Below are 113,492 nucleotides of genomic sequence, written 5' to 3' on the forward strand. Positions count from 1 at the left end.
GCCGCTTTAGCTGCTTCTATTTTTCACTATAAAGAAACGTCTGTACAAAACGTGAAAGAATACTTGAAAGAGAGAGGAGTTGTCGTGCGATGAACGTAGAAAACATTCAATTTGATGACCAAGGACTCGTACCCGCTATTGTTCAAGATGCACGATCAAAGGCGGTTCTGACCCTCGCGTATATGAATGAAGAATCCTTGAAGCAAACATTAGATAGTGGTGAAACGGTCTTTTATAGTCGATCGAGACAAGAACTGTGGCACAAGGGGGAAACGTCAGGTAATACCCAGAAGGTGAAGGACATACGTTATGATTGCGATCAAGATGCCCTTCTTGTTCAAGTCATTCCAGAGGGACCCGCTTGTCACAAAGGGGACTATAGCTGTTTCTCAGATTCACTGATGCGATCAGATGAGGGGCCGAAAGACAATCGATATGCCATTTTGGATCAACTCCAGAATGTCTTAGCTGAGCGGAAATCGACGCTTCCGGAAGATTCTTACACTTCTCAACTATTCCAAGAAGGCGTCGATCGAATAGCGAAGAAGATCGGTGAAGAAGCGGGCGAAGTCATTATCGCTGCGAAGAATGATGATCCAGAGGAAATGGCGCTAGAATCTGCGGACTTACTGTTCCATTTGCTTTTATTGCTGACAGATCGCCAAGTTCCATTAGACGATGTTCTTGCTGTTTTAGAAAAGCGTCATTCGTAAAGAAAGACAAAAGATGAGCGAGTAAGAAGGTGTAATCTCTTACTCGCTTTTCTAATGCGCTTTTATCTTCATTCGAACTTTTCTTTCAGGCACTTAGACTTCTATCAACATTTCCATGATGTGGCGATGTAAAATCTTAAAGGTTGAGTTTTGGCGAAATTCGTCCTATTTTAGAATTGAAATATATGTTATACTCCTTTATTAGTGAGATTTGTAACGGAAATAGGGGGACAGTCATGACAACTTCATTAGACAGCCCAATCAAAGAATCGAACATCATACCTTTCGTGCCTACTGGTCACTTTTATTTCACGCATGGAATCCAGGCGTTCAAGAAGCGCAGGTTTCAGGCTGCTGTCAAGTGGTTGAAAAAAGCAGTGGAGTCCGATCCAGAGGAGCCTTTGTACGCTTGCCAACTATCTGTCATTTATACAGAGCTGGGCTCTTATCATGCTGCGAACCAAGTGCTGACGGACGTACTTGCGAAGTTTGGCAAAGAGTATGTGGATTGTTATTATTTGATGGCCAATAATTATGCGCACTTAGGTTTATTGAATGATGCAAAAAAATATGCCGAGACGTATTTAGATCAACCTGGAGATGGTGAATTTAAAGAAGCGGCTGAACAGCTTCTTGCCATGCTGGAATCGCTTGATGAGGATGATGGAGACGATGATGAATGGGCGTTTGATGATGAAGATGACTTGCTCATTTATCAAGAGACCGCTTTTTATCACCTTGAACAAGAAGAATGGGAAGAAGCGCTATCGATTTTAGATGAAATGACGGAGCTCTTCCCGGAGTTCACGTTGGCGAGACATAAATATGCTTATGCTCTGTTCATGAATGGCAAGCAAGATGAAGCGATTGAGATTGAACAGAAATGGTTAGAAAAAGAGCCGACGAACATTCATTGCCATGTAAATTTGGCGACGTTTCTGCTAGAACAAGGCCGTTCGGAAGATGCGAAACCTCATTTCGAGCGTTTACGCAATGTATTTCCAATGCACGAACAGCAAAAGCTATTTGTAGCAGAGACGCTTGCCCGTGCTGGGTATTATTCTGAAGCCGTTGAACGTTTCCGTATGCTGAAGGGGAAACAAGTCGTTCAGCGAAGGGTTTACTATAAGTGGTATAGCATTGCGGCTTACCATACAGGTAACCCATCAAAAGCTCTTCACTTATGGGAGAAGGGCTGCCAAAGCTTTCCGAAGCTCAGTTCTGAAGGTGGGCCTTGGATTCATAGATAGATCCCTGTGGGGTATGCTGTTGTTATAAGCACATTAATGGACGATGTACGTATGATTTACTATGATATTTACAAGAAAACAGTTAGTTTAGTGGACACACAAGGAGTGATAATCAATGACGGAAGATCGTATCTATGACGTAATCATTGCAGGTGCCGGTCCAGCAGGTATGACTGCCGCTGTGTACACATCTCGTGCGAACCTCGATACGCTTATGCTTGAACGTGGAGTTCCAGGCGGTCAAATGGCGAACACTGAAGATGTTGAAAACTACCCAGGGTATGAAAGTATTCTAGGACCAGACCTTTCTAATAAAATGTTTGAACATGCGAAGAAATTCGGAGCTGAATACGCGTATGGTGATATTAAAGAAGTCATCGACGGAAAAGAATATAAAACAGTCAAAGCAGGCAATAAAGAATATAAAGCCCGCGCTGTGATCGTAACGACAGGCGCACAATATAAAGAGCTTGGCGTACCTGGTGAAAAAGAACTCGGTGGACGTGGAGTATCTTATTGTGCAGTATGTGACGGTGCATTCTTCCGTGATAAAGAGCTTGTCGTTGTAGGTGGCGGTGACTCTGCAGTTGAAGAAGGAGTGTACTTGACTCGTTTTGCCAGCAAAGTCACAATCGTACACCGTCGTGATGAACTACGTGCTCAGAAGATTCTACAAGATCGTGCCTTCGATAATGATAAAATCGACTTTATTTGGGACACGGTTGTAAAAACCATCAACGATAAAGACGGCAAAGTCGGAAGTGTTACGCTTCATAACAAGAAAACAGACGAAGAGTATGATTTCGAAACCAACGGTGCGTTCATTTATATCGGTATGATTCCATTGAGTACTCCGTTCGTAAGCTTGGGTATCACAAACGAGCAAGGTTATATCGAAACGGATGAGAACATGGAAACGAAAGTACCGGGCGTATTCGCAGCCGGAGACATTCGTGAAAAAGAATTACGCCAAATCGTTACGGCGACAGGCGATGGTAGTATTGCGGCCCAATCTGCCCAGCACTATATTGAGAATCTTCTAGAAGAACTAAAAGCGGTTCAAAAGTAACTCTTTTTTAACGCTGTTGTAACACGTGTGCAACATTGGTGCGTTATAATGTGAGTGAATGAATTGACCCCCTTTTAATAGATAGATCTCTATTGAGCACAGGTGCCATTACCTGTGCTTTTTTTTGTGAACTTTTCCATGCTATCCAAAGGGGGATGACGTGTGGATTTCGATCATATTATTGTGGCTGTTTACGTATTCATTGTATAATGGGGTGAGGTGCCCTCTAGACAAAAAATGAGGTGACAGTTAGTGCAACGCGTAGCAAATTGTATATTAAAAATGGATGATAAAGTCCTACTATTAAAAAAACCGAGACGTGGTTGGTATGTCGCTCCAGGTGGAAAAATGGAGGCAGGCGAAAACGTCAAAGACTCTGTAGTGCGTGAGTTCGAAGAGGAAACGGGTTTGGCTATTGAGAATCCCGAACTTAGAGGCTCGTTCACGTTCATTATGAGAGAAGATGAAAAGACCGTCCAGGAATGGATGATGTTCACGTTTTACACGACCAGTTGCTCTGGCGACTTATTAGATGAAAGTGAAGAAGGCGAACTGGAATGGGTACCTGTCCAGGAAGTTCTGGATAAGCCGATGGCTGAAGGAGATCGGTTTATATTCGATCATCTATTGAATACTGACGGGCAATTGTATGGAACATTCGTGTACACCACGGACTTCAAGTTAATCGATCAAGATTTGAATCCATCTAATTAACCTTATGAATGGGGAGCGATCAAAGATGTCTGAAACGAACCATAATACACAGCTAGTCATCATTACAGGGATGTCAGGAGCTGGGAAAACGGTTGCCGTACAAAGCTTTGAAGATCTTGGCTTTTTTTGCGTGGACAACCTCCCACCAGCTTTATTACCGAAATTCTTGGAGTTGATGAGAGACTCTCGAAATAATATCGAAAACGTCGCACTAGTGATGGACTTGCGTGGTAGAGAATTTTTTGATTCTCTTTTTGACTCTCTTGATCGACTTGGGAAAGAGGATTGGATTCAAGAGCATATTCTGTTCTTAGATGCAGAGGATCAATCGTTGGTTTCCCGATATAAAGAAACCCGCCGCTCCCACCCACTTGCGAAAGATGGGTTGCCCCTTGAGGGAATCCGGAAAGAGCGGAAAATGCTCGATGAATTACGTGGACGCGCGCAAACGATCATCAATACGACCACATTGAAGCCGAAAGATCTGCGCGAGAAAATTATCGAGCGGTATCGGGAACAAAAACAACAAGTGTTTTCGATTCAAGTCGTCTCGTTCGGCTTCAAATATGGTGTCCCAATTGATGCAGATTTAATGTTCGATGTACGATTTTTACCGAATCCGCACTATGTAGAACATATGCGTCCGCTGACAGGATTGAATACGGAAGTTTCTTCTTATGTGTTCAAATGGTCCGATACTCAAAAATTCTTAGAAAAACTGAAGGACCTGCTTACGTTCATGCTTCCGCAATATAAGAGAGAAGGAAAGAGTCAGCTTGTTTTAGCGATTGGGTGTACAGGGGGGCAGCATCGTTCTGTTGCCATTTCCGAGTACTTGTCGGATCACTTTTCAGGGGACTTTTTCACTCATGTAACACATAGAGATATTGATAAAAGAAAGGGTTTGTAATGGATGGGCAATTCCACAGAACCACGTGTCGTCGTCATTGGTGGCGGGACGGGGATGCCGGTATTATTACGCGGCTTAAAAGACTTACCGATCCATTTGTCTGCCATCGTCACAGTTGCTGATGACGGTGGGAGTTCAGGGCGGTTACGAACAGAATTAGCCATTCCTGCTCCAGGGGACATACGGAATGTCGTAGCGGCTCTTTCTGATGCGGAGCCTATGTTGTTGGATTTATTTCAGCACCGCTTCGCAGAAGGCAATGGATTGTCCGGTCATTCGATGGGCAACTTATTACTAGCTGCGATGGCCTCCATGACGGGTGATTTTTACAGAGGAATCAAAGAGATTTCACGTGTGCTCAATGTGCGAGGTGAGATCTATCCGATTGCGAACCACTCGATGAATTTACACGCTGAGATGGAAGATGGAACCGTCGTTACGGGTGAATCCCAAATTCCGAAACAAAATAAAAAAATCAAGCGTGTCTATGTAAGCCCGACCCCTGTGCAGCCCCTGCCGGAAGCGGTTCATGCTATCAAGTCAGCTGATTTGATCATCATATCGCCAGGTAGTCTCTACACGAGTATCCTGCCAAATATCATCATTCCAGAAATTGGCGAAGCGCTTCGGGAAACCAAAGCGGACGTCACGTATATTTGTAATGTCATGACGCAGGAAGGGGAAACATCCGAATATACAGCCGCTGATCATTTACAAGCATTATTTGATCATATTGGGAATGATGTCATACAGTCAGTTGTCGTCCATAACCAACCCATTGAACAAAAGTATAAAAAGGCGTATGCTAGAGAGAATGCAGAGCCGGTGATCTATGACATTGACCGAATAAAGTCGATGGGAATCAAAGTAATAGAAGAAGATATTATTGACCATAGCCAACCTATGCTTCGTCATGATACTAGCAAGCTTGCCCAACTTTTGCATTCCATGCTTTAAGGGGAAGTTTGTGCTAAGAGGGGGTGTACATCTATGTCTTTTGCATCAGAAATCAAAAAAGAATTAACGAACGTAGAAGCGGATACTTGTTGCATGGAGTCAGAATTAGCAGCATTAATCCGTATGAATGGAACGTTCTCCCTGTCTAACCGAGAATATATGTTGGATGTTCAAACCGAAAACGCAGCGATAGCTAGAAGAATCTATATGCTCACAAAGAAGTTGTATCCCTATCCGGTGGAGCTTCTTGTGAGAAAAAAGATGCGTTTGAAAAAGAACAATGTTTATATTGTTCGTATGACGGAACAGGCGAAACTCGTTCTTGAGGATTTAGAGATATTGAAAGGGCCGTTATCCATCAACCCGAATATCCCTGGAAAGTATATGAAAGACACCTGCTGTAAGCGAGCTTATTTGCGTGGAGCTTTCCTAGCTGGGGGATCGGTGAACAACCCGGAAACATCTTCTTACCACCTCGAGATTTATTCTTCCGATGAGGAACACAACGAGGCGTTGTGTAAGCTTATGAACCAGTTCGGACTACATGCCCGTACCCTGGATCGTAAAAAAGGGTATATCACCTATTTGAAAGAAGCGGACAAAATCACCGAGCTGATCAGTAATATCGGTGCCCACCAAGCTTTATTCAAATTCGAGGATGTGCGAATTGTCCGGGATATGCGTAATTCGGTCAATCGACTGGTTAATTGCGAAACGGCGAACTTGAATAAGACAATTGGTGCCGCCTTCAGACAAGTGGAAAACATCAAGTTCATCTCACGCACTGTCGGTCTAGAAGCATTGCCCGATAAATTGAGAGAAATTGCTTCTTTGCGACTTCAGCATCAGGATGTTTCGTTGAAGGAACTAGGAGAGTACGTTTCCGGTGCGACAATCAGTAAGTCCGGCATCAATCATCGATTGAGAAAGATTGATGAATTTGCTGAAAAGGTACGAAAAGGAGAAGTCACAGAAAACACACGAAATTAATGTTTTCTACAGAATATTCATGCTATAATGAATACAATTCCAACGCTTTCTTAGTCGAAAGCGTTTTTTCTTAAAAACTTTGAATGCGCTTTCGAAACGTGAATGATGAAACAGAAAGGAGAATGATCGGTGATTGAACGCTCGATTACAGTAGAACTAGAGACGGGATTACAAGCAAGACCTGCAGCCCAGTTCGTCCAGCAAGCCAACCGTTTCACGTCTGATATTTTTATAGAGAAAGACGAAAAACGCGTCAATGCGAAAAGTATCATGGGATTGATGAGTTTGGCAATCGGTACAGGGGAAGATATCAAATTGATTGCTGACGGAACGGACGAAGAAGAGGCGCTGAAGGAACTGACAGATTACGTGCAGGAATAAACGTATGAAAATACTTGTGAATTAATGAACGTATTCATAAAAAGGAATCGTTCCCATACATGAAACGTATTGATATACAAAAAGCCCCTGCTGTTAAGACAGCCGGGGCTTTCGGTGTGTTTGAGAAGCTACTACCGGTTCTAACAAATTAGACGGACCGGTGGCGTGGAAACGACTCCCTTTCCGCAGGAGGCGGTGAGCTTCCTCGACCGCCTCCTGCGGGATCTCACCCAAGCCTCAGGATCCTGCAGGAGTGTCGCCGTTTCCACGCCACCTCACAATAAAAAGACTGAACCTCTAGAGATTCAACGACAGTGAGGATCTCTACGTATGACTGCACCATGCTGCTTGGCGAGGTTCTGTCCAACTATTTATCCCACGGTATTCTTATACGATCTAACAGAAACTTTCCACTAACTTGTTCAACGACCTGAAAAGGCCCCGCTGCATGACAGCGGGGCCTTTCTTAGGTTTCAATATTATTTGTCTGTGTTTTTCTCCATTACTTTGTCGATCATGCCGTATTCTACAGCTTCGTGAGCAGACATGAAGTTGTCACGATCCGTATCGCGCTCAATCACTTCTAGTGGCTGACCTGTGCGTTCTGACAAGATTTTGTTCAGTTTCTCACGCATTTTAATGATACGCTTCGCGTGGATTTCGATATCCGTCGCTTGACCTTGTGTACCACCTAATGGTTGGTGGATCATCACTTCACTGTTTGGAAGTGCATAACGCTTGCCTGGTTCACCAGCGTTCAGAAGGAAGGCTCCCATTGAAGCAGCCATACCTGTGCAGATCGTGGAAACGTCAGGCTTGATGAATTGCATTGTATCAAAGATGGCCATACCTGCTGTGATGGATCCACCTGGTGAGTTAATATACAAAGAGATGTCTTTTTCCGGATCATCAGCAGCTAGGAAAAGCAGTTGAGAAACAACAGAGTTTGCAATGTTGTCATCAATCGGGCTACCTAACATGATGATACGGTCTTTAAGTAGGCGGGAGTAAATATCGTAGGCACGCTCTCCGCGGTTTGTTTGTTCAATTACTGTAGGAACTAAGTTCATAGTGTTTCCTCCTTATCATCAATAGATTATGATGGAATATATTTATCATACAATTAAGGTCAGATAAGGTCAAACAAAAACGATCGACCTTTTCTTTCATTTTCCTTCTACCATCATTCCCTTTATCTTCTTTGATAAACGTGGGGGAGGAAGATAATTTTATTGATGACGGATCAAGGTCATAAGTTTTGAAGAATAGCCGAAAAAGGTGCATCTTTCGGACAATCAATGAACTCGTGTACCTGGAGGATCCGGAAGTCTTTCGGTTTACGGCACCTATAGATTATGGGGTAACCATTCCATTTAAAAGTCACGGAAAGCCGCTACGAATTATGGTTGATTTTTTGTTCATTTATTCGTATAATGTTTATTGCATGTCGATTTGCGCCCGTAGCTCAGTCGGATAGAGCGGTAGATTCCGGTTCTACGTCAGTCGGGGGTTCGAATCCTCTCGGGCGCGCTAATAAAAAGGAAAGGCATCCTCTTCGAAAAGGGGATGCCTTTCCTTTTACATTCTATTCGTTATATTGGTATAATTAAATAGGAAGAGACATACAAATGAATTTGTGAATGAACAAGTTCATGGAGTGCTTCCCTATACTTATTCATTACCAACTCAATGATTATATTGAAAGCGTTTATTAAAGGATATAATTATGGTATAATGTAGTAAGATATAAGATGTCACGTACTTTTCGCTTCTATCTATAGAAAAGGGGTATTTATGACAAACCTAATCCGTTACAAAATGTTGTCGACCGAGCAAATTTCTGAAGACAGACGGATTCATGTGTTCGATATGCAAGAACAGCAGAAGCTTTCTTTCAATTATGAATCATTGAAGCGAACACCGAAAAGTTATGCTGGCGAAGAATTATCTGATTTCCTAGGGAAGAGAAAACTGAAAATCGATAACGGCGTTTACGATAATAAGGGGCATGCTTCCTAAGGCATGCTCTTTTTTTGACGCTTATGTACATGATGAATAGAGATGCAATCATAGAAGGATACTAAAGTCGGGAGGGGACGGAATGAATCATATTGTGCTGTACATAAAGAGAGAATGTCCACTTTGTGATGAGGTGAAGAGTTTACTAGATCTATTCGAGGATACCTATGCTTTGGAGATTGAAGAGATTGATATTGAACAAGATGATGAGTTACTGGAACGGTTTATGTTGGAAGTCCCAGTTGTGGAAATCAATGGGGAGACCATGGATTATCGCTCAGTTGATTATCTATCTCTTGAAAAACGCTTACATTAAAAAACAGATGGATTTCACTTGCACCCGTACACCCCCACTGTTAATATAATAGCTGAAAAGGATATTTTTTTGCTCCAAGCGGGACAGAATATGACTGGCTGGGACATAAACATCCCACACGGTTCAAATTCATTTGAAGGAGCTTTTCTCATGCGAGCTTTCATTGACCTACAAAAGAAATTATTCCCTGATGTGTTGGACGTTATGCAGCGAAGGTATCAACTGTTGTATCATATTCAACTGATGCAACCAGTCGGGCGTCGCGCATTAGCCGAAAACGTTGAACTAGCTGAACGTACGGTTCGAAGTGAAGTTGATTTTCTCAACAACCAAGGAGCCGTCGAAGTCACTTCAAGAGGAATGCATTTAACCTATGAAGGGCAAAACATACTAGAACAATTAGCTGAGTTCATCAAGGAAGTCACGGGGATAAAGGTTTTAGAACAACAATTAAAGGATACATTAAAGTTAGACTGTGTCGTTGTTGTTCCAGGGGACAGCGATGAACTCAATTGGGTCAAGCATGAGATGGGACGAGCATGTGTCCAGTATTTGAAAGATCGAATGACACCGAATCAGGCGATTGCCATTACAGGTGGTACAACCATGGCTGCCGTCGCTCAAATGATGAGTCCGTTTAAGGATGCTGAACAATGCCTTTTTGTACCTGCAAGAGGTGGGCTAGGAGAGAGGGTCGAAAATCAAGCGAACACGATTTGTGCTGAAATGGCCAAAAGAGCTCGTGGTGACTATCGACTATTGTATGTCCCTGATCCACTCAGTGAAGAATCCTACCAAACGATCATTGAAGAGCCTTCCATTAAAGAAGTGCTCGATATTATCCGAAGTGCAGAAATAGTCATTCATGGCGTCGGTGACGCGATGACAATGGCGGAACGTCGGAAGACATCCACAGAACAATTGGATATCATTCAAGATCGTAAAGCCGTCGGAGAAGCTTTCGGGTATTATTTTAATACCGACGGGAAAGTCGTCCACAAGGTTAGAACCGTAGGCCTTCAACTGGAGGATTTGAAACACGCGAAACATGTCATTGCCGTAGCTGGCGGAAAGTCGAAGGCAGAAGCGATTGCCTCGTATTTTCAGCCTGGACAAAGCAATGTGCTGATCACCGATGAAGGTGCAGCGGAGGAGTTACTAAAGGGTTCGTCCCTTTAAATAAATTAAGCAATTCACTCAAGGAGGAATTTTAGCATGACAGTAAGAATTGGAATTAACGGTTTCGGACGTATTGGACGTAATGTTTTCCGTGCTGCTCTAACAAATGATGAAGTAGAAGTGGTAGCGGTTAACGACCTTACAGATGCAAATATGCTTGCACACCTACTACAATATGACTCTGTTCACGGTACACTTCCTGAAGAAGTAACGACAAACGGAGACAACTTGATCGTAGGCGGAAAAGAAATCAAAGTACTTTCTGAAAAAGATCCAGCTCAACTAGGTTGGGGAGATCTTGGCGTAGAGATCGTTGTTGAATCTACAGGTCGTTTCACTCAGCGTGACGATGCTCAGAAACACTTGGATGCAGGCGCGAAAAAAGTCGTAATCTCTGCTCCAGCTAAGCAAGAAGATCTTACAGTCGTTATGGGTGTTAACGAAGACCAGTACGACAAAGATTCTCACCACGTTATTTCTAACGCTTCTTGTACGACAAACTGTCTTGCACCATACGCGAAAATTCTTGATGAGAAATTCGGTCTTAAGCGCGGTATGATGACAACAGTTCACTCTTACACAAACGACCAGCAAATCCTTGACCTGCCACACAAAGACTACCGTCGTGCGCGTGCTGCAGCTCAAAACATCATCCCTACAACAACAGGTGCTGCTCAAGCCGTTGCGAAAGTACTTCCACAGCTTGATGGTAAGCTTTCTGGTATGGCGATGCGTGTACCAACAGCGAACGTTTCCATCGTAGACTTCGTTGCTGAACTTGATAAAGACGTATCTGCAGAAGAAGTGAACGAAGCTCTTCGTGCTGAAGCTGAAGGCAACCTTAAAGGAATCCTAGGTTACAGTGACGAGCCACTTGTATCAACAGACTACAATGGCAACACGAACTCTTCTGTAATCGATGGCATCTCTACACTTGCTCTTGAAGGCAACATGGTTAAAGTTGTTTCTTGGTATGACAACGAAACTGGTTACTCTAACCGTTGTGTAGACCTAGCTGTTTACCTTAAAAACCAAGGATTGTAATAAAATCCGCACGATAGAAAACTATAAGCACTAAAGGTAAAGGAGGGGGTCTCATGTCCTCCTCCTTTATCCATGTTTTTAGGGTCCTGCGTTTCTAATCGTTTCTTATGTGGAAACGTACATAGGGGGCGGGGATAACCCTGACCACAATTAAGGAGGTTGCAATTCATGAATAAGAAAACCATTCGTGATGTAGAGGTACAAGGACAGGCGGTATTTTGTCGTGTTGACTTCAACGTTCCTATGAGCGGAGAAGAAGTAACAGATGATACACGAATCAGAGCCGCTCTACCGACAATTCAACATTTGACAGGTAATGGAGCGAAAGTCATTCTAGCGAGTCACTTAGGTCGTCCTAAAGGTGAAGTCGTAGAAGAATTACGTTTAGATCCTGTAGCTAACCGCTTGAGTGACCTTCTTGGACAGACCGTTACCAAAACAGATGATGTTCATGGTGCTGAAGTCGACCAGGCTATTTCTGAAATGGAAAATGGTGACGTACTATTGATTGAAAACGTACGCTTCCACCCAGGCGAAGAGAAGAATGATGCGGATCTAGCAAAAGCATTTGCTAATATGGCAGATCTTTATGTGAATGATGCATTCGGTGCAGCTCACCGTGCGCATGCGTCAACAGCTGGTGTAGCGGAACACATTCCGGCAGTTGCTGGTTTCCTAATGGAGAAAGAAATCAACGTGCTAAGCCAAGCGCTTTCTGATCCTGAACGTCCTTTCACAGCCATTATCGGCGGTGCGAAAGTCAAAGATAAAATCGGTGTCATTGATAACTTGATTGATAAAGTGGATCACTTGATCATCGGTGGTGGACTTGCTTATACATTCGTTAAAGCACAAGGCCACGAAATCGGTAAATCTTTATTAGAGGAAGATAAGATCGATTTGGCGAAAGAGTATATGAAAAAAGCAGAAGAAAAAGGCGTGAACTTCCACATGCCGGAAGATGTCATCGTTGCGGATGATTTCTCTGATTCTGCCAACACGAAAGAAGTGGCGATCGATAGCATCCCGTCCGATTGGGAAGCACTAGATATCGGTCCGAAAACGAGAGAGAAATACGCTGAAATCATCAAGGATTCCAAGTTGATCATTTGGAATGGTCCGATGGGCGTATTCGAACTAGAAACGTTCGCAAACGGTACAAAAGCCGTCGCAAACGCTCTAGCAGGCACCGAAGGTTATAGCGTGATCGGTGGCGGGGATTCTGCAGCAGCTGTCGAGAAATTCGGCTATGCAGGAGACATGGATCATGTATCAACAGGTGGAGGCGCATCGCTCGAGTTCATGGAAGGTAAAGAACTTCCAGGTGTAGCCCTACTGAACGACAAATAATTTAGGAGAGGTGATTTGAACATGCGTAAACAAGTGATTGCAGGTAACTGGAAAATGAATAAAAACCACCGTGAAGCGGAGGATTTCATTCAAACAGCTAAAAACGAAGTGCCATCTTCTGATCAAGTTGAATCGGTCATTTGTGCACCGTTTCCTTTTCTTCAGAAGCTTGTAGAAGAAACAGAAGGAACAAGCCTGAAGATTGGTGCTCAAAACATGCACTTTGAAGAAAGTGGGGCATTCACTGGGGAAGTAAGCCCGGTCATGCTTAAAGAGCTTGGTGTCGAGTATGTTGTTCTTGGCCACTCCGAGCGTCGTGAGATCTTCAAGGAAACAGATGAAGAAGTGAACAAGAAAGTCCATGCTGCCTTCAACCATGGCTTGACTCCAATCGTATGTGTAGGTGAATCACTAGAACAACGTGAAGCCAACCAAACGATGGACCATGTTGAAGCACAAGTGAAAAAAGCGCTTGAAGGCCTGACAGATGAGCAGAGTCAACAAGTAATCATCGCTTATGAGCCAATTTGGGCAATCGGAACGGGCCGTACGGCAACTTCTGAACAAGCAAACGAAGTATGTACGCACATCCGTAAAGTCGTAAGCGATTTTGTGAGCGCAGGCGTAGCAGAAGCGGTTCGTATTCAATACGGAGGCTCTGTAAAACCAGCAAACGTAGACGAGTTGCTTTCTCAATCAGATATTGACGGAGCACTTGTAGGTGGAGCAAGCTTAGAAGCTGATTCTTTCCTAAAATTAGTGGAGGCAGGTAAGCATGAGTAACCAAAACTTAGCTGCACTCATCATTCTCGATGGATTCGCACTTCGTGATGAGGAAAAAGGAAATGCTGTCAAACAGGCGAATACGCCGAACTTTGATCGTTACTGGAACCAGTTCCCACACGCTCAACTTGAAGCATGTGGAGAAGCTGTAGGATTGCCAGAGGGTCAAATGGGTAACTCGGAAGTCGGTCACTTGAATATCGGGGCCGGACGCGTCGTGTATCAAAGTCTGACACGCATCAACTTGTCGATTCGTGAAGGTGATTTTTTCGAAAATGAAACGTTAGTGAAAGCTGTGAATCAAGCCAAGGAGAAAGATAAGGCATTGCATATCTTCGGCTTATTATCTGACGGTGGAATTCACAGTCATATTGAACACATGTTTGCGACGTTACAACTAGCGAAGGATGCAGGGCTTGAGAAAGTGTATATCCATGCTTTCCTTGATGGCCGTGACGTTGGTCAACAGTCAGCCAAAACGTATATCGAGCAGACACAAGATAAAATTAAAGAACTTGGTGTCGGACAAATCGCCACGATTGCCGGTCGTTTCTATGCCATGGACCGTGATAATCGCTGGGAACGTGTCAAAAAAGCTTATGATGCCATCGCTTACGGTGAAGGTGTCAAATACGAGGACCCGATCAAAGCGGTCGATGACTCGTATGCGGAAGAAGTGTATGACGAGTTCGTAGAGCCTGTCGTTCTGACAGATTCAGAAGGACAGCCTGTAGGACCGATGGAAGATGAAGAATCTATCATCTTCTTCAACTTCCGACCTGACCGTGCGATTCAAATATCCAAGACGTTTGCGAACGATGATTTTGACGGGTTCGACCGTGGAGAAAACGCGCCGAAAAACCTTCATTTCGTCGGTATGACGCAGTATAGTGATGCCGTCAATTCGAAGATCGCTTTCCCACCGAACAACTTGAAGAATACCATTGGTGAAGTGCTTGCTAATCATGGCAAGAAACAATTGCGTATCGCGGAGACAGAAAAATATCCACACGTCACGTTCTTCATGAGTGGTGGACGAGAGAATGAATTTGATGGGGAAGAGCGCATCCTGATCGATTCACCGAAAGTGTCTACCTATGATCAAAAACCTGAAATGAGTGCCTATGAAGTAACAGATGCTCTTTTAGGCGAACTTGACGCGGATAAACACAATGCCATCATTCTAAACTTCGCCAATCCGGATATGGTTGGGCACTCAGGCATGCTAGAGCCAACAATCAAAGCGATTGAAGCGGTGGATGAATGTCTAGGCAAAATTGTAGATAAGATTCATGAAAAAGGTGGACATGCCATCATTACAGCCGATCACGGGAATTCCGATGAAGTGACGACTTTAGACGGAGATGCCATGACGGCTCATACTACGAACCCTGTTCCAGTCATCGTGACACAAGAAGGAGCAGAATTACGTGATGGTGGGATCCTTGGAGATCTATCACCGACACTACTTGACTTATTGAACATTGACCTACCTGAAGAAATGACAGGAACATCATTAATTAAAAAATAAGGGAGAGATTTACATGCCATACATTACTGACGTATATGCACGCGAAGTACTAGACTCACGTGGTAACCCAACAGTAGAAGTTGAAGTTTATACGGAATCTGGAGCTTTCGGAACAGCCCTTGTACCAAGTGGTGCATCAACAGGTGAATACGAAGCTGTAGAACTACGTGACGGAGATAAGGAACGTTACCTTGGAAAAGGTGTTCTCAATGCTGTTGAAAACGTAAATGAGAAAATTGCTCCAAACCTTCTTGGAATGGACGTAACTCAACAAGTGATCATCGACCAAATGATGAGAGAACTTGATGGTACAGAAAACAAAGGGAACCTAGGTGCTAACGCAATTCTTGGTGTTTCTATGGCGGTTGCTCACGCAGCAGCAGACGTTGTAGGACTTCCACTTTACAAGTACCTTGGTGGATTCACTGCCACTACTCTTCCAACACCAATGATGAACATCGTTAACGGTGGAGAGCACGCGGATAACAACGTAGACATTCAAGAATTCATGATCATGCCTGTTGGTGCGCCAACATTCAAAGAAGCACTTCGCACAGGTGCTGAAATCTTCCACGCACTTAAGAAAGTACTTGGTAACAAAGGGTACAATACTGGTGTAGGTGACGAAGGTGGATTCGCTCCAGACCTTGGTTCAAACGAAGAAGCTCTTTCTACAATCATCGAAGCGATCGAAGCAGCTGGTTACAAGCCAGGAGAAGAAGTACAGCTTGCGATGGACGTTGCCTCTTCTGAAATTTACGAAGACGGTAAGTACAACCTGAAAGGTGAAGGTGTAGTTCGTACATCTGCTGAGATGGTTGACTGGTACGAAGAGCTTGTAAACAAGTATCCGATCGTATCCATTGAAGACGGTCTTGACGAGAACGACTGGGAAGGTACGAAACTTCTTACTGACCGTATCGGCGACCGCGTACAGCTTGTTGGTGACGACCTATTCGTTACGAACACTGAGAAGCTTGGCCGCGCTATCGAAGAGGGCGTAGGTAACTCTATCCTTATCAAAGTAAACCAAATCGGTACGCTTACAGAAACATTCGAAGCGATCGAAATGGCGAAGCGCGCTGGTTACACTGCTGTTATCTCTCACCGTTCTGGTGAAACAGAAGACGCGACAATCGCAGACATCGCTGTTGCGACAAACGCTGGTCAAATCAAGACGGGTGCACCATCACGTACAGACCGTGTAGCGAAATACAACCAACTTCTTCGTATTGAAGATCAGTTGCTTGGAACAGCTACGTATGCTGGCGGAAAAGCATTCTATAACTTGAACAAATAATTTTGAATTTGAGCCTCTCTGATTATTCAGAGAGGCTTTTTTCTATGGTATGATGAGGTGTAGACCCGAAATAGATATAGGAGAGGTCATAAACCGATGAAACTATTGATACGTATGATTTTGCTAGTCGGCGTCGCCTATGCGCTCATTACCGGCTACAATTTATGGACATATGGTAACAACCTTGATATACCTAAAGCCGATGCAGCGATTGTTCTAGGAGCTGCACAATGGAATGGACAACCCAGTCCTGTTTTTGAAGGGCGATTAAAGCAGGGGATCGAATTATACAATGATGATAAAGTGGACTACCTTGTATTCACGGGTGGAACAAGTGAAAATGCCGTTTCATCGGAAGCGGAAGTAGGAATGAACTACGCCATGGCCAATGGTGTTCCGAGAGAGGATATACTCGTTGAAAACCAGTCTTTGGTGACGAGAGACAATGTCATCAATGCTAAACAGGTAGCAACGGATGAAGGGATCGACAGCTATTTGCTTGTCAGTGATCAATACCATTTGAAGCGGGCCGTAGAATTAGCAAAAAGCCAAGGCATGGATGTCACAGGTGTGCCAACCAAGTACTCCGCCTATGAAACGATGGAAACAAAGCTGCCATTCTTTCTGCGTGAATGGGTGTACTTGATGGGACAAGAAGTGACGGGTGTTTTCTCTGATTGAGGTGAAGAAAAATGGATGTACAAGAAGCAATCTTAGGACGTCGATCCATTCATGAGTTTAAAAAGGGACAGGTCCCAAGTAGCGATCTGAAGCAAATCTTCGAACGTGCTTCCTGGGCGCCTACTCATCGAATGAAACAACCCTGGATGATGAAGGTCTATCAAGGTGGAGCAATCGATTCCTATGCCTCTCATGTATTGAATAGCTACGACAGACAAGGCTTCTTCTCCGGTTATGATGCCGATAGAGGAGGTAAAATGAGAGAAGGGATCAAGAAGTTTCTCATCAATATCCCTCACCATGTTCTCGTCTATATGGAACGAGATGTAGATCAGATGAAATATGAGGAGGACTATGCGGCGGTATGTGCTTTCATTCAAAACGCTCAGCTGCTCGCCTGGGAGCAAGGGATCGGTATGTTATGGACGACGAGTCCGTATCTTCATGATGCTCAGTTTGCTGTGGATGTTGGGCTGAATGAACGTGATTACAAGTTGGTTTCAGTGCTTCAAGTCGGATACCCAAGCCGCATCCCTAAGCCGAAGCAGAGGGCACAGATTGAGGAGAGCATCACCTTTTATGAATAGCCGCAGTAAGGCGCTCAGGTATTTCTGAAATGGAGGCTAGGGGGAGAGAAAGTAACTCGCCTTAAGGTCAACATGTCATGAGCTTCGCTGCATTCTGGTGCATATGATGAGAATGCTAATCTTATGTAGAGGGTTCGTTCTTATTCATGTCGAAAGGGGTGGTTTTGAAACAGCGAGACTCCCACGGGAGAAGGACTCAGGCAAGACCCCACAGGGAGTGTTAACGACAGAGGAGGCTTGCCGGTTCCCCCGTAGGAAAGCGAGTTGTTTCAAAACCACCCCTATTCTCTATACAATAACGAACCCAGAATTCAATCTTTGCAATTTCTGTAAATAAAAAAATCTGACGCATTAGTTTGCGTCAGATTTTTTATCTTCATCAAATTCATATTTATAATGGTCGGCATCATCTGGTAAAGGATCGACCTTATGCTTATAATCGTATCCTTTCGATACAGCGGCTCCGAACATCGCAGCAATACCAAGAACTATTCCGACACAAACGATCATAATCACGGTGAAAGTCATGAAAACACTTCGCTTTCTGTGAACGTATTTCGCCTCACACGATTTATTGTGCCACAAATGCTCTAGGATTACTACTTAAGATTGTGTTTTTTCTTTTACAAATGCAACGACTTCTTCAGCAGTACCCATGGAAAGAATCTCTTCTTTGTAAGAAGCCATTTCCTTCTTAGAAAGGTCACGAATCTGTGTGCGCGCTGGAAGGATGGATGTTGCACTCATGCTGAATTCATCGAGTCCTAGTCCTAGAAGGATTGGGATCGCAATCTCATCCCCAGCCATTTCTCCGCACATACCGGCCCACTTGCCTTCAGCGTGTGCTGCTTCAATGACGTTATTGACCAAGTTCAAGATGGCAGGATTGTATGGTTGATACAAGTATGAAACGCGCTCGTTCATACGGTCTGCAGCCATCGTGTATTGGATCAGGTCATTTGTTCCGATACTGAAGAAATCGACTTCTTTAGCGAATTGGCGAGCAATCACAGCCGTTGCTGGAATCTCTACCATCATTCCGACTTCAATGTCATCGGATACGTCTTGTCCTTCGTTGTTCAGTTTTTCACGCTCTTCCTCAAGAATCGCTTTTGCTTGACGGAATTCATCAAGTGTAGCAATCATCGGGAACATGATTTTCAAGTTTCCGTGAACGCTCGCACGAAGTAGGGCGCGTAGCTGGACACGGAAAATATCGTCACGCTCAAGGCATAGACGAATCGCGCGATACCCAAGGAATGGGTTCATTTCATCAGGCAGCTCAAGGTAATCAAGTTCCTTATCGCCACCGATGTCTAATGTACGGACAACAACAGGCTTGTCACCCATTTGCTTTAGAACAGAGGAGTAAGCGTCATATTGCTCTTCTTCTGTTGGAAGTTGGCTTTTACCCATGTACAAGAACTCTGTACGGTAAAGGCCGACACCTTCGCCGCCATTGTTCAGTACACCTTCAACGTCTTCAGGTGTACCGATGTTGGCTACTAGCTCCACGTGTTCACCTTCAGAAGTAACGGTAGGCTCATCTTTCAACTTCGCCCATTCTTTCTTCTGCTCTTCGAATTCATCTTGCTTTTTCTTGTATTCTGCTACTTGTTCATCCGTAGGGTTTACAATGACATCGCCATTGATTCCGTCAACGATAATCATGGAATCCTTCTCAGCCTGAGAGGTAATGTTTTTTGTACCGACTACAGCAGGGATTTCAAGAGATCTTGCCATAATAGCTGAGTGAGACGTTCGTCCACCGATATCCGTTGTGAAACCTTTGACATATTGCTTGTTCAATTGAGCCGTATCAGAAGGCGTAAGGTCATCAGCTACAATGACAACTTCCTCATTGATCAAAGCAGGGTCAGGGAAGGTCACGTTGAGTAGGTGTGCCATAACACGCTTCGTTACGTCTTGAATGTCGGCAGCACGCTCACGCATATATTCATTGTCCATGTTTTTGAACATGTCGATGAACATATTAGCTGTTTCATCTAATGCAGCTTCCGCATTGACGTTGTCTGACTTGATTTTATCTTCAATCGGCTGAATAAGTTCAGGGTCGCTCAGGACAAGTAAATGAGCGGAGAAAATCTCTGCGTGCTCATCACCGAGTTGTTTTTTAGTGTGTTCTTTGATTGTTTCAAGCTCTGATTTAGACGTATCTAGAGCTTCGTGCAGGCGCTTGACTTCTTCTTCTGGTTGTTGGATGTCTTGTTTGCTGTAAGAAAGGTCTGGAGCTTCCAGCGGATACACTTTCGCAATCGCGATTCCGCTAGAAGCTGCAATGCCTTGAAGATGTGTCATTATATTATTCCCCCAGGCCTTCATTCTTCATAGTTGTTGTTAGGTGTTCGATGGCTTCGTCTTCGTCGCCACCTTCTGCTGTGATTTTTACTTCTGCGCCTGCAGGAATTCCAAGGCTCATTATGCCCATGATGGACTTCAGGTTGACCGCCTTTTCTTTATAGTGGAGATTGATATCAGACTCGTACTTACCTGCGTTCTGGACAAGTACAGTTGCTGGGCGTGCATGTACGCCATCTGCTGATGTGATTTTGAATGTTTGTTCTTTCATTGTATATTCCTCCTTAAAAAAAGTACTTAGTTTGTGAGTTACCCTAACTTTATTATTTTAAGCCTTTCTAAGGTCTTTTTTCAAGAATCCTACAACAATTGCACTAAGAATTGTTCCGACTAGAATGGCTACGATATATAAAACGATTTGCATAAAGCCACCTTCAATGAGTGGAATGATGATGGCACCGCCATGTGGGGCTGGTAAACTGATGCCGAATAGCATGACGAGCATCCCTGTTAATGCACTTCCGGCAACCATAGACGGGATGACACGGATCGGGTCTGCTGCGGCGAATGGAATCGCGCCTTCTGTGATAAAGAACGTTCCAAGAGGAAGGGCTGCTTTTCCTGTTTCTCTTTCTTGAGGTGTGAATTTATTTTTGAAAATCATTGTTGCGACGCCCATCGCAAGTGGTGGGACCATTCCGCCAGCCATAGCAGCTGCAATAAATGTATAGTTCCCTGCATCAAGCGCTGCGATACCAAAGGTGTAGGCCGCTTTGTTGACAGGACCTCCCATATCGACCGCCATCATACCTCCGACGATGATCCCGAGAAGCGCCAAGTTGGAACCGCTCATGTTATCCAAGAAATTGAATAGACCTGTGTAAACACTGGTTAATGCTGGGTTGATCAAGAGCATGATCATTCCCGTTCCGAAAATAGCTAGGACTGGATAGAATAGAACCGTTTTTAAACCGTCCAATACGGCAGGTAAACCTTCCAACCATTTCTTAATGAGCAATGTCAAGTAACCGGCTAAGAAACCTGCGATCAGTCCTCCTAAGAAACCAGAACCATTGCCGGCACCTTCAGCGGACGTTTGCGTAACAGCAATTAAACCACCGACCATACCAGGGGCGAAACCAGGGCGATCCGCAATACTAGATGCAATGAAACCAGCGAGTACCGGTACTAGTAGGAAGAAGGCATTGCCGCCACCGATGATGCTGAGCATTTCAGCAAAGCGATTATAATCGGCATTATCCGGGTTCGCAGAGTTGATGCCCCAGAAGAACGAAATCGCAATGAGGATCCCGCCACCTACGACGAATGGAAGCATGTTGGATACACCGTTCATTAAATGCTTATAGAACCCTGTGCGCTGTCCTTTCTCTTCAGAGGAACTGGATTGTTTTCCACTTCCTTGATAAGTCGGTGCGTCTTTATTAACGGCTTTTTTGATTAACTCTTCTGGTTCATGGATCGCTTTAGCTACAGGTACTTCAATGACAGGCTTACCATTGAATGGAGCCATGTCCACATTGACATCAGCAGCTACGATAATCGCATCCGCTTCAGCGATGTCTTCTGCGGTCAATTGATTTTTCACTCCGCTTGATCCATTAGTTTGGACTTTAATCGGAACGTTCATTTCTTTAGCCGTCGCTTTCAACTTGTCCGCTGCCATGTACGTGTGAGCGATACCAGTCGGACAAGCGGTAACAGCTAGAATTTTGCCAGCTGAGGATGTTTCTGTTTCTTCTTCGTCTTCTTCTTCCGCTTCTTTGGCATTGATCGCTTCGATGACATCGGCTTCCGTTTTGGCCGCTTCTAATTGCTCGCGGAATTTTGTATCCATCAAATAGGAAGAAAGGCGAGAGAGTGTTTCCAAGTGTGTGTTATTCGCGCCTTCTGACGCAGCAATCATGAAAAATAAGTTCGTCGGCTGACCGTCTAACGATTCGTAATCCAATCCGTCTTGCGAGCGACCGAAAGCAATGGCAGGGTCCTTAACGGCACTGGTCTTCGCATGTGGAATCGCGATTCCTTCACCAATCCCTGTTGTACTCTGATCTTCACGTGCTTGGATGGCTTGTTTATATTCGTCACGATTTTCTAGTTTGCCAGCCTGATCCAACTGACCGACCAGCTCATCAATTGCTTCAGACTTTGATGAAGCTTTCATGTTCAGTACGATGGTGTCTTTTGTTAACAAGTCAGTAATTTTCATAGGTTTATCCTCCTTTTACTGAAGAAACGTGGATGGATGGTACTAGTTCCTCGACGTCTTCTTTGTTACATAAATCAGTTTGGAAGGCAGTGGCACTTCCTGCAGCGACGGCATAACGAAACGCTTCTTCAATGGATTCAGATTGTTGAACCTTTGCTGTAAAGGCAGCTACAACAGAATCTCCTGCACCAACGGAATTCTTAACTTCTCCTTTAGGTACGTTCGCGAACAACTGTTGTTTTTCTCCTACATAGACAGCACCTTCGCCACCCATGGATACGATGACATGTTTAACACCTTGATGCACAAGTTTGTGCGCATAAGTGGCGGCTTGCTCTTTCGTTTCAATCGTCGTATTGAAAAGTTCTCCTAATTCATGGTGGTTCGGTTTAAGGAGAAAAAGGGGAGAACCGACGATTTGGTTCAATGCTTTTCCTGAGGTGTCTGCTATGAGCTTCACTTCTCGTTCTTCACATAGGTTTGCGATGGTGACATAGAAATCTTCAGGTAGAGTAGAAGGGACGCTTCCGGCAATCACTAATAGATCTTCTTTTGTCATATGCTCAACCTGTTCTAACAAGCGATCTTGTTGCTCTTGTGTGATCGATGGACCCGGTCCGTTGATTTCTGTTTCGTCCGCGCTCTTCAGCTTTACATTCACTCGTGTGTTGCCTTCAATTTCAATGAACTGATGTGAAATGTTGTTTTCTTCTAAAGCACTTTTTATGAAGTCACCTGTAAAGCCGCCAATATAGCCAAGGGCTGTCGTTTGGGTGCCTAATGCGCCCATCACTCTCGAGACGTTGATTCCCTTACCCCCTGGATAGTAATAGGTTTCAGAGGAACGGTTCAGTGTACCCGCTTGAAATTGATCGACGTTCATGACGTAGTCGATCGAAGGGTTTAGTGTGCAAGTATAAATCATGGTGTCACAACCTTTATCGTCGTTTTATCTCGATAGGAATCGAGCGGTAAGCCTTGATGATTCGTGATGATGTCTGCTTCTTGCAGTTCGGCGAACGTGGAGAACGTCACTTCCTCGAACTTTGAGGCATCAGCTAGTACGTACCGGTTTTTAGATTGAAGGAGTGTTTCTCGCTTGATTGCTGCTTCTTCTGGGTCAGGTGTTGTAAACCCATCGTTCAAGCTAATGCCATTGGCTCCAATAAAACAAATGTCAAAGCGGTATTGCTTCAAGGTTTGCAAAGCACCGGTTCCTACGACTGCTCGCGTACGGTGTTTGACCAGCCCTCCTAGAACGTAGGTTTTAATTTGATGTTCACTTAATGCATCTAAATGGTTCAGGCCATTAGTGACCACCGTGATGTCCTTCCCCTTTAGATGCTGAATCATCGCATAAGTCGTAGACCCTGCGTCGATGAAAATGCAATCGCCGTCCTTTACAAGAGAGGCTGCATGCAGTGCGATCGCTTCTTTCTCAGGTGTGTAAATCGTCGACTTCTCACTCATGCTAGGCTCATCGCTCGCAGAGGTCTGGATGGATGCTCCACCATGAACGCGTCGAAGTTCTCCGGCTTGTTCTAATTGATCGAGGTCCCTTCGAATGGTGGATTCAGAGGAGCCGGTCTGTTCGACTAATTCTTTTATTTTGACTGTATGACGTTTTTTGACGGTTTCTAAGATTAGCTGTTGTCTTTCTGGAGTAAGCATTTTACAGCCTCCTTGATCACTTTCTGTGTATATCATACAAGAAAGCCTTTTCATTTTCAATCATAAATAATCAAAAATAATCAAAATCTATCAAAAGCAATCATGAATGCGTTTAGTGGGGAGGAAGTTGAAACCATTAAAAGGAGCACCCTGGCAAAGCTATCCAATTCGGACATCCACCTGAGCTATTCGGACAAGAAGTGCGGTATATCGGACATGTTCTCGTCAAATACGGACAAGCGACGTACTATTTCGGACATTTACGTCAGATTCGGACAAGAGAGCCAGGTAATCGGACATTTGCCCATTGAATTCGGACAAATTCCCAAAACAAAAACCACAGTTCATTCAACTGTGGTTTAAGAAGATAAGCGTTGGGGATTCGTCCATTCTATGTAAGATTCCCCTGTTAATAAATGAAACGTTTCGATTCGATCAGGTAACGCATGGAACATGTGGTAAGAACATTGGATAGCGGACTTACGATAAAGCTTCATTTCCTCAGGGTCTCTTTCAATGACAAACTTTTTAAAGGTCCTCTCTTGCTGATGTTCCTCAATGATGACATGATTCAGCGTCAACTTTTCTTCTCTCTCAAACGTCTCCCAGTATTTGCAGAACCAAGACAGGTCTGGTTTATGATCGATGGTTTGTTGAAGAAGATGGTCTATGATTTGGGCTAACTGAAGGTAATAGCATCCAAAGTCAGGGAAATTGGAATGATTCAGTTGTTTTTGCTTTCGTTCAATCAATTGTAATATTCGAATGGTAGACCGATTCTCAGCAGGCCATTGGTACACGAGTTCAATAACATCATCTACGAATAACTGGAGTTCTTCCTTCCAAGTCACCTTCATAGAATCACCTCCGTAATTATAATGTACGTATATATTAATTGAAAATGATTATCAATGTCAATCGAATTGAGAATATTGTTGATGAAGGCTATGTTTTGTGCTACATTTAAACTAGTCATTTGTACGTCTTTAGGAGGTGTGGCACATCATGGAAACACTCGCAATTACGTTATTAACGATTGATACAATTGCTTTGATTGCTCTTGTCTTGCTACAGTCAGGGAAAAGCGCTGGTTTATCTGGAGCGATTTCTGGTGGAGCGGAGCAAATGTTTGGGAAACAAAAAGCACGAGGCATCGATGCGGTTTTGCATAAAGCAACGATTGTAACAGGTGTATTATTCTTCGTGTTGGCTTTCTTATCCGCTTATATTTTAGGCTAAGATCAAATATAGGTTGAACAAACCGCGCTTATTCAAGCGCGGTTTTTCTATATCTGAGTCCTTTACCATTTATATGAAAAAAAACGATGTGTTTGGCCACCTTAAAATAGTGGGATAAAATAGAAACCGCTCTTAATAAGAATGAAATTTATAAATAAGGAAATAGATGAAGTAAGGAGAATGACAATGAAAATTAAACAACCCCAACCATTTACGTTTGAAGCAGGCGAACGTGCGGTATTATTATTACATGGATTTACAGGACATTCCGCTGATGTGCGGATGATTGGAAGATATTTGCAAAAGAACGGATACACCACACATGCACCAATTTATAGAGGGCATGGCCAGGAATTGGAGGCGCTGATTGATGCTCGTCCTGACGAGTGGTGGGCAGATGTGATGGATGCGCTCAATCACTTGAGAGAACTCGGTTATGAGAAGATTGCGGTAGCAGGCTTGTCATTAGGCGGAGTATTGAGTCTTAAGTTAGCCTACTCAGAGCCGATTAAGGGTGTCATCACGATGTGTGCTCCTATGTTCTTCGATAATGAGAAACAATTAACACAGGGCTTTCAAGCGAAAGCGAAACAGTACAAGCAATTAGAAGGTAAGGACCAAGCTACAATCGACCAAGAAATCGAAGAAATGCTGAAAGAGTCTGAACCGATGTTCAAAGAACTGGGCAGTCTTATTGAAAACGTCCATGACGAGGTCGATCAAATCTACACACCGACTTTTGTCGTACAGGCTGAGCAAGATGAGATGATCAACACTGAGAGTGCGAATTATATTTATGAACAAGTTGAAACCGATCAAAAAGATATAAAATGGTACAAAAACTCTGGACACGTCATTACGATGGATAAAGAAAAGGAACAGCTTCATGAAGATATTCTAGCTTTTCTTGAATCCTTAGATTGGTCATAAACAGAGTATTGTCCTCATACCGAAGGAGGTAAGGCGAAAATGAACGAACAATTGAAGCAACAAATCTTAGACTTTTTTAAAGAAACCGCGTCCAAACCATTATCGGTGCAGGAACTCGAAGACGCTATGGCCCTTGAAGACGCTGCTGGCTTCAGGGAACTGATGAAAACCTTGAATGCTCTAGAAGAAGAAGGGGAGCTCGTCCGTACAAGGAAGAATCGCTTTGGATTACCGGAAAAGATGAACCTCATTCGCGGACGGATTCAAATGCACGCGAAAGGGTTTGCTTTTCTTATTCCAGACGAAGAAGACAAGGACGATGTCTATCTACACCACTCTGATTTACATTCTGCAATGAACAATGACAAAGTCCTTGTCCGTATTGAAAAAAGGGATGACGATGGACAACGCCCAGAAGGTACGGTCATTCGGATTTTAGAACGCGCAACGACCCGAGTAGTCGGAACGTATGAGTCCAGTCGTAATTTCGGATTCGTCATTGCCGATGATAAACGAATACCGAATGACATCTTCATTCCAAAAGGTCAAACGAACGGAGCCGTTGACGGCCATAAAGTGATTGTGAATATCACCAAGTTCCCGGAAGATCGAATGAGCGCTGAAGGGGAGATCGTTGAGATTCTTGGACATAAGAATGATCCAGGCATCGACATCATCTCTATCATCTATAAACACGGAATTAAAGTGGATTTCCCTAATGAAGTGTTAGAACAAGCAGCCGAAACCCCTGATCAAATTTCAGAAGATGAAATTAAAAACCGTCGTGATTTGCGTGATGAAACGATTGTGACGATCGACGGAGCGGATGCGAAAGACTTAGATGATGCGGTCATGGTGAAAAAATTGGACAATGGTAACTACAAGCTTGGCGTCCATATTGCTGACGTAACATATTATGTCGATGAGAACTCTCCGATTGACAAGGAAGCGAGAGAACGAGCAACGAGTGTGTACTTAGTGGATCGTGTTATTCCGATGATTCCTCATCGTCTATCGAATGGCATTTGCTCACTGAATCCAAAAGTCGACCGTCTGACGTTATCTTGTGAGATGGAAATCGATAAAAATGGAGATGTCGTTGGACATGAGATATTCCAAAGTGTAATCAAGACAACAGAGCGTATGACGTATAAAGACGTCAACAGCATTCTGCAAGATCAGGATCCTGATCTTATGGAGAAATATAAAAATCTTGTTCCAATGTTCCAAGAGATGGAAGGATTAGCGAAGACACTCCGCGGCAAACGAATGGGACGTGGAGCGATTGACTTTGACTTCAAGGAAGCAGGCGTCGTAGTAGATGAAGAAGGTAAAGCAGTCGATGTTCGCTTGCGTGAACGTTCTGTTGCTGAGCGATTAATTGAAGAATTCATGTTGGCAGCGAACGAAACGGTAGCGGAACATTTCCACTGGATGGACGTACCGTTTATCCACCGTATTCACCAAGACCCGGATGAAAGCAAACTGCAGAACTTCTTCGAGTTTGTTGCGAATATGGGGTATGTCGTGAAAGGAACGGCTGATAATGTCCACCCTCAAGCCTTACAGAAAGTGTTGGAAGAAGTAAAAGGCACACAAGAGGATATGATTATTTCGAAATTGATGCTTCGTTCCATGCAACAAGCGAAATATGATCCTCAAGGTCTTGGTCACTTTGGACTTGCGACAGACTTCTATACACACTTCACGTCACCGATCCGTCGTTATCCAGACTTGATCGTCCATCGTCTGATTCGTACGTATTTAGTTGAAGAGAAATTGGATGATCGAACGCGTAAGCATTGGAAAGATCAGATGCCGGAAATCGCCCGTCACTCTTCTGAGATGGAGCGAGCGGCCGTCGATGCTGAGAGAGAAACGGATGATTTAAAGAAAGCGGAATTCATGCAAGATAAAATCGGTGAAGAGTACGAAGGCGTCATCAGCTCTGTCACAAGCTTCGGCATGTTTGTAGAATTACCGAATACAGTCGAAGGTCTTGTTCATGTCAGTACATTGACAGACGACTATTATCACTTCCACGAAAAGCAATTCGCGATGATTGGTGAGCGTACAGGAAATGTCTTCCGTATTGGTGATGAAGTAACGATTCGTGTTACTAATGTGAATTTGGATGAACGTGTCGTTGATTTTGAAATTGACGGGATGAAGCCTAGAAAAGAGAGACCACGTCCAGCTAGGCCAAAAAATATCGAATCTAAATCAAAAGAAAAAGGTGCACCGGATCGTAAAAAGAAAAAGAAGAAAAAGCAAAAAGGCAACAAACCGTTCTATCGTAATAAAGGAGTGCCGAAAAAAGGTACGAAAAAGAAAAAATAAAGCAAAAAACGCGCAGGGAAGTCCGCTCCCCTGCGCGTTTTTTGTATATTCATTATGCACTGATCGCATTTTTGACTTGGTTTACATCCTGTTCATTCAAATGAGCGGCTGTCTGAATTAAATCGACATCGACACACTTGGACCAAGTGGATAACTCGGCTTGATCAATTTGGTGATTGTTTGTAACCAGTCCATTGTGGTTGGAGCAAATGTGATAGGAAATAAACAATTTGTCTTTAACGAGCTCAGCATCATGAGCGACGGAGACGATGGTCCAACGATCTTTTGCTACCTCATTCCAGTCGTCCGCTAGTGTATCTTCTACAGTAGGCTGATAGACATTCGGTTCATTGTGATCGAAAAACTGCAAGCGTCCTTTTTCATCTTTGAATATATATCCTTCATCTGTCCATGACTTCCGTGTTAAAGCGTGTCCTTCATCGAGTAGGCGAGCTGCAAATAAAAAGTTCATTTCAACGTTCCTTTCTTGACCTGTGAATTTTTCCTCTAAGGATTTTATTAACTCTACCAAGCAAAGTCAACGGTTGTCACAGAACCATCACAATGTAAGGGTTTTAACAGCGGAAAGGGATATTATTTCCAGATGCCGTACAAGATCCATGGTTCTTGTACATCGTATGCAGACAAGTCAGGAATATGCTTGAACCCTTCAGCAGAGAAATCGATCCAGCATCCTACATTCTCAGGGTTCTTGTTCCAGTGATCAAGCAAAGTTTCGAAAAATCCGGGTTGAGTATAATGATCATTCCAAAAGTATTTGACGTGGGAATAATCATATTTTTTTGTATCGTTCTTAATGACGACGAAACGTGATTCGTCCGGGCTTACGTAAAAGGTGGAATCAGCGATATACTCATCAGTAAACAAGGCATCGTCGTATGGAAAAGGGTAATAGCATTCATATGGGAACATGCCTAGTGCGTTGCTCTCTAGTGAGTTCAATAATTCGTGCTTTTTGTTGAGATCCTCGACCTCTGTCCAAACAGGGCCGGGCGTCTGGCCGACTAGCTTGTCTGGTTGGTTTAATGTCAAGTAGTGGATGACGGGGCCTTGGTCAATGCCTAACTTTTGCAGGACACGACGGGCTGGAATATTTCCTAAGTGCGTATTGGCACCAATCCAACCGACGTCCGGACGCTCTCTAAGGTGGTCAATGATAGGTTGAAGTAATTTCGTCGCATGTCCGCGTTGTTGGTAACGCCGGTCACTTCGCAGTCTTCCGAGCATCGCGAATTTATTTTGACCGAATAAGCTGTAACCAGCAACAGCCATCATTTGGTCTTCGTGAAAAAGTCCAAAGAGCTCATGGCTATCCGAATCAATCAGCCTGTCAAAAATACGTACTACATAATCATCTTCTATTCCCGTATCCATTGCTTGTAAAAGGGGTAAATCATCTATGGTCAGCATTCTTACTTGTGCCACCTGTTCCATTTGTATCGCGCTCCTCTATTCGAACTAGTGCAAAAATATAGTCTCACATATTGAAAGAAAAAGTCCATCATTATAGTTTAAGTATTATGTCCTCGGGGGATGAATTGGAAATGAGGCTGAAATTTGATAAAATAAAGCGTACGCAATAGAGGAGGAACACCGTTATGCCAAGAGGACAGGGAAAGAGCATTGCCCAGAATAAGAAGGCGAGACATGATTTTGAGATTGAAGAAACATTTGAAGCGGGAATTGTGCTTCAAGGGACGGAAATTAAGTCGATTCGGAACGGCCGAGTCAATATGAAAGAGAGTTTCGCACGTGTCAAAGATGGCGAAGTATTCTTGCACAATATGCATATATCCCCTTATGATCAAGGGAATATTCATAATCATGAGCCAACGCGAGCGCGTAAATTATTGTTGCATCGCAAAGAAATCAATCAATTAATTGGACAAACCCAACAAAAAGGGTATTCATTAGTCCCTTTGAAAATGTATATCAAGAATGGTGTAGCCAAAGTGTTGATTGGTCTAGGACGCGGTAAGAAGAAATACGATAAGCGTGAAGACTTGAAACGTAAACAACAGAAGCGGGAAATCGATCGGGCAATCAAGGAAAGCCTAAAGTAGACTTGAAAAAAAATATGTTTGTGCTATAATAGGTATTGTCGCTCAAGACGACAGCACGAATAGAGCTTGACGCTCTGTCTTAATCCTAACGGGGACGTTACGGATTCGACGGGGATAGGTCGAGCTCGGGTTGCGAGTCGAGGTGACGTCTCGTAAAACGTCATTTGCCTATAATAACTGGCGAATCTAACGAAAACCTAGCTGTAGCTGCGTAAGTAGTCTATAGCTGATCCTTCCTGGTATCGCCCATGTGCTAGATGAAGGGTCTCAAACTGAAGTGGGCTACGCGTTTTTCCACCGCCTGAGGAAAAACGAAGAGACTAATCAGGCTAGCTCCTTGGAAGCCAGTCGGTAGGCTGAAGAGGAAGTGAAATATAATATATCGACTACGCTTGTAGAAGCCCGAGTGCCGATATCTCCGGACGTGGGTTCGACTCCCACCGTCTCCACCAATACATATATTGGTGGTTTTTTTATGTTCAAATTTGTGACGTAAATCATAAGTTTTCCGTTTGTAAAACTTATGATTTTTTTACTATTGTACGAGCTGTTTCTCCAACCCTCGATATATTGGATGAACAGACCTCAATTCGGACATTTATCCAAGCGATCCGGACAACAGAAGCACGATTTCAGACTTTCATATGCTTAATCCGGACGAGCGTCCTTTTATATCGGACATTCCCTGTTTATTCGGACACGAGATGCACTTAATAAGACATTTACTCAGCCGTTTTCAAGAAAAAATGGACGTGACCTCACCTCTCTCACTTTAAAAGAGGACCTCAACATACCCCGTCAAGGTAACATAAAAAGGCCTCTCCAATTACAGCGGAAAGGCCTTTTAAATTTTGTCTCTGTAAATCACTTAGAAACTCACATTACCTTTCCTGTCTACATCTCCTCTTTGATCCCTTTCCTCACAAGCACCCAGTTAGCTGGATAACTGGTAATAAAACCGAGAATCATGGCAATCTGCATCATGAACCAGTAAGTAATTTCATTCGGTTTAGGTGGTTCTGTGAATAATACATAGTGTACAAGGGCCATCCAACCGAACATCCCCACTTCAAAGGCAATCAAAGAAAATGAATCGGCTTTTACTGCAGCTTTGATCGACCCCATAACCCCTTTACTTTTATCCATCGGGTAGATAGCGTAAAATTGAAAGATGATACCAAAGATATAAGCTAAAATGAATTCAACCGTGTAGTGGGCGAACAGGGTTGAACCTGCTATCGTTAAGCCTGTCAGAGCTACTATTGGAACCCCTACTGCGTCGCCCAGTGTACAGCCAGCTGAACAGTGACTAGTGGATACGAATACTTTCGCCGGACGCCCGCGATGATCATCTATATCCAAGTTCTTAGCTTTTAATCGTCCCCACTTAAAGTATGTCCAGAGAGCGAATGGTCCAAAAAACCATCCATTGATCGGCCAGACGAAATTCATGATCTTCATCATTTGTGGATGCCTGATTACATCAACTATGATGATAAGGGAAGAGAGTAGTCCTGCTGAAAGTGCAATCCATGAAACTATAACTAACATACAATCACCTCTTTGTTTTAGTACAATACTGTTCACATACCCAGTAATGGTATTTTTTAAAACCAAAGTAACTAGAGGTTGGTATAATGATCACAACTGTTGACTAATAATACCGTATAGGGGTATTGTAGCTATTAAGGGAGGAAATTGATAATGAACGAACAATACTTACCCGAGGCTAGTAATAAGAAACCCGTAAAACCGAGAACAGTACAAGAGAAAGAAGCTGTCATGAACCGCTTGAAACGTATAGAAGGACAGGTAAGAGGAATTCAAAAAATGGTTGAGGATGATCGCTATTGTGTTGATGTTCTGATCCAAATATCAGCTATAAATAAGGCGTTAGATAAAGTCGGCCATTCATTACTGGAACGTCATACACATCATTGTGTGGCAAGTGCCATCAAAAATGGAAATGGCGAGGAAGCCATTGACGAGTTAATGAAAGTGATCCAGCAATTCTCCAAATAGGAGGTCATGTCAATGAGTGAACAAAAAGGTATGAATATAGGGGTCACGGGTATGACCTGTTCAGCTTGTTCGACTCGTATAGAGAAAGTATTGAACAAAATGGATGGCGTTGAAGCAAACGTGAATTTGTCTATGGAAAAAGCGAGCATTCATTACGATGAAGAAAAGGTCCAACCCTCTGATATTACGGACAAAATCGAAAAGCTTGGATATGGTGTACAGAAGGAACAGGTGGAGCTCGATATCCATGGTATGACCTGTTCAGCTTGCTCCTCCCGTATTCAAAAAGTATTAAACAAGATGGAGGGTATAGACCAAGCCACTATTAACTTAGCTACTGAAGCAGGTTTTGTTGAATATGAGCCGAGTCTAGTATCCGTCGATGATATCATTGCCAAAGTGGAGAAGCTTGGCTATAATGCCGTGATTAAACAAGATCGTGAGGAACAAAAAGACTATAAAGAAGAAGAAATTAAGAAGAAGAAGCGCCAGTTGTGGCTATCTGCTCTTCTTTCGCTCCCTCTCTTATATACAATGATGGCGCACTTGCCTTGGGAGATTGGTTTACCTGTTCCTGAACTATTCATGAACCCTTGGTTTCAATTTCTGTTAGCAACGCCAGTTCAGTTTTATATTGGTGCTCGGTTCTATGTGGGGGCCTATCGATCCTTGCGGAATAAAAGTGCCAACATGGATGTATTAGTTGCTTTAGGTACGTCGGCAGCTTATTTTTATAGCTTGGTAGAGGCTGTGCGTTGGCAGATTAACCCTCAGATCATGCCAGAACTATATTTTGAAACGAGTGCGGTTCTCATTACCTTGATTCTGGTGGGGAAATTATTTGAGTCCCTTGCCAAAGGACGCACCACAGCGGCTTTAACCAAGCTGCTGAACCTTCAAGCTAAAGAAGCGACAGTTATTAAAAATGGAGAAGAAGAGAAGATACCGGTAGACCAAGTAGAAGTCGGGGACATCTTGTTAGTTAAGCCCGGCGAAAAAATCCCTGTCGATGGAAGCTTGGTTCGAGGTTCATCATCTGTGGATGAGTCGATGATTACCGGGGAATCTATTCCAATAGAAAAAAATGAAGGGGACCCCGTTATCGGATCAACCATCAATAAAAATGGAACGGTCCAAATGAAAGCAGAGCGAGTAGGAAAAGACACAGCGCTCTCAGGCATCGTTAAAATTGTGGAAGAAGCTCAGGGTTCCAAGGCCCCTATCCAAAGAATGGCGGATGTTATTTCTGGAATTTTTGTACCAATCGTTGTGGGAATCGCTGTTCTCACGTTTATTAGTTGGTATGTATTCGTGGCGCCTGGTGAGCTTCCGGCAGCACTTGAAGCTGCAATCGCTGTACTCGTGATCGCCTGTCCATGTGCGCTCGGCCTCGCTACGCCTACATCAATCATGGTAGGAACGGGTAAAGGTGCAGAGCAGGGCATCCTTTTCAAAGGTGGAGAGTATTTAGAAGGAACGCAAAGTGTAACCACTGTGTTATTGGATAAAACGGGGACCGTGACGAAAGGAAAGCCTGAGGTCACTGATTTAGTTGCATTCTCTAGGGATGAGGAAGAGTGGCTACCTGATTTGATTGCTGCAGAGAAGGCATCTGAACATCCTCTAGCCGAGGCTATCGTTGCCTATGGTAAAGAGAAGAACGTTACAATGAAGGAAGCTGCAGACTTTGAAGCGATTCCAGGTTATGGTATCCAAGCTAAAGTTGAAGGCAGAGATGTCCTAGTGGGGACTAGAAAATTGATGAACCGTGAGAACTTGCCATATCAGCAATATGAAGAAGACTTTTCAAGGTTAGAGAACCAAGGAAAAACAGCTATGTTCATCGCCATTGATCAAGAAATAAAGGGGTATATCGCAGTCGCAGACACCATCAAAGATACTTCCAAACAAGCGATTGCCGACCTGAAAGATTTAGGAATTCAGGTATTCATGGTCACGGGGGATAATGAGCGCACGGCTAAAGCTATTGCTGCACAAGTGGGGATAGACGGTGTATTTGCTGAAGTATTACCTGAAGAAAAAGCTGATAAAGTGAAGGAATTGCAAAAACAAGGTCAGACGGTGGCTATGGTTGGGGACGGAATCAATGATGCTCCTTCTCTAGCTACAGCTGACATTGGTATAGCTATCGGTACCGGTACGGACGTCGCCATCGAAACAGCTGATATTACGCTGATTGGTGGAGATCTTGAACATTTAAGCAAGGCCATACACTTGAGCCGTAAGACGATGAAGAATATCCGACAAAACTTGTTTTGGGCGCTCGCTTATAATACAGCAGGAATACCAATTGCTGCGATTGGACTGTTAGCCCCATGGGTGGCTGGCGCTGCTATGGCGTTCAGTTCGGTCAGTGTTGTAAGTAATTCGCTTAGGTTGAAGCGGGTGAAAATATAATGATTTATACAGAAAGGGTGCGTTAATATGCAAAAGACGATTAAAGTAGAAGGAATGACTTGCGGACATTGTGAAAAAGCAGTAAAGGGTGCTTTAAATGAGGTTGATGGTGTGAACGAGGTTGAAGTGGATTTGGAAACAGGCAAAGTTACAATTTCTGCCGGTGAAGATGTGGATATGCAAGTAATAGAAGAAGCGGTAGAAGAGCAGGGCTACGAGGTAGTCTCTGAATAATAGCAATTGAGTATGGAAAAATCCTGGAGGAGTCAACTTAGGTTGGACCTTCAGGATTTTTATGTTTACTACAAGATGAAAAAACCAGTTTATTTATACCCCTACTAGGTAACAGTATCAAAAAGAATAACTTAAATCAGGATTGGAGGATTAATTTGTCACACGAACAAAGTAACCATAATCAACAAAAAGACCATCAAAACCATGACCATGGTCAAAATAGTCATCAGCATAATCATGAACAAGATCACGACCATGAACATCAGCATGGTCATGGTCATGAAGGTCATGATCACGGGGCGATGGTTGAGGACTTTAAGAAAAGGTTTTATATTTCCTTAATTGTAACCTTACCTATACTAATATTATCCCCAATGATTCAAAAGTTTATTGGTATCGACTTTTCTTTCCCTTACGACCAGTATATTTTATTCGGTTTGGCAACCTTTGTATTCTTTTATGGTGGCTGGCCTTTCATCACAGGAGCAGTAGACGAACTCAAACAGAAAAATCCTGGCATGATGACTTTGATCGGACTAGCGATCGTCGTCGCTTATGTGTATAGTTCACTTGTTGTGTTCGGATGGTCAGGTCGGAACTTCTTCTGGGAGCTTGCGACACTCATTGATATTATGCTTCTTGGTCATTGGATAGAAATGAAGTCTGTCATGGGAGCTTCAAATGCTCTTCAGGAATTAGTGAAATTAATGCCGAATGAAGCTCATCGTTTAAAAGAGAATGGTGAGACGGAAGACGTCCCGTTAAGTGAACTTCATTCAGAGGATCTCGTCCTCGTAAAACCCGGTGAGAAAATTCCTGTCGATGGTGAAATTACAGAAGGGAAATCAGCTATTGATGAATCGATGCTGACGGGGGAATCCATGCCTGTAGAGAAGGACGTAGATGATGAGGTCATCGGTGGATCGATCAATAAAGAAGGCAGTCTCACGATTCAAGTGAAAAAAACAGGCGACGATACGTACCTATCTCAAGTGATAGAGTTAGTACAAGAAGCTCAGGGTTCAAAATCCCGGGCTCAGGACTTTGCTAACCGAGCAGCAAAATGGCTTTTTTACTTAGCTCTTGGAGCAGGGATCACGACCTTTATCGTATGGCTTGCTTTGGGGTATGCGCTTGATATAGCGTTAGAACGCATGGTAACGGTTATGGTCATCACTTGTCCGCATGCCTTAGGTCTTGCTGCACCGCTGGTGGTAGCTGTTTCGACATCATTGTCAGCTAAGCAGGGACTGTTGATCAGGAATCGAACTCAATTTGAAAATGCACGGAACATCGACGCCGTTATCTTTGATAAAACCGGTACATTAACAAAAGGTGAATTCGGTGTCACGAATGTCATTTCGAATAAAAATGAGGAAAGCGAAGTATTGTATTGGGCAGCTAGCGTTGAACAAAACTCTGAGCACCCACTAGCCAGAGGAATCCTGGAAAAAGCTCGTGAAAAGGAGATATCACTTGGGAAAGTAGAGGATTTTGAATCGATCACAGGTAAAGGGTTAAGAGGTTCTGTTGATGGAAGAGAAGTCAAAGTGATGAGTCCTGGTTATATGAAAGACGAAGGCTATACTTACGACACGGATGCTTTTAATGATCTATCAGAAGAAGGAAAAACAGTGGTCTTCGTCCTGCTTGACGACCAATTCATAGGTATGGTCGCAATGGCTGATATGGTAAGGGATTCTGCCAAAGAAGCGATAGCAGAACTTAAATCAAATGGTATTCACTCGGTCATGCTTACGGGAGATAACCAAAAAGTGGCCAATTGGGTGGCCGAACAGCTGGATATTGATGAAGTGTATGCTGAAGTATTACCTGACCACAAAGCGGATAAAGTGAAAGAGGTTCAGTCTCAAGGAAGAAAGGTTGCGATGACAGGAGATGGCATTAATGATGCACCTGCTCTGGCCACTGCGGATGTTGGTATTGCAATAGGAAGCGGAACAGACGTAGCTGTCGAAACGGCAGATATTGTCCTTGTGAAAAGTAATCCCAAAGATATCGTTTCCATTGTAAGTTTATCTAAAAACACGTATAAGAAGATGGTGCAGAACCTATGGTGGGCTGCAGGTTATAACATTTTTGCCATACCTTTAGCGGCAGGTGTCTTAGCTCCTATCGGTTTTGTTCTCAGTCCGGCTGTGGGAGCCGTTTTAATGAGTTTAAGTACAGTTGTAGTTGCGATTAATGCTAAGTTGTTGAAGGCAGAATAAAAAAGTGGGACAAAGGATTTTCTTTGTCCCGCTTATTATTTTATAAAAGAATTGGAAACTACATAGATTCTGCACATCGATGCGTTATAGTTGAGATAATAAAGGTCCTGACAGGTGGAGGATAACATGTATCAGATATTCAGCGAAATAAGTGCGTTTTTAAGTGGGCCATTTCACAGTCTTGCTCTGAAATGGGAGGGCATTCCGATTCTTTCTGCTTTTCTGCTTGGTTTAGTAGGGGCCTTTGCACCTTGTCAGTTTACCGGGAATATTGGAGCGATCACGATTTATGGGAACCGGTCTTTGCAATCTAAGGTTCCTTGGCTTCACGTGACGTTGTTTATCATGGGGAAGGTTTTTGTATTCTCTATCTTGGGACTGGTTGTGTGGGTGATGGGCAAAGAAATACAAAGCAACTTGACAGCATTCATCCCGTTTATCAGGAAAATGATCGGCCCTGTATTGGTAGTGATGGGCTTGTTCTTGATGGGAATATTCCAAATGAAGTGGAATTTTAACCTCGGCAAAATACCGGATCGTTATTTGAAAGATAATCCAGTAGGGAGCTTTTTGGTGGGAGTCAGCTTTACTTTGGCCTTTTGCCCGACCATGTTTATCTTATTCTTCATGACACTGATGCCAGTAGTTCTATCTACTTCCTACGGGGCTGTATTGCCTACGATTTTTGCGATAGGGACATCGGTTCCTCTTATTTTTTCTATTTTTCTCATTTGGTATTTTGAATTAAGCGGTTCATTCATGAAGAAGGGAAGAAAGCTCGGAGGGATGGTTCAAAAAATTGCTGGTATCCTCTTGATCGTAGTAGGGGTGCTGGATACACTTACTTATTGGTAGAAGACCGAAATATAGAATCCTCATATCTGAGGATTCTCAGGCTGCCTGCAGGAGTTAGTGGAGCGGTTCTGTTAGATTATATAAGAATAACGTGGGATGGAAAACGACTCGCTTTCCTGCGGGGGAGCCGGCAAGCCTCCTCGTTCGTTGACACTCTCTGTGGGGTCTCGCCTAGGTCCTTCTCCCGCGGGAGTCTCCCCGTTTTCCATCCCACTATGCTTAAATTTGCTGGAACAGAACCTCACAAAGTATTGTGCTGTCATAAGTAGAGCTCCACATTGTAGTTAAATCTCTAGAGGTTCATTCTTCCTGTAGTGAGGTGGCGTGGAAACGGCGACACTCCTGCAGGATTCTGAGGCTTGTGTGAGATCCCGCAGGTCGCGAAGCTCACCGCCGCCTGCGGAAAGGGAGTCGTTTCCACGCCACCGGTACCTTCACACCTTGGAAGAACCGAAAGTAGCTTTCTCAACACTCTGAGAATCCTCTGATATGAGGATTCTTTTTATCTTGGACTCATTTTTGGTGGGTAGGATGGTCATATAATAAATGAGAGAAATGATGTACGATATATAAGGGCAACGTAATGAAAATACAAAATTTTAGGTGGAGTGCCGATTTATGAAAAGGTACAAAAAGTATAAAATTCTAGCCATTTTGCTGACCAGCTTTTTTATCGTCAGCTACGAGTTGGTAAGACACTATACACTCATTCACTTTTTGCCAAGGGATGTAGACGTCGTAGTGTCCTCCATTCTGTTTATAGTTATCTCAATCATCATTTCACAGGTGATTTTCAATACGTTAGAGAAGTTGGAGCGTAAAAGTTATCAAAAAGAAATTGAAGCGAAGATCATGTTTGAGAATAGTGTGGATGCCATTTTCGTATTGAACTCGGATGGAGAAGTCCTCGAAATGAATGGAGGAGCTGAATTATTGAGTGGATGGAAGCAGAAGGACGGCTTGACTTTTGAGATATTATTCGACGAAACTCTGCATTCACTCCGATTCTATAGGGATAAGAATGATAATGATTCATCCCCTATTATCGAGAAGTCATTACAGACAAAAGACAACGGACCTACCCCAGTTAGTCTCACTTTTTCTTTTATGAACGATTTGTTTACCAATCAAGAAAAAATCGCCATTATCGTGAGAGACTTGTCTGAAAGAAAACAGATGGAAAATGTAATAAAAAAATTGTATACGGAAGCCACGCAAAAGCATTATGAGACTGAAATTCTGTATCAAATTTCTCATAAAATGACTTCCATACGTGACTTGAGTGCGTTAGATACACAAAAAACATTCAGGGATGTCACGAATAAAATTCAACGGTTATTAGAGGGCGATCATGTGGCTTTATACTTGAAGAGGTCCCATAATGATGGATTCTCATGTATTGCTTCCACTCCAAATTTCCGAAATCAAGATTATGATTTCTCAGAGCATAGTCGCCTCGCCTCATACGAGTTCAAAGACAATAAGTTGGTTGTTCCCATACAAACGGAAGGTCATACACTGGGGTTCATCTTAGTGGAAGGAACAGAGCAGATGCAATCGTCCATGCAGAAGCAGGACCTTATCAAGAGTATTAAACAAATATTCTCCATCACATTAGAAAACAGTCACTTATATAATAAGTTGAGAGGCGTCACCATTGTCGAAGAACGGGAGCGTTTAGCACGTGAAATGCATGATGGTTTGGCACAGGAAATCAGCTCTATATCAATGAAAATCCAAGTGGTGAAGAGTCTTATCTATCGGAAGGGAAGCGATGGTCTTGACTCCGACAGGCTAAAGGAATTCGTTCGTGATTTGGAGACGTTAACAAATGAAGCCTATCACGAAATCCGACATCATCTTTTTAATCTGCGAACTCCTTTTCAAATGCAGAAGCCCTTCTTAGATTCACTAATGAACTATGCCGATATATTTGAAGAACATACGGAGATTGAAGTAGAGGTGAAGGTTCGGGAAGACTTTACATTCAGAGAAGCAAATTTGTCTTCAGAAATGAAAGTACACGTCATACGTATTATTCAGGAAGCCCTATCTAATAGTAAGAAGCACTCGAGTGCTTCAAGCGTAATAGTAGAGTTAGAACCTGCTAGCGTGGGTTTTTGGAGAATCAGAATTGAAGACAATGGGAATGGTTTTGATTATGAAATGAATAAAGATCAAAAAGAACATTATGGATTAGAGATCATGAAAGAAAGAGCGCACTTGTTCGGAGGATACGTCGAAATTAATTCCTCAAGGGGTGAAGGCACACAGATTGCATTGTACATACCTGAAGGAGGGGAGCATCTTGAAAACCATTGATATACTCGTCTGTGATGATCATGAGATTCTGCGTAAAGGGATTGTGGAGTTGTTGAACCTGCAGGATGGTATGGAAGTTATCGCGGAAGCAAGTGACGGAAAAGAAGCGATAGAACTTACAGAGGAAACAAATCCTGATGTTATATTAATGGATATTCAAATGCCTCAATGTAACGGTTTAGAAGCTGTGAAACAAATCCGTATGCAAAATGAAGAAGTGAAAATCATTATGTTGACCGTTTCGGATGAAGAGGCTGATTTGTACAATTCAATTAAATACGGTGCAAATGGATATTTGTTAAAGAATATGAACCTTGAAGAGTTGTTTTCACATATTGAAGGAGTATTAAGAGGTGAAGCATCTTTTTCAACAGGGTTAGCGAATAAACTATTGAATGAATTTAAGAGCATGGCTGAACAACTCCAGACTCAAAAAGTGGATCAGTATAACTTGAGTGACAGGGAAACGGAAGTGCTCCAGCTAGTTGTTAAAGGGTATTCTAACGATGAGATAGGTAAAGAGTTGTTTATCAGCCAGCATACTGTCAAAAAACATCTAGGGAATATCCTTCAAAAACTTCATGTTAAGAACAGGTACCAAGCTGCTACATTCGCTTTAAAAGAAGGGATTATAGAAGAGTCGGATTAGATGGATTAATAATTCAGATGAATAAGAATATAGTCCTAGTTTCAATGCTTATGGTATTAGTTATACTACTACCTTCTGTTGTATAAAGTGTACTCATTTCTACTACAACAATAACCTTGTATTGTCTATGATTGAAAATAGATTTATACAAGGAGGAAGAGACATGATTTCGCGTAAGCTTATGGTTTTGTTGAGTATCATATGTACAGTGGTACTACTTGCAGGGTGTTCATCTTCTGGAGAAGCGAAGGAGAACAGTCAACCTGAAGAAAGTACAGAAGAAACGCAACAGGGTGACAGTACCGACAGTACCAAAGAGGAAACGACGGAAGAAGACACTATTATAGAAGCAGAGGAAAATAGTGACTCTGAAGTTTCTACCAATGTAATAGATGTGTCCGCCTTCGAGATGGGCTATGATCCTTCAGAAATTACATTACAAAAGGGAGAAGAATATGAACTTATCCTAAATAATGATGGAGAAGTATTTCACGACCTGACCCAGAAAGAGATGGATGTGGAAATTACCTATATGGGTGAAATGGCTGATCACCCAGAGTCGGTATCACTCCTTGATAAAGTGTTAGGTGTTAAGAAAGTACATGCCAGCGGTGACCATGATGGAGGTCACGATGCTACGAATATTCATATGAACGCAAAGTCAGGCCAAACGGTGAAGATTAAATTTATCCCTCAAGAAACAGGCGAATTTGAATTCTTCTGTACCGTACCAGGCCACAAAGAAGCGGGTATGGTTGGTACATTCATAGTTGAATAAAACGAACCCCCAAATGTTCCTTGCATTTGGGGGTTTTTTTGCGTACCTCAAGTTAAATGTACAGTTAGATAAATACAAAATATACATAGTTTCTGCACAAATAATGCACGATTTCGGGGGACATTGGATATAGGGGCTATCATTTATTGATACAAAACGTCCTCTAACCACGATTATTAAAATACGATCCGTGGTATGGGTATATTGAAAGTGAAGGAGGAAGTGAAATGAACGGAATGATGAATGGAAACGGAATGGGCAGCGGCTTTTTTGGTTTTGGTTTCATTGGTCTCACAATATTGGTGGCGATTATCTTCATTGTTATATGGATGATGAGACCAAATAACAAAGATACATCCTCTCAAACGGACTCACTTGAAGCGTTGAAGAAACGATTAGCTGACGGTGAAATTTCTGAGGATGAATATGACCGATTAAGAAAGAAAATCGAAAAGTAAAAAAAAGATTAGAGGAGAGGTAAAGATGAACAGGAAGATAATTGGATCCATTCTCATAATTCTGTTATTGGGAATGGGAACATGGATGTATTTCCAATCACCTTTTTCTGACGCTGCGCAGAAAGACTTACCTACGAGTGTCACACAAGGTGAAGAGAGCATCTTAGACTTGGAGAAAGAAGGACCAGGTGATCGGCCTGTAAAAAAATTTGAGCTGACTGCTAAGCAGGTGGATTGGTCAATCAATGAAAATAAATCCGTGCAAGCATGGACATATAATGGAAAGGTACCAGGAGAGCCCATTCGCGTGACGGAAGGAGATTATGTTAAGGTAAATCTGAAAAATGAATTGGAAGTTCCTGTCACGATCCATTGGCATGGTGTGATTTTACCTAATCAGATGGACGGTGTGCCAGGTCTGACTCAAGATGCCGTCCAACCTGGTGAGACATTTACTTACGAGTTTGTAGCTGATGACGCAGGGACATATTGGTATCATTCTCACCAGCACAGTTCAAAACAGGTGGATAAAGGGTTATATGGAGCTTTTGTGGTTGAGGAAAAGGAACGAACCATCGAAATAGATCAAACTTTTATGTTGGATGAATGGGCCGTAAATCAGGAAAAGCAGAGCCTCTCCAATATGGGGGGTATGATGATGGGGTCTATGTCAGGAGACGGAGAAGCTGATACGAAACAGATGTATGATACATTAACGGTCAACGGCAAATCTGGGGCTGCTATTCGACCATTGGAGTTAGAGGCAGGAGATACGGCACGCTTGCGTTTCATTAATGCAGGTTATCAACAACATCGTATCATTTTTCCGGAGGGTTCAATGAAAGTTATAGCTACAGATGGAGAAGCTGTGTTAGAACAAAAGGAATCACTTAACACGCTTGAAATCGCCCCCGGGGAACGAATTGACGTAGCTTATACAAAACAAGGGGAAGGGGCAGAAGTGATCGGGGAAGATCCTCAATTGCAGAATGCTGAACAAATGAAAATTCCAGTCGTGACTGAGACGACCGAAGAAGCGAGTAATTTAAATGTTTCTGCTACTACATCAACCGGAAGTGGATTGACAAATGGTAGCGAAGAACTCTTATTCAATGAGGTCAAGGAAGAGGATGTATCTTACCGAATGGACCTCGGCATGGGGATGAATATGGGAGAGGGAGTGGTTTTTCAAATCAACGAAGAAGTATTTCCGAATACTCCTCCTATCAACGTACGTGAAGGAGACATTGTAAAAGTTGAGATTACGAATTCAGGTAGGTTAAATCACCCTATGCATCTGCATGGACATCATTTTCAAATTCAATCAAAAAATGGGCAGGCAATCGACCAGCCTATTGTAAAAGATTTAGTACACGTTAAACCTGGAGAGACCTATACCATCTATTTTAAAGCTGATAATCAAGGGCAGTGGCTTTTTCATTGTCATGACAACAATCATGCTGAGCGTGGTATGGTGACGATCGTTGACTATGAAGGGGTGTATTCACCTTTCGAATTGGGAGGGAAAAGCAACAATAACCCTTGATGTTGGAGCAGAACCGATACTAAGGTAATAGCATCGGTTCTGCTACTTTTATGACAAAGTGGTTTTCTTCACAATTTCTCGATATTTGTTTGAGAAGGTGAGACGAGATTTTCTTAAGGAGTGTATAACATGAAAGCGAAATTCATAACATCATTGGCACTGGCTTCTATCATCACTGTTGCAGGGTGCAGTCAAGAGGAAAGCGGTCAACAAGAGAGTGAGCAACAAGGCGGTTCAGACGTGTCGTTACAAGAAGTGACAGAATCCTTTGACGGAACTCTACAACATGTACATGGTATGGGTATTTGGATGAGGAAAGTATTGCGTATGCTTCACATTCAGGGATCAAGATTTATAAAGACGGGAATTGGCTTTCATCCAAGTATCATCAAAATGACTATATGGGCTTTACGGTTGTAGAGGACGGATTCTACACATCAGGGCACCCTGGTGAACAAAGCGATTTACCTAACCCTATTGGAATTCAAAAAGGTGAGGTGACCCAAGAAGACTTAGCTTCCCTCGCATTTGAAGGGGAAAGTGATTTTCATGCTATGGGAGTCGGAGCAAGAAATCACGTCATATACGTTTTGAATCAACGACCGAATTCAGAGATGGAGCAGGGATTGTATAAAAGTACAGATGATGGGGAGACCTGGGAAGAAATAGCGGCAGATGGTTTAGGGGAGAAAATTTTCCAGATTGCCGTACACCCAGATGATGAGAGCCTTGTAGCCGTAGCAGGTGCAACAGGGATCTACTTAAGTGATGATGGTGGAGAGAAGTTTGAAAAGGTGTCAGACCAAGGTCAGGGAAGCGGTCTGTATTTTACTGAAGACAAACTATATTATGGTCTTTATACAGGAGAACCTTCTATGGTTGAATATAACTGGGCTGATCAATCAAATAAAGAACTACCACTCCCAGATTTATCGGAAGATGCAGTGATGTATATTTCTAAGCATGGCACCAATGAGGAAGAATACGCCATCTTCACAATCAAAGGAAGCAGTTATTTGACAGAGGATTCAGGTGGTTCATGGGAGCTAATTCTCGATCAGGGACAAACGAAATAATATGAATGACATCGCTTGGAAAGAAAGGTAAATCATTTTGGGAAATCGAAAGAAGAAGCGATTGGTGATGAGAACACTGCTTTTAGGTATCTTTGTTGTCGTGATTGGCTTTGTATTATACCAGGGTTTCACTAGAGATTCCGAGGTTGTAAAAGCGGGGGATAAGGCCCTTGAATTCACATTGAAAACATTATCTGGTGAAACCGTCCAACTCATTGATTACAGAGGACAAGGAGTATTTCTTAACTTTTGGGCAACGTATTGCAAGCCTTGTGAGGAGGAGATGCCTTATATTGAGAGTCAGTATCAGAAATTTAAAGATAAAGGTGTAAAAGTTCCAGCCATTGAGGTCAGCGAGAATTCTTTGGCGGTTGCTTCCTTTGTTGAGCGAAAAGGAATGACTTTCCCGGTGCTGTTGGATAAACGCGAGGAGTTACTTGGTGCGTATGGCATTGGTCTGATTCCTGTCACATTTCTAGTGGACGAAAACGGTGAAGTTGTCGATAGGACCACGGCAGGACTAACAGAGTCTCAAATCCGTAATTATATGAAAAAGATCCAGCCGGATAAAGGGAGGGAGCCGAATGGCTGATGTAAACATATTCTTAGCATTCGGTGCAGGTTTCTTATCATTTATCTCTCCATGTTGTCTTCCGTTATACCCAGCATTTCTATCTTATATCACGGGCATGTCTGTGGACGATTTAAAAGAAAGAAAGAAGCTGTTCCAGAAACAACCGCTGATGCATACTCTGTTTTTTCTTATCGGATTCTCCTTGATTTTCATTGCCATCGGTTTTTCGACATCATGGATCGGTGGCTGGTTTATTCGGTATGATGATTTAATACGTCAGCTTGGAGCAGTACTGATTATCTTTTTAGGACTTGTAGTTGTTGGTTTTTATAAGCCGACACTATTCATGAAAGAATATAAAGTGTCGATCAAAAATCGCCCGCCTGGTTACTTGGGCTCAAGTGTCGTAGGAATGGCGTTCGCTGCAGGTTGGACACCTTGCACTGGACCTATACTTGCTTCTGTCATTGCTCTAGGGGTATCTTCCCCCGATGAAGCGGTCATCTATATGATTAGTTATGTGCTTGGTTTTTCTATCCCATTTTTCTTGATGGCTGTATTTATCGGACGGATGAGTTGGATTAAAAGACATAACCGGAAAATCGTTAAAGTAGGGGGATATTCAATGATTGTTATGGGGGTATTTCTTTTCTTTGGATGGATGACTGAATTCACATCGTTCATCACAAGCCAATTTTTCGGAGGGTGGACAGGCTTTTGATCAGCTCCATTCTTTTTTAGAACTGAGGAACAAATATGAGTAAACGAATATCTTTGAAAATAGGTATGCTGTTTTTTATTCTGATGATCATCATCGAGCTTTCCTTATTCTTTGTTTTATATACAAATATTTCTAGTTATCAAATTGAAGAAGTGCTGGATGGGCTTTTAACTCGTGGCGGGAGTCATCGTGACGTATTGGAGAAGAAGTTTGATCAAACTACTTTGACTCATGTAGATTTGATGGAATCCGAAACCGTCACTGATGTCGTTGTTACAGATGAAGATGGGACGGTGCTTTCAAATTCATCATCCACTGATCCATCACAAAGAGAATTGCTGAAAGAATATCCGGTGTCATCTGAACAATCGGGGATGATTATTGAAGATCAGTGGAAAACTTCTCCTTACGTTGCCACGATATCACCTATAATCATAGGAGGAGAGTTGAAAGGGAATGTGTATATGTTCTCGCCCTCTACAATCATTCGCGACCTAACATCCCATCTTACTAAGCAGTTTCTCATTGTAATGTTGCTCACGATCATCCTTACGTTAATTGTTGTGTTTACTCTTTCAAGGTTGGTAACCAAACCATTGGTACGTATGAAAGAGGAGACGGAGAAGTTGAGCCGCGGTGAGACAAACTTGGAGTTGCATGATCATTATAATGATGAGCTCGGAGTTCTAGCACGCTCCATTAACCGGCTAGCTGAAGAATTGGAAAGAATAAAACAAGAGCGAAACGACTTCCTATCGTCGATTGCACATGAACTGCGAACCCCTTTAACGTACTTAAAAGGATACGCAGATATCGCTGCAAGAGAAGAGACGACGCATGCGGAACGAATCAAACACCTCAAAATAATTAAAGAAGAATCAGAAAGCCTATCCGGGATGGTTCAACACCTATTTCAATTAGCCAAAATGGATGAGAACACGTTCAATATCCAGCCAAGGGTTTGTGATGTGCGACTTTTGCTCGAGCAGTTGAAAGAGAAAATGTACCCATTGATATCCTCTTATAGTGGTAGGGTGAATGTGGAATGTCCTGAAGAACTAACCGTGTACGCAGATCCGACTCGTTTTACTCAAGTGATGGTGATCCTTGTAGATAATGCTCTTAGGTATAGTGGTTTGAGTCCAAGTGTTTCCATACACGCGGAACCTTCAAATTCTCAAGTCATCCTTAAAATAAAAGACGAAGGCCCAGGAGTGCCAGAAGAATCAATTCCTTATCTTTTTGATCGCCTCTATCGGACAGATAAGTCTAGGTCGAGAAACTCAGGAGGCAGCGGACTCGGGCTTGCTATTGCAAAGGAAATAATAGAAATGCATGGTGGAGAAATCGAGGCATATAACCAATCAGGATTGACTATTCAAATCTTGTGGCCAAGGGATGGTAGCTTATGACAAAGATTTTGCTTGTAGATGATGAACAAAGAATGCTTTACCTAATCTCTTTATACTTAACACCTCATGGTTTTATATGTGATCAAGCTCTAGGAGGCTATCAGGCTATGGACCTTTTGAAGCAATCCTTTTTTGACCTGATCCTTTTAGATATCATGATGAAAGATATGGATGGCTTTGAAACGTGCAAAAGAATGAGGGAGATTACCGAAACGCCCATCATCATGCTTACCGCGAAAGACCAAAAACAGGATATTCTCAAAGGGCTTAAAATAGGCGCAGACGACTACGTTTCAAAACCGTTCGATGAGGAAATTTTACTCGCACGCATGGAAGCCCTATTACGCAGAGGGACGAACAGGCGGAGTATAGAGGTGAATGGACTAACATGGAATCAAGAGTCCCATCAACTTCATTATGGCAAAACGGAAATTCAATTGACGCCAAAGGAATTTAAACTCTTAGGTCTACTCTTGAAACGACCAAATCAGGTCTATGAGAGGGAAGATTTGTTGGAACTAGTCTGGGGATTTGATTCTGAAACAGAGGGGAGAACGATTGATTCCCACGTCAGGAATGTAAGGGAGAAAATACGTAAGAAAGGTTTTCCTATCGATTCCCACTTGAAAACAATTTGGGGAGTTGGATATAAATGGGGGGAGTAAATCCTTACAAATATGTTTAATTATGTAGTATTCAGGTTACCTTATCTGTGAGACATAAATGATGAAGGAGGAGAAAAAATACATGTCACATGAACAGTATCAATCTGCTATACAATCATTACATGAGTGTATGGAAGCATGTAACCATTGCTATGATGCATGCTTAAAAGAAGAAGACGTAAGCATGATGGCTCAATGTATCCGTCTGGACAGAGAATGTGCCGATATTTGTGCTTATCTTGAGCAATCTTTGGTAAGAGGTACTCCATTCGCTGCGGAGCTTGCACAAGTGTGTGCTAAGATTTGCGAAGCTTGCGGAAACGAATGTAAGAAACATGATCATGACCACTGCCAGAAATGTGCTGAGGCATGCTTTAAGTGTGCAGATGCATGTAAAAGCATTGCGTAATTTATACATCAATGGATAGTGAATAAAAGCGGACCATCTTAAAGGTGGTCCGCTTTTCAGGCTGTTGAAGAAGTTAGTGGAAGGGTTCTGTTTGATTATAAGAATAACGTGGGATGGAAAACGGCTCGCTTTCCTGCGGGGGAACCGGCAAGCCTCCTCGTTCGTTGACACTCCCTGTGGGGTCTCGCCAAGGTCCTTCTCCCGCGGGAGTCTCCCCGTTTTCCATCCCACTAAGCTATAAATAGTCGGAACAGAACCTCGCCAAGCATGAGGCTCTCATCAATAGAGCTCCACATTGTAGTTAAATATCTAGAGGTTCCCACTTCCTAATGTAAGGTGGCGTGGAAACGGCGACACTCCTGCAGGATTCTGAGGCTTGGGTGAGATCCCGCAGGTCGCGTAGCTCTGAAAAGCGGACCATCTCAAAGATGGTCCGCTTTTATTCTTAATGGTCCATTCCATCATTATGCAGGAATACAGGTTCATGAATAAGCGAACTTCCCCCAACTAAGATTGCTGAAATGATCAAGAAGACGATGAAAGGCTTTAGAACCCATGCTTTAGAAATGGGGCGGTCAGATTCAACGAAAATTGGATATAAAATGATGGAGCTGACCAATAGGAGGGCAAAGATATTGGTCAAAGCAATGAGCTGGGAAATGTGGACCATCGAACCGACCATTGCCCCCATCATTCCTCCCATTAGTCCTGACATAAGCCCTCCTAGTATGTAGGTAATCCCTAGATTCCAGCAGAACAACATAGCGCAAGAAGCACCTATCACCATTCCTAATATAGTCAGAGTGAAAAAGTCCCCACTTATAACCATGGTGAGTACTACACCTACCAAGAGACCTATACTATTACCTGAGTACATAGAAATCATCATTTTTTGACTATGGAGCAATTTTGATTTCCATTTTTTTGATATGATCGCTGAACTTATGATGGACCCCATAATCAATACACAAACGTACATTTGTAATAGGCTCATGATGACACTCCCTCTAAAAACTTGTTTACCTATTCTATGCACCGAACTGGGGAGAAATTATATCAAGTGACGGCTTCTTCCATTAGGAGAGTTTTTCTCTGATCAAAGGAAGAGTCATACACCGTATTCCACCGCCACCTTTTTCAAGTTCATCAACTTCCACTTCGATCACCTTATGTTTACGTAATTTTTTGTGATGCTTTAATTGTTTGTTCATTTTTGAACTGACTAAGAGTGTTTCAGGGTCTAGATTAAGAAAATTGATGTCAGGAAGCGTCCGTTTGACTTCGTTCGTCCAGACCGGTTCTATTCCGTGCCTTCTTAAGAAATCGCCAAGCATGAGGTACATGCCTCCTTTTTGTGTCAGCAAGCGGACAGGGAAATACCGCATAAAACTTTTGGCGAGGAAATGATGGCCGCCTATCATGTTCGCGTTCATGTCGAGGTGCATCGTATCCGCTCTTCTAGGGAGGTCGATTGCAACGACCTCTGAAAAACCAGCTGCAAACATTTTATTCCTCACTGCTTCCACACTTTCCATACTGCTTCGCATTCCGGTATTGATAAGTACAGCGTCTTTGTTGAGTACATAGACATCCCCGAATTCTAACGCTTTCCATTTTTCGTTTTTAACGATTTCAAATTGATCCGAAGAAAACCATTGTTCGAACAATTGATGGGAAAGGATATATTCGGGTTGTCTCATGGAAGTGGCCGCTTCACCTGGAATCACGGTCGTTCCGCATACCCCAGCCAAGTCTCTTGTGAACAGACGGTTGACGAGTTGGTTGTGAAAAGGGGTGTCCTGGTTGGCTATATGTTTAGAATAGTCGATGACCATGGCTCCAGCATCTTCTAATGCTTTGACCATGGCGGCATGCTGGTGGGCAGCTTTTTGATAGTCAAACGGTTTTTCCCATTGAATGTCGACGGCCGTTTGCTGGTCAGGGATATCAAGGGGTGCGGGTGAACAGACAATCACAGCTTGTAACGGTTCGTGTTCGCTAAAACAACTAGGATGCAATTTCATACGTCTCATCTCCCTTATTTGGTCTATGTTTACTATTTCCTCGTAAACGGCGGTCATACTTGTTCCCTCACATATTCTGCTTACATCTACCTCACACTACACGTAAAGGAGAGGTGGAGATGAGTAAACGAGGACTTTCGTGGTGGAAGTTATCCTTAATCGGAGTCGGTTGTATCATTGGGACTGGGTATTTTCTAGGTTCAAGTCTAGCCATTCAACAAGCAGGGGCGTCTGTCCTGATCGCTTATTTAACAGCTGGAATCGTCACATGGCTTGTCTATCAAGCGTTGGCGAAAATGACGGCTGATCATATGGAGAAAGGATCTTTTCGCACCTATGCCAAACAAGCTTTTGGGTCATGGGCAGGGTTCAGTAACGGCTGGGTGTATTGGACAGCGGAATTGTTGATTATGGGGAGTCAATTGACGGCCCTTGCCATTTTTGCTCGATTTTGGTTCCCTTATGCCCCCGTTTGGTTATGTGCGGCCTTCTTTTCTGTTATCGGATTGTTTGTTTTATATCTAGGTGTTAAAAAGATCGAGGACTTGGAAAATATCTTTGGATTGATGAAAGCGGCGGCTATCGTCATGTTTGTCCTGATTGGAGGAGCAGCCATGCTTGGCTTGTTGCACAATGAGGGAGCAGACGTACAAACTCAGACACTGGAGCTATTTCCGGAGGGAGGAACAGGGCTTTGGATCGCTCTGCTCTATGCGTTCTATGCATTTGGAGGAGTGGAAGTGATGGGGTTGATGGCTTCGGAGTTGAAGGATCCGAATGAAGCCGAGAAATCCGGTCGTCTCATGCTCTTCTTACTGACCATTCTGTATGTAGCTTCCTTTTTTCTGGTTGTCCGTTTAGCGCCGCTTCAAGATATTGATACAGAAGAAAGTCCGTTCATCACGGCATTGAAACCACTCGAGTGGGATTGGGTGTCTCATGTATTCAACGGCATCTTGATCATTGCGGGTTTTTCGACGATGGTCGCCTCCTTGTATGCTGTCACAACGATGGTGACAGCTTTAGCAGAAGAAGGAGACGCTCCTTCCTTATTTGCGAAGAAAGGAGAAGAACATACGCCTCTTCCGGCTTTTATCCTGACAACGGTGATGGTGGTGATTTCCGTAGTGTTTGCTCTGTTGCTGCCAAATAACATCTTTGCCTATATCACGACAGCAGCCGGTCTGATGCTGTTGTATAATTGGATCTTCATCTTATTTTCGTACCGGTCGATGATGAAGCCTAAAGGATTGGCTTTGGTGAAAGTCGTGGTGGCAGCGGCGATCATTGCAGTGGCTATTGTCGGAACCTTATTTGATGGCACTAGTCGAACAGGATTATGGGTCAGTTTTGTTTTCCTTATCTTGATTACTGTAGCAACTTGGATCAAGCAGTGCAGGAATTAAGCATTTTGGTTTCGCTGCATCATCGCCTTGAACGGGCATTTGGAAGGTATTGTGTCGTCATCTTGAAGAAAGTATTGTTGCCATTCCAAGTTATCTTTCTGCCCATACCATTTTAACGCAGGGTGTGCGGGTCTTTCGTCATACTCCTCCAGACGCTTTCTGATGGCGGCTTTTAACTTTCGACCATAGGACGTTCCATCGTGAATATCATGGAAAACCCATCTAGGTTGCATAGCGATAAGGAAGTGGGGGGAATGACGGCTTTTCCTCTCTGAATGAGCCGGAGTGGCACAAAAGGCGAAATACGGTTCCCCATCGAAACAAAATTCCCATGAAGGATCTTCAGGGCATGTGGAAATATCATCTGGCCAGGGCTCTTCATCTAGTTCGTGGACACGGGAAAGGAGCGTCCAGAAGATTTCTTGATACGACGAAATAGAGGTTGCTCTTTCTATATCCTGTGTATCGAAAAAGACCACAATAGACGCATAGCGGCCAGTGTCTCTAGAGATTTTTCCGTATGCTTTGAGTAATGATGCTAATTGCTCGGCAGTTTTGTAGCTTTTAGGATTTCCTGCAAAACCATAGCGTAGTGAATCTTCCAGGAATCCTTGGATACCTGGAACACAAGGATACGGATGTTTACGATCCAGCATCATCTGTTTGAAATAGTCGAAAGCCGATTGCTCCCAAGGTTCAAGTGATGACGCTTGTTGTTCAATCGAAGACTTTGTAAGTAAATGCATGACTCTCCCTCCTAAGGCTGAACACACCTTATCGTATGAAAGAGAGAGCTATAGGTGTTTGTCTATGCAAAAAGGATATGGAATGCTTGAAACCCGAAATAAAGACCGAAGATGACTAGCACGATTCCCGAGACAATCGAAATCGCTTGAAGCATGCGAGGTTGAATCCATCGTCTAGCACCCGAGGCTAAGCTTGCCATGCATACATCCCACACTAAGATTCCGATAAAGATTCCCCCGCTGTATAGTAGCAGCTGCTCCCCAGCGTAGCTTTTAGACGTTTGAGCGAGCATTGCCCCATAAATGCCTAACCAGAATAAGATGCTCAGCGGGTTTGATATCGCAAGGAAGAACCCCGTAAGCATTGATTTTCGCTTCTTCTCTTGTACGGACCTTTCGTGAGGTGTTTCGGATACGCGGGAGGAATGGATCATACTTTCAACCCCTGTGTAACAGAGGATGAAGAAACCGAACGACCATAGAAATGTCTGGACCAAAGGTGTATCGACCCATTGAGATAGTCCGAAATAAATCATCAGCATAAAGACAGCATCGGCAAGCATGGCTCCTACCCCGAGCAACCACGCGTGCATGAAACCGAAGCGGATACCTTTATCAATCTGTGCTGCGTTGATCGGCCCCATCGGTGCAGATAACGATACGCCTAATACAATATAACTTAAGAAAATGCCCATAGCAGTTCTCCCACCTTTTTTCCATACTTGATACTACTATATCAATAGAGGGACAAGCTTATGAAAAAAAAACAGAGGATGACACGTTGCGTCGTGTCATCCTCTGTTTTTTGTTTGAATGTTCGTGTTAGTGCGTTTGATTTCCCTGCCCAGGAGTTTGTGTATAGCTTTTTAACATAGCCGTCATATCCTGTTGATTCAATTGAGGAACTTGATAATACCCGTGCTTGTTTTGATAAAGGAAGGTTTCATAACTCATCTCAATAAAGTTCGGTACGCTATCTGCGATGACCCGACGAAGCACCGGGTTTGTCATTTCTAGAGCCGTCATAGCCATGAGGCTGGCAAGTGACTTGGTTTGACTAAGCATGTAGGCTGATAGCCCCTGGTCGGAAAGGTCCTGAACGGATTGGTTCGGCTTTTTAGGCTGGCCGGGCTTGACCCCATAAACGGCATCGTTATTTTGGTTCATTTTATACTGTTGCGTCGGTACTTGAGGGTCTTGACCTGTAGAAAAGCTGTGCACGATCGTATTGTACGTTTGCTGCACGAAATTGGATTGACGTGTGAGGATGTCTTTCAGCTCTGGGTCTTGAATGTGCTGATCGTACATTTGGTATTGGTCCAAAAGACTGATCATTCCTGCAATGACTTCATGAGCATCAAATAACTCATGGCCCCCATGATTCATGTTCATCATCGTTTGTCCTTGTTGAGTGCCTTGCTGCTTTTGATTTTGCATAAGAAAACCTCCTGTAAAGTGATTCTTATTCAGGTTTCCCATTACCGCGAATCTCATGTATGGGTGGAAAAAGGTCTAATTTTGACAGAGCTCCCACAAAAGTGTCCATTCGTGTTAAGCTGATAGGTATATGATGAAATATTCAAATAATTCAAGTGTTATGGAGGTACTTCTATTGAGGATATTAGGTTATCAGCACCTTTCACATCCGGAAGGGACAAAGTTGGATTGCTCAGGGAGCGGATCGAACAGAAGGAGTGGACAAGTCATGGGGCTTCATGTGCTCGTTGATGACGCAGATGAATTTGCTAAGATGGCAAAATCGAATGGTGCGGAACTCACGGGACCATTCGTGAAAGAGGACAAACGCATTTACACGCTTCATGCCCCTGAAAGGCTTCCTGTAACAATCGAGTCACGAAATTGATACCTTTTATACATAGACAGTACCTCCACTCATGATAAAATGAGGAAAAGAGGATTGAAAAGGGAGATAGAGAAATGAGAACTTGGGGAAGAAAGTTATTTGTCGTACTCATATCTGCACTAACCTTAGGATTGTATATCCCGCCTACCTATGCCGCTACGGATACGGCAGAGAATAAAGAAGTTGCTCCACAAGACGAAACGAGTGGCAGAACCGTTATTGAAGATCCGCCATCACATGATTTAGAACAAGAAGCCAGTGAGGATCTTCCTCTTAATGCAGATGATTATGTAAAGAAGATGAAAGAGCAAGCGAAAGAGCAGACGATTACGAAAATGGGGCCACGTATCATTGAAAAAGTGGACGGGGACATGACAGAAGAGATTTTACCGAAAATCGAGGAAATTGTCGCTTCCATTTTAGGTGAGGTCACTGAAGAGGACTTGCCTTACTATGAAATTACAGAAGAGTTGACACCAGGATATGGTGAGAAAATCTTCACCCTTGTCCATCAGAAAACACAAAAAGAAGTAGCGAGATTTGATGTACGAAGGGACAAGCGTCCTGGAGAGGGCTACTGGTTCAATTTCCATTATCATTTAGAAGATGATAACTTTACGAAACACCATTCCATAGGAGAAATCTATTGGGAGAAAAATACTCCACCGAAGTGGATGTCATAACGACGTTGATCAGGCGACTCTGTTAATTGGAGTCGTCTTTTTTTATTCTTTTTGACTTTGCTCTGTCCCCCAACGGTGCATTTCTTCTAGAAGCGGCAGCAGCGTTCTCCCTTTGTCGGTCATGGAATACTCGACTTTAGGAGGGATTTCATCATACTGCTTGCGTTGAATCAACCCGTCCATTTCCAAATCTTTCAGCTGTTGGCTCAGCACTTTATGTGCGACACCAGGAAGTAAGCGGCGCAGTTCATTATATCGATGGATGCCGTCAACGCCTAAATGCCAAAGAATGACCGTTTTCCACTTTCCGCCCACTTTGTTCAATGTATATTCAATTGAACACTTCAACTTCCCCTGTTCGTCCACATTCGGTTGTTCACTCATATCTATTTCACTCCTTAGTTACTTTCAGGTTAGTTTCTAACATAAAAGTGCATTCTTACGCTCATTATCGTAATGGTATAACATAGAACGCGTCAACACAATTACAATAGGAGGTCTTGCACATGCAACCATACCCTAGAAATTTCTCTCATATTGGATTATCTGTTCCTGATGTAGAACAAGCTCTTAAATTCTATACAGACGTATTTGGCTGGTACACCATTATGGAACCATCCACTATTCAAAATGATGACTCACCGGTCGGGCAAATGTGCCGTGATGTATTTGGTAGTGAGTGGGAAAGTATCCGAATTGCTCACTTATCTACAGGAGATCGAATTGGAATTGAACTATTCGAGTTCTCCCATAACGAAAAGCCCGATAACAATTTCGAATACTGGAAAACAGGGATCTTCCACTTCTGTGTCCAGGACCCTGATATTGAAGGCATCGTCGAAAAAATCAAAGAACATGGCGGTAAACAACGCATGCCGATCCGTGAATATTACCCTGGTGATAAACCTTATAAGATGGTGTACGTCGAAGATCCGTTCGGCAACGTCTTTGAGATTTATACGCATAGCTATGAATTGACTTATTCGAAGGGTGCTTATGAATAAAGGGCAATCTTAAGTGAAGTGCTTTTTCACATTCACAAACCGATTCAAAACGCATTCACATGTGTTTGACGTCTCATAATGGGATATAAGGAGGTAAATGAATGGATGAGGAGGCATCATATGAAGAATGCACTCGTAACAGGAGCCAATCGAGGTCTGGGATTCGAGGCGAGTCGTCAGCTTGCTCAAGCAGGTTTTAAGGTGTGGTTAGGAGCTAGAAATGAAGAAAAGGGAAAGGAAGCGGCATCAACATTGCAAGACGAAGGTCTTGATGTCCATTACATTTTTTGTGATGTAGCTCAACCCGATAAAGTCGGTCACTTGAAAGATCAGATTATAGAAGCGGACGGGAAACTGGACGTGCTTGTGAATAATGCAGGCATCTTCCCTGATAAAAAAGATTCGATTCTTGATGTGGATACGGTCACATTCGAGGATGTTCAGCTCGTCAATTACTTCGGCCCTTATTTCCTTATGCACACGTTTATTCCTGTCATGATTGAAAATGATTACGGTCGTGTCGTAAACTTAGCGGCTGAAATGGGTGTCAACTCTGCAATGGATGCTCCGATGGCAGGGGCCTACAAAGCCTCCAAGTTTGGCTTGAATGCCTTGACTCGTCTATTTGCTGGGTCAACGAGAAGAAAGAACGTGAAGGTGAATTCCGTGAGTCCGGGCTGGGTAAAGACGGACCTTGGAGGAGAGAAAGCGAAAAGAGAACCTGAGGAGGCCATGGAAGGGATTCTTTGGTTGGCTCAATTAGAGGATGATGGGCCTAACGGTAAGTTCTTCAGAGATAAAGAAGAGCTGGAGTTTTAAACACAAGAAAGAGCTGCCGTTATGGCAGCTCTTTTTAGGATGGATCTTCGCCTATGATACGGACTTCGCGTTCTAGTTCCACTCCGAACTTTTCTTTGACCGTCTTTTGAACATGTTCAATCAGAGAAATATAATCCGATGTAGAAGCATCATCCTTGTTTACAATGAACCCAGCGTGCTTTGTCGACACTTCTGCCCCGCCTATATTCTTTCCTTGTAAGTCACTATCTTGAATTAACTTGCCGGCAAAGTATCCAGGTGGTCGCTTGAACACACTCCCGCACGATGGATATTCAAGGGGTTGCTTGGATTCGCGTTTGTACGTTAAATCATCCATCACCGCTTTGATTTCTTCATGAGACCCAGGAGTTAAATGAAAAGTAGCCTCAACAACGATGTCTCCACGGTCTGGAATATTACTTGTACGGTAGTCGAGGTCAAGCTCTGAGGCATCCCTTCTTACTAAGTTTCCGTCCTTATCGACGACATGGGCGTATGCGAGTACGTCTTTAATTTCACCACCGTAAGCACCTGCGTTCATGTACAATGCGCCACCGACGGTTCCAGGGATTCCACAAGCGAATTCTAAACCAGATAGATTTTCACCCAGTGCATACCTTGAAGCATCGATGATACGAGCGCCGCTTTGGGCGACGACGGTATTTCCTTCTGAGGATATCGAATCTAAATGTTTCAAATTGATTACGATTCCGCGAATGCCACCGTCTTTGATAATTAGATTCGATCCATTTCCTAATAACGTGAAAGGAATTCCATCTTCCTTTGCTAACTTCACTACGTTTTGTACTTCTTCAAAGGAAGTGGGCGTAATGAAGAAATCAGCTCTTCCTCCAAGTTTCGTGTACAAGTGGTCTTTTAGCAGCTCATCCACTTTCACGTTTTCCTCTTTGACGAGGTCCATCAGTTTCGTATATATTTTCTTTTTATTCGTCATGAACACCAGTCCTATATTTGTTGTATTTTCAGTAAGTTGTTCATCCATCAAAGGACATTTCCAACTAAGGGTCGTTCGCCATTTTTATAGTTAGTTTATGCTGGTTGTTGAAAAAAGTTTCAGCATCCGATTGTGTTGCACGCTTTTTATTCTATCATATTTTTGGTAAGACAATCGATTCAAATGGAAGGATAACTTCAGCCCAACATGTGAATAGTAAGAGGGTAGGGAGGTGTGTGGTGATGGCAAAGGATGTACTGTGTGAAGTTTCCAATTGTGTGCATAACCTTAATGGGAAAAGTTGCGGTGCAGAAGAGATATTTGTCGTTAGTCACCGTGGCCGTCAAGCGAATACGAGTCAGGAAACAGACTGTAAAACGTTTGAGCCCACCCGATAAAAGTTCCTATACAAGACTTACCCGACTTAAATCGGGTGAGTCTTTTTTTGTAAGCGCTTCAATTAAAAGAATGTTTTATATTTTCTGAAAAATGATTGCCAAGCAGTGATGGAGTTAGTATCATCAGTATAAGCGATTCCTAATTACGGTGAAAGAGGTGGAACTTATGGATGAAACAAAGAAAGATTTGCGCATCAGAAGTAAGGTAATCAGCGAAGGGGTGAACCGGGTTCCCAACCGGTCGATGTTAAGAGCCGTCGGTTTCACGGATGAGGATTTTAAGAAACCCATGATTGGTATAGCAAGTACATGGAGTGAAGTGACTCCTTGTAATGTACATATAGATCGTCTAGCGCGCGAAGCGAAAAACGGTGCTCGCGAAGGTGGAGGCGCACCGATGATTTTCAATACGATTACAGTAGCGGATGGAATAGCGATGGGACATGAAGGGATGAATTTTTCACTGCCCAGCCGAGAGGTGATTGCTGATTCTATTGAAACGGTAACGAACGCGGAGCGATTAGATGGTGTAGTAGCTATAGGTGGTTGTGACAAAACAACACCGGGGTGCTTGATTTCCCTAGGTAGAATGAATCTTCCGGCCGTATATGTATATGGTGGAACGATCCAACCGGGGAAATTGAACGGAGAAGACATTGATATTGTTTCTTCTTTTGAAGCGGTAGGACAGTACCAAGAGGGAAAGATTGATGACGAACAACTTCACAAAGTGGAATGTAGTGCTTGTCCTGGAGCCGGTGCGTGTGGAGGCATGTACACGGCCAATACGATGGCTTCAGCAGTAGAGGCCCTCGGAATGAGTATTCCCGGTTCGTCTTCTACACCCGCGATTGCCGATTACAAAGAAAAAGAATGCCATCAAGCAGGCGAAATGGTGTTGAACTTGCTAGAGCGTGAGATTTATCCAAGAGATATCATGACGAAAGAGGCTTTTGAGAATGCGATTACCGTCGTCATGGCTCTAGGCGGTTCCACCAATGCCTTCCTTCATTTATTGGCCATGGCCCATTCAGCCGGAGTGGACCTTACCTTAGATGATTTCGAGCGCGTTCGGGTAAACGTCCCTCACATTGCGGATATGAAACCGAGCGGGAAATATGTGATGCAGGATTTATATGAGAGTGGTGGGGTACCGGCGGTCATGAAATTGCTCCATGAACACGGATTGCTTCATGGTGATTGCTTGACGGTCACAGGAAAAACAGTGGCTGAAAACCTGGCAGAGGCAGAACCATTGAAAGAAGGACAGAAAGTCATCTTGCCTCTAGAGGAACCTATCAAACCGAGTGGTCCACTTGTGGTACTGAAAGGGAATCTAGCTCCTGATGGTGCCGTAGCAAAAATGTCAGGTCAGAAGATCAGTCGTTTTGAAGGTCCAGCACGGGTTTATGATAGTGAGGCTGAAGCCACAGAAGCGATAGAGGCCGATATGATTAAGGAAGGCGATGTCTTAGTCATCCGAAATGTCGGACCTAAAGGAGGCCCGGGCATGCCTGAAATGTTATCCATCACAGCGATGATTGTTGGACGAGGGTTAGGCGGCAAAGTCGCATTATTGACGGATGGGCGTTTCTCGGGTGGATCACATGGGTTTGTAATTGGTCACGTAGCTCCTGAAGCTGCTGTTGGTGGTCCAATCGGGTTGTTAAAAGAAGGGGATACGATCACGATTGACAGCGATACACAACAAATCAACTTTGAAGTCACAGACGAAGAGCTCGAACATCGTAAACAGCAATGGCAACGACCGGAACAAAGGTATAAAACAGGTGTTCTGGCTAAATATGCTCGACTCGTTTCCTCTTCTGCTAAGGGAGCGGTCACAGATTTGGATTTAGATTAAGTTATGGAGGCCGCTTTATAAAGCGGTCTCTATTTATTATCTTGTTATGTGGTTTTCGTCCATATTTTGTATTTACAACCATCACCAGAGTATGCACAAGACAAATTTGGGTGGGGGGGTGTCTTGTAAGTGATCAGGGAGATTGAAGATTTTCAGAAAGATCAATCAGAATATTTGCGTATGCGCCGTACGTTATGGCCCCATGCAAACGATGAAGAACATATGAAAAATATGATTCACATTTATAAAGAGGAACCATTCTATAAACATGAGCTTACATGGAAGGTTTTGGTTATTGAGAGGACGAACGGTAAACTTGGAGGGTTTATCGAGCTGTCACTATACCCAGAATTACCTTTCGTAGAGTCTTCCCCAGTCGGGTACATAGAGGGGTGGTACGTTGATGAGGATTTAAGAAGTCAGGGGTTAGGAAGTGGACTCGTTTACTTAGGAGAAAAGTGGGCTAAACAAAAGAAGTGCAGACACATGGCTTCTGACGTGGAATCAGATAACGTATTAAGTCAACAAGCCCATCGTTCTTTAGGCTATGCTCAAGCGTATAAGGATGCTTCTGGGCTTTACTGTAAAAAGAGTATATAAAGGGGGGGAGAAATGACTAGGTTAGGAATCATCAGGCATGGAAGTACATTGTGGAATAAAGAGAGAAGAGCTCAAGGCAGTTCGAACATCCCTCTTGACGAGGAGGGAATACAACAGGCGAGAAAATTGGCAGATCGCTTAAAATGTGAGCCTTGGGAAAAGATTTATGTGAGTCCATTAACCCGTGCGAGGCAGACAGCTGAGGTTATAAAAGAGCAGCTTCAAATCCCGCTTCAGGAAGATAGTCGGCTTGAAGAGGTAGGAGGCGGTCAAATTGAAGGGACGACAGAGCAAGAAAGAGTAGATAGATGGGGAGAAGACTGGAGAAGTATGGAGTTGGGCTTAGAGAAAAAGGATGATGTTCTCAATAGAGGGATGTCGTTTCTAGAAGATATCTTGGCTGAACATGAAGGAGGACGTATTTTGATTGTCAGTCACGGAGCCCTAATCAGTCATCTTGTGAAGGAGATGACAAAAGAGGAGTCCGAAGTGCAACATATCAGGAATACTTCTCTAACAGAGGTGATCAGGGAAAAGAAAGGCTGGCATTTCGAAAGATTCAACTGTACCTCACATTTAGATTGATGAGAAAAAAGCGGCTTACAGAGCCGCTTTTGTTAGGTTTGAGGCTTTTCGAAATTCAAGTCCCACGTAATGTCGTAAGCATCTTTAACTTTTGCGAAAGTCGCTCCCCAAAACGTATCTTGTAATTCCATGATGATCTTGCCGTTTTCCTTCAGGCGGTTATAATACCGTTCGATTTCCTCTGGACTTTCCAATTCTAGTGCTAAGGAAATATTCGAGCCTGTTTGAACCTCATGATTCCCGAAGTTGTCGGAAACCATGAATAAGAAGTTTCCATTTTGAAGGCGAGCATGCATGATTCGGTCTTCCATCTCCGGTGGTGTATCAAAATCAGCGTCTCCAAAGGTCTGAAGGTTTGTAATTTCTCCATCGAAGACCTCTTTGTAATAGTCCAGTGCTTCTCTTGCCTGCCCATTGAATGTAAAATAAGGGGTCGCTTGATGCTTCATAAATACACTCCTTCTTGTGAATGATTGTCTACATTCATTGTAAACGAATTCATTTATCAAAACAAGAACATTTGTTCTTGTTTATCTTGATTCAGAAAATGCATCCCTCCACTGGTTGGCTTTTTGGATAGACGGGGTATCCTTTATGATGTCGAGTGGTTTGACGGCATTCCCGATGATGTAATCTTCGAATGACATGTTGACGAAATCGAAAATGTACCCGAATTGCTGAATGAGAGGAAGAGCCGTAATCTTTGGGTCTGCTCCACCAGAAACGATTACATAAGCTTTCTGCTCAGCCAGCTTCTCTTTGAAATCGAAGCGGTCGTCTCGCATATACTGCGACCATCGATCAATGAAAACCTTCATTTGACCTGACATGCCAAACCAATAGACGGGCGTGGCAAAAATAATGATATCGTGAGAAAGGAATACCTCGAGAAGTTTTTCGTAATCATCATTTACCGGGAAGAACCCTTTTTCAGTATGCCTCTCATCTATAATGGGCTCTATGTGATAATCGGTTAAACGAATCTGCGTATGATCAATACCTTCAAGCGATTTCCGCAGCAAATACTCCGTGTTCCCTTCCTTACGCGCGCTTCCTAAAATGGCTAATATTTTCATCATACTCATTCCTTTGGTTTCATTTCCTTTTAGTCTAGCATTGCTTGATGGATTGTAGTTATCTATAATTTTCTATGCATAGTATTGAATATTTCGATGGAGGTTGTCATGGATACATCATATTTTTATACATTCAAAGAAGTCGTAAAGTGGGGAAGCTATACAAAAGCTGGGGAAGAGCTAGGATATGCACAGTCGAGTGTAACCGCACAAATGAGAAAACTCGAACAATACTACCAAATCAAATTATTCGAGCGGGTCGGTCAGAAAATGTGTCTTACTCAATCTGGAGAAGAGCTGTTTTATTATGTACAAACGATGATTGACTTGCTTGAGGAAGCAAAAGATAAAGTATCTCAGGAAGTTCAAATGAGAGGAACCCTACGGATAGGGACAGTAGAATCGCTGGCTGCTTATTACATAACGAACGCAATCAAAGTATTCAAAACGGAAAATCCTGACTTAAGAATCAAATTAGAGTCTGGATTATGTCCGAATCTAAAGAGCGGGATTCTTGAGGGGCAATATGATGTAGCGATTTTGTTGGACCATCCCCTTCATCATCCCCACTTGAACACTGTCCCTTTGAAAAAAGAGAACATGGTGTTTGTTTCTTCACCTGCACACTCATTCTCTAAAAAAGAACGGCTGGACATTGAATGGCTGAAAGATGAGACTTTGATCTTTACAGAGAAAGGGTGCACCTATCGAGAATCCTTGGAGTCACTGTTGAAAGGCCAACACATTCAGCCGAGGTCCACACTTTCTTTTACAAGTCTTGAAGCGATAAAGCAGTGTGTCGTAGATGAGCTTGGCATTGCTATGTTACCCGCCATGGCAGTGCAAGAAGAATTGAAAAGTGGAAAATTAATATCGTTGAATTTCGATGTGGATTTACACTTACACGTTCAGTTGGTTTATCAGCAAAAGAAATGGTTATCACCTTCTATACAAAGATTTATCGATTTACTTGAGGAAGGTAAAAGCATCTAGTTGTTTTCACTGCAAGAAAAAGAGGTAATCGATAATGTAGATTTGAAGAGAGGATGAGACACATGGAGAAAAGAATACAGTTAGGGAAGTCAGACTTGAAAGTGAATCCTATTGGTCTTGGCACCAATGCGGTCGGGGGGCATAACATCTATCCGAACTTAGATGAAGAAGCAGGAAAAGATGTGGTTCGTACCGCACTTCAGCATGGTATGAATTTTCTTGATACGGCATTCATTTATGGTCCAGAGCGATCGGAAGAACTAGTGGGACAGGTGATGATAGAGCACGGAAGTCGTGATGAAATCGTATTGGCAACGAAAGGGGCACATCAATTCAAAGGTGATGACGTCGTTCTCAACAACCGCCCGGACTTTCTGAAGGAACAAGTTGAAAAGAGTTTGAGAAGATTACAAACGGACTATATCGACTTGTTTTACATTCATTTTCCAGATGAAGACACGCCTAAATATGAAGCGGTAGGGGCGTTGAGAGAATTGCAGGAACAGGGCAAAATCCGCTCAATCGGTGTTTCTAATTTTTCTGTGGATCAATTGAAAGAGGCCAATCAGGACGGGTATGTCGACGTTATTCAATCAGAGTATAACTTATTCAAACGAGAAGCGGAGCAGGAGATGCTTCCGTACACAGCATCTGAACAGATTTCATTTGTTCCTTACTTCCCATTTTCCTCTGGGTTGTTAGCCGGAAAGTATGATGAGCATTCTACATTTGATGATTTCAGATCGAAAAACCCCCTATTCCAAGGGAAAGCATTCAAAGAGAATTTAGCCAAAGTCGATCAACTCAGGCCTATTGCAGAACAAAAAGAAGTGGATGTTCCTCATGTTGTATTGGCATGGTATTTGAATCAGTCGTCCATTGATGCGGTTATTCCTGGTGCGAAACGAAAACGACAAGTCATTGATAATCTAAATACATTGAAGGTCGATTTGTCTTCAGATGAGATCAAGCGAATTGATGACATTTTTTCTTAAGAAGCATGATGTCCGCCACCTATTGTGGCGGACTTTTTTTAATTCTGTAGAGTAAGGATGATGCAAACTCACGAATGGGCAGCTGAACTAATTGTGAAAAAATTCAAAAAAGTTGTTGCATTTTTCGGTTTAACATCGTAGACTGTACCATAACAGATAATAAAGATATTAACTGTTACACAAAAGGAGGAGTTAAAATGAAAAAAACAAATCACACACTTACGGTTTCTTGCCCTCAATGTGGTACAGAAGTGAAGTCACAGGCCTATACGTACATGATGGAATGTGATCGTTGTCTTTCTAAGAAAGATGAATAATTTTTTAGTGTAACTGTTATATATCAGGTTATTTTAATTTAATTTATTGTATAACAAAAGGTGGCGGATACATGGAAACGGAAACAAGTAATTGGATGGTGGAAGGAGAACTCTCTCCTTCCTTTGGAGAAATACTGACCCCTGAAGCCTTAATCTTTTTAGAACAACTCCATCAACGTTTCAACCCCAAGAGATTAGAACTATTAAAGCGGCGAGAGCAGATCCAACACGAAATCATTCAAGGATCAAAGCCGACCTTCCTAGAAGAAACAGTAACAATCAGAGAAAGTGAGTGGAGGATTGGTCCTCTTCCACACGATTTACAAGATCGAAGAGTGGAGATCACCGGCCCGGTAGACCGGAAGATGGTGATCAACGGGCTGAACTCTGGGGCCAAAGTGTTCATGGCTGATTTTGAAGATGCGAATTCTCCGACATGGAGAAATACCGTGCAAGGGCAAATCAATCTACGGGATGCGATCAGAGGTACAATCAACTTTCAAAATGGAAAAGGAAAAACATATGAATTGAACGAAGAGACGGCTACTTTAATGGTAAGACCACGAGGATGGCATCTTCAAGAAAAGCACTTAACGTTAAATGGAGAACAGGCATCAGCAAGTCTCGTCGATTTCGGGCTTTATTTCTTCCATAATGCAAAAGAACTTCTGAAAAACGGATCGGGTCCATATTTTTACTTACCAAAACTTGAAAACCATTTAGAAGCAAGACTATGGAATGAAGTCTTCCTTTTTGCACAGGAAGCACTGGGAATACAGAGAGGAACTATTAAAGCAACCGTGCTCCTAGAAACCATATTGGCTGCGTTTGAAATGGATGAAATTCTTTATGAGCTGAAAGAACATTCAGCAGGTTTGAATTGTGGAAGATGGGATTATATTTTCAGCTATTTGAAGAAGTTTCGTCATGACCCAGCAGTTATCTTGCCTGATCGAGCAGAGGTGACGATGACCGTACCCTTTATGAGGTCGTACTCCTTGCTGACGATTCAGACCTGTCACCGCAGGGGAGCTCCTGCCATTGGGGGAATGGCAGCGCAAATCCCTGTGAAACATGATGAACAAAAGAACCTAGCCGCTTTTGACAAAGTTCGATCTGATAAACAACGAGAAGTCGACGACGGACACGACGGTACTTGGGTGGCGCACCCGGCTATGGTTGAAACAGCACTTCAGGTGTTCAATGAAAAAATGAAAACACCGAATCAAATCAACCGACTGATTACAGATATCCAAGTGAACGAAGAGGATTTAATCGCCGTTCCCGAAGGATCCATTACTGAAAAAGGCGTAAGAACGAATATAAACGTAGGTATTCAATACATGGCTTCTTGGCTTGCTGGAAGAGGTGCAGCTCCAATCCATCATTTAATGGAAGATGCAGCAACAGCGGAGATCTCAAGAGCTCAGCTCTGGCAGTGGATCCGTCACCCTAAGGGGGTTCTCGAAGACGGTCGGAAGGTAACCTTTGAATGGTTCGATCAATGGAAGCAAGAAGAGATGATGGCGATTCAACAAGAGGTGGGATTGGAAGCCTTTGAGTCCGGTTTTTATAAAGAAGCGGAAGCGTTGTTTGAGAAGTTGATTCGGGACGATGATTTTGCAGAGTTTCTAACGATTGAGGCATATAAGCACTTATCTTAAGGGGGATTCGGAAATGACAAATGAACGAATAGAGAAACTACAACAATCTTGGCAGGATGAAAAGCGTTGGGGCGGTGTTACGCGGCCTTATGAAGCAGAGGATGTCATCCGTTTGCGCGGTTCTATGGACATCACCCATACGCTTGCTGAAAAAGGGGCTGAGAAACTGTGGCGCCTGTTACATGAAGAGAACTACGTCCATGCACTAGGGGCGTTGACAGGAAACCAAGCGATGCAACAAGTGAAAGCCGGCTTGAAAGCGATTTACTTAAGCGGGTGGCAAGTGGCTGCAGACGCCAATATTGCAGGCCAGATGTATCCTGACCAAAGCCTTTACCCGGCGAACAGTGTTCCTCAAGTGGTGAAACGTATCAATCAGGCACTTCAACGTGCTGACCAGATTCATCATATGGAAGGGCAAACAGACATCGATTGGTTCGCTCCGATCGTGGCTGATGCTGAAGCTGGTTTCGGTGGTCAATTGAATGTGTTTGAATTGATGAAGGGCATGATTGAGGCGGGTGCTTCAGCGGTTCACTTTGAAGACCAATTGTCCTCAGAGAAAAAATGCGGGCACTTAGGTGGGAAAGTGTTGCTGCCGACTCAAACGGCTGTAAGGAATTTGATTTCCGCTCGTTTTGCGGCGGATGTCATGGGAGTTCCGACGATTATCATCGCTCGTACAGATGCGAATGCTGCTGATTTAATTACAAGTGATATCGACCCTGCTGATGCCGCATTTCTTACTGGTGAAAGAACGGCAGAAGGCTTTTACAAAACAAGAGCAGGACTGGATCAAGCGATTGCGAGAGGATTGTCTTATGCCCCTTATGCTGATTTGGTATGGTGTGAAACATCCGAACCAAATTTAGAAGAAGCCAGACAGTTTGCAGAAGCGATACATGAGAAATATCCTGATAAAATGCTCGCTTACAATTGTTCGCCTTCATTCAACTGGAAAAAGAAACTGGATGATGAAACGATTGCCCACTTCCAACAAGAGTTGAGTAAGATGGGATACAAGTTCCAATTTGTGACCTTGGCTGGTTTCCATGCGTTGAATCACAGCATGTTCGAGTTATCAAGACAATACAGGGACAGAGGAATGGAAGCTTACTCAGAGCTGCAGCAAGCTGAGTTTGCAAGTGAGAGCGAAGGGTATTCAGCTACTCGTCACCAAAGAGAAGTAGGAACAGGATACTTTGATGAAGTAGCTCAAATCATCTCAGGTGGGACTTCTTCGACCGTTGCATTGAAAGGGTCTACAGAGGCAGAGCAGTTTACAGAAGATAAAATACACTCCACATAATCTCAAGACCTCCCTTAGGTGGGGGTCTTTTTTTCATGTTGCACGAAAAATGTGAAATTCAACATAAAAGCTTCTCTTGTACGTGCACATCCGCCCACTCATTTCAATAAGATAATTCATCAGCTATTTTATGTGCGGGGAGAGGATGAGCTTGATCAATGGAGAGGACTACAAGAAGCGGATCGAAGCATTGACCTCCACAGTCTGGTACGATGGTGAGAAAATTACAGGTAATATAGGAGAGCACCCTGCTTTTCGGGGAGCAGTTCAATCTCAAGCTGCGCTCTATGACTTACAAACGGACCCTGCTCTTAAAGATACGATGACAACAATAGAAAACGGTGAATTGTTCGGCACCTCTTACTTAATTCCTAAAACAAAAGCTGACCTCACGAAAAGGAGAGAAATGGTTCAGAAGTGGGCTTGTCATACGGGAGGCCTCATGGGGCGTAGCCCAGACTATATGAATACGGTCCTTGCATCGTTCGTCGCTTCCCAATCCGTTTTTCAAAACGAGGAAAACTGCTTTCCTGATACACTTGAACGCTTTTATATGAAAGCGAGAGAAAAGGACCTTTCCTTTACTCATACATTTATCAATCCCCAAAATAATCGTTCAAAGCTCGCCTTTCTAGAAAAAGATCATCAAAATGCTCGCATCATCAAGAAAACAGATGATGGCATAATCATCCGAGGCGCAAAGTTACTGGCAACACAAGGAGGGATTACAGATGAGCTCCTCGTGTATTCGGCTCCAGGTGCACAAGAAAAGGAACAGGCCTACGCGTTTTCTGTCCCAACAGATACTCGCGGACTAACCTTTGTCTGTCGCTCGTCACTCACTAATGATAACAGTCGATTCAATTCCCCTCTTTCTTCGAGGTTTGAAGAGATGGATGCCATTGTCCTCTTCGATAATGTATGTGTTCCGTGGGATCGGGTATTCTTCTATGAAAACATCCGAGCTGCCAATAACTTATATGTAAAAGGAATGTTCGTACCTTTTACATTGCATCAAATCGTTTCAAGGCAAGTCATCAAAGCCGAGCTGATCCTGGGCATTGCTTTGAAAATCGTCGATGAGATCAACATCGGAGAGTACCAACACGTACAATCCAAAATTGCAGAGATGGTCAAAGGTACGGAAATGCTGAAGGCTCTTCTTCACCATTCAGAACAGACCGCCAGTAAGAATGAAGACGGGGTTATGGTTCCTGCCCGCCTTCCACTGTACACCGCAATCAACCAATTTCAAGATCTGTATCCGCGTTTTACGGAAATCATCCAATTGCTCGGAGCAAGTGGCTTGATTACACTGCCAACAGAAAGGGACTTCCATTCAGAAATCGGAACGGATTTAAGTGGTTATTTAAAAACGTGTGAATCTAGTGGGGAAGAGAAGGTCGCCTTATTTCGCCTCGCATGGGATTTGACGATGAGTGGATTCGGAACAAGGCAGACGTTATATGAGCGGTTTTTCTTTGGGGATCCTATTCGGTTACAACAAACGATTTACCACACGTTTGATAACGAAGGACCTATCACACTCGCCGATCAATTTCTACAAAGAAAGAGCTGACGCATTGACGTCAGCTCTTTTTGTTTATCCTTTTCGGTTGGTTCGTTTGGCTCTTTGTTCTAATTGGGATTTCGGTTGTTGATCGGCTACATCCTCTGTGTGACCTTGAGGATTAACGGTTGCGGGTGTTTTCCTTTTTCCGGAGTTGCTTTTGTTACTCATGCGTGATCACCTCCGCTATTAGTCTGAGCTAGTGGAGGAGTTTTATCCGACCTTTACATGCTGTGATATTCACATTAAATGAAGGATTCCGTATTACTATCGTTTATTTTTTGCTTTAAAAATCAACCAGGCGAAAAAAATTAACCAAGAAGAATAAGGGATTGACGTGATTATTCACATGAAGAACTTCTTCTTGAATGGGCATCGACTCAAAATATTCTTGCTGAGTTTGGTTTTCTTTCTGTTCTTCTTTCATGGCTTCAAGGTAGCGGTATTGCAAAGGGGTAAGCAGAATACTTAATAAGACATAGATGCCCGCAATACCGAGGAATGCATTGAAAAGCATGTACATTCTCCTTTATTTTACAGTCTGTTTATACGTACGGTTGAAATCCTTAGAAGTTTCAATCGAATGATTCCTTTCTTTTTGCAAAACCTATAAAAGAAGGAGGAATGGACATGAATCGACGACCAAAAAATGACCAAGGATTTAAAATAACAGAAGAACAAGCAAAGGATAGTTATATGGAAGGTACGATAGATGGCAGCATCGATCAGGTGGATGACGAAGGGAATTTAATCAGTCATGATGGGGAGCCACTATCTAGAGAACGTTTCCCAAAAGGACGAAAACAAAATGAACAGAAGAAATAAGATCCTCGTTCCCGAAGCACGAGAGGGACTAGATCAATTAAAAGCAGAAATCGCTAAGACAAAGTTGGCTGCCGATGCGAAATATGAAATGGCAAGAGAAAAAGGTGTACCTTTGCAAAAAGGATACAATGGCGATTTAACGACGAGGCAAGCAGGCAAAATCGGCGGGTCCTTAGGTGGGCAAATGGTGAAAGAGCTCGTGCTCCGGGCGCAGACCGATTTACAATCTAAGAAGTAACGGAAAAGGAGGTGTTCGTGCACCTTCTTTTTTTGTTTGATTATTCCTATAGTTAAAGCAAAAATCGGCTTGTACGCGCATATATTTGATATAATAGAGAAAATAAGAGTGAACACTCACGGGAGAGAGTTCAATGAACAAGATAAAGCAACTAGTGGATGAGATGACATGGAATGGGGATAAGGTTCATTCCTATCCAGAGCAGTTTGATTGGATTGGCCAAGGCAGAAGTGCGGTTGCTTATAAAATTGAAAAAACAAACCAAGTCGTAAAAGTCTTTTATCCAAAGTATAAACATTTAGCTCAAATAGAAGCAGACGTGTACCGGAGACTTTCCAACCACGATTTGTTTCCTGAACTGTATGATGTAGGCGATGGATTTCTAGTGCTTGAATATGTGGCAGGTCAGACATTGTACGATTGCTTGATTCAAGGCGTGTCGATCACAGAAGAAATGGTTGAACAAGTGGATCTTGCGATGCAGTATGCCAGAAGCCAAGGGCTTAACCCATCTGACACGCATCTGAAGAACATCCTCCTGACCGAAGAGGGGGCTATTAAAGTGATAGATGTCGTCCGCTTCACTCAAGAAGAAGAGTGTCCTCATTGGGATGATTTGAAAAAAGCGTATTTCTCTTATTATCAAAAACGCTATTTCCCAAGAAAGTTCCCGAAATTTTTCATTGAATTTGTCATTCGTCTATATCGTAAGCGATTGCTTCCTATCTAGTTTATTCTTGTTCCTTCCTGGGAATAGAATGGAAAAGGAAAGGTAGGGATTGGATATGACTCAATATCGCTTAAGTGACGTAGAAGTAGGGAAAAATTACACAGCAAAAGAATTAGATAGTTTTGTTTCGACGACAGACGTCGTGCTTGTTTCGAATAACGAAAATCAACTGTTTAATGAGCCGGATAGAGAGTATAAGGTGGTTCATTCCTATGCCGGTTTCTTTGAGCATTCCAGCGATAATGGGGAAAAATATTATCGTGAGAAGAACGTATATGTCGTAGAAAAGGTATAAAGAAAAATCCCAGTTCAGCTGGGATTTTTTTAATACCTTAATTTCATAAGAATACTCTGAAGTTGTTCGTCTTCTTTTAGAATATCTTCGTACTTTCTTGTGATTTCAGTCAGAGCTACATCGTGAAAGAAAAACTCCGTAAAGAATTTGACAAGGGGACTTGAAAGGGTATGAATACCTTGCCACTCTTCTTGTTCAACCCCAGCAAGTAAAATTTCCCTCTCGTCTATGATGATCAATTGGTGACGCTCTAACGCTTCATGATTCTCATCGGGCACCAATACGTGAGGAGCGGTTAACTTCGTTTCCATTTCTCCAACAGAAAGGACTTCGACGGTGACGCCCTCTTGTTGCTTGTGCTCCAATGTAGGAAGAAGCGGGGAGAGATCGTCGCTCCATCCTGACAAATAAATGCTGGATTGGGCTTGTTGCAGTAGATCAGAGGTGACACTTGAGATTGCTGTTGCGTTCTTGATCGTCCACACTCGGTCGTCGTTCGGTGTCAGCGTGTACTTCTTATTTTTCAACTCTTCAACGTTCTCTTCAAACTCCGCCGTTAATTTACGAATGGTTGTATCGAGAGGAAGTGCTGTATAGAGTTTTTTTCTATTCGTATAGGAACTTTTCAGTAAACCTTTTTCAATGAGGCGATTTAATACTTCGTAGACTTTCGATTTCGGTACGCGCGAATATTTGACGATCGTCGTTGCATCCAACGGTTCATCGCTTGCTGTCAACACTTCGAAGACTTGACTTTCATATTGGGTGAATCCAAATTTCTGTAGCATGTTACCCCTCTTCTCACAGTAATCCTTTCCTAAGAATACACGGTTCAGACATTTACGTAAAATGAATGGAATTTCCTCTTGTTTTCCTTTGTTTTCCTTTGTTATAATGGTTACCATTGTAGTGGTAACTCAAACGAAAAGAGGGAATGAAAGATATGAATAAAAAGGTCTACTTATTGGCGATTGTTTCTTTTGTCGTGGGAACGGTTGAGCTGATCATAGGAGGACTTCTTGATTTAGTTGCAGACGATCTTGGAGTGAGCCTTGGTCAAGCTGGCTTATTGATTACGATTTTTTCTGTTGTATTTGGGATTGCTTCTCCGATTTTGCTGACCATGACAGCAAGGTATGAGAGGAAGCAGTTGACGCTATGGACGTTGTTGATTTTCTTTTTAGGGAATTTATTAGCCTTTTGGAGTCCGAACTATAGCGTCATCATGGCGGCCCGGATATTTACTGCGGCAAGTGGTTCCTTGCTCGTTGTACTGGCTGTCACGATTGCTTCATCCATTGTAAAAGCGGAGTATAGAGGCCGTGCCATTGGTACGATCTTCATGGGAATCAGCGGTTCACTCGTTCTAGGTGTTCCGATCGGTCTGACAATCGGAAATGCTTTCGGTTGGCGTGCACCCTTTTTGTTCATTGCCATCCTCACCCTAGCTTCTATGCTAGCGGTTGCGTTAACACTTGGTAAAATCGAACCAAAACCTGTCATCTCTATTAAAGAGCAAATCCGTACGTTGAAAGATCAGAAAATCTTTTCTGCACAGCTGACTTCCTTTCTGTTTTTGACAGGTCACTTGACATTGTATGCGTATTTGACTCCTTTTCTTAAAGCGGAAATGGGTCTAAGCGCTACGTGGGTAAGTATCGTGTACTTTATCTTTGGTGTAGCAGCTGTAACAGGGGGCGGTATTGGTGGTTCATTGTCCGACCGTTTCGGATCTGAGCGAAGCATCATCGGAATCATCATAGCCTTTGCCGTAGCCATATTTATGATTCCGTTTGTCACATTCTCTCTTCCCTTATTCTTAGTCGTCATGATTATCTGGAGTGCTCTGAGCTGGGCGATTACACCTGCTCAACAAAATTTTTTGATTACCTCAGCACCTGAAACGTCCGATATTCAGCAGAGTTTGAATAATTCTGCCTTACACTTCGGAATCGCTGCGGGATCATCTGTCGGTGGAATGGTCATCGGTCAAACCTCCGTCGTCCACAATGCAACAGTGGGGGGACTGTTCATTTTGTTTGCTCTTGGTACGGCTGTTTTCTCTATTACGAGAGGACAAGTGGCGACCAGGCAGGAAGCAATTCATGATTCTTAACGAGCAGATCAAATGTAGATATTAGAATTTAATCACGCCTTTATAATAGAGCGGCTGCACTCGAGAATGACAATTATCGAGATGCAGCCGTTTTTAATTACAAAGACTTTGTCGCAGATTATTGGCTAGGTTGGTGTGGTTAGAAAAAAATGGTGTAGATAAAAAGATCAAATTTGCAAAACCTATAACTGTTCGACTTATGAGGAGGGAATGACATGGGTAGAGATGAGCATCATCACTCAAAAGGTAAGAAAAAGTACAAGTTACCTCAGACCCCTAAGCAACAAAAACACCCTGGTATTGATATAGAGTTCTCTGAAGAAATCGCTGACCAAGACGATTTCGAAGCACTTGAAAGAAGTGAAGCAGCAGACCAGCGTGCTCATAAACGACAACAAGAAATAAATCGCCGCCGTCGTTAAGAACGGAGGCAAAGGCAGCTCTTTTTAATGGAGCTGCCTTAATCTGTTCACAAGACAATCTGTACAGTATAAATTGTTTGAACTAAATTTAGTTTATGGTATAATTCACTATTGTGATTGAAATTCTTGTATATACATCATCTTAAGGAGGACATGACGTGAAGAATTTACGTAAATGGTTACCTGCTCTATTTTTAGGAGCACTCTTAGTACTTCTTGCAGCTTGTGGATCCAGTAACGAAGGGGAAGAAACGAGCAGTAATGATGGACAAGAGAATACAGAAAACAGTGAAACTGAAGAAAAAGGTACAATCAGTATCGGAATGAACAACTGGGCCGAAAACGTAGCCGTCTCTAATATGTGGAAACTGATCCTCGAAGAAAAAGGCTACGAGGTGGAGTTGAATAGTGTAGAGAAAGGCTTCTTATATGAAGCATTGTCTGCAGGAGATTTGGATATTGGAACGGAAATCTGGTTGCCGCATACAGACAAGTCGTTTTATGAGAAATACAAAGAAGAAATTGACTGGCGTGAAAATTGGTATGAGGGGACGAACCTCGGGTTAGTCGTACCTTCTTATATGGAAGATATTAATACGATAGAAGACCTTAAAACAACCGATGCTCTTGAAGAGAAACAAATCGTGGGCATTGATGCCGGTTCAAGTATTATGGGATTGACAGAAGAAGCTCTTGAAGAATATGAGCTTGATTATTCTTTAGCCGCTTCATCAGGACCAACGATGACAGCAGAACTGAAGAACTCGATTGAAGATGAAGAGCCGATTGTGGTTACCCTTTGGAAACCTCACTGGGCCTTCGCGGAAATGGATCTGAAGTTCTTGGAGGATACGAAAAATGTCTATGGTGAATCGGAAAACATTTCCTATGCTGCTCGTAAGGGTCTAGCAGAAGACCACCCAGAAGTCGTGAAGTGGTGGGACAAATTTATGTTGAATGACCAACAGCTTGGAAGCTTGATGGGAATGATCAATGAAGCTGAAACGGCCGAAGAAGGCGCACAACAGTGGATTGATGAGAACCAAGATCTCGTCGATGAGTGGACAGCAGAATAAGAAAGTGTGAGACCCCAGACTTTTATAAGGTCTGGGGTTTTTTGTCGTTCCATTGTAAGAAAAGTAAGATTTTGGCCAATATTCTTGTTATAATGGAAAAGTCAGACTTTTTGCATAGTTAGGAGAGGTTAGGAGTGACGATTCAACAAAAAGAAATCAGACAAGCCCAAGAGGCGATAAATCAAGTTATTTTAGGTAAGGGAGAAATGGTGGAGTTGTTATTCACCGCCATTTTAGCTGATGGCCATGTGTTATTAGAAAGTGTTCCAGGATCAGGGAAAACGAAGCTGGCGAAAAGTTTTGCGAAAGTGATGGATGGAAAGTTCAGCCGGATCCAATTCACCCCTGATGTTCTGCCGAGTGACGTAACCGGTATTCAATTTTTCAACCCTAAAACACAAGAGTTCGAATTACGCAAAGGGCCCGTTATGACGAATATCTTGCTCGCAGATGAAATCAACCGTGCTACACCAAAAACGCAGTCCAGTCTTCTTGAGGTCATGGAAGAAAAGCAAACGACCGTGGATGGCGAGACGATGAAGATTGATGCGCCTTTATTTGTAGTCGCGACCCAAAACCCTGTAGAGGGGAACCAAGGAACATTTCCTTTACCGGAGGCTCAGCTCGACCGTTTCCTCTTCAAGTTGAATATGGGATACCCATCTGCGGAAGAAGAGAAAAACATTCTCCTTACCTATCAGCGGAATGAACCGATGGATGAGTTGACGTCTAAAATCAAACTGGGCGATCTATTGAAATTGAGGGAGCAAGTCAAAGAGGTCACGCTCGCCGATGATACACTGAACTATCTGCTCGACCTTGTGAGGATGACTCGAAACCATACCGATGTCGAGTTGGGTGTCAGTACACGCGGAGCTCTCGCGTTTATGCGAGCGTCTCAAGCGAAAGCCATGCTGAATGGGCGGAGCTATGTAATTCCAGAGGATGTCAAGTACCTGGCACCTTATCTATTTGAGCATCGGATTGTCCTATCGATGGAAGGGGCTATTCGGAAGTCGAATGAACAAATCGTGAAAGAAATGATAGAACAGGTTCCAGTTCCAGTGGAAGCGGGTCAATTACAGTGAAACAATGGAATCGTAAATTAGGTGATGATAGTCATCGGTACTACGACATCATTATTGCGATGGTTCTTCTCACTGGATTGACAGGGTTTATTGTTAATGAATTTCTTCTGCTTATCCCAACGGGTCTGTTAGTGGCTGTGGCAATCATGAGCAAATTGTATGACCGTTATGGCGGTACAAAACTGAGCTTGATGAATCCGAAGCAATCCATCCGACTATTTCCGGGTGATGAGACGAATCTTACCTTCCGTATGAGGAATGACTCTAAAGCCCCGATCTTGAACGGTCAGCTGTCTTTTTATAGCGAACCGATTGTCAAAGGGAGAGAGGCCTTTAGCAGGCAAGCGCAGAAAGGGTTTATCTATCAATTGCCTTTGTCCGTTGTTCATAAAGGTGAAACAGGGGTCACGATGCCGATAACTGCTCAATACAGAGGAGTAACAAGGTTTTCCAGGTTACAATACAAATTTCCGCATTTGATCAAGTTTCAGCCGATCATTATGGATTACCAGCACAAGTACCACACGGAAGTCATCGTATATCCTACTCAAAAGCCTGTATATGGAATCGATGAAGTGTTTCATTTATCGATTGGTGACCAGACGGCTTCCATATCGCCTTATGAAGATTTGCTGACACCAATCGGAACGAGAGACTATGTGACGTCTGATCCGTTTCACAGGATCCACTGGAAAGCAAGTGCCAAGACGCAACAATTGCAGACGAAGGTGTATGAGCGACAAGTGGATATGAGCTGGACGATTCTTGTAAACCTTTCTGAGCATACACGCCTGGGAAACCAGCACATCTCGAATCATTTGGAGGATTTATTATCCTATGCAAGTTATCTTTGCCAAGAAGCGACGAAACGATCGTTTTCATATGAGATGTCATTGAATATGAGACGGCCGCATGACCGCCCGTATTACTATCAACCTGAAGGACAGGGGCCTCAACACTTGAAAGAATCACTGGAACTTCTAGCAAGGCTCAATAAAGACCACTTGCTTATGCCGATGGAAGAATTGATGTATCGGATTCATCAGCAAATGTATAAGAAGAAAACGATCCTTTTGCTAGGCGAAATTCCGGAGAGTTGTTACCGGTTCATCCGAAAGTGGCAGAATCAAGGGGTACGGGTTTTTGTCCTTGATGTCCAACAGGAAAATCCTGTACTCGTACGAATAGGTCAAGGAGGGGGAGCGGCATGATCGAAGGACGTAAAAACATTACACTCGCTTATCAAATGATGAGTCAGGTCATCGTTTTATACTTCTTCCTCTACTTGCTGGTGGATTGGCTTTCGCTTCCTTTCTCCCTTTCTTCCTACTTGATCGTCACAAGTGCCGGTATCGCAGGGTTACTCGTGACGACCTATTATCAAGCTTACAAAAGCCGGGTCGTCGTTGTTCCCATCATCGTGATCGGGTTGACCTTTGTCACTGGACTGTACTGGCTGATTGGTGTGGCTTTAGCGGGTGGTCTCGTTTGGAGGTATAATGCCATGGAGGTGGATCCCGAACAAGGGAATGAGCATGGTTTATTGATCATGACCACCATCCTTGCGTTTACCGAGTTAGTCTTCTACCGCGACCTTTCGCTCATGGTCGCGCTATTGCTACAGTACGTCATTCTGTTCATGGGCTACAATTTATCCCACTACTACCGAGTGTCCAAAGCGGACCGAGCGGAAGGACAGAAGAACATCCTAGGATTCGCTGTCGCTATTCCTTTGGCAACGATCGGTTTACTGATCTTGTTACCGGGGGTACGTTCCGTAGTCGGTTTCTTATGGAGTGGCGTTTCGTTCATCTTCCTAAAAGGGGTTTCTGGTGTAATTGCAGGACTTCAGTTCTTTGGTCTGGATGTTTCCGATATCGAGCCATCAGAGAGCTTAGATGGGCAACAAGGACTGCTTGATAAAATGGAAGAAATGCGTCCACAAGATGAAGCGACAGAATATGACGGATCTGTCGTGAATCGGATAGGAGATGCCACGCAGTGGGGCCTGATCATTGGGATCCTTGCGGCTGTCATCATCGTGCTCTTCATCGTTTATCGATTTAATAAGAATCGAGAAGGGTTCGAGGACGAAGGGAGTGGCCTGTCGTATCAGAGCTATCAACTTGCCTCTGATATGAGCGATACATCATCCATGTTCAGCTTTTCTAGGTCTAAAGCAAATAACCCGATTCGAAAACAATTCGAGAAATTCGAAAAAAATGCTGCGAAGTCAGGTGTAGGACGTGAACCGAATGAGTCGATTAACGACTGGTTCGATAGGATTGGATTAGAAACTTCTCAAACCACACTTTATCAAAAAGTCCGATATGGATTGGAAGAGCTGACAAGCGAGGAAACGGACCGTTTTTATTGTGAAATGAAAGACTTACAGCAACAAATCGAACGGCTTTCGGCAAAGAAAAATGAAGGTTTATAAAAAAATCTAGTTTAGTGGCTTTCCATTTAGGAAACATATCTGTAAATGTTATTCCAAACATCTTGAAAGGGGACACACATTTATGGATATCAATAAAGAAATACAAAAACTAGAACATGTACATTTAGAGAAACCACAAAAGGTGTTTACGATGTATCTAAACACAGACCCATCTGACCCAGATCAACAAGGTGGAGAGTGGAAGATCCATTTAAAAAATGGTTTGAACAACTTTGAGTCTTATCTTCAAGAAGAAGATGATTCCGATGAAAAGCGAAATTATTGGGCTGTCAAAGAAAAAGTGCATCAATACATTGAGGAAAATGAACAACACTTCGCTAAAAGCGTCGTGATTATTGCAAGCGGGGACGGGACAGTATGGTTCGCAGAACGCTTCCAAATGCCTGTGAAAACAGAATTTTATTGGGAAGAGACACCGAAACTCGATCAGTTGAAAGAAATGCAGCAAGACTTTCCGAAAACGGGAATCGTTTTGACACAGAAAAATCAAATCAAAGTCATCGATGCTGAATTAGGTCGACTGAATGATACGCAATTATTTGAGCTTGATTTAAATACGGAAGATTGGAGGCAGCACCAAGGTCCTCACGCAGCACAGCCTTCCATGGGAACAGGCGGAGCGAAGTCTTCCAAGCAGGATGAATTCAAGGAGCGTTTCGAGGCCAATCGTTATCGGTGGTACAAGAGCGTTGCCCCTAAGCTTGATAAGTTAGCGAAAGAATACGGTTGGGAGCAGTTCTACCTCGTCGGGGATAAAGAAGAATTAAAAGACTTACAGGACAATATGAATAAAGAAGCGAAAGATATGGTGAACAAGAACCTACTGGATCATGAGGAAATGCATGTCATTAATGAAGTGGTCCAATAAACGCGAAAAGCGCCGGAACTCTCCGGCGCTTTTTAATGTTCTACTATATTTGAAAAATATATATGGAATGAGTTGAGCCCAGTTAGATATACAGGTTCGAGAGGAATATGGTAGAATAATATCTACATAAAATAATATTCATAGAATGGAGAATATAAAAATGTTTGTCGTAGATTCCACCGTAGTAGTCCCCGATCACAAAGCAGACGATTTGATACATATCTATCAACATCGCTCTAAACTTGTGGATCAAGCAGAAGGGTTTTTGTCCTTCCAGCTGCTACAAAATGATCGAAAACCAGGTGAGTTAACGGTTCACCTTGAATGGGAGTCCAAACAAGCATATTTGAATTGGGCGAGGAGTGAACAATTTAAGAAAATCCATGAATTGGAGAAGCAATACCCTGACCAAGAACTTCAAGGGATCGTTCCTAAAGTTAAGAAGTATGAGGTGGTCGCCACGTGAGAAAGAAGGAGAAGGATACACTTGTGTATCAAGTCGCAGAAGAAATCTATGCACACTACCCTCACCTATGGGAGCGCTTTGGGCAAAACGGGCGTGACCGTACAGAGGAAGACAACCATCATCACTTGGACCATTTGTCAGCTGCTTATGAAATGGATAGTGTTGATTTCTTTATCGACTATACCACTTGGTTGAACAATGTTCTTACTTCACGTGGAGTGGGAACGTTTCTTATTGTCGATAATTTTGAGCGATTGGCACGTCTGATCAACGACATGGAATGTGAAGATGAAAAAGAGCAACAATCATTCATCGAGTATTTGCAAAAAGCACTCCAGCATTTGGAAACTTTTCCTAGTAAGAGGTGAATCAAATTTGGCTGAACATCATGAAGAACTTGCCCATTTATTTTTAGAGGGAGAAGAAGACGAAGCATTATCCTATATCGACGAATTATTGAATTCTTATTCGCGATTCTACGTATTTGAACAGGTCATCACCCAGTCTATGTACTATATTGGTGACCTTTGGGAGAAAAACAAGATCTCAGTGGCTGATGAACATTTAGCAACGGCTGTCTGTGACTTCGTCTTATCTAAATTGAAAGCTGATACATCAGGTGTCCCAGCGAGAAAACAACGAAAGCATAAAGCGATTCTTTTCGGTGTAGAAAAAGAACAGCATTATTTAGGTATGAAAATGGTAGCTGAAACGTTCCAGGATTATGGATGGAGAGTCCGTTATTTAGGACCCAATCTAACGCTCGAACACTCACTCGCACAAATAAAAAAGTATAAGCCGGACGTCATCGGTTTATCAGCTGCACTGTCGTATCGTCTTCCCACAGTTAAAGGGTTAATTCAGCAGTTTGAAAAACTGGAATGGAGGCCTTTGATTATGGTGGGAGGGCGTATGGCCAGTAAATTCGACTTGGAAGAATTTGAATCGGATCGTGTGATGGTCATCAAGGGGTTACCTCACTTGCATCAATGGTTTAAAGAAGGAAGGGAAGGCGTCATTAATGAAACTAGTTGATCGTTCTTATCCCCTTCCTTTTTTCACTATCAATAAAAATCATTCTATCTACTCGTATTCTAAAGAAGCGAAAGAGTTATTCGGTGAGCCTAAGAATTTACTAGAAATACTTGATGAAGACAGTGTAGAGAAAATGAAGGAGTGGGTAACACCAGATATTCATAAAGCTTCTTTGGAGGTGCATGTGAAGTCACAGCAAGAAGGTGTGGACCTACTGACTGTCGATTTGCATGTGAAATGGGATAATGATTTGTATGGTGAGGTTTTGTTAATCGTCAAAGATGAAAAACTAACGAAGGTGACCCGTACGTTAGATCAACTTCGTTCACGATTGAATGATACGAACTTCGAGCTATTAGAAGAAAAGGAAAAGCTTGAGGAGGCTGTCGAGCAAAACAATCAGCTATCGGCTCCATTTATTGTTCTGAACGACCAAGCCGCATTGATTCCACTATTTGGCGACATAACGGAAGAGAAAATGTATTCGGTAGAAAGCCAACTACTACAACAGTCTCAAGAATCAGAGGTCGATCAACTGTTGTTTGATTTTACGGCGGTTGGAGAGATGCAGCGGTCAGGTGTTCATGTGTTACTGAATGTTATCACTTCCTTAGTTTACATGGGATCGGAAATCTCCTTTATTGGTGTACAACCCGCTCAGGCAAAACAGCTGAAAGAAATCAATTTGCCGAATGAAATTCAGTTTTTGAGCTCTTTACAAATGGCGTTAAATAAATATGTATGAAATATCCCTCTTCTTCAAAATGAGAAGAGGGATATTTATTTTGATACCTATAAAAGAATGAGAATCACGTTACAACATGAATAATATTCCAGTGCAAGTCGCCCCAATCGATATCCCACCATAGAGAATCGCTTTGGTCCATAATTGTTCCTGAATCAGTTGATAGATTTCGAAACTGAAAGTAGAGTACGTGGTATAACCGCCACAGAATCCAGTAGCAAGGAAATACCATAACCATTCTGGAAAGAACCCTTCACCTTGGACGTGAATCAACCACCCTAGTAATAAACCTCCCGAAAAATTGGCCGCAAACGTTCCTAAAGGAATTCTTCTGTCATTCCACCATCTGCCTAGTTGGAAGCGAAGCATAGCGCCGAGCATACCTCCCATAAAAATGAGCACTGTAGTAACCACTCTATTTACTTCCTCCTACTTTGGCCCCCATAAAGGTCATCCCGAGCCCCCCTATGAAGGTCACAAGAATATAAAAGCTTCCAATCATCACGTCGTCCTCCATCAATTGTACTAATTCTGTTGTGAAGGCCGAAAATGTGGTGAAGGAACCAATCAATCCGGTCATGATGGCTTTTTGAGTGATCATATCTATTTTCCAGTGTTTAGAAAAGAGCTGTGAGAGGTAGCTAAGAAGAAAGCAACCGGTTAAATTGACCGCTATTGTCCCGTACGGGAAACCATTCACGGTTGGAATTATAGAAGAAATAAGGTAACGGAGGACAGAACCGATTCCTCCTCCTAAAGCAACAGCTGTATATGTACGGGATAACATCGTAAGCCTCCTTTCATGAGCATTTGGAGCAGACCCTTACTTTCGTAGGAGAACCTTCCACATGGTATAATAGTATTATCAAATATTAAAAGATTGATTTCCTGTATGTCAGGAATGGCGGAGTTGAATCTATGTCTACTATAACAAAAAAATTGGCGATATTCTTGATCCTGACCACCGCCAGCTATTATTTGAATACGTTGACCGTCAGTCTGTACTATGGCGTTCACTTTTTATTTGGTTCGATTCCCTTAATCATATTATTGAAAAAGTTAGGAGTCTGGCCCGCATTTATCGGAGCAATCATTGCTCAGTCGTACACGATTTTCATATGGAGTCATCCATATGCGTTATTCATTTTCTCATTGGAAATTCTATTCATCGGTTACTTTTTCAAAGACAAACTATCAAATCTTATAATAAGAGACGCCTTGTATTGGCTGCTTCTCGGTGGGCCTCTCGTTTTTGTGTTTTATGGAAGTTTCTTGAACTTCGGTTTAGAGGGTACGATCCTAGTCGCTTTAAAGGATACGATGAACGGACTTGTGAATGTATGGGTCGCTGAATTCGTTTATTTCCTATTCGTATTTATCGCAAACGTTTGGAAATCGAAATACTCTTCCATGTACACGATGCGTGAAGTTGTTTCATATTTGAGCAGTGGTGTTTTGCTTGTATTGAGTTTTACGCTTGTCATGCTGATCGGCTATTATGAACAAACGAAGGACCGTTCTCAATTATCCATTACAGCAGAAGATAAACTGAGTGAAGTCAATCGGTTTTACCAAAATTGGTTCACAGAAACTCAGGAAGAACACAATGATGTGCTTAATAATTTGGAAGAGGCAGCGCCGAACCCGCAAAACATTGATACCTACTTAGAAGGTTTGACAACCAGTTCATCTGCTACGTCTCTTGCAGTAGTTGATACTTTAGATTCAAGCATGTATATGTTTGATGAGGGGGGTAACCAACTGTCTCTTCAATCAGAAATCGATGGCATAGAGGGAGCGTTGGAAACACGGCACTCCTTATCAGAAGTAGAAGCGTTCATCTTAGATCCGCTACGTCCGCAAGAGATAATGGTAAGCTTGATCAGTGAAGATGACCAGGTCATTTTCTCCAATAATCCAAGAGCCGAATCAGGGGCGAGGTATCCATACAATAGCGAAGCGAAGGTATTGCAAACGATGGAATCCGGTCAAGTGATCGCCTACCAAACGGACGTTCCAGCCATGCAAATGTGGAAGCAGTCCATTTATAAGATGACAAGTGAGAGCCTAACGGACGCGGGTGCCTTTTTCGTAGTGGGGGCAGCCTTTACTCCTTTCATTGATTATCAGTTGATGAATCAGGCCCTGGCGATTGTCTTAGCTGTCGTGATTCTCACGCTGATTATCGGAGAACTCTTGACTGACAGATTACTAAAGCGTTTTGAGTCACTTTCCAATACGACTAGCGAAGTCGTCGAAGCATTGCCGGATATAAGCCGGGAAATTGAATTACCAAGAAGCATCATTTATGAATTTGAAACGCTGTCGGTGAATTTCCAGGCGATTGTTAATGAGTGGCAGCAGAAATATATGGCTACACATGAAATGAATGAGGAATTGCAAGAAAAGAAGAAGCAGTTAGAGCAATCACAACAAAAAATGGAATATATGGCCCATTATGACGCATTGACGGGCTTACCCAACCGCAGAAAATTCAATAAAACCCTAGATGAAATCATGGCTATTGAAGACAATCGGTTTGGCCTTCTGTTTATCGATTTGGACCATTTCAAATCGATCAATGACCGTTACGGACATGAGGTGGGCGATCAAGTATTGCAACAAGTGTCAACTAAACTTGAGTCAGCCGATCTGAACGGAGAGAGTTTCCGGTTGAGCGGAGACGAATTCACAGTCATACTTCACCCTTTAGTAAATGAGGAAAAGATGCATGAAGAGTCCACAACTATACTGAACCATATCCAAGAGCCCTTCCTTATAGATGGTCAGAAGGTGCACGTGAATTTGAGTATAGGTATGGCGATTTATCCTGATCATACAACCGATAAAGAAGAGTTGATCCGATTAGCAGACCATGCGATGTATAAATCAAAGAAAAAGGGACGAAATCAAATCAGTTGGTAGAAGAAAAAAAGGGTTAGTCAGGCCCATTAATGTGGAATAGTATTTGTAAGAACGAAATGAATATAATGGAGGTTCTATACATGCAATTAACATTAGAAGTGAATGGTATGACGTGTGAGCACTGTGAAAAAGCGGTGAAAGGGGCACTAGAAACATTAGAGGGTGTTCACGGTGTTGAGGTGCATCTGAAAAGTGGAAAGGTAGATGTCAGCTATGATGATGCCTTTGTCAGTAAAGACTTAATGAAAGAAGCGATTGAAGCACAAGGTTATGATGCTGTAGGTTGATGATAAGAAGAAGCGCCCCGTGTGTTAGCATGGGGCGCTTTTTAAACCCGATTCAATCGAGCTTTCCTACTGAATACTGTAAGGGAGTTGAGACTTGTACCCGGTAAATTGTTGATAAGACTGCTGTACCTTTTGTTGCTGTTCTTGTTCGACGGCATACCAACCGTTTTGGAACATGAGATTATATAGGTTGCGTTGGCAATCTTGCGTCTCTTTAAAAATTGTAGCTAAGTCTTGATATAGTGACTGGTTACTAGCCTCGTTCAGTGCGGTCGTATAAGAAGCAGTCATATACTTTTCAGTCGCTAATTGATCGTTCAAGAAATCTCGCTCGTTCATTTCAGGTGTTTTTGGAACACTTGTTTCAGGATTTTGAATCTTACTAGATGCCTGGTTCATAAAGATCCTCCTTTAATTGGGCTTTTGACTATTCAAATGATTCAGTATTTTATTATAGTGTCGTTGGTGCATTTGACCCGCTTCTTCCAGCGCTGCCTGAATCTCTGGAGTCTGACAGTTCTGAGCAAAGAAATGAGCTTTTTTACACGCGAGTAAATTCCAAGATAACATATCAGTGATGTACAATTGATCTTTTGTACTGACCATTTCAGGGACTTGTGTCATCGGTTTCGCTTCGTTGATAGGTGGTTGACCTTGCTGTTGTTGCATACGTTCATCCTCCTTCTTTAGTCATCTCATAGTATGAGCGTTTTCTAGATAGATATGAGGACTCGGGAATGGAATTATTTTCTTAATAAATTGGCGGAATTATACGAATTGTTACCCTTTTTGTTAATAAAATGATAAAATATATTTGTGATAACGATTACAAAATAGAAGATTCAGAATAATATACAGAGAGACACCTTGGTAGTGGGAGGACATGAGTATGGAGCAGTTGTTGCGAAATTTCTTCTTGTTTTTATCAAAAAATCGCTTCTTCACGAAGTTAGCGAAACGATACGGTTTACGATTTGGAGCCGGTAAGTTTGTAGCGGGTGAAACGGTTCCGGCGGCTGTGCAGACCATTCAAGAACTGAATGAACAAGGGATGTCTGTCACAATCGACCACTTGGGTGAATTTATAGATAGTGAACAAGAAGCCCGCGAAGCGGCTGATGGTTGTATTGATGCCATCAAGGCCATTGCCGAACATAACCTTGATTCACAGTTATCCTTGAAGTTGACCTCAATGGGACTTGATATATCTGAGAAGGTAGTCATGGAGAACATGAGGAGGATCCTTGATGTCGCGGAAGAAAAAGATGTATTTGTGACCATTGATATGGAGGATCATGAACGTTGTGAGAAGACCTTGTCCATTTTTAAAGAACTACGATCAGAATATGAACATATCGGTACAGTTCTCCAATCTTATTTATATCGGACGGTAGAAGATATTGAAGATTTAAATCAATACAATCCTAATTTACGCCTTGTAAAAGGGGCTTATAAAGAGTCACCAAAGGTTGCTTTTCCTGATAAAAAAGACGTAGATGAGAATTTGAAAAAAATCATCAAGATGCACCTTTTAAATGGCAATTATACTGCTGTCGCCAGCCACGATGATGCGATGATTGAATTTACGAAACGTTTGGTCGAGGAGAAAGATATACCGAAGGATCAATTCGAGTTTCAAATGCTTTACGGTATTCGAACAGAGCGCCAGGCAGAACTTGTAGCCGAAGGATATAAAATGCGAGTGTATGTTCCGTATGGTAATGACTGGTATGGATATTTCATGCGCCGGTTAGCTGAGCGTCCTGCGAATGTCGCGTTTGTATTGAAAGGTGTATTTGGCAAGTAGTCATCCTTTTGTAAGGGTGACTTTTTTTACAATATTCGAGAAAAAGGATTGCGAAATGTCAGAAAATATTTTATATTATAAGTAGATCATATTAAGACGTAGCTTATTTTTTTGGCTATAAAATGAATGAGTATTCATTCAAAGTGATAGGGGGACCAATGATGAATCGAAAAATTAAGCGTGCAGCTGTCCTTGGATCAGGTGTAATGGGAGCCGGGATTGCTGCTCACTTAGCCAATATCGGCATACCTACTATGATGCTTGATATTGTGCCGAATGAGTTAACGGAAAAAGAAAAGAAGCAAGGTTTAACATTAGAAGATCAGGCGGTTCGAAATCGTATCGCTTATTCCAATAAGCAAGCTTTAAAGAAACAAAAGCCATCTCCACTAACGAGCCAAGCCAGTTTGGATTTAATTGAAATCGGAAACTTCACCGATGATATGGAGAAGATTTCAGAGGTTGACTGGGTGATTGAGGTCGTTGTAGAGAACTTGGATATTAAGAAAAAAGTGTTCGACCAAGTAGATGAACATAGGAAACCAGGATCGATCATCAGTTCGAATACATCAGGAATTTCCATCGAGGCGATGGCATCGGAGTGTAGCGAAGATTTCCGTAAGCACTTCTTAGGCACTCACTTTTTCAACCCGCCGCGTTATTTGAAACTGTTAGAAGTCATCCCGACAAAGGATACAGATCCTGAAGTATTATCGTTCATGAAGACATTCGGAGAAGACGTGTTAGGTAAAGGGGTAGTCGAAGCGAAAGATACACCGAATTTCATTGCGAACCGAATCGGAACCTATGGTTTATTGGTAACGGTCCAGCAAATGTTGGAGCAAGGTTACAGTGTGGGTGAGATTGATTCCGTAACCGGTCCGATGATTGGAAGACCGAAGAGTGCAACGTTCCGTACATTGGATGTTGTAGGACTGGACACATTCATTCATGTTGCAAATAACGTCTATGACCAAGTAGAAGGTGAAGAGAAAAAAGCATTTGAAATCCCTGCCTTTATGAAATCGATGCTTGAGAATGGTTGGTTAGGGTCGAAAAGCGGTCAAGGATTTTTCCTTAAGAAAAAAGGGGAAAAAGGAAGCGAAATCCTTCAATTGAATACAGAAACGCTAGAATACGAACAAAGAGGAAAATTGAAGACGAAAGCAACGGAAATGGCAAAGCAGGAAAAAGGGGCAAAACGTAAGCTGAAAGCTCTTGTATCTGCCAAAGGTGATCAGGCCGGTGACCTCGTTTGGTCCGTAGTGAAGCCCGTATTACTTTATTCAGCAGAGTTGTATGGCGAAATCGCGGATGATGTACCGTCTATCGACGAAGCGATGCGCTGGGGATTCGGCTGGGAGTTAGGGCCATTTGAAATGTGGGATGCCATCGGACTCGAGTCCTCTATTGAACGAATGAAAGCAGAAGGAGAAACGATTCCGGCTTGGATTGAAGAGATGATCAGTAACGGTCACACTACTTTTTATAAACAAGAAAATGGAAACGTTTACTATTATCATAAAGGGAAATACGAACAGCAGCATTTCAACGTTAAATCCATTAACTTGAAACGTCTTAAAGAAACGAGAGAGGTCATCAAGAAAAACGCGGGAGCGAGTTTAATCGACCTCGGAGACGGTGTCGCTGGTCTTGAGTTCCATTCTCAAAGCAATGCGATCGGTCTCGACATCATTCAAATGGTGAACTTCGCTGTCGACCACGTAGATGACCATTTCAAAGGTCTTGTGATCGGAAACCAAGGAAAGAACTTCTGTGTAGGGGCTAATCTAGGCATGATTCTGATGGAAGCTCAAGATTTCAATTTCTTTGAAATTGAGATGGTCGTGAAGAATTTCCAAGAAGCGATGTTGCGCATGAAATACTCTGATAAGCCAGTCGTAGCAGCACCATTCGGCATGACATTAGGTGGTGGAGCAGAAGTCTGTTTGCCGGCTGACGCCATCCAAGCATCTCAGGAAACCTATATGGGGCTCGTTGAAGCGGGTGTAGGCCTCATCCCAGGTGGAGGAGGAAACAAAGAATTATATATGAAACACCTCAGAAACCTGCCTAAGGGAGTGGATATCGATCTGCAGAAGGTGACCAATGCGGTGTTCGAGAAGATCGCAATGGCTAAGGTCTCGACCTCTGGAGAAGAGGCTAGAGAGAATGGTTTCCTTGATCAAATGGACCAAATCAGTGTCAATGGTGATCACTTACTCTATGATGCCAAGCAGAAGGTCATTGGTCTAGCCGATTCCAACTACCAAGCTCCGAAGCGTACGAAGGTTCCAGTAGTAGGGGAGCAAGGGTACGCAACGATGCTCTTAGGTGCTAAGTCACTTGCATTAAGTGGATATGCTAGTGAACATGACTTGAAGATTGCTGAGAAGTTAGCGTTCGTATTAGCTGGAGGACGCGTTAAAGAAGGTACGCTTGTTGATGAGCAGTATTTGTTAGACCTAGAAAGAGAGGCTTTCCTAAGCCTTGTTGGAGAACCGAAATCTCAAGCAAGAATGCAGCACATGCTTATGAAAGGTAAGCCACTACGTAATTAATCGAAGGGGGAAGGAACGTGAAAGAAGCCGTTATTGTTGCTGGTGCCAGGACACCTGTGGGGAGAGCCAAGAAAGGGTCGCTCGCACAAGTTCGTCCGGACGATTTAGCCGCACTTACTATAAAAGAAACGTTAAAACGCGCAAATAACTACGAAGGCCCAATCGATGATGTGATCATCGGATGTGCAATGCCTGAAGCTGAGCAAGGTATGAATATGGCGAGAAATATATCAGGTTTGGCAGGACTTCATCATAAAGTCCCAGCCATCACTATAAACCGCTACTGTTCATCCGGACTCCAAAGTATTGCGTATGCCGCGGAGAAGATCATGCTCGGTCACAGCGAATCCGCGATCGCTGGAGGAGCTGAATCGATGAGTTTGATTCCAATGGGAGGGCATGTCATCAAGCCTAATGTCGAACTGGTGGAGAATGCTCCAGAGTATTATATGTCTATGGGTCACACTGCCGAAGAAGTCGCAAATCGCTTTGAGATCTCTAGAGAAGACCAAGATGCTTTTGCTGCCCAAAGTCACGAAAGAGCAGCAAGGGCAATCGAGGAAGGAAAGTTTGTCGATGAGATTGTTCCCGTAGATGTGACATCAAAAACAGTGGGATCAGATAATAAGGCGCATGAGTCATCCTTTACGTTTTCAATGGATGAAGGGGTTCGCCCTGGCACGGCGACAGATGTACTAGGTAAACTTAGACCAGCTTTTAATACGAAAGGTTCTGTCACAGCAGGAAACTCTTCACAAATGAGTGATGGAGCAGCTTCCGTTCTTGTAATGGATCGCGAAAAAGCTGAAGCAGAAGGACTGACGCCACTTGTTAAGTTCAGGTCTTTCGCTGTTGCCGGAGTAGAACCGGAGATTATGGGTGTAGGTCCAATCGAAGCAGTTCCGAAAGCTTTGAAAATGGCTGGGTTAAGTTTATCAGACATCGGATTATTCGAATTGAATGAAGCTTTCGCTTCTCAATCATTACGAGTGATTCGTGAACTTGGGCTTGATCAGGATAAAGTCAATGTCAACGGGGGAGCGATTGCTCTCGGTCACCCTCTCGGATGTACAGGAACAAAGTTGACACTCAGTTTGATTCATGAAATGAAACGCAGAAATGAACAATTCGGTGTCGTAACGATGTGTATTGGCGGCGGAATGGGTGCAGCTGGCGTATTCGAATTAGTATAAGAGGAGGAAAATAAATGAGCGAGTTAAAAGAAATGATCAAAGGCGGCGGATTTATTGTGGAGGATTTGGCAGCAGAAGATGTCATTACTCCAGAGGATTTCACGGATGAACATTTGATGATTGCAAAAACAGCGGAAGACTTTGTTTTAGGAGAAGTCGTACCTAAAATAGAGAATTTGGAAAACCATGAATTTGAACATTCGGTTGCTCTATTAAAGCAGGCCGGCGATCTTGGTCTTCTAGGTGCAGATGTTCCGGAAGAGTATGGCGGACTGCAATTAGATAAAATCAGCTCATCCTTGATTACCGAAAAGTTCTCAAGAGCAGGTGGATTCTCCGTCACTCACGGTGCTCATGTGGGAATCGGATCCTTACCGATCGTTTTCTTCGGTAACGATGATCAAAAGAATAAATATCTTCCTGTATTAGCTACAGGAGAAAAAATCGCTGCCTATGCGTTAACAGAACCAGGATCTGGCTCGGATGCACTAGGTGCGAAGACTACAGCGAAATTGAATGAGGCAGGTACTCACTATGTATTGAATGGTGAAAAGCAGTGGATTACGAACTCTGCATTTGCTGATGTTTTCGTTGTCTATGCAAAAATTGATGGGGATAAGTTCACAGCCTTTATCGTAGAGAGAGATTTCCCAGGTGTATCCACTGGCCCTGAAGAGAAGAAAATGGGAATCAAGAGTTCTTCTACTAGAACATTGATTTTAGAAGATGCAGAAGTACCGGTTGAAAACGTTCTAGGTGATATCGGCAAAGGACACGTGATTGCTTTTAACATTCTGAATGTCGGCCGCTACAAACTTGCCATTGGCGGTGTCGGTGGAGCAAAGCGCGCGATTGAACTATCTGTTAAATATGCTAAAGAACGTAAACAATTCAAAACTCCTATTGCAAGCTTCCCGCTCATTCAAGAAAAGATCGGGTCTGTTGCGGCAAATACCTATGCCAACGAGAGTGCTGTGTATCGTACGGTCGGTCTATTTGAGCAAAGTATGGGTAAACTTTCGGATGAGGAATTAAAGGATGGAGCGGCTGTAGCGAAAGTTATTGCTGAATACGCCATTGAATGTTCTTTGAATAAAGTGTTCGGTACAGAGCTTCTTGACTTTGCTGTCGATGAAGCGGTTCAAATTCATGGTGGATATGGTTTCATGGCAGAGTATGAAGTTGAACGTATGTATCGTGACTCTCGAATTAACCGAATCTTTGAAGGTACGAACGAAATCAACCGCATGATCGTACCAGGAACGCTTTTGAAGAAAGCGATGAAAGGCGAACTTCCGCTTCTTCAGCAGGCTCAAGCTTTACAGGAAGAGATTATGACAATGATGCCAGAGGAGCCTGGGATCGAGCCTCTAGAGCAGGAGAAGTACTTGCTTAAAAATGCGAAGAAAATTGGTTTGTTAGCTGCGGGTCTTGCGGCACAAAAGTATGGAGAAAAACTTGAAAATGAACAAGAAATTCTTGTGAACATCGCAGATATCGTGGGAGAGATTTATAACTTAGAATCCGCTGTATTGCGCACGGAGAAAGCGATGAATAAGGGTGGAGAAGAGAAAAACAAGCAAAAACTTCTTTATACTCAAGTATATGTTCAAGAAGCCTTCAACCGTATTGAAGGACATGCGAAAGAGACGTTGATTGCTGCTCAATCAGGAGATTCACTTCGTATGATGTTAGGAGCTCTTAGAAAGCTTACTCGTCATACGCCAACAAACGTGATTGCGAAGAAACGTGAAATTGCGGCGAACCTTATTGAAGCTGAGAAATACGTCATATAATGAACCTACCCTTTACTCGACCTAGATCGGGTGAAGGGTTTTTTACGAAATTGGAGTGCTTGATATTTATTTCATGAAACGTTCCCCTTTTATATGGTAAAATATAAATCAACAATAAAGTAGGGGGGATAGATGATGCCAGTCACCTTTTATTGGTACCCCAATTGTGGGACATGTAAGAAAGCGAAGAAATGGTTAGATGAAGAAGGAGTCGACTATACTACTGTACATATTGTTGAGGACACACCGTCTAAGGACACGTTACAAGATTTAGTTGACCAAAGTGGTTTGCCACCGCGGAAATTCTTCAATACGAGTGGCAAGAAGTATAGAGAGTTGAACATGAAGGACAAGCTAAAAGATGCGACAGAAGAAGAGATGTTGGAATGGTTAGCATCTGACGGCATGCTTATTAAAAGACCTATTACAACGGACGGACATCGAGCGACCGTAGGGTTTAAAGAGGAACAATTCAAGGAAGTATGGAGCAAATGAAAATAAAAGCTTAGGTGCTTTTATCTTTATACTATGAATTAGATTAATTATATTGTGGAGGGATTCTGATGGGAGTACCAAAAGAGCTGAAATATTCTGAAGAGCATGAGTGGGTAAAAGATGAGGGAGAAAACGTGCGAATCGGTATTACAGATTTTGCACAATCCGAACTCGGAGATATCGTCTTTGTTGAACTTCCTGAAGTAGGTGAAGAAATCGAAGCAGACGAGCCATTCGGTTCAGTTGAATCTGTTAAAACCGTTTCCGAACTTTATGCACCAATCAGCGGAAAAGTCGTCGAAGTAAACGAAGAGCTGGAAGACAGCCCTGAGTTTGTGAACGAGTCACCTTATGATAAGGCATGGATGGTGGTATTAGAACCAAACAATGCTGATGATGCAAATCAGTTAATGTCTGCAGAACAATATGAAGCGATGATTGATGAAGATTAATCCGTTCTCATGATACAGGTAGGGTGTTGTTATCCTTATCTGTCATGACCTTGTAACCATTAATCATGTTCAGACCATGTCCGCTAGACATGGTCTGTTTCTATATAGTAGGTGATAGAATTGGAAGCTGAGCGTATAGTAATTGTCGAGGGAATCACGGATAAGAAAAAGTTGAAGAAAGTACTGGATGAAGAGGTCGAAATCATTTGTACGTACGGTACATTGGGTATCGAACGGATGGAAGAGATGATTTTCGACTACAACTTAGATGATCGAACTGTGTTTATCCTAGTGGATGAAGATCATTCGGGGTATAAGCTTAGAAAACAGCTGACAGAGGAATTACCTCATGCTTCACACATCTATATTGATAAGGCCTTTCGTGAGGTAGCAGCGACACCGGAACCTGAGCTTGCTCGAGCCATGTTAAACCATCATTTTACTGTAAAGGCCATCTATTTAATCTAGGAGGATCAATGTGCAAGATTTAGGAACAGATGCGAAGAGTAGACTCTATGAATTGGATCAGTCGTTAACGTTCATTCATAGTCCCTTTTGTGGCACGTGCCACGTTGCACAAAAAATGTTGGAAACCATAGAAGCCGTTTATCAAAAAAAGATTTTCAATCAGTGCAACGCTTCCTTGAATCCGGATTTGATGGAGGAGTATAAAGTGAAAAGCGTACCGTGTCTTCTCATCACTAGAAATGGAGAAGTCGAGGATCGAATCTATGCTTTCCAATCAGTTCCCCATATGTATGACCGCGTATCTAAATTTGTAACATAAACGCAGTATTCCCCGGGAAATGACGAAGGATTCTTTTAAATAGATAGAGGGAACCCCCTTCCTTTTCGAGAAAATAATAGATGAAAAGGAAGGGGGGATTTTTATCATTGAACACATACACGATTGGATGAATCGAGTGAACCGCAGGCGCGATTTAACCCCTTTGCTGAGAGAGTGTGAGTTAATCCTTAAAGGTGATGGTGCGCCTGTGCGATTATCCATTAACCATTCCGGTGTTTGTTACCCATCTTCACCAAAGAATGGATTTCCGAAAGTGTCAATCTCCACGACGGATTTCTTACTCATATCTCTTTTTAAGGGTGAAATGAAACTATTTACAGATGCTGGTGAGGACATCCAGTGTAGTGGCACAATGAAAAATATGCTGTTCGTTGAGTCTTTGCTTTACTTGTCTAAATAAGAGAACCTAAGGATTCAACGATCTCTAAAAACGAAGCTTTGTCCCCGAATTGTTCGTGAATATAGCCATTTTGATTAATAATTACAGTGGTTGGAACACCGTCACTTTCGAAAAGGTCGTAAATCTCTCGACCGTTGTCAACTAATGTCGGTTGGGTGAGAAACTGTTCAGCATATTTGACTGCGTCATCTGGGTTTCGTTCCCGCCCCGTTACATTGATCGTGAGCATACGAACTTTATCATGATTCATCGTTTTGTATAGTTGCTCTTTCTTTGGTAGATCTTTTCCACAATCGGGGCACCATGAAGCCCAAAAAGTTAAAACAATAACTTTTCCGATCTCTTCTTGCAATTCAAATTGTTCATCAGAGAACATATAAGGTAAGGTGAAATGTGGAGCTTTAATCACACGAATACCTCCTTCTAAAATGATTGACGTCTTTCAATTGTTTATGCTAACATATTTTATAACATAATACGGTTATCTTCACTTATCCAGAGTGGCGGAGGGACTGGCCCTACGATGCCCAGCAACCGGTTTGATCAAACACGGTGCTAATTCCAGCAAAGCTTTCGCAGCTTTGAAAGATGAGAAGAGCATAGGACGCGCGAATCTCTTCTTCCAAAGAAGGGATTTTTTTAGTTTCCAGTTGAAATAAGCAATCTTCAGACTTTTTCAACTTTCCGTTGACAAGGATGATTCTCGGTGCTAGAATCCTCTTTATAGTGCTTAAACGGACTAAAGCGATAATAATTTAATAAGTTAAAATCTCTTATCCAGAGTGGCGGAGGGACTGGCCCTGTGATGCCCGGCAACCAACGAGTTATAGACTCGGAAAGGTGCCAATTCCTGCGAGGCTGAAGCCTTGGCAGATGAGAGAACAGATATGAAGTCTATGAAACACTTTTCTGTTCTCTTGCAGAAAAGTGTTTTTTTATTGGAGGGAAGGACAACATGATTTCAATTAAAGACTTATCGAAAGTCTTCCAAACCAAAGATCAGGAAGTACGCGCCGTAGACGACCTTAGTTTAACCATTGACAAGGGAGAAATCTTCGGAGTGATCGGGTATAGCGGTGCCGGAAAAAGTACGTTCATCCGTTTGTTGAATCGATTAGAAGATCCGACAGGCGGAAACATTTCAGTCGATGATCAAGATCTGACGGCGATGAATAAGAATCAACTTCGAATAGCTCGTCAGGAAATCGGCATGATTTTTCAGCATTTTAACTTACTTTGGTCACGCACTGTATTTGATAACATCGCATTTCCTCTAGAAATCGCAGGTGTCTCAAAACAGGAACGGAAGAATCGTGTGAACGAACTAATCGATCTTGTCGGTCTTAGCGGCAGAGGTAATTCATACCCTTCTCAACTGAGTGGGGGACAAAAGCAGCGAGTCGGAATAGCTCGTGCTCTTGCTAACAATCCTAAAGTTCTATTATGTGATGAAGCGACGTCCGCATTAGATCCTGAAACGACGGATTCGATATTAGACTTGCTTGTCGATATCAATGAAAAACTGGGGTTAACCATCGTATTGATCACACATGAAATGCACGTCATTCGCAAAATTTGTCATCAAGTTGCGGTCATGGAGGATGGGAGAATTGTAGAACAAGGCGATGTACTCGACGTCTTTTTGCATCCGAAGCAGAAAGTGACGAAACGCTTCGTCGATCAGGTGATGGGAGATCCAGAGAAAGAACACTCTCTTCAACTGATTAACGACAAGTACCAGACCGGGGAAATTCTACGGCTTCACTTTGTAGGTGAACGCACAAATCAGGCACTGATCAGTGATGTGTCTAGAAAATTTGAAGTCGACGTCAATATCTTACATGGTAAAATCACGCAAACCCAAAAAGGGGCGTACGGCACCATGTTTGTGCAGTTTGTAGGCGAGAAGAATGAAATCGATCGGGCGGTTCAATACATTGAATCTACGTCCGTAGAGGTCGAGGTGAGTCCAAGTGTTTGAACAACTATTTCCTAATGTATCAGTAGAGGATATTATCACAGCAACAAACGAAACGATGTTCATGACGCTCATCTCTGTAGCCGGTACATTCGTTCTAGGGTTAGCTTTAGGATTGTTATTGTATTTATCAGGTCCAGGCGGTCTATGGCAGAACAAGGGACTAAATTGGGTGACAGCATCTCTTGTCAACGTTTTTCGAGCGATTCCATTTATCATATTGATATTATTACTATTTCCTTTCACCGATTTCCTTATGGGAACGATCCGAGGACCGAAAGCAGCTTTACCAGCACTTATCATTGGAGGCGCACCATTCTATGCAAGACTTGTTGAAATTGCTTTAAAAGAAGTGGACAAAGGTGTGATCGAGGCTGCGAAATCCATGGGGTCGAAATACACGACCATCATCTTCAGAGTCTTACTTCCTGAGTCGATGCCGGCTTTGATCTCGGGTATTACCGTGACAGCCATCGCCTTGATTGGTTATACGGCTGTCGCAGGAGTCATCGGAGCTGGCGGTCTTGGAGACTTTGCCTACTTTTATGGGTTCCAACGCTCCGATTTTGATGTGGTACTAATCTGTACCATCCTTATTGTATTGATTGTGTTTATTTTTCAATTTATCGGGGACTTCGCCTCGAGAAAATTGGATAAAAGATAAAAAATTATTTGTTAAGGGGAGAGTTAAAGATGAAAAAATTTGTAAGTAGTATTCTTGTCGGTCTATTCGTTCTATTCTTGGCGGCTTGTGGATCATCTGAATCGGATGAGTCGACAAACGCTGAAGGTGGAAATGAAGGAGAGACAGCAGACTCAAGCGAAACAACTGAAATCTCAGTAGGGGCGACTAGCGTTCCGCACGCAGAAGTGTTAGAAGAAGCCAAGCCGTTATTAGAGGAAGAAGGCATTACTTTAAATGTAGAGACTTACCAGGATTATATTTTGCCAAACAAGGACTTGGCAGAAGGTCGTATTGACGCCAACTATTTTCAGCACATCCCATACTTGAATGCTCAGAAAGAAGAGAATGGCTATGATTTCGTCAATCTTGGTGGCATTCACATCGAACCAATGGGGATCTATTCAAAAGACATTGCTAGTGTAGATGATATCGAAGAGGGGACAACGGTCATCATGAGCCGTTCCATTGCCGATCATGGTCGTATCCTTTCTCTACTTGAACGCGAAGGGTTAATTAAGTTAGATGAAAGCATCAATAAGATTGAAGCAACAGAAGATGATATTGTTGAAAATCCTAAAAACCTTGAATTCGATGCTGGAGTTGACGCGGCTCTGTTACCTGAAACATATGAGCGTGAAGAAGGTGCTCTTGTGGCGATCAACACGAATTATGCCATAGACGCTGGATTGAACCCAAGTGAAGATTCACTCATCCTTGAAGGGTCTGAGTCACCATATGTGAATGTGATTGCTGCACAAAGTAAAGATGAAGATTCTGAAGCATTACAAACATTAGTAGAAGTGTTGCGTTCTGAAGAAATTCAAACGTTCATGGAAGAAGAATATGATGGTGCTGTCGTTCCTGTAGACGGATCCCAAGAATAAACCTAGTGACTGCGGTGGATACTAACCGCAGTCACTTTTATTTTTATGGGAGGTATCAACCATGCAAGAGCAAAACATGAACTGGACAAAGAATTACTTGCACGATTATAAAGAAGGGATGGGTCAATTTTCTGAGCATATGCCGGAAGTCGCTCATCAGTTCAGCCAATTTTCCGAAGCTTGTTTTAAAGAAGGAGAATTATCTAAGAAAAACAAGCAGTTGATGGCGCTCGGAATAAGCATTGTCGCACAAGATGAGTATTGTATGATCTATCATACGAAAGGTTGCGTCGATCAGGGTGCAACTGAGAAAGAGATATTGGAAGCGTGCGGGGTAGCGGCAGCCTTTGGTGGAGGTGCAGCATTGAGTCAAGCTGTAACACTCGTTCAACATGCCTACAAAGACTTGCAAAATCCTGTTAATTGATTGAATTGTTAGAAAATTAAAGAGAAATCGATTAAACGTAAAGGTGTTCAAGAGAAAAGCGCTTACATGAAAAGTGAAACTCAAATTTCCTTGAATGTGACGTTTATTTCCATTTTAGCGGGGGTATTGTCTTGTGATATTCTAAATTGTGTAAATAATCTGAAAGGATTGATTCGTTATCACTGACGACCTGAAATTGAATTATACTGCTGGAATGGAAAAAGCCATGCATGGTGCTCATAATATGGGGTATGCGGAGTACAGCAGGAGACTAGACACTCGTCTGCAAGTTGAACAAAAAAGGCAACGCGAGTTTGAGGAAAGTCGAAAAATGATCGAGCAGGTTGACCGTCAATTGCATAGATAATCACAAAAATAAAGAATCAGGTGAGCCTTCGTCACCTGATTTTTTTCGTGTTATAATAATGTAGGAATATGGTTGAAACGCTCAATAATTGTCTATTCCTTGAGCTTTTCAACAAGGGGCAAAAAGTTGATTACAATTTCTAAATGATATAAGATTGTAATGAGAATAATTTGAGAATGGTTCTTTGATCCATATCAACCAGCACACTCAATAATAATAGATACTGGAGGTATTTTTTATGGCAGGATCAACGTTAGAAATTAAGGATCTTCATGTAGAAATCGAAGGTCAGCAAATTCTTAAAGGTGTTAACTTAACAATCAACGGTGGGGAATTCCACGCTGTTATGGGACCGAACGGAACAGGTAAATCAACACTTGCTTCCGCTGTCATGGGTCACCCTAAATATGAAGTAACTAAAGGCGAAATTCTATTGGACGGCGAAGATGTTCTTGAAATGGAAGTTGATGAACGCGCACAAGCGGGTCTTTTCCTAGCTATGCAGTATCCAAGTGAAATCAGTGGTGTAACAAACTCCGATTTCCTACGTTCTGCAATCAATGCACACCGTGAAGAAGGCGACGAAATCTCCCTAATGAAATTCATCAAAGAAATGGACGCTACGATGAACACATTAGATATGGATAAGAATATGGCACAGCGTTACTTGAACGAAGGTTTCTCTGGCGGAGAGAAGAAGCGTAATGAAATCCTTCAGTTGATGATGGTACAACCAGCCATTGCCATCCTTGATGAAATTGACTCTGGTTTAGATATCGACGCACTAAAAGTAGTGGCAAAAGGAATCAACGAAATGCGCAACAGTGAGTTCGGTTGCCTAATGATTACCCACTACCAACGTCTATTGAACTATATCACTCCAGACCATGTACACGTTATGATGCAAGGCCGCGTTGTTAAATCTGGTGGACCTGAGCTTGCACAACGTCTTGAAGAAGAAGGCTATGAGTGGATTAAAGAAGAGCTCGGTATCGAAGACGAGACAGTCGGTCAAAAAGCGTAAACCAGATAGGAGGGTTAATATGACAGTAGAAGTCTCACTACCATACAATAAAGAGTACGTTACCCAATTCTCCCAAGGGCTTCAAGAGCCTCAGTGGATGAAGGACCTTCGATTGAATGCATTGGATAAGTCAGAGTCTCTTCCATTGCCGAAGCCTGACAAAACAAACATTCAAGGTTGGAATTTCACAGAATTCAACCACCACGTGGCAGGAGAAACCATTGATTCACTTGATCAACTGCCAGTGGAAATCAAGGACTTCTTAGATGAAGAAGAAGAACAGAAAAACCTTGTCATTCAACGAAATCACACACTTGCTTTTGGTACGATCGACGAAAAACTGAAAGAACAAGGTGTTATCTTTACTGATATGGCTACAGCTCTTCGCGAGCACGGCGATCTTGTAGAAAAATATTATATGAATGACGCTGTCCATATGGACGAACACCGTCTGACGGCGCTTCATGCAGCATTGATGAATGGTGGAGTCTTCCTTTATGTACCTAAAAACGTACAAATCGAAGATCCGATTCAAGCGATTTTCTGGCAAGAAGATCCGGAAGCTTCCTTGATCAACCATATTTTGGTTGTAGCTGAAGAAAATAGCTCGGTCACTTATGTAGAAAACTATATTTCTAATAATAAAGAAGAGAAGACATCTGCGAATATTGTTGCTGAAGTGATTGCTAAAGATGGAGCGAAGGTTTCATTCGGAGCAGTTGATAACTTTGAAAAAGGAACGACTGTTTACGCAAACCGTCGCGGTGTGGCTTATCGCGATTCTGTAATCGAATGGGCATTAGGACAAATGAATGAAGGAGATACAGTCTCTGAAAACATTACGCACCTGATCGGTGATAATTCTCACTCAAATGCGAAGACCGTTGCTATTGGTCGTGGAGATCAAAAGCAGAACTTCACAGCGAACATCACCCACTTCGGTAAAGGATCAGATGGTTATATCCTTCAACATGGAGTAATGAAAGACAAATCATCTGCCATCTTTAATGGTATTGGTAAGATTGAACATGGCGCTTCTAAGTCTAACGCAGAGCAAGAATCCCGCGTACTGATGCTTAGTAAGGATGCTAGAGGAGATGCGAACCCTATTCTTCTTATCGATGAAGATGACGTAACAGCTGGTCACGCTGCTTCGGTCGGTCGTGTCGACCCGATCCAGTTATACTACTTGATGAGTCGTGGTATTTCCAAATTCGAAGCAGAGCGTTTAATCATTCACGGTTTCTTGGCACCGGTTGTAAAACAGTTGCCAGTGGAAGCTGTAAAGCGACAATTAACGCAAGTGATTGAAAGGAAAGTATATTAATGGATGTAAAAGCCGTCCGTGACGAATTCCCGATCCTGCATCAGGAAGTCAACGGTCATCCACTCGTCTACCTTGATTCATCAGCCACTTCTCAAAAGCCAAGAAAAGTGATTGAAAAGATAGACGAGTATTATCGTGGGTACAACTCTAACGTTCATAGAGGCGTGCACACACTAGGTACTCGAGCTACAGATGAATATGAAGGGGCAAGAGAAAAAGTTCGTCGCTTCATCAATGCATCCAGTACCCAGGAAGTCATTTTCACAAGAGGTACAACGACAGCGATCAATACGGTAGCTTCAAGCTATGGTCGAGCAAATTTCCAAGCAGGTGATGAAATTGTCATCACCCCGATGGAACACCATAGTAATATCATCCCATGGCAGCAAATAGCCAAAGAGACGGGTGCTACACTGAAGTACATGCCATTGCAGCCAGACGGTACAATTCGTCTGGAAGACGCTAAAGAAACCATTACAGCTAACACGAAGATGGTAGCGATCATGCAGGTATCTAACGTACTTGGTACAATCAATCCGGTAAAAGAAATTGCGCGAATGGCCCATGATCAAGAAGCTGTTATTCTTGTGGATGGAGCTCAAAGTGCGCCGCATATGAAGATTGATGTACAAGACATGGATGCAGACTTCTTCGCTTTTTCAGCTCATAAGATGTGTGGGCCAACAGGCATAGGTGTACTGTATGGAAAAAAAGCTTTATTAAATGACATGGAACCTGTAGAGTTCGGTGGAGAAATGATTGACTTTGTTAATCTTTACGACTCGACTTGGAAAGAGCTTCCGTGGAAGTTTGAAGGTGGAACCCCGATCATTGCAGGCGCTGTCGGTCTAGGTGCAGCGATTGATTTCTTAAATGAAATCGGTCTTGATCAAATTCAAGATCATGAGCACAAACTTGCCCAATATGCACTAGAGCGTATGAATACAATCGAAGGAATGAAGATTTACGGTCCACAAGAACGAGCTGGACTCGTCACATTCAATCTTTCTGATGTTCATCCGCATGACTTAGCTACTGTTCTTGATGCAGAAGGAATTGCGGTGCGGGCAGGTCACCATTGTGCCCAGCCGTTGATGCGTTGGTTGGAAGTATCCGCTACCGCTAGAGCAAGTTTCTACCTTTATAATACAGAAGAAGAAATCGACCGACTTGTTGAAGGATTACAAACAACAAAGGAGTATTTTGGCGATGTCTTTTAATAACTTAGATACGTTGTATCGCCAAGTTATCATGGATCACTATAAAAACCCTCGTAACCGCGGTTCAATCGAAGGCGACCATATGACGGTCGATATGAATAACCCGACTTGTGGTGATCGTATTCAAATACAATTGCAAGTCGAGGATGGCATAGTGAAAGAAGCAAAGTTTGATGGAGAAGGCTGTTCCATCAGTCTTTCTTCTGCTTCTATGATGACTCAGGCAATCAAAGGAAAACCAGTAGACGATGCTTTGAAAATGTCTGAAATTTTCTCTGGATTGATGCAAGGCAATGACATTGAGGAAGAAGACATTGACCTTGGGGACATCGAAGCCTTACAGGGAGTGGCCAAATTCCCTGCACGTATTAAGTGTGCGACACTCGCGTGGAAGGCAATGGAGAAAGGTGTAGACGAAGAAAAGCAGGATTAATCGTTTGTTCATACCAAAAGGAGGTATATAAACATGGCTAAAAAAGCACCTGAAGTTGGAGAGTACCAATACGGGTTCCACGAAAAAGATGTCTCGATTTTCCGTACCCAAAAAGGTCTGACTAAAGAAGTAGTTGAACAGATCTCCAATTATAAAGAAGAACCACAATGGATGCTCGACTTCCGTCTGAAGTCATTAGAGCAATTCTATAAAATGCCAATGCCACAATGGGGTGGCGACCTTAACGAACTTGATTTTGATGAAATCACGTATTACGTTAAACCATCGGAACGTTCCGAACGCTCTTGGGATGAGGTTCCAGAAGAAATTAAAAATACTTTCGACCGTCTAGGAATTCCAGAAGCTGAGCAGAAATACCTTTCTGGTGTATCGGCACAGTATGAGTCTGAAGTCGTTTACCACAACATGGAGAAAGACTTAGAAGATCTTGGAGTTATATTCAAGGATACAGACTCTGCTCTTAAGGAGAATGAAGATCTGTTCCGTGAATATTTCGGGAAAGTGATTCCTCCTTCTGATAATAAATTCTCTGCATTGAACTCAGCTGTATGGTCTGGTGGATCATTCATCTACGTTCCTAAAGATACGAAGGTTGAAACGCCACTTCAGGCTTATTTCCGTATCAACTCTGAGAACATGGGTCAATTTGAGCGTACGTTGATCATCGCAGATGAAGGTTCTTCCGTACACTATGTAGAAGGTTGTACAGCACCAACGTATTCTTCTAGTTCCCTTCACAGTGCGGTTGTAGAAATCTTCGTAAAAGATAACGCTTATTGCCGTTATACTACGATTCAAAACTGGGCGAACAACGTGTATAACCTAGTTACGAAACGTGCTGTTGCTGAGAAAAATGCGACGATGGAATGGGTTGATGGTAACCTTGGTTCTAAACTGACGATGAAGTATCCTGCCGTCCTTCTTAAAGGAGAAGGGGCACGTGGTATGACATTATCCATCGCTCTTGCTGGTAAAGGGCAGCACCAAGATGCTGGTGCGAAAATGCACCACTTGGCGCCTAATACCTCTTCAACGATCGTTTCTAAATCCATCTCCAAGCATGGTGGTAAAGTAACGTATCGTGGAATTGTCCAGTTCGGACGTAAAGCGGAAGGTGCACGTTCTAACGTTGAATGTGACACGTTGATTATGGACAATGAATCAACGTCCGATACCATCCCTTACAACGAAATCATGAATGAGAATATCTCTCTTGAGCACGAAGCGAAAGTTTCAAAAGTGTCTGAAGAGCAGCTGTTCTACTTGATGAGTCGTGGAATCTCTGAAGAGGAAGCAACAGAGATGATCGTTATGGGCTTCATTGAACCATTTACGAAAGAACTTCCAATGGAATATGCCGTTGAAATGAACCGTCTTATCAAGTTCGAGATGGAAGGTTCAATCGGTTAATTTCACTCTACTAACACAAAATAAAAGCAACAAAATCGCTCAAGGCGGTTTTGTTGCTTTTTTATCGTTCTACTAACCTCAGTTCTCTCATTACAATTAATTCCATAAACTCCCCCATATCTTGAAGACTTGAGGATGAGGTGTTTGGGTTCTCTACTGAAGTAAGAAAAGGGCGTAGTGGGAAATGACTCGCTTTCCTGCGGGGGAACCGCCGAGCCTCCTCGGTCGTTGACACTCCCTGTGGGGTCTCGCCTTGGTCCTTCTCCCGCGGGAGTCTCGCCATTCCCACCACACCCACCGAAAATAGTTAGTCGGACCATTCATTGATGAAAAGAAGCACGTCTGTCTGAGTAGGCTGAGTAAATGTCCGATATAGAGGATCACTTGTCCTGATTGAGCAGATAGATGTCTGAAATCGTACATCTGTTGTCCTGATTGCTCAGGTAAATGTCCGAATTGGGGTGCGTTCATCCAATACATCCCGCTGGAGTCGCATTGTTCACGGCCCCACTTTTCGGGATGTGATTTCGAGAGACTATTTTGGCAAGGGGAGATGGGGAACGCGGAGACTCCTGTGGGATTAAGTGGGACAGCTGAGACCCCGGAGAGCTTTAGCTAGAGGAGGATAAGCGCCCGCCCCACGGAAAGCGACTCGTTCCCCATCTCCCCCTTCCTCACTACAAAAGTCTCGAAATTGAGTGTTCAAGGTTACTGCCCGATTGTTGAATAAGTTGCTGCTAAGATTCCATTGATCATTCAAAACAGGGTTGGTTTGATGTTTTAAGAATACGAATCGTGATACTATAATATTATCTATTAATGAGTAAAAGGATGTTCGGTATGTTTGTCGTCATGTTTGTCATAGGATTGATCACAGCGTTTGTAGGAAGTATCGCTGGCTTAGGAGGGGGCGTGATCTTAGTCCCCGTACTCCTTTTCTTAGGAGAACGTTTTTCTTCGTTTGATTGGGTAACCCCTCAGGCGATTGTAGGTATATCTTTAGTAGTCATGATCTTTACTGGAATGTCTTCTGCTTTATCTTATATGAGGCATGATCGAGTCGATAAAAAAATAGGGTATCTGTTTTTGATAGGAAGTATACCCGGAGGAATCTTAGGTGCCTGGATCAATCAGTTTATGAAGACAGATGGATTCTCGCTATTTTTCGGCATCGTGATGATTTTCGTTTCAGCTCTGTTCTTTCTACCGAGGAGAGAAGCTGGGTCTCCCTTATTTAAAACCGGTATGAAGCGAGAAAAAGTCATAGATGGACAAACGTACACTTATCAAATGCCGATAGCAATCGGGTTGGTGTTGTCGTTTATTGTCGGTTTGCTTTCGGGACTCCTTGGAATCGGTGGAGGGTCTTTGTTGACACCAGCCATGATTCTGTTATTTAGTATCCCTCCCCACATTGCGACAGCGACTTCGATGTTTATGATCTTTTTTGCCAGCATATCGAGTTCAGGGACACACATTTTATTAGGACATGTTGAGTGGGCTCATACTCTTTACTTTATACCAGGTGCCTACTTGGGAGGAATGCTCGGGGCAAGGGTGAACCGGAGAATGAACGGACAATTGGTGGAATGGTTTTTACGGGTTCTACTCATTTTAATTGGGGTTCGTTTAATCTGGCAAGGAATAGGATGAGGAGAATGATGATGAAGGAAAAATTATTTCTATACTATACAAGTGATCTTCATAGTCATTTTGAGAATTGGCCTCAAATCATTGGCTATTTTAATCAACAAAAGAAAAAGCATGAGCGTAAAGGTGAGGATTACTGGCTGTTGGATAACGGGGACCACGTTGATCGTTTTCATCCCATTGCTGAAGGGCTGATGGGAAAAGGGAATGTCGAGCTGATGAATCAAGCTGGTTACCATATTGCGAATTTAGGGAACAATGAAGGCATTACCCTGTCTGAAGAGAACTTGCATCAACTTTATAATCAGGCAGAATTCGACGTAGCTTGTGCAAACTTGACTTATATGAACGGTTCTCAGCCGGAATGGTTGCGCCCTTATCAGATCATGACATCCAAACAGGGAACAAAAATCGGCATTATAGGATTAACAGCTCCATTTAAAACGTTCTATAAACAGCTAGGGTGGGATGTTCAATCCCCATTAGATGTCATGGATGAGGTCCTCCCTGAAGTACGTGAACAAGCAGATATTGTTGTTTTGCTTTCTCACCTTGGTATTAATGACGATGAAGAAATCGCACGCAAGTATAGAGGCATTGATGTGATCATCGGGGGTCACACCCATCATTTGTTTCAGAATGGTGAGTTTGTAGAGGGCACTTTATTAACGGCTGCAGGAAAACATGGCACCCACCTTGGTGAAGTGATTTTGGAATGGGATGATCATCAAGCCAAAGTAACAAATAAACAGGCCTATGCGATTTCGACCGAAAATATGAAAAAGGACGAGCAAGCAAACTTGGATGTACAACGCAAGCGTGAAGAGGCTGTTCGTTACCTCCGTACACCGGTCACTTCGTTAAAGGAGACCATGAACATTGCATGGTTCAAAGAGAGTCGTTTGATGCAACTGTTAACAGATGAATTGAGAGACTGGACGAGTTCGGATATCGCGATGTTAAACGCGGGTGTGTTACTCGATCATTTATTTGAGGGCGAAATCACTTACGAAGATGTGCACCGTATATGTCCTCACCCTATGAATCCATGTAAGGTGGAATTGAAGGGTGACGAGGTCATGGAAGTCATTCGTGTTGCCCATACAAAAAAATTGACCGAAATCCGTCTGAAAGGCTTCGGTTTCCGTGGAGAAATTATAGGGAAAATGATTTTTAGTGGTATAGAAATTGTAGGGAAACAAGGCGAAGACGGCACCTACTATGTCAGAGAGGCAAGAATAGACGGTGAACCGATCGACTTTGATCGTGTGTACACCTTTGCGACAGCAGATACGTTCACTTTTGGCAGACTCATTCCGGAAGTTGCCTATGCAAAGAAGAAGACATACTACATGCCGGAATTGCTTAGGGATTTGCTTGCAGAAGCATTACAAAATAGAATATACTAGTGTCCTTGGTCATTTTATTACAATAACTTCTTGAAAGTACACAACAATTTGTTTAGGAGCATGCCATGAGGTTAATCATAAGAAGCGCACTTGAAGCAGGGGATGAACTAGGAAAAACCATATATAATGAAAATGGACAGATTCTCTTAAATAAAGGGGTTATCTTAACGCAGCGAATGATCGACCGGATGGAAGACTATCATATCACGTATGTGTATATTGAGGATGAAGATACGAAGGATATCGACAGTAAGTATCCGATTTCCGAAGAGTTACGTTTAGAGTCAGTCCGGTCGATTAAGCGGTCTTTTGCAACGGCTCAAGAGTATGAAACCCTTAAAAATGGTCTTGTCTTTGAGAAATCTGCGACAGAAATGACGAGCATCGTACGATCCATCATGGATGAACTTCAACAGAATAGAGAAGCGATTACATTGTTATCTGATGTTTTCACCTATGACGATTACATATTTACACATTCCTTAAACGTTACAATGTATGCTCTTGCTTTAGGTAAGCAACTTCAACTCCCTTACAGCAAATTAGAAGAATTAGGTTTGGGAGCCATTATGCATGATGTCGGTAAGATGATGGTGCCGAGGGAAGTACTATTGAAACCTGGACGTCTAGAAGCCCAAGAATTCGAGACGATCAAGACTCACGCTGAGATGGGATTTGAATTGCTTAGAGGGTCGAGGTCCATACCCTTAGTAGCCGCTCATTGCGCCTTTCAGCATCATGAACGACTCGATGGATCCGGGTACCCACGAGGCATAAAAAATGATGAAATTCATTTATACGGAAAGATTCTGGCTATTGCTGATGTCTTCGATGCTGTAACGAGCAACCGGGTGTATCGATCAGCAATGCTTCCGCACGAGGGGCTGGAGATTCTGTATTCAGGTGCGGGGACATTATTTGATCATCAGATGGTAGAGGAATTCCGTAAATGCATTGCGGTTTATCCGAACGGCCTTTCTGTCGAGTTGAATGATGGGCGCAAAGGAGTCGTCGTTAAGCAGAATGACCATTTATGCGACCGTCCATTGGTCCGAATTTTTGAAGAGCAGGGTCTGAAGCTTGAAGAAAAGTATGATATCGATCTATCTGTCGAGTTGAATATCGTGGTGAAAAATTGTGATACAATCTCCGTCAGTTAATGCGTAAACCCTTCCTTCCCATCATATAGATAGGTCAGGAGGGGTTGTTTTATGCCAAACAAGAGGATGACGAATGGTCCCTCAGTGGGCAAAAGAATTGTCATCAGTTTTCTATGTTTCTTACTTTTTACAGGAGCGAGCCTTTGGTATATCAACCGCGGTTTGACTCCAGCCCTAGTTGGAATTGCTGAAACAAAGACTCAGCAATTCGCGAGAGATGCTATAAATGAAGCCGTCAGCAAACAAATTTCTGAAGATCTTCAGTTTAAAGACCTTGTGAAAATGGAAACCGACAACGATGGCAACATTGTGTATATGGGGTGGAATTCGGTCGTGGTAAACCGCGTATTAAGAAATACGACGCTCCGTGTACAAACGTACTTAAAGCGAATGGAACTGAATGAATTACCTATGGAGGATACCTCGATTGAAGCGGAGTTGGATCCTGAGATGACACAAGAGGAGTTAGGGGAACAGCCAGCGACTTTGATTGAAATTCCAATCGGTCAGGCAACGAACAACACACTTCTTGCTAACCTAGGCCCTAAGGTACCCGTGCAACTCAGGGTGATTGGGGATGTTCAATCAAACTTTGAAAATGAGCTGACCGAATATGGAATCAATGCAGCGTTGTTTGAATTATCGATTCATATTGAAGTCAATGTCAGAATCGTCATTCCGTTCTCCACCGAAACGACCACAGTAGCGACTGATATTCCGATTGATACCGCTACCATTCTAGGGGAAGTTCCAAACTTCTACGGAGCACCAGGGGATAGCAATCAGTCTCCATCTTTTTCTTATCCGATGGACCCCTTGCAATAATATGAATCTGCTGATAGAATGGCAAAGAACTGAATATGCGTGACCTTATCAGATCGGTGAGGTAGAGGCGCAGGCGTCATGAGTAACCAATGGGAGTCCGACATGCATTGATCATTGGTGAAAGGGGGGCCTGCCGAAGTAGAAGGAAGTGATGTCAAGCTTTCTTCCGCTGGTGTGTATTTGAATAAAAGACACACTGTCATGCATGCTTTTTGGGTGCATGGGGCGCTACTGATCGAAATGGAGGATAATCAAATTGCCACTAGAGGCGATGGTAGGTTATTTTCTATCATTGTCTTTTTTTATTCCTCAATTTTAATCCACAGTAGCCTTCCAAATCCCGTTTACATCATTAGATTTTTACGGAGGGAACATCATGGAAGGAACAATTTACTCATTAATTCCAGCAGTCCTTATGCTGGTCCTTGTTTTACTAACGAGGAGGGTCATCTTATCACTTGGGATCGGTATCATAGTTGGAGCAATCATGCTCACGCAACTCGATATTGGTGCAAGTGTGAATTTGATCTGGTCTTTATTCTCAACTATTTTTGTAAGTGAAGGTGCCCTTAATATGGGTAACATCTATCTATTATCCTTTTTACTCTTATTAGGGATAACGACCGCGTTTATGACAGCTTCTGGAGGAAGTAGAGCCTTCGGGAAGTGGGCGGTAGAAAGAATTCGCACTCGTCGTGGAGCGAAACTGATCCCTGCCATTTTAGGTATTATCATATTCATTGATGACTATTTCAATGCTTTAGCGGTAGGACAAGTAGCTCGCCCTGTAACCGACCGTTATAAAGTTTCGAGAGCTAAACTCGCTTATTTCATAGATTCGACATCTGCTCCGATTACGGTGATTTCACCTATATCAAGTTGGGGTGCTTATATCATCGGAACGATTGGAAGCATCTTAGCCGCTAATGAAATTACAAACTATCAAGCTCTTGAAGCATTTGTTTTGATGATTCCGGCGAACTTCTATGTATTTGCAGCGTTGTTGCTCGTCTTTCTGACCATCTTCATGAAGTTGGATATCGGTGCTATGAAGACGCATGAATCACGTGCGCTTCAAACAGGCGAGCTGACAAATCCTGATAAAGGGGACGTTCCAGGGGATTTGAATGATGAATTCAAAGAACACGGAAACGGCCGAATCTATCATTTGATTTTGCCGATTATTGCTTTGATTGTGGGAACAGTGGCATCCATGATCATAACAGGAATTCGTAATACAACAGAGGGTCCTGTCGACGCCTTGGCGATTTTTGCTAATACTAATGTAAACATCTCGCTCTTTGTCGGTGGACTCGCTTCGGTTATTCTTGCCGCTATTTTGTACCTTGTACAAGGTGGGGAGAAATCATCAACGGGACGTGTGTTTGCTGAAGGTCTAAAAGCGATGCTTCCGGCCATATATATCCTTATTTTTGCTTGGATGATCGGCGATATCATCAGTCAATTGCAAACGGGTGAATATTTAGCTCAGCAGTTCAGTCAAGCAGATATAAATGTAGCTTACTTGCCGTTGCTCATATTCATCATCTCAGGCTTTATGGCTTTGTCGACTGGGACTTCATGGGGAACATTCGGGATCATGTTACCAATCGCAGGAGAAATCGCTGCTGTAACCGATCCAACGATGATTCTACCTGCATTGTCTGCCGTGCTAGCCGGTTCTGTCTTTGGTGATCACTGTTCACCTATTTCAGATACGACCATTTTATCCTCAACGGGGGCAGGAGCAAATCATATTGATCACGTGCTGACACAATTGCCATATGCATTAATTGCGGCAGGCGCAGCATCTGTCGGCTATGTCATTCTTGGATTGACCGGTTCTGTATGGATTCCGTTCGCTGTCACATTACTCATTGTTTTGGCTGTAGGTCTAGCTATTCACTTTTTCCGGTCGAATAGCCAAGCTATGGAAAAAAATTAAGCAAAAAAAGGTAGATGCTCACGATGAGCATCTACCTTTTTTTATTTCTATTAATATTAAACAGGCAGCAAAATGAAAGCATTTGTTTATGTAGTATGTGTCAATATTTTCTATTTTCTAAATATTTAAAAATCACTTTGACAAGCACGGAAGGGATGGTTATAATTTAAACAGAAATAATCAGAAAAAAAGAAAAATTATGAAACATCCTTTTTAGTTAATAGGTGGGCTGAAAAGGTTGGAATATCAAAGGGAGGTCTACACATGGAAAATCGTGCACAATGGGGGACAAGAGCCGGGTTTATCCTAGCCGCTGTTGGTTCAGCAATCGGTTTAGGTAACATTTGGCGTTTCCCCGCAGTAGCTTATGAAAATGGCGGAGGGGCATTCTTCATTCCGTACTTATTTGCCTTATTAACAGCAGGTATCCCACTACTTGTGATGGAGTTTACATTAGGACACAAGTATCGTGGTTCTGCACCATTATCGTTCTTCCGCATGAATAAGAAAACCGAATGGCTTGGTTGGTGGGCTGTACTTGTATCATTCGTGATCTCAACGTACTATGCCGTCATTATTGCCTGGGCAATCCGCTACAGTTTCTTTTCCATCAACCTATCATGGGGAGAAGACACAGAGAGCTTCTTGTTCAATGATTTCTTACAGTTGACGGTTACTCCTGGCCAAACAGGGAATATGGTCATGGGGATTCTCATCCCGCTTGTGATCGTATGGGTCATTACGCTTGGCGTACTATTTGCAGGTGTTAAAAAAGGAATTGAAACAGCGAACAAAATCTTCATTCCGACACTTGTCGTCTTATTCTTAATTATCGTTATCCGTGCCATTACATTACCTGGGGCAGCTCAAGGGTTACAGACATTCTTTGCTCCTGATTTCAGCCAGATTATGAACCCGAGCGTGTGGGTGGCGGCTTATGGACAGATCTTCTTCAGTTTATCCATTGCCTTTGCCATTATGATCACGTACTCCAGTTACTTACCGAAAAAATCTGATATTACGAACAATGCTTTCATCACTGGTTTCAGTAATTCCAGTTTTGAATTGTTGGCAGGTATCGGAGTCTTTGGTGCACTAGGGTTCATGGCGCAGCAAAATGGTGTAGGTGTTGAGGAAGTTGTGTCTGGAGGGGTAGGACTTGCATTTGTCGTCTTCCCGCAAATCATTAATGAATTTCCGGCATTGAGTGGTCTGTTTGGATTCTTATTCTTCATGTCACTCGTGTTAGCTGGACTTTCTTCCTTGATTTCGATTTCTGAAACGTATGTTGCAGGGATAAAAGAGAAATTCGGTTTGTCACGTAAAGCGGCCGTTGCGGCTGGTGGAGGTCTGGCAGCTGTCATTTCCCTGCTATTCGCGACTCAGGGTGGATTGTTCTTCTTAGACGCTGCTGACTACTTCATCAACCAGTTTGGTGTAGCTTTTGTCGGCCTTGTAGAAGTAGTTGTCATTGCTTGGTTCGTACGGAAGCTTGGCGATTTCCAGAACCATGCCAATGGAGTGTCTGACCTGCATCTTGGCGGATGGTGGAAAGTATGTTTAGGAGTTATTACTCCGATCGTACTTGGTATCATGATGTTCCAATTGTTTACGAAGAACTTGTTCAAGCAATTTGAAACAGACACGGGGAACTATGAAGGATATTCAGATACATTTATCCTATTCGGTGGTTGGTCCGTGGCCATCTTCGCGATTGCAGTCGGTTTCCTCATGACGGCTAAGCGTTGGCACACAAGTTCACTTGAAGAAGAAAAAAGGGAGGTAAGCTAATATGACAGCTAGTGCAATTGT

126 protein-coding genes, 1 tRNA gene, 1 other RNA gene and 3 riboswitches (2 of these 131 only partly in view) are annotated in these 113,492 nt (G+C 42.9%); of the genes, 100 read left to right on the forward strand and 28 right to left on the reverse strand.

What is annotated here, in order from left to right; translation table 11 throughout:
* The 9 genes from hisF to H0266_RS12085 form a co-directional block, all read left to right on the forward strand.
* On the forward strand, window positions 1–93 hold the 3' portion of the coding sequence (gene hisF / locus H0266_RS12045; RefSeq protein ID WP_181472622.1) for an imidazole glycerol phosphate synthase subunit HisF. The gene continues 666 nt to the left of window position 1, outside the view; the window shows 93 of its 759 coding nt (coding positions 667–759); the start codon falls outside the window, past its left edge; its stop codon occupies window positions 91–93.
* Window positions 90–713 carry a bifunctional phosphoribosyl-AMP cyclohydrolase/phosphoribosyl-ATP diphosphatase HisIE gene (gene hisIE / locus H0266_RS12050; RefSeq protein ID WP_181472623.1) on the forward strand — a complete coding sequence of 208 codons (624 nt, stop codon included), beginning with the start codon at window positions 90–92 and terminating at the stop codon, window positions 711–713. The genes hisF and hisIE overlap by 4 nt, the downstream gene beginning before the upstream one ends.
* Window positions 714–949: 236 nt before the next feature.
* Window positions 950–1,963 (forward strand): tetratricopeptide repeat protein, encoded by a 1,014-nt coding sequence (locus tag H0266_RS12055; RefSeq protein WP_181472624.1) that lies wholly within the window; start codon window positions 950–952, stop codon window positions 1,961–1,963.
* A gap of 115 nt (window positions 1,964–2,078) precedes the next feature.
* A complete protein-coding gene (gene trxB / locus H0266_RS12060; RefSeq protein WP_181472625.1) occupies window positions 2,079–3,032 on the forward strand; it encodes a thioredoxin-disulfide reductase in 954 nt (317 codons plus the stop codon).
* A gap of 252 nt (window positions 3,033–3,284) precedes the next feature.
* Window positions 3,285–3,746, forward strand: a complete 462-nt coding sequence (locus H0266_RS12065) for an NUDIX domain-containing protein (RefSeq protein ID WP_181472626.1) — start codon at window positions 3,285–3,287, stop codon at window positions 3,744–3,746.
* Window positions 3,747–3,771: 25 nt separating this feature from the next.
* Window positions 3,772–4,656, forward strand: coding sequence for an RNase adapter RapZ (gene rapZ / locus H0266_RS12070; RefSeq protein ID WP_181472627.1), 885 nt, complete (start codon window positions 3,772–3,774; stop codon window positions 4,654–4,656).
* Window positions 4,657–4,659: 3 nt separating this feature from the next.
* Window positions 4,660–5,613 carry a gluconeogenesis factor YvcK family protein gene (locus tag H0266_RS12075; RefSeq protein ID WP_181472628.1) on the forward strand — a complete coding sequence of 318 codons (954 nt, stop codon included), beginning with the start codon at window positions 4,660–4,662 and terminating at the stop codon, window positions 5,611–5,613.
* 33 nt (window positions 5,614–5,646) lie between these two features.
* Window positions 5,647–6,603: a DNA-binding protein WhiA gene (gene whiA / locus H0266_RS12080; RefSeq protein WP_181472629.1), complete on the forward strand. Its 957-nt coding sequence runs from the start codon at window positions 5,647–5,649 to the stop codon at window positions 6,601–6,603.
* 129 nt (window positions 6,604–6,732) lie between these two features.
* Complete coding sequence (locus H0266_RS12085; protein ID WP_181472630.1) at window positions 6,733–6,984, forward strand: HPr family phosphocarrier protein; 252 nt, start codon at window positions 6,733–6,735, stop codon at window positions 6,982–6,984.
* 479 nt (window positions 6,985–7,463) lie between these two features.
* On the opposite strand, the gene clpP is transcribed toward H0266_RS12085, so the two are convergent.
* Window positions 7,464–8,054 carry an ATP-dependent Clp endopeptidase proteolytic subunit ClpP gene (gene clpP, locus H0266_RS12090; protein ID WP_181472631.1) on the reverse strand — a complete coding sequence of 197 codons (591 nt, stop codon included), beginning with the start codon at window positions 8,052–8,054 and terminating at the stop codon, window positions 7,464–7,466.
* A 384-nt stretch (window positions 8,055–8,438) separates the two neighbouring features.
* Between clpP and H0266_RS12095 the strand changes: the two genes are divergently transcribed.
* The 11 genes from H0266_RS12095 to H0266_RS12145 all read left to right on the forward strand — a co-directional run bounded on the left by H0266_RS12095 (window position 8,439) and on the right by H0266_RS12145 (window position 17,774).
* Window positions 8,439–8,514 (forward strand) — tRNA-Arg (locus H0266_RS12095).
* A gap of 264 nt (window positions 8,515–8,778) precedes the next feature.
* The gene (locus H0266_RS12100) at window positions 8,779–9,003 is read left to right on the forward strand and encodes a hypothetical protein (protein ID WP_181472632.1); all 225 of its coding nucleotides are present in this window, start codon (window positions 8,779–8,781) and stop codon (window positions 9,001–9,003) included.
* A gap of 82 nt (window positions 9,004–9,085) precedes the next feature.
* Window positions 9,086–9,319, forward strand: a complete 234-nt coding sequence (locus H0266_RS12105) for a glutaredoxin family protein (protein WP_181472633.1) — start codon at window positions 9,086–9,088, stop codon at window positions 9,317–9,319.
* A 150-nt stretch (window positions 9,320–9,469) separates the two neighbouring features.
* Entirely contained in the window at window positions 9,470–10,498 is a 1,029-nt protein-coding gene (locus H0266_RS12110) for a sugar-binding transcriptional regulator (RefSeq protein WP_181472634.1), read from the forward strand.
* Between the two features lie 36 nt (window positions 10,499–10,534).
* The gene (gene gap / locus H0266_RS12115; protein ID WP_181472635.1) at window positions 10,535–11,542 is read left to right on the forward strand and encodes a type I glyceraldehyde-3-phosphate dehydrogenase; all 1,008 of its coding nucleotides are present in this window, start codon (window positions 10,535–10,537) and stop codon (window positions 11,540–11,542) included.
* Between the two features lie 168 nt (window positions 11,543–11,710).
* A complete protein-coding gene (locus tag H0266_RS12120; protein WP_181472636.1) occupies window positions 11,711–12,892 on the forward strand; it encodes a phosphoglycerate kinase in 1,182 nt (393 codons plus the stop codon).
* A gap of 21 nt (window positions 12,893–12,913) precedes the next feature.
* Entirely contained in the window at window positions 12,914–13,675 is a 762-nt protein-coding gene (gene tpiA, locus H0266_RS12125; RefSeq protein WP_181472860.1) for a triose-phosphate isomerase, read from the forward strand.
* A complete protein-coding gene (gene gpmI, locus H0266_RS12130) occupies window positions 13,668–15,206 on the forward strand; it encodes a 2,3-bisphosphoglycerate-independent phosphoglycerate mutase (protein WP_181472637.1) in 1,539 nt (512 codons plus the stop codon). The genes tpiA and gpmI overlap by 8 nt, the downstream gene beginning before the upstream one ends.
* 13 nt (window positions 15,207–15,219) lie before the next feature.
* Window positions 15,220–16,506, forward strand: a complete 1,287-nt coding sequence (eno, locus tag H0266_RS12135; protein WP_181472638.1) for a phosphopyruvate hydratase — start codon at window positions 15,220–15,222, stop codon at window positions 16,504–16,506.
* A 96-nt stretch (window positions 16,507–16,602) separates the two neighbouring features.
* Window positions 16,603–17,187: a YdcF family protein gene (locus tag H0266_RS12140; protein ID WP_181472639.1), complete on the forward strand. Its 585-nt coding sequence runs from the start codon at window positions 16,603–16,605 to the stop codon at window positions 17,185–17,187.
* A gap of 11 nt (window positions 17,188–17,198) precedes the next feature.
* Window positions 17,199–17,774, forward strand: coding sequence for a nitroreductase family protein (locus H0266_RS12145; RefSeq protein WP_181472640.1), 576 nt, complete (start codon window positions 17,199–17,201; stop codon window positions 17,772–17,774).
* 351 nt (window positions 17,775–18,125) lie between these two features.
* On the opposite strand, the gene ytzI is transcribed toward H0266_RS12145, so the two are convergent.
* From ytzI to H0266_RS12180, 7 genes are all read right to left on the reverse strand, one after another.
* On the reverse strand, window positions 18,126–18,302 hold the full coding sequence (ytzI, locus tag H0266_RS12150) for a YtzI protein (protein WP_181472641.1): 177 nt from the start codon (window positions 18,300–18,302) through the stop codon (window positions 18,126–18,128).
* A 75-nt stretch (window positions 18,303–18,377) separates the two neighbouring features.
* A complete protein-coding gene (gene ptsP / locus H0266_RS12155; RefSeq protein WP_181472642.1) occupies window positions 18,378–20,093 on the reverse strand; it encodes a phosphoenolpyruvate--protein phosphotransferase in 1,716 nt (571 codons plus the stop codon).
* A gap of 4 nt (window positions 20,094–20,097) precedes the next feature.
* Window positions 20,098–20,364 carry a phosphocarrier protein HPr gene (locus tag H0266_RS12160; protein ID WP_181472643.1) on the reverse strand — a complete coding sequence of 89 codons (267 nt, stop codon included), beginning with the start codon at window positions 20,362–20,364 and terminating at the stop codon, window positions 20,098–20,100.
* 57 nt (window positions 20,365–20,421) lie between these two features.
* A complete protein-coding gene (locus H0266_RS12165; RefSeq protein ID WP_181472644.1) occupies window positions 20,422–22,320 on the reverse strand; it encodes a PTS fructose transporter subunit IIABC in 1,899 nt (632 codons plus the stop codon).
* Between the two features lie 4 nt (window positions 22,321–22,324).
* Window positions 22,325–23,245 (reverse strand): 1-phosphofructokinase, encoded by a 921-nt coding sequence (pfkB, locus tag H0266_RS12170; protein ID WP_181472645.1) that lies wholly within the window; start codon window positions 23,243–23,245, stop codon window positions 22,325–22,327.
* A complete protein-coding gene (locus H0266_RS12175) occupies window positions 23,242–23,991 on the reverse strand; it encodes a DeoR/GlpR family DNA-binding transcription regulator (protein WP_181472646.1) in 750 nt (249 codons plus the stop codon). The genes pfkB and H0266_RS12175 overlap by 4 nt, the downstream gene beginning before the upstream one ends.
* A gap of 359 nt (window positions 23,992–24,350) precedes the next feature.
* Window positions 24,351–24,848, reverse strand: a complete 498-nt coding sequence (locus H0266_RS12180) for a hypothetical protein (RefSeq protein ID WP_181472647.1) — start codon at window positions 24,846–24,848, stop codon at window positions 24,351–24,353.
* A 148-nt stretch (window positions 24,849–24,996) separates the two neighbouring features.
* Between H0266_RS12180 and secG the strand changes: the two genes are divergently transcribed.
* From secG to rnr, 3 genes are all read left to right on the forward strand, one after another.
* The gene (gene secG / locus H0266_RS12185; RefSeq protein ID WP_181472648.1) at window positions 24,997–25,230 is read left to right on the forward strand and encodes a preprotein translocase subunit SecG; all 234 of its coding nucleotides are present in this window, start codon (window positions 24,997–24,999) and stop codon (window positions 25,228–25,230) included.
* Between the two features lie 186 nt (window positions 25,231–25,416).
* The gene (locus H0266_RS12190; protein WP_181472649.1) at window positions 25,417–26,160 is read left to right on the forward strand and encodes an alpha/beta hydrolase; all 744 of its coding nucleotides are present in this window, start codon (window positions 25,417–25,419) and stop codon (window positions 26,158–26,160) included.
* Between the two features lie 39 nt (window positions 26,161–26,199).
* A complete protein-coding gene (gene rnr / locus H0266_RS12195; protein ID WP_181472650.1) occupies window positions 26,200–28,500 on the forward strand; it encodes a ribonuclease R in 2,301 nt (766 codons plus the stop codon).
* 52 nt (window positions 28,501–28,552) lie between these two features.
* Here rnr and H0266_RS12200 read toward each other — a convergent pair whose 3' ends face one another.
* Window positions 28,553–28,972: a Thoeris anti-defense Tad2 family protein gene (locus tag H0266_RS12200; protein ID WP_181472651.1), complete on the reverse strand. Its 420-nt coding sequence runs from the start codon at window positions 28,970–28,972 to the stop codon at window positions 28,553–28,555.
* Window positions 28,973–29,094: 122 nt separating this feature from the next.
* A complete protein-coding gene (locus tag H0266_RS12205; protein ID WP_181472652.1) occupies window positions 29,095–29,955 on the reverse strand; it encodes a GNAT family N-acetyltransferase in 861 nt (286 codons plus the stop codon).
* Between the two features lie 164 nt (window positions 29,956–30,119).
* On the opposite strand from H0266_RS12205, the gene smpB reads away from it, so the two are divergent.
* Window positions 30,120–30,584, forward strand: a complete 465-nt coding sequence (smpB, locus tag H0266_RS12210; protein WP_181472653.1) for an SsrA-binding protein SmpB — start codon at window positions 30,120–30,122, stop codon at window positions 30,582–30,584.
* Between the two features lie 90 nt (window positions 30,585–30,674).
* Window positions 30,675–31,036, forward strand: a transfer-messenger RNA (tmRNA) gene (gene ssrA, locus H0266_RS12215).
* Between the two features lie 442 nt (window positions 31,037–31,478).
* Here ssrA and H0266_RS12220 read toward each other — a convergent pair.
* Window positions 31,479–32,135, reverse strand: coding sequence for a DUF4396 domain-containing protein (locus tag H0266_RS12220; protein WP_181472654.1), 657 nt, complete (start codon window positions 32,133–32,135; stop codon window positions 31,479–31,481).
* Window positions 32,136–32,288: 153 nt separating this feature from the next.
* Here H0266_RS12220 and H0266_RS12225 point away from each other — a divergent pair, with 153 nt between their 5' ends.
* The 17 genes from H0266_RS12225 to H0266_RS12305 all read left to right on the forward strand — a co-directional run bounded on the left by H0266_RS12225 (window position 32,289) and on the right by H0266_RS12305 (window position 48,954).
* Window positions 32,289–32,606: a metal-sensing transcriptional repressor gene (locus tag H0266_RS12225; RefSeq protein WP_181472655.1), complete on the forward strand. Its 318-nt coding sequence runs from the start codon at window positions 32,289–32,291 to the stop codon at window positions 32,604–32,606.
* Window positions 32,607–32,618: 12 nt separating this feature from the next.
* A complete protein-coding gene (locus H0266_RS12230) occupies window positions 32,619–35,024 on the forward strand; it encodes a heavy metal translocating P-type ATPase (RefSeq protein ID WP_181472656.1) in 2,406 nt (801 codons plus the stop codon).
* A gap of 27 nt (window positions 35,025–35,051) precedes the next feature.
* On the forward strand, window positions 35,052–35,258 hold the full coding sequence (locus H0266_RS12235) for a cation transporter (protein ID WP_181472657.1): 207 nt from the start codon (window positions 35,052–35,054) through the stop codon (window positions 35,256–35,258).
* Window positions 35,259–35,632: 374 nt separating this feature from the next.
* Entirely contained in the window at window positions 35,633–37,489 is a 1,857-nt protein-coding gene (locus H0266_RS12240) for a heavy metal translocating P-type ATPase (RefSeq protein ID WP_425484308.1), read from the forward strand.
* 126 nt (window positions 37,490–37,615) lie between these two features.
* A complete protein-coding gene (locus H0266_RS12245; protein ID WP_181472659.1) occupies window positions 37,616–38,344 on the forward strand; it encodes an urease accessory protein UreH domain-containing protein in 729 nt (242 codons plus the stop codon).
* A 618-nt stretch (window positions 38,345–38,962) separates the two neighbouring features.
* On the forward strand, window positions 38,963–40,666 hold the full coding sequence (locus H0266_RS12250) for a PAS domain-containing sensor histidine kinase (RefSeq protein WP_181472660.1): 1,704 nt from the start codon (window positions 38,963–38,965) through the stop codon (window positions 40,664–40,666).
* Window positions 40,653–41,315 carry a response regulator gene (locus H0266_RS12255; RefSeq protein WP_181472661.1) on the forward strand — a complete coding sequence of 221 codons (663 nt, stop codon included), beginning with the start codon at window positions 40,653–40,655 and terminating at the stop codon, window positions 41,313–41,315. The genes H0266_RS12250 and H0266_RS12255 overlap by 14 nt, the downstream gene beginning before the upstream one ends.
* Window positions 41,316–41,478: 163 nt before the next feature.
* Window positions 41,479–42,093 (forward strand): plastocyanin/azurin family copper-binding protein, encoded by a 615-nt coding sequence (locus H0266_RS12260; RefSeq protein ID WP_181472662.1) that lies wholly within the window; start codon window positions 41,479–41,481, stop codon window positions 42,091–42,093.
* Window positions 42,094–42,320: 227 nt separating this feature from the next.
* Entirely contained in the window at window positions 42,321–42,551 is a 231-nt protein-coding gene (locus H0266_RS12265; protein ID WP_181472663.1) for an SHOCT domain-containing protein, read from the forward strand.
* Between the two features lie 25 nt (window positions 42,552–42,576).
* On the forward strand, window positions 42,577–44,097 hold the full coding sequence (locus tag H0266_RS12270) for a multicopper oxidase family protein (protein ID WP_181472664.1): 1,521 nt from the start codon (window positions 42,577–42,579) through the stop codon (window positions 44,095–44,097).
* 129 nt (window positions 44,098–44,226) lie between these two features.
* Complete coding sequence (locus H0266_RS12275; protein WP_181472665.1) at window positions 44,227–44,517, forward strand: hypothetical protein; 291 nt, start codon at window positions 44,227–44,229, stop codon at window positions 44,515–44,517.
* Window positions 44,403–45,173 carry a F510_1955 family glycosylhydrolase gene (locus tag H0266_RS12280; protein WP_343063272.1) on the forward strand — a complete coding sequence of 257 codons (771 nt, stop codon included), beginning with the start codon at window positions 44,403–44,405 and terminating at the stop codon, window positions 45,171–45,173. The genes H0266_RS12275 and H0266_RS12280 overlap by 115 nt, the downstream gene beginning before the upstream one ends.
* Before the next feature lie 37 nt (window positions 45,174–45,210).
* Window positions 45,211–45,765, forward strand: coding sequence for a thiol-disulfide oxidoreductase ResA (gene resA, locus H0266_RS12285; RefSeq protein ID WP_281374310.1), 555 nt, complete (start codon window positions 45,211–45,213; stop codon window positions 45,763–45,765).
* On the forward strand, window positions 45,758–46,468 hold the full coding sequence (locus tag H0266_RS12290) for a cytochrome c biogenesis CcdA family protein (protein WP_181472668.1): 711 nt from the start codon (window positions 45,758–45,760) through the stop codon (window positions 46,466–46,468). The genes resA and H0266_RS12290 overlap by 8 nt, the downstream gene beginning before the upstream one ends.
* A gap of 35 nt (window positions 46,469–46,503) precedes the next feature.
* Window positions 46,504–47,880 carry a sensor histidine kinase gene (locus H0266_RS12295; protein WP_181472669.1) on the forward strand — a complete coding sequence of 459 codons (1,377 nt, stop codon included), beginning with the start codon at window positions 46,504–46,506 and terminating at the stop codon, window positions 47,878–47,880.
* On the forward strand, window positions 47,877–48,545 hold the full coding sequence (locus H0266_RS12300; protein WP_181472670.1) for a response regulator transcription factor: 669 nt from the start codon (window positions 47,877–47,879) through the stop codon (window positions 48,543–48,545). The genes H0266_RS12295 and H0266_RS12300 overlap by 4 nt, the downstream gene beginning before the upstream one ends.
* 82 nt (window positions 48,546–48,627) lie before the next feature.
* Entirely contained in the window at window positions 48,628–48,954 is a 327-nt protein-coding gene (locus tag H0266_RS12305) for a four-helix bundle copper-binding protein (protein ID WP_181472671.1), read from the forward strand.
* Between the two features lie 445 nt (window positions 48,955–49,399).
* Here the strand turns inward: H0266_RS12305 and H0266_RS12310 are convergent, their stop codons facing one another.
* Both H0266_RS12310 and H0266_RS12315 read right to left on the reverse strand, forming a co-directional pair.
* Window positions 49,400–49,669 (reverse strand): hypothetical protein, encoded by a 270-nt coding sequence (locus H0266_RS12310; protein WP_181472672.1) that lies wholly within the window; start codon window positions 49,667–49,669, stop codon window positions 49,400–49,402.
* A gap of 361 nt (window positions 49,670–50,030) precedes the next feature.
* Window positions 50,031–50,978, reverse strand: coding sequence for an arginine deiminase family protein (locus H0266_RS12315; RefSeq protein ID WP_181472673.1), 948 nt, complete (start codon window positions 50,976–50,978; stop codon window positions 50,031–50,033).
* A gap of 119 nt (window positions 50,979–51,097) precedes the next feature.
* Between H0266_RS12315 and H0266_RS12320 the strand changes: the two genes are divergently transcribed.
* On the forward strand, window positions 51,098–52,384 hold the full coding sequence (locus H0266_RS12320) for an amino acid permease (RefSeq protein WP_181472674.1): 1,287 nt from the start codon (window positions 51,098–51,100) through the stop codon (window positions 52,382–52,384).
* Here H0266_RS12320 and H0266_RS12325 read toward each other — a convergent pair.
* From H0266_RS12325 to H0266_RS12335, 3 genes are all read right to left on the reverse strand, one after another.
* On the reverse strand, window positions 52,381–53,130 hold the full coding sequence (locus H0266_RS12325) for a YqcI/YcgG family protein (protein WP_181472675.1): 750 nt from the start codon (window positions 53,128–53,130) through the stop codon (window positions 52,381–52,383). The two genes, H0266_RS12320 and H0266_RS12325, sit on opposite strands and share 4 nt — an antisense overlap.
* A gap of 62 nt (window positions 53,131–53,192) precedes the next feature.
* Complete coding sequence (locus H0266_RS12330; protein WP_181472676.1) at window positions 53,193–53,825, reverse strand: LysE family transporter; 633 nt, start codon at window positions 53,823–53,825, stop codon at window positions 53,193–53,195.
* A gap of 127 nt (window positions 53,826–53,952) precedes the next feature.
* Window positions 53,953–54,567, reverse strand: a complete 615-nt coding sequence (locus H0266_RS12335; RefSeq protein WP_181472677.1) for a spore coat protein — start codon at window positions 54,565–54,567, stop codon at window positions 53,953–53,955.
* Window positions 54,568–54,742: 175 nt separating this feature from the next.
* Between H0266_RS12335 and H0266_RS12340 the strand changes: the two genes are divergently transcribed.
* Window positions 54,743–54,994, forward strand: a complete 252-nt coding sequence (locus H0266_RS12340) for a hypothetical protein (RefSeq protein ID WP_181472678.1) — start codon at window positions 54,743–54,745, stop codon at window positions 54,992–54,994.
* 74 nt (window positions 54,995–55,068) lie between these two features.
* Complete coding sequence (locus H0266_RS12345) at window positions 55,069–55,677, forward strand: YpjP family protein (protein WP_181472679.1); 609 nt, start codon at window positions 55,069–55,071, stop codon at window positions 55,675–55,677.
* A 42-nt stretch (window positions 55,678–55,719) separates the two neighbouring features.
* On the opposite strand, the gene H0266_RS12350 is transcribed toward H0266_RS12345, so the two are convergent.
* Window positions 55,720–56,061 (reverse strand): winged helix-turn-helix transcriptional regulator, encoded by a 342-nt coding sequence (locus H0266_RS12350; protein ID WP_181472680.1) that lies wholly within the window; start codon window positions 56,059–56,061, stop codon window positions 55,720–55,722.
* A 122-nt stretch (window positions 56,062–56,183) separates the two neighbouring features.
* Between H0266_RS12350 and H0266_RS12355 the strand changes: the two genes are divergently transcribed.
* Together H0266_RS12355 and H0266_RS12360 are read left to right on the forward strand one after the other, a co-directional pair.
* The gene (locus tag H0266_RS12355; RefSeq protein WP_181472681.1) at window positions 56,184–56,681 is read left to right on the forward strand and encodes a lactoylglutathione lyase family protein; all 498 of its coding nucleotides are present in this window, start codon (window positions 56,184–56,186) and stop codon (window positions 56,679–56,681) included.
* Window positions 56,682–56,801: 120 nt separating this feature from the next.
* Window positions 56,802–57,500 carry an SDR family NAD(P)-dependent oxidoreductase gene (locus H0266_RS12360; protein WP_181472682.1) on the forward strand — a complete coding sequence of 233 codons (699 nt, stop codon included), beginning with the start codon at window positions 56,802–56,804 and terminating at the stop codon, window positions 57,498–57,500.
* 34 nt (window positions 57,501–57,534) lie between these two features.
* Here the strand turns inward: H0266_RS12360 and murB are convergent, their stop codons facing one another.
* A complete protein-coding gene (gene murB / locus H0266_RS12365; RefSeq protein ID WP_181472861.1) occupies window positions 57,535–58,455 on the reverse strand; it encodes a UDP-N-acetylmuramate dehydrogenase in 921 nt (306 codons plus the stop codon).
* Window positions 58,456–58,697: 242 nt separating this feature from the next.
* Here murB and H0266_RS12370 point away from each other — a divergent pair, with 242 nt between their 5' ends.
* The 4 genes from H0266_RS12370 (at window position 58,698) to H0266_RS12385 (ending at window position 61,902) form a co-directional block, all read left to right on the forward strand.
* Window positions 58,698–58,853 (forward strand): DUF1540 domain-containing protein, encoded by a 156-nt coding sequence (locus H0266_RS12370; protein ID WP_181472683.1) that lies wholly within the window; start codon window positions 58,698–58,700, stop codon window positions 58,851–58,853.
* A 166-nt stretch (window positions 58,854–59,019) separates the two neighbouring features.
* A complete protein-coding gene (gene ilvD, locus H0266_RS12375; protein WP_181472684.1) occupies window positions 59,020–60,717 on the forward strand; it encodes a dihydroxy-acid dehydratase in 1,698 nt (565 codons plus the stop codon).
* Window positions 60,718–60,846: 129 nt separating this feature from the next.
* Window positions 60,847–61,317, forward strand: a complete 471-nt coding sequence (locus H0266_RS12380; protein WP_181472685.1) for a GNAT family N-acetyltransferase — start codon at window positions 60,847–60,849, stop codon at window positions 61,315–61,317.
* A 12-nt stretch (window positions 61,318–61,329) separates the two neighbouring features.
* Window positions 61,330–61,902, forward strand: coding sequence for a histidine phosphatase family protein (locus H0266_RS12385; RefSeq protein ID WP_181472686.1), 573 nt, complete (start codon window positions 61,330–61,332; stop codon window positions 61,900–61,902).
* Between the two features lie 32 nt (window positions 61,903–61,934).
* On the opposite strand, the gene H0266_RS12390 is transcribed toward H0266_RS12385, so the two are convergent.
* Together H0266_RS12390 and H0266_RS12395 are read right to left on the reverse strand one after the other, a co-directional pair.
* Entirely contained in the window at window positions 61,935–62,351 is a 417-nt protein-coding gene (locus tag H0266_RS12390; protein ID WP_181472687.1) for a VOC family protein, read from the reverse strand.
* An 81-nt stretch (window positions 62,352–62,432) separates the two neighbouring features.
* Window positions 62,433–62,978 carry a flavodoxin family protein gene (locus H0266_RS12395; RefSeq protein ID WP_181472862.1) on the reverse strand — a complete coding sequence of 182 codons (546 nt, stop codon included), beginning with the start codon at window positions 62,976–62,978 and terminating at the stop codon, window positions 62,433–62,435.
* Between the two features lie 108 nt (window positions 62,979–63,086).
* On the opposite strand from H0266_RS12395, the gene H0266_RS12400 reads away from it, so the two are divergent.
* The 6 genes from H0266_RS12400 to hpaB all read left to right on the forward strand — a co-directional run bounded on the left by H0266_RS12400 (window position 63,087) and on the right by hpaB (window position 69,835).
* Window positions 63,087–63,971: a LysR family transcriptional regulator gene (locus H0266_RS12400; RefSeq protein ID WP_181472688.1), complete on the forward strand. Its 885-nt coding sequence runs from the start codon at window positions 63,087–63,089 to the stop codon at window positions 63,969–63,971.
* Between the two features lie 62 nt (window positions 63,972–64,033).
* The gene (locus H0266_RS12405) at window positions 64,034–64,966 is read left to right on the forward strand and encodes an aldo/keto reductase (RefSeq protein ID WP_181472689.1); all 933 of its coding nucleotides are present in this window, start codon (window positions 64,034–64,036) and stop codon (window positions 64,964–64,966) included.
* 197 nt (window positions 64,967–65,163) lie between these two features.
* The gene (gene yhfH, locus H0266_RS12410; RefSeq protein WP_181472690.1) at window positions 65,164–65,283 is read left to right on the forward strand and encodes a protein YhfH; all 120 of its coding nucleotides are present in this window, start codon (window positions 65,164–65,166) and stop codon (window positions 65,281–65,283) included.
* Window positions 65,284–65,354: 71 nt separating this feature from the next.
* Entirely contained in the window at window positions 65,355–66,947 is a 1,593-nt protein-coding gene (gene aceB / locus H0266_RS12415) for a malate synthase A (protein ID WP_181472691.1), read from the forward strand.
* Window positions 66,948–66,960: 13 nt separating this feature from the next.
* Window positions 66,961–68,256, forward strand: coding sequence for an isocitrate lyase (gene aceA, locus H0266_RS12420; RefSeq protein ID WP_181472692.1), 1,296 nt, complete (start codon window positions 66,961–66,963; stop codon window positions 68,254–68,256).
* Window positions 68,257–68,401: 145 nt separating this feature from the next.
* Window positions 68,402–69,835 (forward strand): 4-hydroxyphenylacetate 3-monooxygenase, oxygenase component, encoded by a 1,434-nt coding sequence (gene hpaB / locus H0266_RS12425; protein ID WP_181472693.1) that lies wholly within the window; start codon window positions 68,402–68,404, stop codon window positions 69,833–69,835.
* A 24-nt stretch (window positions 69,836–69,859) separates the two neighbouring features.
* On the opposite strand, the gene H0266_RS12430 is transcribed toward hpaB, so the two are convergent.
* Window positions 69,860–69,997, reverse strand: coding sequence for a hypothetical protein (locus H0266_RS12430; protein ID WP_181472694.1), 138 nt, complete (start codon window positions 69,995–69,997; stop codon window positions 69,860–69,862).
* A 115-nt stretch (window positions 69,998–70,112) separates the two neighbouring features.
* The gene (locus H0266_RS12435; RefSeq protein ID WP_181472695.1) at window positions 70,113–70,343 is read right to left on the reverse strand and encodes a DUF3949 domain-containing protein; all 231 of its coding nucleotides are present in this window, start codon (window positions 70,341–70,343) and stop codon (window positions 70,113–70,115) included.
* A 113-nt stretch (window positions 70,344–70,456) separates the two neighbouring features.
* Here H0266_RS12435 and H0266_RS12440 point away from each other — a divergent pair, with 113 nt between their 5' ends.
* The 4 genes from H0266_RS12440 to H0266_RS12455 all read left to right on the forward strand — a co-directional run bounded on the left by H0266_RS12440 (window position 70,457) and on the right by H0266_RS12455 (window position 71,914).
* A complete protein-coding gene (locus H0266_RS12440; RefSeq protein ID WP_246363887.1) occupies window positions 70,457–70,651 on the forward strand; it encodes a YozQ family protein in 195 nt (64 codons plus the stop codon).
* Window positions 70,635–70,889, forward strand: coding sequence for an alpha/beta-type small acid-soluble spore protein (locus H0266_RS12445; RefSeq protein ID WP_181472697.1), 255 nt, complete (start codon window positions 70,635–70,637; stop codon window positions 70,887–70,889). The genes H0266_RS12440 and H0266_RS12445 overlap by 17 nt, the downstream gene beginning before the upstream one ends.
* Window positions 70,890–71,022: 133 nt before the next feature.
* A complete protein-coding gene (locus H0266_RS12450) occupies window positions 71,023–71,619 on the forward strand; it encodes a serine/threonine protein kinase (protein WP_181472698.1) in 597 nt (198 codons plus the stop codon).
* A gap of 55 nt (window positions 71,620–71,674) precedes the next feature.
* Window positions 71,675–71,914, forward strand: coding sequence for a hypothetical protein (locus H0266_RS12455; RefSeq protein WP_181472699.1), 240 nt, complete (start codon window positions 71,675–71,677; stop codon window positions 71,912–71,914).
* A 29-nt stretch (window positions 71,915–71,943) separates the two neighbouring features.
* Here H0266_RS12455 and H0266_RS12460 read toward each other — a convergent pair whose 3' ends face one another.
* Window positions 71,944–72,702: a TrmB family transcriptional regulator gene (locus tag H0266_RS12460; RefSeq protein ID WP_181472700.1), complete on the reverse strand. Its 759-nt coding sequence runs from the start codon at window positions 72,700–72,702 to the stop codon at window positions 71,944–71,946.
* A gap of 155 nt (window positions 72,703–72,857) precedes the next feature.
* On the opposite strand from H0266_RS12460, the gene H0266_RS12465 reads away from it, so the two are divergent.
* The 11 genes from H0266_RS12465 to H0266_RS12515 all read left to right on the forward strand — a co-directional run bounded on the left by H0266_RS12465 (window position 72,858) and on the right by H0266_RS12515 (window position 82,191).
* On the forward strand, window positions 72,858–74,030 hold the full coding sequence (locus H0266_RS12465) for an MFS transporter (RefSeq protein ID WP_181472701.1): 1,173 nt from the start codon (window positions 72,858–72,860) through the stop codon (window positions 74,028–74,030).
* A 215-nt stretch (window positions 74,031–74,245) separates the two neighbouring features.
* Window positions 74,246–74,452 carry a YfhD family protein gene (locus H0266_RS12470; protein WP_181472702.1) on the forward strand — a complete coding sequence of 69 codons (207 nt, stop codon included), beginning with the start codon at window positions 74,246–74,248 and terminating at the stop codon, window positions 74,450–74,452.
* A 158-nt stretch (window positions 74,453–74,610) separates the two neighbouring features.
* Entirely contained in the window at window positions 74,611–75,528 is a 918-nt protein-coding gene (locus tag H0266_RS12475; protein WP_181472703.1) for a glycine betaine ABC transporter substrate-binding protein, read from the forward strand.
* A gap of 134 nt (window positions 75,529–75,662) precedes the next feature.
* Complete coding sequence (locus tag H0266_RS12480) at window positions 75,663–76,616, forward strand: AAA family ATPase (protein WP_343063274.1); 954 nt, start codon at window positions 75,663–75,665, stop codon at window positions 76,614–76,616.
* Complete coding sequence (locus H0266_RS19700; RefSeq protein ID WP_181472704.1) at window positions 76,613–77,827, forward strand: DUF58 domain-containing protein; 1,215 nt, start codon at window positions 76,613–76,615, stop codon at window positions 77,825–77,827. The genes H0266_RS12480 and H0266_RS19700 overlap by 4 nt, the downstream gene beginning before the upstream one ends.
* Window positions 77,824–79,056 carry a hypothetical protein gene (locus H0266_RS12490; RefSeq protein WP_181472705.1) on the forward strand — a complete coding sequence of 411 codons (1,233 nt, stop codon included), beginning with the start codon at window positions 77,824–77,826 and terminating at the stop codon, window positions 79,054–79,056. The genes H0266_RS19700 and H0266_RS12490 overlap by 4 nt, the downstream gene beginning before the upstream one ends.
* 82 nt (window positions 79,057–79,138) lie before the next feature.
* Entirely contained in the window at window positions 79,139–79,945 is an 807-nt protein-coding gene (locus tag H0266_RS12495) for a VLRF1 family aeRF1-type release factor (RefSeq protein ID WP_181472706.1), read from the forward strand.
* Window positions 79,946–80,105: 160 nt separating this feature from the next.
* Window positions 80,106–80,411, forward strand: a complete 306-nt coding sequence (locus H0266_RS12500) for an antibiotic biosynthesis monooxygenase family protein (protein ID WP_181472707.1) — start codon at window positions 80,106–80,108, stop codon at window positions 80,409–80,411.
* Window positions 80,408–80,779 (forward strand): hypothetical protein, encoded by a 372-nt coding sequence (locus H0266_RS12505; RefSeq protein ID WP_181472708.1) that lies wholly within the window; start codon window positions 80,408–80,410, stop codon window positions 80,777–80,779. Before H0266_RS12500 ends, H0266_RS12505 begins: the two co-directional genes overlap by 4 nt.
* Window positions 80,780–80,786: 7 nt before the next feature.
* Window positions 80,787–81,446 (forward strand): cobalamin B12-binding domain-containing protein, encoded by a 660-nt coding sequence (locus H0266_RS12510; protein ID WP_181472709.1) that lies wholly within the window; start codon window positions 80,787–80,789, stop codon window positions 81,444–81,446.
* On the forward strand, window positions 81,433–82,191 hold the full coding sequence (locus H0266_RS12515; RefSeq protein ID WP_181472710.1) for an STAS domain-containing protein: 759 nt from the start codon (window positions 81,433–81,435) through the stop codon (window positions 82,189–82,191). The genes H0266_RS12510 and H0266_RS12515 overlap by 14 nt, the downstream gene beginning before the upstream one ends.
* 69 nt (window positions 82,192–82,260) lie before the next feature.
* Here the strand turns inward: H0266_RS12515 and crcB are convergent, their stop codons facing one another.
* Window positions 82,261–82,605, reverse strand: a complete 345-nt coding sequence (crcB, locus tag H0266_RS12520; protein WP_181472711.1) for a fluoride efflux transporter CrcB — start codon at window positions 82,603–82,605, stop codon at window positions 82,261–82,263.
* Between the two features lies 1 nt (window position 82,606).
* On the reverse strand, window positions 82,607–82,978 hold the full coding sequence (locus tag H0266_RS12525) for a fluoride efflux transporter FluC (protein ID WP_181472712.1): 372 nt from the start codon (window positions 82,976–82,978) through the stop codon (window positions 82,607–82,609).
* A 131-nt stretch (window positions 82,979–83,109) separates the two neighbouring features.
* Between H0266_RS12525 and H0266_RS12530 the strand changes: the two genes are divergently transcribed.
* Window positions 83,110–85,116 (forward strand): diguanylate cyclase domain-containing protein, encoded by a 2,007-nt coding sequence (locus H0266_RS12530; protein ID WP_181472713.1) that lies wholly within the window; start codon window positions 83,110–83,112, stop codon window positions 85,114–85,116.
* 80 nt (window positions 85,117–85,196) lie between these two features.
* Window positions 85,197–85,403: a copper chaperone CopZ gene (gene copZ / locus H0266_RS12535; protein ID WP_181472714.1), complete on the forward strand. Its 207-nt coding sequence runs from the start codon at window positions 85,197–85,199 to the stop codon at window positions 85,401–85,403.
* Window positions 85,404–85,469: 66 nt separating this feature from the next.
* Here the strand turns inward: copZ and H0266_RS12540 are convergent, their stop codons facing one another.
* Together H0266_RS12540 and H0266_RS12545 are read right to left on the reverse strand one after the other, a co-directional pair.
* Window positions 85,470–85,802, reverse strand: coding sequence for a spore coat protein (locus tag H0266_RS12540; protein ID WP_181472715.1), 333 nt, complete (start codon window positions 85,800–85,802; stop codon window positions 85,470–85,472).
* Between the two features lie 12 nt (window positions 85,803–85,814).
* On the reverse strand, window positions 85,815–86,072 hold the full coding sequence (locus H0266_RS12545; protein ID WP_181472716.1) for a hypothetical protein: 258 nt from the start codon (window positions 86,070–86,072) through the stop codon (window positions 85,815–85,817).
* A gap of 220 nt (window positions 86,073–86,292) precedes the next feature.
* On the opposite strand from H0266_RS12545, the gene H0266_RS12550 reads away from it, so the two are divergent.
* The 9 genes from H0266_RS12550 to H0266_RS12590 all read left to right on the forward strand — a co-directional run bounded on the left by H0266_RS12550 (window position 86,293) and on the right by H0266_RS12590 (window position 94,915).
* Entirely contained in the window at window positions 86,293–87,210 is a 918-nt protein-coding gene (locus H0266_RS12550; RefSeq protein ID WP_181472717.1) for a proline dehydrogenase family protein, read from the forward strand.
* A 161-nt stretch (window positions 87,211–87,371) separates the two neighbouring features.
* On the forward strand, window positions 87,372–89,771 hold the full coding sequence (locus tag H0266_RS12555) for a 3-hydroxyacyl-CoA dehydrogenase/enoyl-CoA hydratase family protein (protein WP_181472718.1): 2,400 nt from the start codon (window positions 87,372–87,374) through the stop codon (window positions 89,769–89,771).
* A gap of 17 nt (window positions 89,772–89,788) precedes the next feature.
* Entirely contained in the window at window positions 89,789–90,964 is a 1,176-nt protein-coding gene (locus tag H0266_RS12560; RefSeq protein WP_181472719.1) for an acetyl-CoA C-acetyltransferase, read from the forward strand.
* A gap of 14 nt (window positions 90,965–90,978) precedes the next feature.
* Window positions 90,979–92,760 carry an acyl-CoA dehydrogenase family protein gene (locus H0266_RS12565; protein ID WP_181472720.1) on the forward strand — a complete coding sequence of 594 codons (1,782 nt, stop codon included), beginning with the start codon at window positions 90,979–90,981 and terminating at the stop codon, window positions 92,758–92,760.
* A 135-nt stretch (window positions 92,761–92,895) separates the two neighbouring features.
* Window positions 92,896–93,255, forward strand: a complete 360-nt coding sequence (locus H0266_RS12570) for an arsenate reductase family protein (RefSeq protein WP_181472721.1) — start codon at window positions 92,896–92,898, stop codon at window positions 93,253–93,255.
* 68 nt (window positions 93,256–93,323) lie between these two features.
* The gene (gcvH, locus tag H0266_RS12575) at window positions 93,324–93,707 is read left to right on the forward strand and encodes a glycine cleavage system protein GcvH (RefSeq protein WP_181472722.1); all 384 of its coding nucleotides are present in this window, start codon (window positions 93,324–93,326) and stop codon (window positions 93,705–93,707) included.
* 120 nt (window positions 93,708–93,827) lie between these two features.
* Window positions 93,828–94,175 (forward strand): toprim domain-containing protein, encoded by a 348-nt coding sequence (locus H0266_RS12580; RefSeq protein WP_181472864.1) that lies wholly within the window; start codon window positions 93,828–93,830, stop codon window positions 94,173–94,175.
* Window positions 94,176–94,185: 10 nt separating this feature from the next.
* Window positions 94,186–94,494 (forward strand): thioredoxin domain-containing protein, encoded by a 309-nt coding sequence (locus H0266_RS12585; RefSeq protein ID WP_181472723.1) that lies wholly within the window; start codon window positions 94,186–94,188, stop codon window positions 94,492–94,494.
* Between the two features lie 127 nt (window positions 94,495–94,621).
* Window positions 94,622–94,915 carry a hypothetical protein gene (locus H0266_RS12590; RefSeq protein ID WP_181472724.1) on the forward strand — a complete coding sequence of 98 codons (294 nt, stop codon included), beginning with the start codon at window positions 94,622–94,624 and terminating at the stop codon, window positions 94,913–94,915.
* On the opposite strand, the gene H0266_RS12595 is transcribed toward H0266_RS12590, so the two are convergent.
* On the reverse strand, window positions 94,908–95,324 hold the full coding sequence (locus H0266_RS12595; protein ID WP_343063276.1) for a TlpA family protein disulfide reductase: 417 nt from the start codon (window positions 95,322–95,324) through the stop codon (window positions 94,908–94,910). The genes H0266_RS12590 and H0266_RS12595 overlap by 8 nt on opposite strands.
* A 79-nt stretch (window positions 95,325–95,403) precedes the next feature.
* A riboswitch (SAM riboswitch) is annotated at window positions 95,404–95,510 on the forward strand.
* A gap of 175 nt (window positions 95,511–95,685) precedes the next feature.
* Window positions 95,686–95,795: riboswitch (SAM riboswitch) on the forward strand.
* A gap of 75 nt (window positions 95,796–95,870) precedes the next feature.
* Between H0266_RS12595 and H0266_RS12600 the strand changes: the two genes are divergently transcribed.
* From H0266_RS12600 to H0266_RS12680, 17 genes are all read left to right on the forward strand, one after another.
* The gene (locus H0266_RS12600; protein ID WP_181472725.1) at window positions 95,871–96,896 is read left to right on the forward strand and encodes a methionine ABC transporter ATP-binding protein; all 1,026 of its coding nucleotides are present in this window, start codon (window positions 95,871–95,873) and stop codon (window positions 96,894–96,896) included.
* Window positions 96,889–97,557: an ABC transporter permease subunit gene (locus H0266_RS12605; RefSeq protein WP_181472726.1), complete on the forward strand. Its 669-nt coding sequence runs from the start codon at window positions 96,889–96,891 to the stop codon at window positions 97,555–97,557. The genes H0266_RS12600 and H0266_RS12605 overlap by 8 nt, the downstream gene beginning before the upstream one ends.
* A gap of 29 nt (window positions 97,558–97,586) precedes the next feature.
* Window positions 97,587–98,462: a MetQ/NlpA family ABC transporter substrate-binding protein gene (locus H0266_RS12610; RefSeq protein ID WP_181472727.1), complete on the forward strand. Its 876-nt coding sequence runs from the start codon at window positions 97,587–97,589 to the stop codon at window positions 98,460–98,462.
* 61 nt (window positions 98,463–98,523) lie between these two features.
* On the forward strand, window positions 98,524–98,889 hold the full coding sequence (locus H0266_RS12615; protein WP_181472728.1) for a carboxymuconolactone decarboxylase family protein: 366 nt from the start codon (window positions 98,524–98,526) through the stop codon (window positions 98,887–98,889).
* A gap of 196 nt (window positions 98,890–99,085) precedes the next feature.
* A complete protein-coding gene (locus tag H0266_RS12620; RefSeq protein WP_181472873.1) occupies window positions 99,086–99,256 on the forward strand; it encodes a YuzK family famiily protein in 171 nt (56 codons plus the stop codon).
* Between the two features lie 238 nt (window positions 99,257–99,494).
* A complete protein-coding gene (sufC, locus tag H0266_RS12625; protein WP_181472729.1) occupies window positions 99,495–100,280 on the forward strand; it encodes a Fe-S cluster assembly ATPase SufC in 786 nt (261 codons plus the stop codon).
* Window positions 100,281–100,299: 19 nt separating this feature from the next.
* Window positions 100,300–101,607: a Fe-S cluster assembly protein SufD gene (sufD, locus tag H0266_RS12630; protein ID WP_181472730.1), complete on the forward strand. Its 1,308-nt coding sequence runs from the start codon at window positions 100,300–100,302 to the stop codon at window positions 101,605–101,607.
* Window positions 101,607–102,827, forward strand: a complete 1,221-nt coding sequence (locus tag H0266_RS12635) for a cysteine desulfurase (protein WP_181472731.1) — start codon at window positions 101,607–101,609, stop codon at window positions 102,825–102,827. The genes sufD and H0266_RS12635 overlap by 1 nt, the downstream gene beginning before the upstream one ends.
* Window positions 102,817–103,260 (forward strand): Fe-S cluster assembly sulfur transfer protein SufU, encoded by a 444-nt coding sequence (sufU, locus tag H0266_RS12640; protein ID WP_181472732.1) that lies wholly within the window; start codon window positions 102,817–102,819, stop codon window positions 103,258–103,260. Before H0266_RS12635 ends, sufU begins: the two co-directional genes overlap by 11 nt.
* Before the next feature lie 33 nt (window positions 103,261–103,293).
* A complete protein-coding gene (gene sufB, locus H0266_RS12645) occupies window positions 103,294–104,691 on the forward strand; it encodes a Fe-S cluster assembly protein SufB (RefSeq protein ID WP_181472733.1) in 1,398 nt (465 codons plus the stop codon).
* Window positions 104,692–105,510: 819 nt separating this feature from the next.
* Entirely contained in the window at window positions 105,511–106,344 is an 834-nt protein-coding gene (locus H0266_RS12650) for a sulfite exporter TauE/SafE family protein (protein WP_246363888.1), read from the forward strand.
* An 11-nt stretch (window positions 106,345–106,355) separates the two neighbouring features.
* Window positions 106,356–107,750 carry a bifunctional metallophosphatase/5'-nucleotidase gene (locus tag H0266_RS12655; RefSeq protein ID WP_246363891.1) on the forward strand — a complete coding sequence of 465 codons (1,395 nt, stop codon included), beginning with the start codon at window positions 106,356–106,358 and terminating at the stop codon, window positions 107,748–107,750.
* 65 nt (window positions 107,751–107,815) lie between these two features.
* Window positions 107,816–108,910 carry an HD-GYP domain-containing protein gene (locus H0266_RS12660; protein ID WP_181472735.1) on the forward strand — a complete coding sequence of 365 codons (1,095 nt, stop codon included), beginning with the start codon at window positions 107,816–107,818 and terminating at the stop codon, window positions 108,908–108,910.
* A gap of 51 nt (window positions 108,911–108,961) precedes the next feature.
* Window positions 108,962–109,735: a sporulation protein YunB gene (yunB, locus tag H0266_RS12665; RefSeq protein ID WP_181472736.1), complete on the forward strand. Its 774-nt coding sequence runs from the start codon at window positions 108,962–108,964 to the stop codon at window positions 109,733–109,735.
* 54 nt (window positions 109,736–109,789) lie between these two features.
* Window positions 109,790–109,974: riboswitch (Lysine riboswitch) on the forward strand.
* 137 nt (window positions 109,975–110,111) lie between these two features.
* Entirely contained in the window at window positions 110,112–111,680 is a 1,569-nt protein-coding gene (locus H0266_RS12670) for a Na+/H+ antiporter NhaC family protein (RefSeq protein ID WP_181472737.1), read from the forward strand.
* A 264-nt stretch (window positions 111,681–111,944) separates the two neighbouring features.
* Window positions 111,945–113,471: a sodium-dependent transporter gene (locus H0266_RS12675; RefSeq protein ID WP_181472738.1), complete on the forward strand. Its 1,527-nt coding sequence runs from the start codon at window positions 111,945–111,947 to the stop codon at window positions 113,469–113,471.
* Between the two features lies 1 nt (window position 113,472).
* Window positions 113,473–113,492, forward strand: the 5' end (the start) of a protein-coding gene (locus H0266_RS12680) for a methionine/alanine import family NSS transporter small subunit (protein ID WP_181472739.1). It continues 79 nt past the right edge of the window; the window shows 20 of its 99 coding nt (coding positions 1–20); its start codon is at window positions 113,473–113,475; its stop codon lies beyond the right edge, outside the window.

Source organism: Halobacillus locisalis (assembly GCF_013694105.1).
Taxonomy (GTDB): Bacteria; Bacillota; Bacilli; order Bacillales; family Halobacillaceae; genus Halobacillus; species Halobacillus locisalis.

What these genes read in the sequence shown, in the direction of transcription:
- hisIE (WP_181472623.1), top strand. Translation starts at nt 90, where the DNA reads ATGAACGTAGAAAACATTCAATTTGATGACCAAGGACTCGTACCCGCT.
- H0266_RS12055 (WP_181472624.1), top strand. Translation starts at nt 950, where the DNA reads ATGACAACTTCATTAGACAGCCCAATCAAAGAATCGAACATCATACCT.
- trxB (WP_181472625.1), top strand. Translation starts at nt 2,079, where the DNA reads ATGACGGAAGATCGTATCTATGACGTAATCATTGCAGGTGCCGGTCCA.
- rapZ (WP_181472627.1), top strand. Translation starts at nt 3,772, where the DNA reads ATGTCTGAAACGAACCATAATACACAGCTAGTCATCATTACAGGGATG.
- H0266_RS12075 (WP_181472628.1), top strand. Translation starts at nt 4,660, where the DNA reads ATGGGCAATTCCACAGAACCACGTGTCGTCGTCATTGGTGGCGGGACG.
- whiA (WP_181472629.1), top strand. Translation starts at nt 5,647, where the DNA reads ATGTCTTTTGCATCAGAAATCAAAAAAGAATTAACGAACGTAGAAGCG.
- clpP (WP_181472631.1), bottom strand. Translation starts at nt 8,054, where the DNA reads ATGAACTTAGTTCCTACAGTAATTGAACAAACAAACCGCGGAGAGCGT.
- H0266_RS12100 (WP_181472632.1), top strand. Translation starts at nt 8,779, where the DNA reads ATGACAAACCTAATCCGTTACAAAATGTTGTCGACCGAGCAAATTTCT.
- H0266_RS12105 (WP_181472633.1), top strand. Translation starts at nt 9,086, where the DNA reads ATGAATCATATTGTGCTGTACATAAAGAGAGAATGTCCACTTTGTGAT.
- H0266_RS12110 (WP_181472634.1), top strand. Translation starts at nt 9,470, where the DNA reads ATGCGAGCTTTCATTGACCTACAAAAGAAATTATTCCCTGATGTGTTG.
- gap (WP_181472635.1), top strand. Translation starts at nt 10,535, where the DNA reads ATGACAGTAAGAATTGGAATTAACGGTTTCGGACGTATTGGACGTAAT.
- H0266_RS12120 (WP_181472636.1), top strand. Translation starts at nt 11,711, where the DNA reads ATGAATAAGAAAACCATTCGTGATGTAGAGGTACAAGGACAGGCGGTA.
- tpiA (WP_181472860.1), top strand. Translation starts at nt 12,914, where the DNA reads ATGCGTAAACAAGTGATTGCAGGTAACTGGAAAATGAATAAAAACCAC.
- gpmI (WP_181472637.1), top strand. Translation starts at nt 13,668, where the DNA reads ATGAGTAACCAAAACTTAGCTGCACTCATCATTCTCGATGGATTCGCA.
- eno (WP_181472638.1), top strand. Translation starts at nt 15,220, where the DNA reads ATGCCATACATTACTGACGTATATGCACGCGAAGTACTAGACTCACGT.
- H0266_RS12140 (WP_181472639.1), top strand. Translation starts at nt 16,603, where the DNA reads ATGAAACTATTGATACGTATGATTTTGCTAGTCGGCGTCGCCTATGCG.
- H0266_RS12145 (WP_181472640.1), top strand. Translation starts at nt 17,199, where the DNA reads ATGGATGTACAAGAAGCAATCTTAGGACGTCGATCCATTCATGAGTTT.
- ytzI (WP_181472641.1), bottom strand. Translation starts at nt 18,302, where the DNA reads ATGACTTTCACCGTGATTATGATCGTTTGTGTCGGAATAGTTCTTGGT.
- ptsP (WP_181472642.1), bottom strand. Translation starts at nt 20,093, where the DNA reads ATGACACATCTTCAAGGCATTGCAGCTTCTAGCGGAATCGCGATTGCG.
- H0266_RS12160 (WP_181472643.1), bottom strand. Translation starts at nt 20,364, where the DNA reads ATGAAAGAACAAACATTCAAAATCACATCAGCAGATGGCGTACATGCA.
- H0266_RS12165 (WP_181472644.1), bottom strand. Translation starts at nt 22,320, where the DNA reads ATGAAAATTACTGACTTGTTAACAAAAGACACCATCGTACTGAACATG.
- pfkB (WP_181472645.1), bottom strand. Translation starts at nt 23,245, where the DNA reads ATGATTTATACTTGCACACTAAACCCTTCGATCGACTACGTCATGAAC.
- H0266_RS12175 (WP_181472646.1), bottom strand. Translation starts at nt 23,991, where the DNA reads ATGCTTACTCCAGAAAGACAACAGCTAATCTTAGAAACCGTCAAAAAA.
- H0266_RS12180 (WP_181472647.1), bottom strand. Translation starts at nt 24,848, where the DNA reads ATGAAGGTGACTTGGAAGGAAGAACTCCAGTTATTCGTAGATGATGTT.
- secG (WP_181472648.1), top strand. Translation starts at nt 24,997, where the DNA reads ATGGAAACACTCGCAATTACGTTATTAACGATTGATACAATTGCTTTG.
- H0266_RS12190 (WP_181472649.1), top strand. Translation starts at nt 25,417, where the DNA reads ATGAAAATTAAACAACCCCAACCATTTACGTTTGAAGCAGGCGAACGT.
- rnr (WP_181472650.1), top strand. Translation starts at nt 26,200, where the DNA reads ATGAACGAACAATTGAAGCAACAAATCTTAGACTTTTTTAAAGAAACC.
- H0266_RS12200 (WP_181472651.1), bottom strand. Translation starts at nt 28,972, where the DNA reads ATGAACTTTTTATTTGCAGCTCGCCTACTCGATGAAGGACACGCTTTA.
- H0266_RS12205 (WP_181472652.1), bottom strand. Translation starts at nt 29,955, where the DNA reads ATGGAACAGGTGGCACAAGTAAGAATGCTGACCATAGATGATTTACCC.
- smpB (WP_181472653.1), top strand. Translation starts at nt 30,120, where the DNA reads ATGCCAAGAGGACAGGGAAAGAGCATTGCCCAGAATAAGAAGGCGAGA.
- H0266_RS12220 (WP_181472654.1), bottom strand. Translation starts at nt 32,135, where the DNA reads ATGTTAGTTATAGTTTCATGGATTGCACTTTCAGCAGGACTACTCTCT.
- H0266_RS12225 (WP_181472655.1), top strand. Translation starts at nt 32,289, where the DNA reads ATGAACGAACAATACTTACCCGAGGCTAGTAATAAGAAACCCGTAAAA.
- H0266_RS12230 (WP_181472656.1), top strand. Translation starts at nt 32,619, where the DNA reads ATGAGTGAACAAAAAGGTATGAATATAGGGGTCACGGGTATGACCTGT.
- H0266_RS12235 (WP_181472657.1), top strand. Translation starts at nt 35,052, where the DNA reads ATGCAAAAGACGATTAAAGTAGAAGGAATGACTTGCGGACATTGTGAA.
- H0266_RS12240 (WP_425484308.1), top strand. Translation starts at nt 35,633, where the DNA reads ATGATTCAAAAGTTTATTGGTATCGACTTTTCTTTCCCTTACGACCAG.
- H0266_RS12245 (WP_181472659.1), top strand. Translation starts at nt 37,616, where the DNA reads ATGTATCAGATATTCAGCGAAATAAGTGCGTTTTTAAGTGGGCCATTT.
- H0266_RS12250 (WP_181472660.1), top strand. Translation starts at nt 38,963, where the DNA reads ATGAAAAGGTACAAAAAGTATAAAATTCTAGCCATTTTGCTGACCAGC.
- H0266_RS12260 (WP_181472662.1), top strand. Translation starts at nt 41,479, where the DNA reads ATGATTTCGCGTAAGCTTATGGTTTTGTTGAGTATCATATGTACAGTG.
- H0266_RS12265 (WP_181472663.1), top strand. Translation starts at nt 42,321, where the DNA reads ATGAACGGAATGATGAATGGAAACGGAATGGGCAGCGGCTTTTTTGGT.
- H0266_RS12270 (WP_181472664.1), top strand. Translation starts at nt 42,577, where the DNA reads ATGAACAGGAAGATAATTGGATCCATTCTCATAATTCTGTTATTGGGA.
- H0266_RS12275 (WP_181472665.1), top strand. Translation starts at nt 44,227, where the DNA reads ATGAAAGCGAAATTCATAACATCATTGGCACTGGCTTCTATCATCACT.
- H0266_RS12290 (WP_181472668.1), top strand. Translation starts at nt 45,758, where the DNA reads ATGGCTGATGTAAACATATTCTTAGCATTCGGTGCAGGTTTCTTATCA.
- H0266_RS12295 (WP_181472669.1), top strand. Translation starts at nt 46,504, where the DNA reads ATGAGTAAACGAATATCTTTGAAAATAGGTATGCTGTTTTTTATTCTG.
- H0266_RS12300 (WP_181472670.1), top strand. Translation starts at nt 47,877, where the DNA reads ATGACAAAGATTTTGCTTGTAGATGATGAACAAAGAATGCTTTACCTA.
- H0266_RS12305 (WP_181472671.1), top strand. Translation starts at nt 48,628, where the DNA reads ATGTCACATGAACAGTATCAATCTGCTATACAATCATTACATGAGTGT.
- H0266_RS12310 (WP_181472672.1), bottom strand. Translation starts at nt 49,669, where the DNA reads ATGTCAGGACTAATGGGAGGAATGATGGGGGCAATGGTCGGTTCGATG.
- H0266_RS12315 (WP_181472673.1), bottom strand. Translation starts at nt 50,978, where the DNA reads ATGAAATTGCATCCTAGTTGTTTTAGCGAACACGAACCGTTACAAGCT.
- H0266_RS12320 (WP_181472674.1), top strand. Translation starts at nt 51,098, where the DNA reads ATGAGTAAACGAGGACTTTCGTGGTGGAAGTTATCCTTAATCGGAGTC.
- H0266_RS12325 (WP_181472675.1), bottom strand. Translation starts at nt 53,130, where the DNA reads ATGCATTTACTTACAAAGTCTTCGATTGAACAACAAGCGTCATCACTT.
- H0266_RS12330 (WP_181472676.1), bottom strand. Translation starts at nt 53,825, where the DNA reads ATGGGCATTTTCTTAAGTTATATTGTATTAGGCGTATCGTTATCTGCA.
- H0266_RS12335 (WP_181472677.1), bottom strand. Translation starts at nt 54,567, where the DNA reads ATGCAAAATCAAAAGCAGCAAGGCACTCAACAAGGACAAACGATGATG.
- H0266_RS12345 (WP_181472679.1), top strand. Translation starts at nt 55,069, where the DNA reads ATGAGAACTTGGGGAAGAAAGTTATTTGTCGTACTCATATCTGCACTA.
- H0266_RS12350 (WP_181472680.1), bottom strand. Translation starts at nt 56,061, where the DNA reads ATGAGTGAACAACCGAATGTGGACGAACAGGGGAAGTTGAAGTGTTCA.
- H0266_RS12355 (WP_181472681.1), top strand. Translation starts at nt 56,184, where the DNA reads ATGCAACCATACCCTAGAAATTTCTCTCATATTGGATTATCTGTTCCT.
- H0266_RS12360 (WP_181472682.1), top strand. Translation starts at nt 56,802, where the DNA reads ATGAAGAATGCACTCGTAACAGGAGCCAATCGAGGTCTGGGATTCGAG.
- murB (WP_181472861.1), bottom strand. Translation starts at nt 58,455, where the DNA reads ATGACGAATAAAAAGAAAATATATACGAAACTGATGGACCTCGTCAAA.
- H0266_RS12370 (WP_181472683.1), top strand. Translation starts at nt 58,698, where the DNA reads ATGGCAAAGGATGTACTGTGTGAAGTTTCCAATTGTGTGCATAACCTT.
- ilvD (WP_181472684.1), top strand. Translation starts at nt 59,020, where the DNA reads ATGGATGAAACAAAGAAAGATTTGCGCATCAGAAGTAAGGTAATCAGC.
- H0266_RS12385 (WP_181472686.1), top strand. Translation starts at nt 61,330, where the DNA reads ATGACTAGGTTAGGAATCATCAGGCATGGAAGTACATTGTGGAATAAA.
- H0266_RS12390 (WP_181472687.1), bottom strand. Translation starts at nt 62,351, where the DNA reads ATGAAGCATCAAGCGACCCCTTATTTTACATTCAATGGGCAGGCAAGA.
- H0266_RS12395 (WP_181472862.1), bottom strand. Translation starts at nt 62,978, where the DNA reads ATGAAAATATTAGCCATTTTAGGAAGCGCGCGTAAGGAAGGGAACACG.
- H0266_RS12400 (WP_181472688.1), top strand. Translation starts at nt 63,087, where the DNA reads ATGGATACATCATATTTTTATACATTCAAAGAAGTCGTAAAGTGGGGA.
- H0266_RS12405 (WP_181472689.1), top strand. Translation starts at nt 64,034, where the DNA reads ATGGAGAAAAGAATACAGTTAGGGAAGTCAGACTTGAAAGTGAATCCT.
- yhfH (WP_181472690.1), top strand. Translation starts at nt 65,164, where the DNA reads ATGAAAAAAACAAATCACACACTTACGGTTTCTTGCCCTCAATGTGGT.
- aceB (WP_181472691.1), top strand. Translation starts at nt 65,355, where the DNA reads ATGGAAACGGAAACAAGTAATTGGATGGTGGAAGGAGAACTCTCTCCT.
- aceA (WP_181472692.1), top strand. Translation starts at nt 66,961, where the DNA reads ATGACAAATGAACGAATAGAGAAACTACAACAATCTTGGCAGGATGAA.
- hpaB (WP_181472693.1), top strand. Translation starts at nt 68,402, where the DNA reads ATGAGCTTGATCAATGGAGAGGACTACAAGAAGCGGATCGAAGCATTG.
- H0266_RS12430 (WP_181472694.1), bottom strand. Translation starts at nt 69,997, where the DNA reads ATGAGTAACAAAAGCAACTCCGGAAAAAGGAAAACACCCGCAACCGTT.
- H0266_RS12435 (WP_181472695.1), bottom strand. Translation starts at nt 70,343, where the DNA reads ATGCTTTTCAATGCATTCCTCGGTATTGCGGGCATCTATGTCTTATTA.
- H0266_RS12440 (WP_246363887.1), top strand. Translation starts at nt 70,457, where the DNA reads ATGAATCGACGACCAAAAAATGACCAAGGATTTAAAATAACAGAAGAA.
- H0266_RS12445 (WP_181472697.1), top strand. Translation starts at nt 70,635, where the DNA reads ATGAACAGAAGAAATAAGATCCTCGTTCCCGAAGCACGAGAGGGACTA.
- H0266_RS12450 (WP_181472698.1), top strand. Translation starts at nt 71,023, where the DNA reads ATGAACAAGATAAAGCAACTAGTGGATGAGATGACATGGAATGGGGAT.
- H0266_RS12455 (WP_181472699.1), top strand. Translation starts at nt 71,675, where the DNA reads ATGACTCAATATCGCTTAAGTGACGTAGAAGTAGGGAAAAATTACACA.
- H0266_RS12460 (WP_181472700.1), bottom strand. Translation starts at nt 72,702, where the DNA reads ATGCTACAGAAATTTGGATTCACCCAATATGAAAGTCAAGTCTTCGAA.
- H0266_RS12465 (WP_181472701.1), top strand. Translation starts at nt 72,858, where the DNA reads ATGAATAAAAAGGTCTACTTATTGGCGATTGTTTCTTTTGTCGTGGGA.
- H0266_RS12470 (WP_181472702.1), top strand. Translation starts at nt 74,246, where the DNA reads ATGGGTAGAGATGAGCATCATCACTCAAAAGGTAAGAAAAAGTACAAG.
- H0266_RS12490 (WP_181472705.1), top strand. Translation starts at nt 77,824, where the DNA reads ATGATCGAAGGACGTAAAAACATTACACTCGCTTATCAAATGATGAGT.
- H0266_RS12495 (WP_181472706.1), top strand. Translation starts at nt 79,139, where the DNA reads ATGGATATCAATAAAGAAATACAAAAACTAGAACATGTACATTTAGAG.
- H0266_RS12500 (WP_181472707.1), top strand. Translation starts at nt 80,106, where the DNA reads ATGTTTGTCGTAGATTCCACCGTAGTAGTCCCCGATCACAAAGCAGAC.
- H0266_RS12515 (WP_181472710.1), top strand. Translation starts at nt 81,433, where the DNA reads ATGAAACTAGTTGATCGTTCTTATCCCCTTCCTTTTTTCACTATCAAT.
- H0266_RS12525 (WP_181472712.1), bottom strand. Translation starts at nt 82,978, where the DNA reads ATGTTATCCCGTACATATACAGCTGTTGCTTTAGGAGGAGGAATCGGT.
- H0266_RS12530 (WP_181472713.1), top strand. Translation starts at nt 83,110, where the DNA reads ATGTCTACTATAACAAAAAAATTGGCGATATTCTTGATCCTGACCACC.
- copZ (WP_181472714.1), top strand. Translation starts at nt 85,197, where the DNA reads ATGCAATTAACATTAGAAGTGAATGGTATGACGTGTGAGCACTGTGAA.
- H0266_RS12540 (WP_181472715.1), bottom strand. Translation starts at nt 85,802, where the DNA reads ATGAACCAGGCATCTAGTAAGATTCAAAATCCTGAAACAAGTGTTCCA.
- H0266_RS12545 (WP_181472716.1), bottom strand. Translation starts at nt 86,072, where the DNA reads ATGCAACAACAGCAAGGTCAACCACCTATCAACGAAGCGAAACCGATG.
- H0266_RS12550 (WP_181472717.1), top strand. Translation starts at nt 86,293, where the DNA reads ATGGAGCAGTTGTTGCGAAATTTCTTCTTGTTTTTATCAAAAAATCGC.
- H0266_RS12555 (WP_181472718.1), top strand. Translation starts at nt 87,372, where the DNA reads ATGAATCGAAAAATTAAGCGTGCAGCTGTCCTTGGATCAGGTGTAATG.
- H0266_RS12565 (WP_181472720.1), top strand. Translation starts at nt 90,979, where the DNA reads ATGAGCGAGTTAAAAGAAATGATCAAAGGCGGCGGATTTATTGTGGAG.
- H0266_RS12570 (WP_181472721.1), top strand. Translation starts at nt 92,896, where the DNA reads ATGCCAGTCACCTTTTATTGGTACCCCAATTGTGGGACATGTAAGAAA.
- gcvH (WP_181472722.1), top strand. Translation starts at nt 93,324, where the DNA reads ATGGGAGTACCAAAAGAGCTGAAATATTCTGAAGAGCATGAGTGGGTA.
- H0266_RS12590 (WP_181472724.1), top strand. Translation starts at nt 94,622, where the DNA reads ATGAATCGAGTGAACCGCAGGCGCGATTTAACCCCTTTGCTGAGAGAG.
- H0266_RS12600 (WP_181472725.1), top strand. Translation starts at nt 95,871, where the DNA reads ATGATTTCAATTAAAGACTTATCGAAAGTCTTCCAAACCAAAGATCAG.
- H0266_RS12610 (WP_181472727.1), top strand. Translation starts at nt 97,587, where the DNA reads ATGAAAAAATTTGTAAGTAGTATTCTTGTCGGTCTATTCGTTCTATTC.
- H0266_RS12615 (WP_181472728.1), top strand. Translation starts at nt 98,524, where the DNA reads ATGCAAGAGCAAAACATGAACTGGACAAAGAATTACTTGCACGATTAT.
- sufC (WP_181472729.1), top strand. Translation starts at nt 99,495, where the DNA reads ATGGCAGGATCAACGTTAGAAATTAAGGATCTTCATGTAGAAATCGAA.
- sufD (WP_181472730.1), top strand. Translation starts at nt 100,300, where the DNA reads ATGACAGTAGAAGTCTCACTACCATACAATAAAGAGTACGTTACCCAA.
- H0266_RS12635 (WP_181472731.1), top strand. Translation starts at nt 101,607, where the DNA reads ATGGATGTAAAAGCCGTCCGTGACGAATTCCCGATCCTGCATCAGGAA.
- sufU (WP_181472732.1), top strand. Translation starts at nt 102,817, where the DNA reads ATGTCTTTTAATAACTTAGATACGTTGTATCGCCAAGTTATCATGGAT.
- sufB (WP_181472733.1), top strand. Translation starts at nt 103,294, where the DNA reads ATGGCTAAAAAAGCACCTGAAGTTGGAGAGTACCAATACGGGTTCCAC.
- H0266_RS12650 (WP_246363888.1), top strand. Translation starts at nt 105,511, where the DNA reads ATGAGTAAAAGGATGTTCGGTATGTTTGTCGTCATGTTTGTCATAGGA.
- H0266_RS12655 (WP_246363891.1), top strand. Translation starts at nt 106,356, where the DNA reads ATGAAGGAAAAATTATTTCTATACTATACAAGTGATCTTCATAGTCAT.
- H0266_RS12660 (WP_181472735.1), top strand. Translation starts at nt 107,816, where the DNA reads ATGAGGTTAATCATAAGAAGCGCACTTGAAGCAGGGGATGAACTAGGA.
- yunB (WP_181472736.1), top strand. Translation starts at nt 108,962, where the DNA reads ATGCCAAACAAGAGGATGACGAATGGTCCCTCAGTGGGCAAAAGAATT.
- H0266_RS12670 (WP_181472737.1), top strand. Translation starts at nt 110,112, where the DNA reads ATGGAAGGAACAATTTACTCATTAATTCCAGCAGTCCTTATGCTGGTC.
- H0266_RS12675 (WP_181472738.1), top strand. Translation starts at nt 111,945, where the DNA reads ATGGAAAATCGTGCACAATGGGGGACAAGAGCCGGGTTTATCCTAGCC.